Consider the following 111,508-nt stretch of genomic DNA (forward strand, 5'->3'; position numbering starts at 1 on the left):
CGTGTGAAGGGGAACCGGTGCTGCCATGACAAACCTCCGTTTGTCACAGTGATTCAGAATTCTGTCAGCTTGGGAATCCCCGAAGAGTCGGCCTTCGCTCCCGTTGGTATAACAAGCTAAAAGATGGCGACCCGGACGCGATGCAGATGCCACCGTCGACTACGCGAAGTTCCGTTTTTAGGAGATGCGACGCGTCGGCCCGAATACATCTCGAAACTGTTGGTGTGACGCTACCCTAGCCAGATCGCGGCTCACACAGTAGTCAGGATCGCGATTTCAACGACGGACCCCATCATGACAGATTACGACGTTCTCACGATCGGCAACGCGATCGTCGACATCATCGCGCGCGCCGACGACGGTTTTCTCGAACGCGAGGCGATCCAGAAGGGCGGCATGACGCTCATCGATACCGAGCGCGCCGAGCATCTCTACGGTGTCATGGGTCCCGGCATCGAAATGTCCGGCGGCAGCGCCGGCAACACCGTCGCCGGTCTCGTCAGCCTCGGCGGAACCGGTGCCTATTTCGGCAAGGTCTCCAACGACCAACTCGGCGAAATCTTCGCCCACGACATCCGCGCCCTCGGCGTCCACTACGCCACCAAGCCGCTCGACGGTCATCCGCCGACGGCCCGCTCGATGATCCTGGTCACGCCGGACGGCCAGCGCTCGATGAATACCTATCTCGGCGCCTGCGTCGAGCTCGGCCCGGAGGATATCGATCCGGCCGTCGTCGCGGCCGCGAAGGTCACCTATTTCGAGGGCTATCTATGGGATCCGCCGCGCGCCAAGCAGGCGATCGTCGAGGCGGCGCGGATCGCCCACGACAATGGCCGCGAGGTCGCGATGACGCTGTCCGACGCGTTCTGCGTCCATCGCTACCGGGACGAATTCCTCGACCTCATGCGCTCGGGCACCGTCGACATCGTCTTCGCCAATGAGAGCGAGGCGCTGTCGCTTTACGAAGTGAACGATCTCGACAGCGCGCTCGACCAGCTGGCGAAGGACACCAAACGCTTCTGCGCCGTGACCCGCAGCGAAAAGGGCTGCATCGTCGTCGAGGGCGACCAGCGCATTGCGGTGCCGGCGCTGGCGATCCCCGAAATCCTCGACACCACAGGCGCGGGCGACCTTTTCGCCAGCGGTTTCCTGCGCGGCTATACGATGGGTCTCGACCACGAGCAGAGCGCCCGGCTTGGCGTCGCCGCCGCCGGCCACATCATCGGGCAGATCGGCCCGCGTCCGCAGACGCCATTGAAGGATCTGCCGGACGTGAAGGCGGTGCTCGGCGGCTGACCACGCGGTTGCGGCCGGCCCATCGCTCAGGCGGTGCGCCGGTCACGGTCGGGAAGAGTGCTTGCGACGTCATTTCGAACGCTGTGAGGGATACGCGACATGCTCAGATGGGGAATCTTGTCGACCGCCAAGATCGCGCGGGAGCATTTGATGCCGGCGATCGGCAAGGCAACCAATGCTTCGCTGGCGGCGATCGCCAGCCGCGATCTTGAGCGCGCGCAAGAGGTCGCGGCTGCCTTCGGCATCCCGCGCGCCTATGGCAGCTATGACGAACTGCTTGCATCTCCCGATGTCGATGCGATCTATGTGCCGCTGCCGACGGCCCAGCATACGGAATGGACCCTAAAGGCGATCGCGGCGGGAAAGCATGTGCTCTGCGAGAAGCCGATGGGCATGACCGCCGCGGACATCGACCGCATCATCGCGGCGGCAAAGGACGCAAGAGTCGTCGTGTCCGAAGCCTTCATGGTCACCTATCACCCGCAATGGGCCAAGGTGCGCGAGCTCATCGCCGACGGCGCGATCGGGCGACTGATCCATGTGGAGGCGTCGTTCAGCTACCACAATGTCGACCCCGCCAACATGCGCAACCGGCCGGAACTCGGCGGCGGCGCTCTCCGCGACATCGGTGTCTATCCGCTCGTCACCGCGCGCTTCGCGACCGGCAAGGAGCCGGTGCGTGTCCGAGCCAAGGTCGTGACCGACGACGCGTTCGGCACCGACTCTTTCGTGACCGGCACGGTCGACTTCGGCGATTTCGAGATGAGCGTCTATCTCGGGACCCGCATGGCGCAGCGCCAGACCATCGTCTTTCATGGCGAGGATGGCTTTATCGAGCTTGCGGCACCGTTCAATGCCAGCCTCTACGACGGCGACAAGGTGCTGCTGCACGATCGCGACCACCGGCTGACGCAGACCTTCCGCTTTCCGGGGGCGGATCAGTACCGCCTGCAGGTCGAGGCGTTCGGCCAGGCGGTGGACGGAAACGGCAGCGTTTTCCCGCTGGAATCCAGCCGCCGCAACCAGGCCGCGATCGACGCGCTGTTTACGGCCGGGCAAACGGGCGATTGGGTAACGCTAGCCTGACCGGCGGCCATGAAATCGGCACATCCTGTCGCGAGATTGTCAGCGCTATCGTGACGCAGGACCACGTCGCGCGGATCGTGCGCGGCAAGCCTCGGGCTATCCGGCGCGCGTAGCATCGGCGACGTCATCCAGCTTGAGGGACCATCCATGCGGCCTGCTTCACCAACGCGTCGCGCGGCAGCCGGTATCGCGGCCACGCTGGCGTTTCTGACCGCGGCCGGACAGGCGTCCGCCGAGCCGAACGCGAAACAGGTCTTCAGCGCCCAGCACACGGCGGCGGCGCTTCCGGCGGAGAGCCTCGGCTTCTACACCAAGGGGTGCCTCGCGGGCGGCGCGCAGCTTGCCGCCGATGGGCCGACCTGGCAGGCGATGCGTCTGTCGCGCGACCGGCATTACGGCCTCCCGACGACGGTCGCCTTCATCGAGAACCTGTCCCGCGAAGCGGCCCGGCGCGGCATCTGGCCAGGACTTCTGGTCGGCGACATGTCGCAGCCGCGCGGCGGCCCGATGCCCTCGGGGCACAGTTCCCACCAGATCGGCCTCGATCTCGACATCTGGCTGCAGCCGATGCCGACCCCGCGCCTCACCGCCGCGGCACGGGAGGATTTCCCGTTCCGCTCGGTCCTGAAGAAAGGCACCTTCCAGGTCGATGATCGGATCTGGAATTCGCGCTACCACGATCTGATCAAGCTCGCCGCCGAAGATGCCAAGGTGCAGCGGATTTTCGTCCATCCGGGCATCAAGAAGAAGCTCTGCGAGACGGCCGGCGACGACCGCGCCTGGCTGAACAAGGTGCGGCCCTATTACGGCCATCACGAGCACTTCCACGTCCGGCTGTTCTGCCAGCCCGGATCGCCGAATTGTACCGAGCAGAAATCCACTGGTCGGGGCGATGGCTGCGGCGATCTCGACTGGTGGTTCAACACGGCCCTGCAGCCGCCACCGCCGAACGCCAAGCCGGCGAAACCCAAGCCGGAGATGACCCTGGCCGACCTACCTCGCCAGTGCCGCGCGGTGGCGAATGCGCCGGCGATGGGCTCGACGGGCAGCATGATCGCTGCGACGAGCACGAGGGCCACTGCCGCCGCTGTCGGGCTCGCCTATGCGCCCTCTGGTTCCATACCAATTCCGACGAACCGGCCGACTCGCTGACCCGGCCGCAACCAGTTTGTTTTGCGTTCGTCACGGCAGTGTCCTATGTCGATCGGCATACGAATCGATTGAAGCGGACATCCTATGGAACAACGGCGTGACGGCACGGACGCGTTGAAATTTCCGATCCTGATCGGCGATATCGGCGGCACCAATGCACGCTTCGCGCTGCTTCTCGATTCCTTCGCCGAGCCCAAGATGTTCCCAGTCATCCAGACCGCCGATTTCGAGACGGTCGACGACGCCATCCAGGCGACCGTGCTCGACAAGACATCGGTGCAGCCGAAATCGGCAGTGCTGGCCGTCGCGGGACCGATCGACGGCGACGAGATCGACCTCACCAACTCGCCCTGGGTCATTCGTCCCCAACAGATGCTGGCCGGGCTTGGCATCAAGGAAGTGATCGTCGTCAACGATTTCGAGGCGCAGGCGCTGGCGATCTCCTCGCTCGGCGAGCAATCGCGGACGCAGATCGGCGGCGGTGAGGTCCATGAAGGCGCCAGCCGGGTTGTGGTAGGCCCGGGCACCGGCCTCGGTGTCGCGGGCCTCGTGCGGGCGCGCAACATGTGGATTCCGGTCGCCGGCGAAGGCGGCCACATCGACCTTGGACCGCGCACCGAGCGGGATCTGGCGATCTGGCCGCATCTGGAGACCATCGAAGGTCGGGTGTCGGGCGAACAGGTGCTATGCGGACGCGGGCTGGTCAATCTCTACCGCGCCATCGCGGCGGCGGACGGGGCGGAGCCGGTCCACACGACACCGGCCGAGATCACCGAAGCGGCAGTCAACCAAAAAGACCCCCTTTCGATCGAGGCGGTCGATCTGTTCGCCACCTATCTCGGGCGGGTTGCCGGCGATCTGGCGCTGATCTTCATGGCGCGCGGTGGCGTCTTCATCGCCGGCGGCATCTTCCAGCGCATCATCCCGATCCTCAAGTCCGAGCAACTCCGCGCCGCCTTCGAGGATAAGGCACCGCATTCCGCGCTGATGCGCGATATCCCGCTATTCGTCGTCACCGAGCCGCTCGCCGCGCTCGCGGGACTCGCCACATACGCCCGCACGCCGCGCTTCTTCGGCCTCGAGACGACGGGGCGGCGCTGGGCCGTCTGAGCGGGTAGCCGGCAGACCCACGCTTCGGGATACGATGACAAGATGTCCGGCCATTGCCCGCCAACCTTGAGGCGCTACCTCGCAAGCGACGCAAAGCCGTTTAGAGCATCGGACCCAAAAGTGGCATCCGGTTTTTGGATCCTTCCGATGCTCAATCAAAATATTGGAGCGTCCTTTGTGCGTTCGAATGGACGCAGGACGCTCCAAAGCGAAGGACATTCCGCATGGCGCTGAAAGTCGCGGTCCAGATGGACCATGTCGCCTCGATCTCGATCAAGGGCGATTCCACCTTCGCGCTCTGTCTCGAGGCGCAGAACCGCGGCCACCAACTGTTCCACTACACGCCCGAGCAGCTCTCGATGCGTGGCGGCCAGGTCACCGCGCGGGTCGAGGCGATGGAGTTGCGCGAGGAAGAGGGCAACCATTTCTCCCTCGGGCCATCCGAGAAAGTCGATCTGGCGGCGATGGATGTCGTCCTGCTGCGCCAGGATCCGCCCTTCGACATGGCCTACATCACCTCCACCCACATCCTGGAGCGCATTCATCCGAAGACATTGGTGGTCAACAATCCGGCCTCGGTGCGCAACGCGCCGGAGAAGATCTTCGTCATGGAATTCGCCGATCTGATGCCGGAGACGCTGATCACCAAGGACCCGGAGGAGGTTGCGACCTTTCGCGCCGAGTTCGGCGAAATCGTCATGAAGCCACTCTACGGCAATGGCGGCGCCGGCGTCTTCCACTTGAGAAAGGACGACCGCAACCTGACGTCGTTCATGGAAACCTTCGGCGTGCTGTTCCGCGAGCCGTATATCGTGCAGCGCTATCTCGACGACGTGCGCAAGGGCGACAAGCGCATCATCCTCGTCGACGGGGAGTATGCCGGCGCCATCAACCGGGTTCCCGCCGAAACCGACACGCGCTCCAACATGCATGTGGGCGGCACGGCCACCGCGACCGAACTGACGGCGCGCGAGCGCGACATCTGCAAGCGGATCGGCCCGGCGCTGAAGGAGCGAGGCCTCTTGTTCGTGGGTATCGACGTCATCGGCGACTATCTGACCGAGATCAACGTCACGTCGCCGACCGGCATCCGCGAGGTAAAGCGCTTCGGTGGTGCCGACATCGCCGCGCTTCTGTGGAACGCGATCGAGGCCAAGCGCTGATGCAACGACAATCCTGAACGGCGGATAACAATCTTGTTCCGGAACCGTTTGGGTAAACCATGGCTTACTGACCGCGACACTAGATATCCATCTCAGCTTCGCGAGGTCATGCCATGAACAAGATGCTACTCGGATTGCTCGCCGTCGTCGGCGGCTTCGCCCTTCCGGCAACGGCCGACGCCGCGGCGCGGGCCATCGCCACCGCCGACGTCAATCTGCGCGCCGGCCCCTCCACCCGTTACCCGGCGGTCGACGTCGTCGGGGGCGGCGACAGGGTCCGCGTCTACGGGTGCCTGGAGAACCGCTCCTGGTGCGACGTCGGCTATGACGGCCAGCGCGGCTGGATGTCGTCGAACTATCTGGCCTATGCCGGCGGCCCCCGCCGCTACACCGGCGAACGCGCGATCCGGGCGATCGAGGCACCGGTGATCAGCTTCTCCATCGGCGGCTATTGGGACGACCACTATCGCGCCCGCCGCTTCTATCGCGAGCGCGACCGCTATGACGGCATCTACGGCCCGCGTTATCGCCGCGACCGGGACCGGATCGAGGATCGCGACCGCTTCGACGATCGGGACGATGTCCGCCGCGAACGCCGGGCGGAGCGTCGCCGCGAACTCCGTCAGGAAGAGCGTCGGGACGATCGCCGCGAGTTCCGCCAGGAGCGCCGCGACGACGTCCGGATCGAGAGGCGCGACGAGCGCCGGGAGCGCATCGAAGAGCAGCCGGAACCGATTGTTCCGCTCTATCGTGTGAACTGATCCTTCCATCCCATGACATCAACGAGGCGCGGCCACCCCCGCGCCTCGTTTCGTTTTGAACACACTACCGGCATGCGGACCGAATCCGCACCGGCGGCGCTTCACCTCTGCTCAGCCGGGCGATAAGCTACACGGATTACAGCCGCGCTATTCTCGCCGGGGGCCCGCCGCTCCGACCCGTGTGCCCGACCTGCCGCAATCCTCGAGGAGTGCCATTGCAGACCGCCGACCGCGAGGCCCCGCCCCATGCACCGTTCCTGCCGCTCGACGGAGTCGACGTCTGGCTGACCTTCCTGCCCGACGTTGCGCCGGCATTGCACGCGCCCTATCGCGCGCTTCTCGACGCGGGCGAACGCCAGCGCTATGAGCGCTACCGCGTCGATGGGGCGCGCGAAGAGTTCCTGGTCGGCAAGGCGCTCCTCCGCGCCACCTTGTCGCGCTACCGGCCCGTCCCGCCCGATGCCTGGCGCTTTACGGCGAACCGCTACGGCCGGCCGGACATTTCCGGTGGCGACGACGGACTTACCTTCAATCTTTCGCACACCCGCGGCCTCGCGGCGCTCGCCGTCGCCCGGCATTGCGATCTCGGCGTCGATGTCGAGACGGTCGGCCGCGACAGTGCCGTCCGGGATCTTGCCGGCCGCTACTTTTCGCCCGCAGAGGCGACCTACGTGCGCGCCGCCGACGGCCCGGACCTGCGCGAGCGCTTCTTCGCCTTCTGGACGCTCAAGGAAGCCTATATCAAGGCGCGCGGCATGGGGCTGGCACTGCCGCTCGACGGCTTCTCCTTCGATCTGGAAGGCGAAACGCCGACGATCGGATTCGCGCCGAGCTGCCCGGACGATCCCGCCCGCTGGACCTTTCTCAGGCGGCGGGTTTCCGCCGAGCACAGGCTGGCGCTCGCGGTCTCGCCACGGGATCGCCTGCCGCCGATCCGCTTTCTCAGAACGGTGCCGCTGACCGACCTGATCGAAGAGCTCGAACCCGTCGTTATGCCGCTGGATGCGATGGCGATGAGTAACGCGGATGCGGGCGGGCCAGCCTCGTGAAACTCTTCGCCGTTGGCGATCTGCATCTCGGCCATCCGACCAACCGCGAGGCGATCCACACGATCAAGGCACGACCGGACGACTGGTTGATTCTGGCCGGCGACGTTGGCGAGACCGAACGCCATCTGGATCTGGCGTTCGACGCCCTGCAGCCGAAATTCAAACAGCTCGTCTGGGTGCCGGGCAATCACGAACTCTGGTCGATCGCCTCGCGAGGAACCGCGCTCCGCGGCGAAGCCCGCTACCAGCGCTTCGTCGCTCTCTGCCGCGAGCGCGGTGTGCTGACGCCCGAAGACCCCTATCCGGTCGCCGAAATCGACGGCACGCTTGTACGGATCGTGCCGATGTTCCTGCTCTACGATTATTCGTTCCGGCCGGACTATGTGCCGCTGGACGCCGCCGTCGCCTGGGCGCGGGAAGCCGGTATCCGCTGCGCCGACGAGCAGCTTCTGTCGCCGGCACCCTTCGACAGCCGGAGCGCGTGGTGCGCGGCGCGCTGCGACCTCACCGAACAGCGGCTGGAAGCGCTCGACGACGGGCTGCCGACCGTGCTGATCAATCACTGGCCATTGCGCGAGGAGCTGGCCCGCCTGCCGCGCATTCCGCGCTTTTCGCTCTGGTGCGGCACGCGGCGAACCGAAAACTGGCACACACGCTTTGCCGCCCGCGCGGTGATCTCCGGCCACATCCACATCCGCTCCAGCCGGATGATCGACGGCGTCGTCTTCGAAGAGGTCTCGCTCGGCTATCCGAAGCAATGGCACGGCCGCATCGAACCGGACGAGGCGGTGCGAAGGATCAGTTTTCCAGGGCGGACTATTTAGCAGAAAGACGTTCGCCGGTTTGACCAACCGGCGCCATTCCATGCGTCGCCATACATCGTTCGGCAGACCATCTTTGAGCGCAATGATGTAAACCGGGCGAAAGAAACCCTCATGACAACCACCACCCTTTCGGAACCACTCGGCACGAGTGAACGGCGTGTAGCCGGCCCCGCCGTTTTGACCGCCTCCGGCCTCGTGCTGCTGGGGGCCCTCGTGCTCGCCTTCGGCTATGGTCCGGGCATCGCAGCCCTGTTCGTGGTCGGCGGTGCTTTCGGCCTCGTCCTCTACCATGCTGCCTTCGGCTTCACCTCGGCCTGGCGCAATCTCATTCGCGATGGCCGTGGCCGTGGCCTTCGCGCCCAGATGGTGATGCTTGCCGTTGCCGTCGCGCTGTTCTTTCCGGCCCTGGCAGCTGGCAGCCTGTTCGGTCAACCGGTCGCCGGCTTCGTGTCGCCGATCGGCGTGTCTGTGCTCGTCGGCGCTTTCATCTTCGGCATCGGCATGCAGCTGGGCGGCGGCTGCGCCTCCGGTACGCTTTACACTGCCGGCGGCGGCAATGCCCGAATGCTGATCACCCTGTTCTTTTTCATCGTCGGCTCGGTGCTGGCGACAGTCCATTTCGACTGGTGGACGGCATTGCCGGCCTTTGCACCCGTCTCGATCGTGACGGTCTTCGGCGCACCGGTCGCGATCGTCCTGTCCTTCGCCTTGTTCGCCGCGATCGCCCTCGTCACGGTTCTGGTGGAAAGGCGCCGTCACGGCACCCTGGAGCGCGCCGAACACAGTCCGCATACCGGCTTGTCGCGCTTCGCCCGTGGCCCCTGGCCCCTGATAGCCGGCGCGGTTCTGCTCGCCCTTCTCAATTTCGTCACCTTGGCGCTGGCCGGCCGGCCCTGGGGCATCACCTCGGCATTCGCCCTTTGGGGAGCGAAGGGCGCGCAGCTCTTCGGTATCGATCCGACGGCCTGGGCCTATTGGCAGCAGCCCGGCAATGCCACCGCGCTGTCTTCCAGCGTCTTCTCCGACGTCACTTCGGTGATGAATTTCGGCATCATTCTCGGCGCCCTGCTAGCCTCCGCGCTCGCCGGGCGCTTGGCGCCGAACTTCGCCATTCCGCGCCGTTCGGTCCTGGCCGCGGTGATCGGCGGGCTGCTACTGGGCTACGGCGCCCGGATCGCCTTCGGCTGCAACATCGGGGCCTATTTCGGCGGCATCGCCTCGGGCAGCCTGCACGGTTGGCTCTGGCTTGCCGCCGCCTATCTCGGGTCGATGCTCGGCGTGCGCTTGCGGCGGTTCTTCTTCGTCGACGAGCGCCCCGGCGTGGCCAAGACGGCCTGACGAATCTTAAAGCTCGCGACGACAGGTCCCACGATTGAGCCCATCCCCTCCACCGGCTTCCTGAAGCGCCACGGCATCATGCCGCGGCGTTTTCGTAGTCGGCGACAAGGAAAATAATCACGCAGACGACTCCGCTTGACTCTCCCATCACCCTCTGGAATCTATAGGAACATATCACGAACAAAACCTCTTATCCAGAGGCTAGACGGCCGCAAACCCTTGCGGCCGAAGGAGATCCTATGGCTGTCAGCGATGCTTGGCCGGCCCGGCTGGCGGACATCCCCTCGGCGCGGACGCGGTCCGCGGCGAATGACGCGACGGCGGCCGGTTCTAGGAATTCGGCCCTTGCCCGGTTACGCGAACAGATCGCCCGAATCGAGGGCCAGCCGGTCGCCCGCCTGGAGCCAGCGGACGAAACGGCGACGGCGAAGGCCACCAAGCCGGCACGCCGCAGCGCGCTCAAACTGCATTCCCTCGGCTGCGCGACGGCCGACGCGGCGCTCGGCGGCGGCTTTCCGGCCGCCGGCCTGACCGAAATCCATCTCGACGAAACCCGCGACGGCGGAACGCTGGCCGGCTTTGCGCTTGCCCTGGCCATCCGCTTCGGCGCCCGGCCGGACAAGCCGCTTTTGTGGATCGGCGACAGCCTGGCCTTTTCGGAAGCCGGCCTGCCCTATTGGCCCGGCCTTGCCGGCTTCGGCCTCGATCCGAGCGCACTTTGCATAGTGCGAACCCGCCGGCTGGAAGACGCGGCCTGGGCCGGCGAGGAGGCCGCCGCCTCGTCGGCGCTGACGATGGCAATCCTGGAAGTGCGCGGCAATCCGGCGCGGCTCGGCCTCGACGGCACGCGGCGACTGCATTTTCGCGCGCGTGAGGCCGGCCTGCCGTTCCTGCTCTTGCGCCAGAGCGCCCGCGCCGAGGCGACGGCGGCGCCGCTCAGGCTGCGCGTGCGGCCATCGCCGGCGGCTTTCGTTCCCGACCTCGCCAATCATCAAAAGCTCATCGGCCATCCGGTGTTCGCCGTCACGGTCGAAAAATCCCGCGATGGCCGGCCGCGGCATTTCAGTCTGGAGTGGAACCCCCATGAGCGACGTTTCGACCCGCTTCGCCCAGAGCGTGCAACCGCGCTTCCTCGCCCTCTCGCTGCCGCGCCTGTCGACCGACCGGATCCGGCGCGAGACGCTGGGTCGCTCGTGGCGCTCCAGCGCGCGTCGTGAGGATAGCGCGCATTTACCCTCGGTTCCGGGCAAAACCGGGATCGATCGGGGCCGGCTCGATACCGTCCTGCGGCCGCCGAACCGCGCGCGCTACGAGACACGCGGCCTCGCCGAAGTCACCTCGGAAGGGGCGGCCGGCGACACGCCGATGGCGCCGCTGGCGCTGTACGAGACGGTCGCCAACGCCAACCGGATCGCTGCTGTCTGCGAGCGGGCGGAGGCCGGCGGGGTATCCCCGGGGGTCGGACTGGCCGAAGCGCGGGCGCGGTTTCCCGGCCTAGCGATCATCCTCGCCGATCCGCCGGCCGACGCGCGGTTGCTGACAGCCCTTGCCGACTGGTGCGACCGCTACACGCCCCTCGTCGCCCTCGACCCGCCGCATGGCCTTTTCCTCGACATTTCCGGCTGCGCCCATCTGTTCGGCGGCGAAAAAGCGCTGATGGACAACCTCCTCGCCCGCCTGTTCCAGCAAGGGTTCGCGGCGTCGGCCGCGATTGCCAGCCATGCCGGCACGGCGCTTGCCCTGGTCGGCCCCGGCGCCACCAGCATTATTGCGGCGGGCGCGGAACAGGCTGCGATCGCACCGCTGCCCGTCGCCGCGCTGCGGCTCGATGCGACGCTGACCGCCATGCTGCGGCGGCTCGGTCTCAAAACGGTCGGGTCGCTGTTGTCGCTGCCGCGCGCTGGATTGGCCCGGCGCTTCGGCGAGGATCTTTTGACCCGCCTCGATGAAGCGGCTGGCCGGGTCTTTCGGCCGATCAGACCCCGCCGGCCGATCCCCGAGCTTGCCGCCGAGCGCCGGCTGTTCGAGCCGATCAGCCGGATCGAGGATGTCGAGCGCGTCCTTTTCCTCCTCGCCGAACGGTTGCGGGACGATCTGGCGCGCCGCGGCGTCGGCGCCCGGCGGCTCGAACTGTCGCTGTTTCGCGTCGACGGACAGGTCAACCGGCTCGCCGTCGGCGCCTCGCGGCCGGTACGCGAGCCGGGCCATGTGCAACGCCTGTTTCGCGAGCGCATGAAGGGCCTCGGCGAAGAGTTCGACGCCGGCTACGGCTACGATCTCGTCAAGCTGGCGGTGTTCGAAGCCGCGCCGATGCCGGACGTGCAGACGGATCTGTCCGGCGCCGACGCGGCCGTCGACGCTTTCGGCGGCCTCATCGACCGGCTCGGCGCCCGCCTGGGCGAGGCCAGCGTCCTGCGGATCGAAGCCGCCGACAGCCACTGGCCGGAGCGGGCCGAGTGCTGGCGACCGGTGGGCGCCGGCAATGTCGGCCCCCTCGCGGCCCGGCAGAGCCCTGCGCCAGCTGGCGCGCCCCGGCCGGTCCGTTTGCTCGCCCTGCCGGAGCCCATCGAGGCAAGCTTCGAGGTGCCGGACGGCGCGCCGCTGCAATTTCGCTGGCGCCGGGCGCTGCACATCGTGCGCCGGGCCGAGGGGCCGGAGCGCATCGGCGTCGAATGGTGGCGGGACGCGGGCGAGGCCGCGCGCGACTATTACCGGATCGAGGATGCCGACGGCCGCCGCTTCTGGCTGTTTCGAGCCGGCTGGGCCGACCCGGCGGTCGATCCCGAATGGCAGCGGCCGGCCCCGCGTCCGGCCTGGTATCTGCACGGAATCTTCGCATGACACCCGCGCCGGCCCCGCCCGCATTCGCCGAACTCGGCGTCGCCAGCTGCTTCTCTTTCCTGCGCGGCGCCTCGCAGCCGGAGGAACTGGTCGTCACCGCCTACCGGCTCGGCCTCAGCGGCATCGGCCTTGCCGACCGCAACACCGTCGCCGGGGTGGTGCGCGCCCATCAGGCGGCGCGAGAAGCCGGCCTTGCCTACGCACCCGGCGCCCGGCTGGTCTTTTCCGACGACACTCCCGACATTCTGGCCTATCCGCGCGATCGCGCCGGCTGGGGCCGGCTCTGCCGCTTGCTCAGCCTCGGCAACCTGCGAACCCGCAAGGGCGATTGCGTCCTGCATCTGTCCGACTTGCTCGAATGGGGTGACGGCCTCAATCTCGCTGCCCTGGCTCCGGCGGAACTCGGCCATGACGAGAAAGCCGGAGCGGACCTCGCCGAAGCCCGCCTCGCCCGCGCCCTCCAGGCGCTCGCCTCGGCCTTTCCAGGCGCCGTGCGGCTTGCCGCCGCGCTGGCCCATGACGGGCTCGACCAGCGCCGCTTCGCCCGCGCCGCCCGCCTTGCGGAGCAACGCGGCACGCCGCTGATGGCGACCAACCACGTCTTCCACCATGCGCCGGGTCGAAGGCGGCTGCAGGACGTAATGACCGCGATCCGCGAGCATGTGCCGCTGGCCGAGGCCGGGCGCCTTTTGTCGCGCAACGCCGAACGGCATTTGAAGGCCCCGGACGAGATCGCCCGGCTGTTTCGCGCCTATCCGGGAGCCGTCGAGACCGCCAATGGCTTCTTCGCCGAACTCGATTTCGACCTGAAGAGCCTTCGCTACAAATATCCGGACGAAGCCCTCAAGCTGGCCCGCACCCCGGCGGAAGAACTGCGCTTTCTCGCCCATGACGGCGCCAAATGGCGCTATCCCGAGGGCGTTCCGGCGAGCGTCACCCGGCAGATCGACTATGAGCTTCAGATCATCGGGGAGCTGAAATACGAGCCGTATTTCCTCACCGTCCACCACATCGTCGAATTCGCCCGCTCCCAAGGCATTTTGTGCCAGGGACGCGGCTCGGCGGCCAATTCGGTGGTGTGCTTCTGCATCGGCATCACCGAGGTCTCGCCAGAACGCGCCGGATTGTTGTTCGAACGGTTCATCTCGTCGGATCGGCGCGAGCCGCCCGACATCGACATCGACTTCGAGCACGAGCGCCGCGAGGAGGTGATTCAGTACATCTACGATCATTACGGCCGGGACAACGCCGCCATCGCCGCCACTGTCATCACCTATCGCGCCCGTTCGGCCGCCCGCGAGGTCGGTAAGGCCTTCGGCCTGTCGGAAGACGCGGTCTCGGCGCTGTCCGGATCGGTCTGGGGCTACCATTCCTCCGATCTCGGGGAGCGCGAAGCCGCGGCGGCCGGTTTGACGGCCGAGGATCCGACCACGACGAATGTCCTCCACTTCGCCACCGAGCTCGCCGGCTTTCCCCGGCATCTGTCCCAGCATGTCGGCGGCTTCGTCATCACCAGGGGCCGCATCGACGAAGTCGTGCCGATCCTCAACACCGGCATGGACGGGCGCACCATCGTCGAATGGGACAAGGACGATCTCGACGCACTCGGCATCCTGAAGATCGACATTCTCGCCCTCGGCATGCTGTCGTGCCTGCGCCGCGGCTTCGATCTGCTTGAAAGCCATTACGGCGTGACGCTCAGCCTCGCCGATCTGTCGTTGGCGGCGGACGACGCGCCGACCTACCGGATGGCCCAGCGGGCCGACACGCTCGGCGTCTTCCAGATCGAAAGCCGGGCGCAGATGTCGATGCTGCCGAAGCTCAGGCCCGAATGCTTCTACGATCTCGTCATCGAGGTGGCGATCGTGCGGCCCGGCCCGATCCAGGGCGACATGGTCCACCCCTATCTCAGGCGCAAGATGGGCATCGAGCCGGTCAGCTATCCGAAGGAGGAGCTGCGCGAGGTGCTCGGCCGCACCCTCGGCGTACCGCTGTTCCAGGAACAGGCGATGCGGATCGCCATCGTCGCCGCCGGCTTCACGCCGAACGAGGCGGACAAGCTGCGCCGCGCCATGGCGACGTTTCGCCGGGTTGGCACCATCCACACCTTCCAGAAGAAGCTGGTCGAGGGGATGGTCGCGCGCGGCTATGAGCGCGACTTCGCCGAACGCTGCTTCAAGCAGATCGAGGGTTTTGGCGAATACGGCTTTCCCGAAAGCCACGCCGCCTCCTTCGCGCTGCTCGTCTATGCCTCCTGCTGGCTGAAATGCCATTATCCCGACGTCTTCGCCGCCGCGCTTTTGAACGCCCAGCCGATGGGCTTCTATGCCCCGGCGCAGATCGTCCGCGACGCCAGAGAGCACGGCGTCGACATCCGGCCGGTCGACGTCAATCATTCCGCCTTCGACCAGACGCTGGAGGCGGCCCGCTTCGATCCCGGCGGCATGAAGGCCCGGCATTTGGAGATGCGGGAGGCCATCCGGACCCGTCACGCCGTCCGTCTCGGCTTTCGCCAGGTCAAGGGACTCGGCGCAGAGGAGATGGCGGTGCTGGTCGCGGCGCGCGGGCCGGGCTACGATTCGATCCGCGATCTGTGGCTGCGTTCGGGGCTGAAACGCGCGACGATCGAACGGCTGGCCGACGCCGACGCCTTCGGCTCACTGGGCCTCAGCCGCCGCGACGCGCTGTGGGCCTGCCGGGCGCTCGATCCGAACGGCGCGGCCGAGCGCCTGCCGCTGTTCGAGCGCGCTTCAGCCAAGGATCTGCAGGACGAACCCGACGCGCATCTTCCGCCGATGCCGGTCGGCGAGGAGGTGTTCAACGACTACCGCTTCCTGTCGCTCTCCCTGAAGGCGCATCCGGTCTCCTTCGTGCGCGCCGCGCTGGAACGGAGACGCGTGCTGGCCAACGAGACGCTGGCAACGCTGCGTTCGGGCAGCTGCGTCGCGGTCGCGGGGCTCGTCCTCATCCGCCAACGGCCGGGCTCGGCCAAGGGCGTGATCTTCATGACCATCGAGGACGAGACCGGCATCGCCAACATCATCGTCTGGCCGAAAATCTTCGAGCGCTTACGTCCGGTCGTCCTCGGCGCGCGCTTCGTCAAGGTGACGGGACGAATGCAGTCCGACCGGGGGGTGATCCATGTCGTCGCCGACGACATCGAAGATCTGACGCCGCTGCTGATCGCCAGCGGCGACGTCCCCGCGGTCGGCGAGGCCGAAATGGACGAAAACTCCGAGGTCGTCGCCTCGCTCGGGGCCGCGCTGGCCCGGGCCGACGAAATCCGCCGACCGGTCGACGAACAGCGCGGTCAGGCAAGACTGCTTGCCCGCCACCGCTCCATGCTCGCGACACCCGACCCGGCGCATCGTCCAGGCCTTGCCGATCGGTCCGTGCGACAGGTGCTGCCGAAGGGGCGGAATTTTCAATGAGCGAACCGCGATGCCCCTTAGGCGCGCGATCGATCGCCGGTTCACCAATCAGGCTCTGGCCGAATCCGACGACCTTGCTATCTTCGCGCTGACGCCGTCGAAATGTTCCGCGACGCCGAACGACAGGGGGACCCATGCCGGAATCGCGGCCGACCACAGGCCGACCGCAACGGATCGCAAAGCTTGCCGCCGCGAACCGCACCTTGCCGGCGCGCCGATGGGCGCGTTCGCTCGCCCCAGGGTTCATTCCGGTCCTCACCGCCGGCTGTGCCGGTCCGCAATCGACATTCGAAGCCGCCGGAACCGAAGCCGCCAACGTCGCGACCCTGTTCTGGGTCATGCTCGCCGGGGCTGTCGTCATCTGGCTGCTCGTCATCGGCCTCTCGGTCTACGCGACCAGGGTCAATCCCGCGGCTCACAGCGAAGCGACCGGAATCCGGCTGATCATCTGGGGTGGTGCCGTCGTCCCCACCATCGTCTTGGCCGCCCTCTTGAGTTGGGGCCTCACCATGATGCCGGAACTTCGGCGCGAAGCGGACGGGCCAAAGATCGCGGTCTCCGGCGAGCGCTTCTGGTGGCGTATCGCCTACGGCGTCGAAGGCGAACCGGGCGTCGCCAAGAGCCTGCCTGCCGGCGGCGTCGAGAGTGCCAACGAACTCTGGCTGCCGGTCGGCCGCCGCTCCGAAATTCTCCTCGGCAGCCCGGACGTGATCCATTCCTTCTGGGTGCCGGCCATCGCCGGCAAGACCGACGCCATTCCCGGCAGGGTCAACCGGCTGGTGCTCGAGCCGACCCGCGAGGGCGTCTACAACGGCGTCTGCGCCGAATTCTGCGGTGACGCCCACGCCCAGATGGGATTTCGCGTCGTCGTCGTCTCGGGGGCCAATTACACCCACTATGTCGAGGCCCAGAGCCAGCCGGCCGCCGTCACCGAGGGCGAGGGCGCCGAGCGGTTCGTCGAACGCGGCTGCGGCGCCTGCCATACGGTGCGCGGCACGCCGGCCGACGGCGCCGTCGGGCCGGACCTGACCCATATCGCCTCGCGGAAAACCATCGGCGCGGGTCTGCTTGAGACAACGCCGGCGAATATCGCCGCCTTCATCCGCTCCCCCGCCCATCTCAAGCCGGGAGCCGAAATGCCCGCCTTCGCCATGCTGCCCGAAGCCGAGATCACCGCCATCGCCAACTGGCTGGGGGCGCTGCGATGAGCGAGACCGCGTTCGGCAAGCCTGGCGTGACCGGCGCCACCCATCAGGACCAGGAGGACGCGGCCGTCCGCCGCGCCCAGGAGGAGCGACTGATCGAGGTCTGGAAGGCGCCGAAAGGCTGGCGCTACTGGTCGGCGGTGAACAACACCGAGGTGGGGATCTGGTACACCGCCACCGCCTTCGCCTTCTTACTGTTCGCGGGCGTTCTCGGCCTGATGATCCGCGTGCAGCTCGCCGTTCCGGACAACGACTTCCTGTCGGCCAGTTTCTACAATCAGGTCTACACGCTGCACGGCACGGTGATGATGTTCCTGTTCGCCGTGCCGATCTTCGAGGCGGTGGCGATCGTCATCCTGCCGCAGATGCTGGGCGCGCGCGACCTGCCGTTTCCGCGCCTTTCGGCCTTCGGCTATTGGTGCTTCCTCATCGGCGGAGTGTTCGTCACCGGCTCGATCTTCTTCGACGCGGCGCCCGCCAGCGGCTGGTTCATGTATCCGCCGCTGACGACGCAGGAGCGCTTCACGCCGGGATATGGTCCCGACATCTGGCTGCTCGGCCTCTCCTTCATCGAGGTCGCCTCGATCGCCGCGGCGGTGGAGCTGATCGTCGGCACGCTGAAATGCCGGCCGCCCGGCATGCGGCTCAATCTGATGCCGCTCTATGCCTGGTATGTGCTCGTCGTCGCCGGCATGATCCTGTTCGCATTCCCGCCGCTGATCGCCGGCGACATCCTGTTCGAGCTGGAGCGCCTGTTCGGCTGGCCGTTCTTCGACCCCGAGCGCGGCGGCGACCCGATGCTGTGGCAACACCTGTTCTGGATCTTCGGACACCCTGAGGTCTACATCGTCTTTCTGCCGGCGATCGCGCTTCTGGCGATGATCGTTCCGACCTTCGCGCGGCGCCCGATCCTCGGCTATTCCTGGATCGTGCTCGCCGCTGTCGGCACCGGCTTTCTGTCGTTCGGCCTGTGGGTCCACCACATGTTCACCACCGGCCTCCCCGCGATCTCGCTCGGCTTCTTCTCGGCCGCGTCCGAGGCGGTGGCGATCCCGACCGGCGTCCAGATCTTCGTGTTCCTGGCGACGCTCCTGACCGGCCGGGTGATCTATCGGGTGCCGATGCTGTTCGTCTCCGGGGCGCTGGCGATCTTCGTCCTTGGCGGCCTCACGGGCGTCATGGTCGCGCTCGCGCCCTTCGACTGGCAGGCCCACGACACCTATTTCATCGTCGGACACCTCCATTACGTCTTGATCGGCGGCATGCTGTTTCCGGTCGTTGCCGGCATCTACTATTTCTGGCCGATGCTGTCGGGACGAAAGCTGTCCGACGGCCTTGGCAAGATCGCCTTCTGGCTGATGTTCGTCGGCTTCAACGTCGCCTTCCTGCCGATGCACTGGTCGGGGCTGATGGGCATGCCCCGCCGCATCTGGACCTATCCCGTCGACCTCGGGCTCGACATTCCCAATCTGATCTCCTCGGTCGGCGCCTTCGTCTTTGCCGCCGGCTTCCTCGTCGTCGTCTTCGACGTGCTGCGGCCAAGCCGCCATCTGCCGCGTGCCGAGCGCAATGTCTGGAACGCCGGCACGCTGGAATGGCTGGCCGAGACCGAGGACAAGGGCTGGGGGGTGCGCTCGATCCCGCTCGTCACGACCCGCTATCCGCTGTGGGAGCAGCCGAACTTCATGGAAGACGTCGACATGGGACGCTTCTACATGCCGGACGCCGAGGAGATGCAGCGCGAGACGATGGTGACCGGCGTCCTCGACGCGACGCCGGAACAGTGCCTGCGGGTTCCCGGCCCGACCTTCATGACCATGTGGGCGGCGATCTTCCTCGGCGCGGTGTTCATCTTCGCGACCTTCCACTGGTGGCTGGCGACCATCGCGGCGATGGTGCTGGCGACCGCCGCGATTCTCGTCTGGCTGTGGCGCGGCACCGCCATCATCCCGGAGAAACCGGACAAGGATGTGGGCCGCGGGCTGACGCTGCCGCTTTATCTTTCCGGCCCGAAATCGGTCGGCTGGTGGGCGATGTTCATCACCATGGTCGGCGACGGCACCGCCTTCCTGTCGCTGGTGTTCGGTTATTTTTTCTTTTTTACCATCCACGAAAACTTTCCGCCGGCCGGTATCGAGGGGCCGGGGTTGGTCTGGCCGTTGATCGCGCTGGCGCTGTTTGCAGGCGGGTGGATCGCCGCCCGCCTGGCGCTCAGAATCAACCGCGCCGGTTCGGTCGGCATGGCGCGGGCGCTCATGGGCGGCGGCGCCTTGCTGGCCCTTGGCGGCGGAGCGGCTCTCGTCTGGGCACCGTACGTCACCGGTCTCGATCCGGTCACCCACGTCTATCCGGCGACGGTCTGGGTGCTGGTCATATGGACAGCGGTCCACGGCGCCGTCGGCGCACTGATGCTCGGCTATTGCCTGGCGCGATCGCTCGCCGGCCGGCTGACGCCGGTCTACGACATCGATATCGCCAATGTCGCGCTCTACTGGCACTTCATGGCGGCCACTGCGTTGATCACCGTTGCGACCATCGCGCTCTTCCCGCTGGCGGTCTGAGGAGAGGGCGATGAACACCAACCGACAGACCCGCGACAATCTCTGGACGCTGATCACCCCGCCGACGGTCTGGGCGCTGCACTTCCTCGTCTCCTACGTACTCGCGGCCTATGCATGCGCGCCGAATGTCCAGGTTTTCGAGACCATCGGCGGCGCCCGCATCGCCATCGCGATCGTGACGCTCCTTGCGCTGGTGCTGATCGGCCTCGTCTTCCGACGGGCGCTGCACGAATGGCGCACGGAAGGCGGCAGCGGTTTTCACAACGACGAGGATAGCGGGGCGGGGCGCGAGCGGTTTCTGGAGTTCTCCACCGTACTACTCGCCGCGCTGTCCTTCGTCGCGGTGCTCTTCGTTGCCCTGCCGGTGCTGATCAACGCGGACTGCCGATGAGAACCGGCGCGCCCATTCTTGCCGACTATGGTCCGGCCATGACCCCGGCGGCATCCAAGTGGCCGGGTATCACGCGGTTCTGGCCACTGGTCGCCGGCGTCCTCCTGCTGACGCTTTTGTGGTTCGGGCCGCTGCCGGAGAGCGCCCGAGGCTCCTTCGCTGCCCATATGGCGCTGCATATGGGCCTCGTCGTCCTCGCCGCGCCGCTGCTCGCGCTCGGCCTGGCGCGCGCCTTTCCCGGTTTGATCGCCGGGCTTTCTCCGGCTGTCGCCATCGCCGCCTCGCTGGTCGAGTTCGTCGCGGTCTGGGCCTGGCACGCGCCGGCGTTGCACGACGCGGCGCGCGTCGACGCATCGATCTTCGTCCTCGAACAGGCCTCGTTCCTTGCCGCCGGCATCCTTCTGTGGGCCAGCGCCATCGGGGCGGCGGGCGCCGGCCGGCCGGCCGCGCGCGCCGCCGGCGTCGTCGCCCTTCTCGTCACCTCGATGCATATGACGCTGCTCGGCGCCCTGCTCTTGCTGGCGCCGCGCCCGCTCTATGCCTGCGCCGAACTCTGTTCCCCCGCCGCCGCGCTGACGCCGCTGGGCGACCAGCAGTTCGGCGGCGTTTTGATGTTACTCGTCGGCGGCGCGGCCTATCTGACAGGCGGACTGGCGCTTCTCGCCTCGATCCTGCGCGAGCAAACGCCCAGCGGTGGGACCGGCTGATGCGGATCGATTTCATCCTCACCTGGAAGAAGCTTCTCCTCGCCGCTGTCGGCGCCGTCGCGCTGGCCTTCGCCGTCAGCCTTTCCGGCATGGTCTCCATCGCGGCGTCCACGGGACATTTCGCGCCGGTCGGCTGGTTCTTGAACTGGACCATGCGCAACACCGTCGCGCGCCAGTCATTGACCATTTCCGTTCCCGAGAACATCGACCTCGACGATCCGGCGCTCGTGCAACGCGCGGCGGGGCATTTCGCCACAGGTTGCGCCCCCTGCCATGGCGCCCCCGGCGTGCCGCAATCGCCGGTCTCCCTGTCGATGACGCCGCATCCGCCGCGGCTCGCCGAAAGGGTCGGCGACTGGAAAGACCGCGAGCTGTTCTGGATCGCCAAATACGGCATCAAATATTCGGGTATGCCCGCCTGGGTGACCCAGGAGCGGGACGACGAGGTCTGGGCGCAGGTCGCCTTCCTGCGCGCGCTTCCCGAGATGACGGCCGAGCGCTACGCCGAGCTCGCCCTCGGCGGCAAACGCGGCGATGAAAAGCTGCAAGCCGGCGGCGAGGCGACGGCCGGGCTCGACGGCATCTTCGCGAACGCACTGGCGGATTGCGCGCGGTGCCACGGGCGCGACGGCCTCGGCCAAGGCGAGAAAGACGCCGCCGGCGCCTTCCCGATCATCGCCGGTCAGCCTGAAGCCTATCTTCTGGCAACGCTCAGGGCCTATTCGGAAGGCTTCCGCCATTCCGGCCTGATGCAGCCGCCGGCCAAGCGCTATGACAAGGCGACACTGGCCGCGCTGGCCGAATGGTATGCTGGCAAGCCAGTGAAGCGCGGTTCCGATGAGCCGAGGGAGAGCCCCGCCCGGGCCGGTCAGGTCGCCGAGGCCGAAACGGAACCGGCAAGCACGCCCGCCGATGGCGTTCCGGCGCAGATATTTCCGCCCGACACGCGCAGCGGAAACGCCGTCGTCTCCACCGCGACGGCCGGAGGCCTCCCGGAAGACGCGGCGGCCATGCGCGATCTCGGACGAAAGATTGCCCTGGAGGGCCTTCCGGCCCGCAAGATTCCCTCCTGCGAGAGCTGCCACGGCGCCGAGGGACGGGCGAAGAACCCGCTTTACCCCTATCTCGGCGGCCAGCCGGAATGGTACGCGCGGACACATCTGGAACTATGGAAGGACGGCGTCCGCGGTGGTACGCAATTCTCGCACCTGATGACGCCGATCGCGGTCAACATGACCGATGAACAGATCGCTGCGGTCGCCGCGTGGTATGCCGCCCAGCCGGTCGGCCGTTGAGCGGGCGACGACGCATGAACGACAACCGAGAGAGCCTTGATGGATAGCAGCGCCGACGCACAGTCCTGGGAAACATCGATGGCGCCGGGCCTCGACGTCGTCGAGGCGATCGCGATCAAGGCCTATGCCGAACTTCCCGATGAGTTCCGGGCGCTCTCCGGCGAGATTCGTTTCTACGTCGCGGACTTTCCCGACGACGACGTGGTCCGCGAGATGGAGTTGCAAAGCCCCTTCGACATTCTCGGCCTGTTCGAGGGCCGCGGGATCGGGGATATCGACAGCCCGGTCACCGGAGAGATGCCGAACCGCATTCTTTTATATCGCCGGCCCATCCTGGATTATTGGGCCGAGCACGAGGAAACCCTGGGTACCCTTGTCTCGCATGTGCTGATCCACGAGATCGGCCACCATTTCGGCCTGTCGGACGACGACATGGAAGCGCTCGAGGCAAGCGTGACCTGAACCGCCCGTTATCGCTTCGTCTTGAACGTCGCCCGGTTTTGCCGCCACCGCAGGAGGGCCAGCACAGCCAGGCTGACGAGGACGATCGTCAGGGTGAGCGGAAAGGCCATCGCCACGACGGCAAGGACGGCGATCACGGCAAAGGCGGCAAGGCCGACAAGCGCACAGCCGATCCCGTAACCAATGGCGGATTCCAGCGATGGCCTCATGCTGCGGCGGCGCAGTCTTCGCACATGGCATAGCCGTGACGCATTGGCCTCACCGGCGCGCCTACTGTTCGCCGAGCTTCATCGCCGGGTCGTAATCCTTGCCCGCGACGGTCTTCACCACGGCCTGGCCGCAGCGCATCGTGCCCATCGCCGCGTCATAGGCGTAGGTCGGCGAGCCATGCAGCTCCCAACCCTTGGACAGCGCCAGCGACACCTTGTGGCAGAAGGCGGAATCGTCCGGCCCCGACAGGAAGCGGTAGAGCTTCATCGCGCCGCCTCCCGTTCGGCAATCGCGTCGCGCATCGCCAAGAGGATTTGCGCCTGCTTGAGATGCAGCCGCTCGACCATGCGTCCCTCGATCTGCAGCACGCCCTTGTCGGCGTTTTCCGGTGCGGCGAAGGTCTCGACGATCCGCTCAGCCCAAGTGACGGCGGCGGGATCGGGCGAGTAAGCGGTGTTGGCGGCCGCGATCTGCGAGGGATGGATCAGCGTCTTGCCGTCGAAGCCCATCCGTCGCCCCGTCGCGCATTCGGCGGCAAAGCCCGCCTCATCACGGAAATTGGCATAGGGACCATCGAGCACAGCCATCCCATAGGCTTTCGCCGCCACCATGATCTGCATGATCCAGGGCATCAGTTCGGCCCGGTCGGGGCCGGGCTGAATGCCCGTCGATAGGGCGATGTCGTAGGGGCCAACCATAAGGGCCGTCACTCGCGTGTCAGATCCCGCGGCGGCGAGATCGCCGACATCGAGGATGCCGAGCGGCGTCTCGATCATCGCCCACAGCTTCACGCTGTCCGGCACCCCAGCCTCTGTCAGCGTTTTGGCGGCCTGCCGCAGCGTCTCGACCGTCTCGACCTTGGGAAGCAGGACGGCGTCGACGCCGGCTTTCGCCGCCATCCGCAGGTCGTCGGCGCCCCATTGCGTGTCGAGCGCGTTGACCCGGATGATACGCTCACCGGCGAAACCGTCCGCGCCAAGATGGGCCGCCAGTCTGTCGCGGGCCGCCTGCTTCTCCCGCGGACCGGCGGAATCCTCCAGATCGTAGATCAGCGCGTCGGCGGCAAGGCCGCCGGATTTTTCCAGCGCGCGCGCATTCGCGGCGGGGACAAACAGAAGCGAGCGGCGGGGGCGCAATGATGTCATCATGGCGAAACTCATCGCCGATTCAGACGAAACAGGCAATCGCCGCCGCTGCAAAACGCGTCGGAGTTTGCGACCGAGCGCCGAAATGCTATTCCACCGCGCAACGATGTGCCGCCGTGACGAAGGAAGACCGTGATGCAGAAGTTCGACCAATTGACCGGGATCGCCGCCCCCTTGCCGATCGTCAATGTCGATACGGACATGATCATCCCGAAGGATTATCTGAAGACGATCCTGCGCACTGGCCTCGGCACGGGTCTGTTTGCCGAGCCGCGCTACAATGAGGATGGATCGGAAAACCCCAATTTCGTGCTCAACAAGCCCGCCTATCGCAACGCCGAGATCCTGGTGGCAGGCGACAATTTCGGCTGCGGCTCGTCGCGCGAGCACGCGCCCTGGGCGCTCTTGGACTTCGGCATCCGCTGCGTGATTTCCACGTCCTTCGCCGACATCTTCTACAACAACTGCTTCAAGAACGGCATCCTGCCGATCCGCGTCGCGCCGGAACAACTCGATCTTTTGATGGACGACGCCGAGCGCGGCGCCAATGCGCGCCTCACCATCGATCTGGAGACCCAGACGATCGCCGGGCCTGACGGCGGCGAAATCTCCTTCGAGATCGACCCGTTCCGCAAGCATTGCCTTCTCAACGGTCTCGACGATATTGGCCTGACCATGGAGAAGGCGGGTTCGATCGCCAGCTACGAGACCGCGCTGGCCGAGCGCCGCCCCTGGGCCTGAGGTGGACGGTGACCGGTTGGCTGGATTGAACCGGGCGTCTTTGTCGAAACGATCGCAAGGTCAAAACGCCATGAATGCGACGAACCGCCGCCTCATCTCCACCGGCTCTCCGTTCGAAAAGCAGGCCGGCTATTCCCGCGCCGTCGCGGTCGGCGACTGGTGCTTCGTCGCCGGCACGACCGGCTACGACTATACATCGATGGAAATGCCCGACAGCGCCGCCGAGCAGGCGGAAAACGTGCTGCGCACCATCGACGCGGCCTTGCGCGAGGCGGGTTACCTTCGCCGACATCGTGCGTATCAACTATAGCGTCACCGACGCCGCGCTGGCCTCCGAGGTCTTCGCGGTGACCGGCCGCTGGCTCGCGGACATCCGCCCTGCCGCGACGATGATCGTCGCGGGCCTGCTGCGGCCGGAGATGAAGGTCGAGATCGAGGCGACGGCCTTTCGCGGCTAGCCCGGCCCGATCCACTAGCCCTCGATCGTCATCTCCGGATGGAAGGCGTGGGCGACGAAGGCGAAGGTGATGTCGTGGACCGCCGGCTTGCCGTCCGGTCCGCTGACGCTGACGGTGCCGACCTCCCGGCCCTTGCCGATCTCGCGCGTATCCAGCGCCGAGGCCTGGCCTTCTTCCCAGCTCAGGCGATAACCGCCGCGCTCGAGGTTCTTGGCTTCGCGCAGCTTTCCCAGCGAGACGATGGAGACCGGCTGGTTGCTCCCGGCGGCGCGCACGACCACCACGCGCGCCATCGGCTCGATCCCATCCGGCATCTCGCCGCGATAGAGGAACGGCATCGCCGAGCTGTCGTAGGAAACATAGGGGTTCTGGCCATAGGGCCGGCTCATGCTCGTCGGCGGCGCCAGCACCTTGGCGTCCGGATGGCGTTTGGAAAACGCCTGCCAGGAGACGAGGCCCGAGGGGATGACGTCGAGCGTCTTGCCGGTCATGGCTCCCACAATCCCCGTGCCGGTGAATTGCTGCCACCAGCTTTCCGTCTGCCGGTCGTACATGACGAGGTCGGAATTGCGCAGCTTCCCGGTCGTGCCGAAGTCGAGAACCGTGCCACCGAGCTCGCGCTCGAAGACGATCGCCGCGTTGCAGAGCGGACAATAGGTGACGGCGACGGGAATGCCGGCGACCGTATCGTTGACGATCTCGTGGAACATCAGGATGCTCAAGGGATAGGCCCGGGTCTCGCCACCGACGGTCAGCTGTATTACCGGCTCGCGCGGCTGGAGATTATCCGCCTCTACAGCCGTCACGAAGCGCGGATCGTCGATCGCCGGGATGCCGTCCTTCGGCGGGCCGCCCGAGATGATTTCCGTCAGATCGACCGATTGCTTGGAGAAATCGGTCCGCCAGCCTTCGGCTGTCCACCGCGCGGGATTGGCGCCGGCCAACCCGGTCCAGATCAGCACAGTCAGCGCGACGACAAATGCACCCGTTGCCCACCGAAAATACATTACATCCTCCCGCTCTCGCCCACACGCGGCAATTCTTTTGCGCGATTGTGCGCGTCGGCCGGGGCCCAAGCGAGTCACGCTTTTACGATTCGGCGTGATCGCGGCGCGATTCCCGCCTACGGATCGATCGGCGCGCTCCCGCGTTCTGCGGGCGATTGACGCAGCCGGGGGAGGCGGCGGCCGGAACCAACGCAGGAGCGGACATCATGTGGAACTGGCTGTCGCAAAACACCGCTGTCCTCAGTCTCGGCGTAAGTATCGCGATGCTGATCGTGTGGGTCGTCTATCTGCAATTGCTGCTGAACGGGTATCGGCGCCAGCGCAGTTCCTCGATCCTGATCAGCCGCGGCGCCGGCCACGGCATCCGATCCCGCTGCCTCATCACCAGCATGAGCGCCGAACCGCTCTACATCACAAGCATCATCGCGACCTTGGAAACCGATGCCAAGTCCTATGAATATGCCCTCACCGACCTGCGCGATCTTCCCGAGGACCTTGGCTCAGACCCGCGCTCGTCGATGCGTCAGGGAAGCCTCTCGACGGGGGACTATCTCGATATCGGCCATTTCGACGAACTGGTGAGCCAGTTGGTCGAGACGGATCCCGAATTGTCCAACCTCAGTTCCTGGACCGACTCCGTGACTGGGCTGAATCTGATCGTGGTCGCGCTCTACGGCCCTGATCTCCTTCCGGTCGGCGCATCACGTCGCTTCTCCTTCGTCGAGAATGGCGAGAGGAACCTGCGGATACGTCCCAACAGCTTGACGACGCGGCAGCTTCGTTCCCGTCGACAGGGCAGGCGGCTGATGCGGAAACTGGCCGAGCATTTGTGAGGCGGCGCCTTGACGGTCGTTGGGGGGCAGGCCGCGCGATATGTCAGAAGGCCGCCATCTACTTTACATTCATCCATTCGCATGTATGAATTCGTCCGTCTTAAGGGAGGAAGAACGAATGATAAACAGGTTACTTACCACCGCAATTGCCGCGATTTTCTTGACCGGCGCGGCATTCGCGCAGGAAGAGGAAAGCGGTGACAAGGATTACCGCACCTTCTCCGCCGGCGGAGAGGTCGAATACGGCGCAATCGAGGATTCCTACACGGCCGATCTGGTCATGTATCTCGCCGGCAACCAATTCATGGTCATGGAAGACCTGATCAAGGACTTTCAGTCGAAGAATCCCGAAATTGCGAAAGTCTATGTCGAAACCATCCCGCCGGGGCAAATTCTCAACCAGCAAATTCTGAAGCAGGGTCAGATCCAGGGCAAGGATACGGCGCAGAATCCTGACCTTTACGCCAGCGTCAACCTCGGCCATTTGAAGAAGCTGAAGGCCGCCGATCTGATGGATGCGTATATGGTCTATACGCACAATCGGCTGTCCCTGATGGTCGCCGAGGGCAACCCAAAGGACATCAAGGGGGCGGAGGATCTGGCCCGCGACGACCTGGTGCAGTCCCATCCCAATCCGCAGACCGAGGGTATTTTTCGCTTCTACGGATCGCAGATGCTCAAGGATATGGGCATCCACGAAAAGGTCACCGGAAACGCCGACTGCAAGGGCTGCTGGGCCGTGGAGGGCAAGACCTGGTTCACCGAGCGCCACCATCGCGAGACGCCCGACCGCATCGAAGCCGGTGAGGCGGATGTCGGCATCGTCTGGGAAACCGAAGTGCGCTACGCCAAGGCGGAGGGCCGCAAGATCGACGGCGTCGAGATTCCCGCCTCGCAGAACCAGCAGGACAAGGTCGCCTATGCCATCGGCACGCTGACCAACGCCCGCAATCCCGACAACGCCGAGACGTTCCTCGATTATCTGCGCTCCGATGAGGCGCAGGCGATCTATGAGAGCTACGGCTTCGTGCGCGCCAGCAAGGACGAGTTGGCGTCGAAACCGATCCCGGCGGGCTGAGCCGCTCCGGTTCCCATACGCAGTTGTCCCGGGCTGCTTCGCCGATAGCGAAGTGGCCCGGTGCCGCCGCCCATTTGCCTGGTCCCGGCTCCTCGCCGTTCACCCCTCGCCTTCTGCAAAAGTCGGGTTTGACGCTCGGTCAAAGCGCCGCGCCGCCATCCCGGAGCTTGTCATCGTCCGCGCTTGCGACTTAACTGCGGGACAGGGCCCGACGCGCAACTATGGACGGACATCGCATGTGCCAGCTCTTCGCCGGAATCCCGACCAAGAATTATGATAGCGAGACGCGATCCGTCCGCCTTTCCGGCCATGCGACATCGATCCGGCTGGAAGCCGCCTTCTGGCATGTGCTGGAGGAACTGGCAGCGGATCAGGCGATACCGCTGTCGAAGTTTCTGACGACGCTGCACGACGAGGTGTCGGAGTTGCGCGGCGAGGCACGCAACTTCACCTCGCTCCTGCGCTGCGCCTGCCTGCTGCATCTCGAAAGCATGGCGACACGGCGGGCCGATGCCAAGACGGGCGAAATTCGGCGTCCCGCTGAGCGTCCTCAGGATTTCCGCATCGCGGTCTGACGGCCGACTTCCGCCCCGCAGGCCACGATTTTCGGTGTGCTATCATCATACTACCCGCAGCACGAAATCTGCGTCTAAGCTCGTCATGAACTGGCGGGTCGAGCCGGCTCTGGGAGGAATATCGTAGTCGCCGCGTGGCGATTGACGCGCGTTTTCACGCCCTCAGCCGACTGCATCCGCCGCATGAATTCCGACGCCGCCATCTGGCGCGTCGCAACCATGACGAGGGTGGCTTGGCCAAGACAATTCACACGATGCTGCGGGTGCTCGACGAAGCGCGCTCGGTCGCGTTCTACGACAAGGCTTTCGGCCTGAAAGTCGCCGATCGCTACGATTTCGACTCCTTCACGCTTGTCTATCTCGCCAATCAGGAGAGCGAGCACGAGGTCGAACTGACGATCAACAAGGGCGAGACGACGCCCTACGATCTCGGCAACGGCTACGGCCACGTCGCCGTCTCGGTCGGCGATCTCGGCGCCGAGCACGAGCGCATGCGCGCGGCTGGACTGGCGCCCAAGGACATCAAGGAAATTTCACACCAAGGCATGAAGCTCGGCCGCTTCTTCTTCATCGATGATCCGGACGGCTACAAGATCGAGGTACTGGAACGGGGCGGGCGCTTCCAATAGCGCCGCGCGCTCCTGGCGCGGCCCAGCGGGAGAATGGGACGAGTCGAGACAGACGAACCAAGCCATCGGGAGGAACCAAAATGGCAGAGGTAATGGGGCGCGCCGCGCCAAACCGGCGCGGCTTTCTGAAAGGCGGAGCCGGACTTCTGGCCATGACGATCATGCCATCGGGTCTGATCGTCGGGCAGGCCTGGAGTCAGATGCCGCAGGCGACGAAGCCGGAGACCTTCGCGACCCTCGTCCAGATGTCGCGGGACACCTATCCGCACGCCATGATCGAGGACAAATATTACGCGGTCGCCGTCGACATTCTCGATCAGGCGGCCCGCGCCTCGAAAGGCGATCTCGCGATGCTCGAGGACGGCGTCGCCAAGTTGAACGATGCTGCCCGAACCAAGCACGAAACGGACTACGCGGCGGTGGTGAGCGATGACGATCGTACCGCGATCCTGAAGGAGATGGAGAGCGATCCGTTTTTCCAGAAGGTGCGCTCCAACCTCGTCGTCGGGCTCTACAACCAGAAGGAGCTTTGGCCGATGTTCGGCTATGAGGGCGCCTCGGCCGACAAGGGCGGCTACATCGAGCGCGGCTTTGACGACATCGACTGGCTCTGAGAGCCGCGCCGGGAAACAGATCCAGCATTCGACAATGGGAGTTCGATGCGCCGCGAGGAGGCGATGGCATCGAGAACTCCGGGAGGAAACGCAACATGCCCGCACCTTATGATCTCAATGACGACAGCGTGGCCGTCATCGTCGGCTCGGGAGCCGGCGGCGGCACCCTCGGTACCCAGCTCGCGCTCAAGGGGATCGATACCGTCATCCTCGAAGCCGGCTCGCGCCACGAGACCGAGGACTTCATCAACGACGAGTGGGATTCCTTCGGCCAGCTCGCGTGGAAGGACAAGCGCACGACTTCCGGCGACTGGCAGGTCGCCAAGGATTTTCCGAACCTTCCGGCCTGGATCGTCAAGGCCGTCGGCGGTTCTACCACCCACTGGGCCGGAGCCTCGCTGCGCATTCAGGAGCACGAGTTCAAGACGCTGACCAATTACGGCGCGATCGAGGGCGCCAACCTTCTCGACTGGCCGATCGACCTGAAGGAGATGGAGCCCTGGTACGCCATGGCCGAGGACCGGATGGGCGTCACCCGCACCAACGGCATCCCGGGCCTGCCGGGCAACAACAACTTCAAGGTGCTGGAAGCCGGCGCCAAGAAGATCGGCTACAAGGAAGTCCACACCGGCCGCATGGCCATCAACTCCGAGCCGCGCGACGATCGTGCCTCATGCCTGCAGATCGGTTTCTGCTTCCAGGGCTGCAAATCCGGCGCCAAATGGTCGACCCTCGTTTCCGAGATACCCAAGGGCGAGGAAACCGGCCGGCTCGAAGTCCGCCCGGACAGCCAAGTCCTCAGGATCGAGCACGACGCCTCCGGCAAGGTCACCGGCGTCGTCTATGCCGACAAGGACGGCAAGGAGCACGTGCAGAAGGCCCGGATCGTCGCCGTCGCCGGCAATTCGATCGAGAGCCCGCGGCTGCTCCTCAACTCGCAATCCTCGATGTTTCCCGACGGGCTCGCCAATTCCTCAGGCCAGGTCGGACGCAACTACATGCGCCACACGACCGGGTCGGTCTACGCCACCTTCGACAAGCCGGTGCACATGTACCGGGGCACGACCATGGCCGGAATCGTCCAGGACGAGGCCAGGCACGACACCTCGCGCGGCTTTGCCGGCGGCTATGAGTTCGAGACGCTGTCGCTCGGGCTGCCCTTCATGGCGGCCTTTCTCAACCCCGGCAAATGGGGGCGCGATTTCTCCAGCGCCATGGACGAATACCGCAACATGGCGGGCCTGTGGATCGTCGGCGAGGACATGCCGCGCGAGGATAACCGGATCACCCTGTCGGACAGCGACAAGGACGCTTTCGGCATGCCGGTCGCCAACGTCAATTTCGACGATCATCCCAACGACACCGCGATGCGCAACCACGCCTACCAGCAGGGCTCGGCGATCTACGACGCGGTTGGAGCCGTGCGCACCATCCACACCCCGCCCTACCCCTCGACCCACAATCTGGGGACCAACCGGATGAGCGAGAAGCCTGAGGATGGCGTCGTCAATCGCTTCGGCCAGACCCACGACATCCCCAACCTGTTCGTATCCGACGGCTCGCAATTCACCACGGGCGCGGCCGAGAACCCGACCCTGACGATCGTCGCGCTGGCCTTGCGTCAGGCCGACCACATCGCCGGGCGGATGGCTTCCGGGGAGCTTTGAGCGGACCGGACGCGCGAGGGAGCCAACCACGGCCGGCTCTCTCGCCTCCCAACCGCGACGGTTGCGGCGAACGCGACATCCACTATCCGTCAGTCAATACCCGCGGCCCGACCATCCCCCCATAGGTGGCACCCAAGACCGCGCCATAAATGACATGCAGAATGAGCGTCATGACGGGAGCCATGATTCCGAGCTGCAGGCCGAACAGCCCCTGTCCCGCCGCGGGCATGACCAGCACCATCATGGCCAGCCAGGCGCCGATGCCGAAGACGATGCCGCGCAGCCATTGGGTGTCGCCCGGAATGGCGAGATTGATCCAGGCGATAGCGGCCGACATGCCCGTTATACCGGCGATCATCCGGATGACGTCGAGTTGCGACATCAGCCCCATCGTGCCCTTCATCACCATCAGGATCGAGAGCAGAACCGTTGCCACGAGGCCGGCCGCCATTCCCTTGCCGATACGAATCATAATGCTGTCCCGCCTGTGTTCGGTCCAAATCGCTGGGATCGAGACATGCGGGGTTGGCCGAGGATAGAACAATCAAAACATCTCAAATCGACGTGACGCCAATTCCCGGCATTTGCCCACACTCCAGGGAAGGTTCCGTCCCGGTCATCGGCCGGCTGTCCCTGGCACGACTTTCGTGTAAATCCCTCGCCGACTGTATTTATACGACGGAGGACACCGCATCATGACCACCAAGCTCCTGCTGCTTCCCGGCGACGGCATCGGCCTCGAAACGATGGCGGAAGTCGTAAAGCTCGTCGCCGTGATGAACGAAGCGACCAACGCGGGTTTCGAGACCGAAACCGCACTCGTCGGCGGCTCGGCCTATGACGATTGCGGCAAGCCGGTGTCGGATGCGACCATGGATCTGGCGATGCAAGCCGACGCGATCCTGTTCGGCGCGGTCGGCGGGTCGAAATGGGACGGCGTCGCCTACGATCTGCGGCCGGAGGCGGGGCTGTTGCGCCTGCGCAAGGACATGGAACTGTTCGCCAATCTGCGCCCGGCGATCTGCTATCCGGCGCTGGCCGGCTCCTCCTCGCTGAAGCGCGAGGTGATCGAGGGGCTCGACATTTTGATCGTGCGCGAGTTGACCGGCGGCGTCTATTTCGGCGAGCCGAAGGAAATCATCGATCTCGGCAATGGCCAGAAACGCGCCATCGACACCCAGGTTTACGAAACCTATGAAATCGAGCGCATCGCCCGCGCCGCCTTCGACCTCGCCCGGACCCGCCGCGGCAAGGTGACGTCGATGGAAAAGCGCAATGTGATGAAGTCGGGGCTCTACTGGAACGAGGTGGTCACGCGCATCCACCGGGACGAATATGCCGACCTGGAGCTGGAACACATGCTGGCCGACTCCGGCGGTATGCAGCTGGTGCGCGCGCCCAAGCAGTTCGACGTCATCGTCACCGACAATCTCTTCGGGGACATGCTGTCGGACATCGCGGCGATGCTGACCGGTTCGCTCGGCATGTTGCCCTCGGCCTCGCTCGGCGCCGTCGACGCCAAGACCGGCAAGCGGCGCGCGCTCTACGAGCCGGTCCACGGCTCGGCACCCGATATCGCCGGCCAGGGCATCGCCAACCCGCTGGCGATGATCGCCTCTCTCGCGATGTGCCTGCGCTATTCCTTCGCGATGATTGCAGAGGCCGACGCGCTGGAGGCCGCGGTTGCCGAGGTGCTCGGCAGCGGCATCCGCACCGGCGACATCATGTCCGACGGTTGCCGGAAGGTCGGCACGGCGGAAATGGGAGACGCGGTGCGCGACAGTTTCCGAAAGAAGCTCGCCGCCTGAGCCGGCCATGCAACCACTTGGCTGCATCAGTCATTGTATCCTCAATCAGTCGAAGGAGAGCACGATGATTAGAGGTATCCTGAAAGCCGTTTTTGTCGGCTGGGTCGCCAAGAAGTTCCTGGGCCGCGACAGCGAGCCCAAGCGCGATCCGCGTCGGGTCTAGCTTTCGTTCCCGTCACACGGATCGCGGGCCGTCGGCCGACTCTGCCCGGTGCGTCCCCGAAATGAATGGCCGGCCCTCCGAAAGGGGGCTGGCCTTTTTTCGTTCTGGCGGCCCGATTGACAAGCGGGGTGTCTCCGCGCATATCGCAGACCATGTTCGCGCGCTCCACGATCAAAACGTCGATTATCTGACGCCGTCTGCCCCGCTTGTCTCCCCCGGGGCGGTAGACGAGCGTGCAATGATCAGACGGGGAGAGCGAAGGATTGTATCCCATGGGTTACAAGGTTGCCATCGTCGGCGCCACCGGCAATGTCGGACGCGAAATGCTGAGCATCCTCGCCGAACGCGGTTTTCCCGCGGACGAGGTCGTGGCGCTGGCTTCGCGCCGTAGCCTCGGAACCGAGGTCTCCTTCGGCGACAAGACGCTGAAGACGAAGCCGCTCGACCAGTACGACTTTACTGGAACCGACATCTGCCTGATGTCGGCCGGCGGCAACGTGTCCAAGGAATGGTCACCGAAGATCGCGGCTAAGGGCTGCGTCGTCATCGATAATTCCTCGGCCTTCCGCTACGATCCCGACGTGCCGCTCATCGTTCCGGAAGTGAACGCCGACGCCATCACGGGTTTCACCAAGAAGAACATCATCGCCAACCCGAACTGCTCGACCGCGCAACTCGTCGTCGCGTTGAAGCCGCTGCACGACCACGCCAGGATCAAGCGTATCGTCGTGTCCACCTACCAGTCGGTATCAGGCGCCGGCAAGAACGGCATGGACGAGCTGTTCACCCAGAGCCGCGCGGTGTTCGTCGCCGACGAAATTGAGCGCAAGACGTTCACCAAGCGCATTGCCTTCAACGTCATTCCGCATATCGACGTCTTCATGGAGGACGGTTCCACCAAGGAAGAGTGGAAGGTGATGGTCGAAACCAAGAAGATGCTCGACCCGAAGATCAAGGTCACCTGCACGGCCGTGCGCGTTCCGGTCTTCATCGGCCATTCCGAGGCGGTGAACATCGAGTTCGAGAACCCGATCACCGCCGACGAGGCGCGCGCGATCCTGCGTGAGGCGCCGGGCTGTCTGGTGATCGACAAGCACGAGGACGGCGGCTACATCACGCCGTATGAATCGGCCGGCGAGGACGCCACCTACATTTCCCGCATCCGCGAGGACCAGACGCTGGAGAACGGGCTGAACATCTGGATCGTCTCCGACAACCTGCGCAAGGGCGCGGCGTTGAACACCGTTCAGATCGCCGAACTGCTGATCAATCGCGGCCTTCTGGAAAAGCAGCGGGCGGCCTGAGCCAGCCCAAATCAGAGGACGGCCGGTGTGGCTTTGCGAGGCCGGCCTTTCTTTATGGGGAATGCCACAGGGACGCGGACGCTCTGTCCGTTGCCTGTGGGTAACGCTGGAATGGAATTGCGGCGGCTATCTGATCAGCCGTATTTCAGTCACTTGTAGCAACTAACGCCGACGGCGAATGGACACGAAGCGGGCCGTGAAGGCCCCGAAGCCAACACTGGATATCGCTCATGAAAAAGCTCGCCCTCGTCCTTGCGCTGACCACCGCCGTCGCCGGTTGCACGACCGACCCGTATACGGGTGAAGCCAAGCTCTCCAACACCGTCGGCGGCGCCGGCATCGGCGCAGGTGTCGGCGCGCTCGGCGGCTATCTCGTCGGCGAGGCGACGGGCGCCGATTCGGGCCGCGCCGCGCTGATCGGCGCCGGCGTCGGCGTGCTGGCGGGCGGCGGTATCGGTGCCTACATGGATTCGCAGGAAGACAAGCTTCGCCGGCAGCTCCAGGGTACCGGCGTCTCCGTCACCCGGGCCGGCGATCGCATCATCCTCAACATGCCGTCGAACATCACCTTCCCGAGCGACCAGGCGTCGATCCTGCCGGCCTTCTATCCGACGCTCAGCTCCGTCGCGCTGGTCCTGCAAGAGTTCGACAAGTCGATCGTCGACGTCTACGGCCACACCGACAGTCAGGGCTCTGACGCCTACAATCTGCAGCTGTCGCAGCAGCGTGCCACCTCGGTCAGCCAGTTCCTGGCAAGCCAGGGTGTCAACCCGCGCCGCCTGAACACCCAGGGCTTCGGCGAAAGCCAGCCGGTCGCCACCAACGACTCCGAGCAGGGCCGAGCCAAGAACCGCCGCGTCGAGATCGCGATCTCGCCGCTGCGGGCCGGCTAATACCGCAAAAAACGGCCGATACACGCGATGAGGGCCGCGCTCCGACGGGAGCGTGGCCCTCATACTATTCTTGACCGGTCAAGCGCCGGCCGGAGGTTCGTCCAACCGCCGGCTCTGCCTCAGTGCAGATTGCGCCCGACCGCGCCGCCGGCGACGGCACCCGCGACGCCGCCTACCACGGCTCCGCCGGTTCCGGCGATCGCGTCACCCAGGACCGCCCCGCCGACACCGCCGACGACGGCGCCGCCGACCGTCTTCTGCGTCGTGGTACAGGCCGAAACACTCATGGTCGCGACGAGGAGTCCGGTTATGGTGGCAAGTCTGATGGTCATGGAAATAGTCTTTCGCTGCGCCGCCGCTCGCGGCGGAATGGATGTCCTTCCGCCGGAAAATTGGAACTCTTGCGAAGGAAGGCAAGACCCGGCTTTCGCCGCCCGCCAGACGCCACCGCGAAAGCGTCGGCGCCTGGCTTCAAGAAGGCCTCGACCGTCGCACCGAAGCCTGTCAAGCTGGGTGGGACAATGGCCTCATGCTTAAATCCCGCTTCCCGGCATCTGACCCGCTCTGCCACGAAGACCCGGCAGTGCAACGACAAGAATCGCGGAGCGGGACCGAAACAGCGCCTCCGCGGCGCATCCGAGGAAAGTGGGACTGATGAAACTCGCAACGCTCAAGGATGGCCGCCGCGACGGGCGACTCGTCGTCGTGTCCCGCGACCTGACCCAAATGACCGACGCCTCGTTCCTCGCGCCCAGCCTGCAGCGGGCGCTCGACGACTGGGCGCGCGTCGCCCCGCATCTGCAAGCGCTCGCCGACAGCCTCGAGCGCGGTTCGGTACCGGTCGAGCGGTTTCACGAGCACGACGCCATGAGCCCATTGCCCCGCGCGTTTCAGTTCGCGACCGGTTCGGCCTACGGCAGCCACCTTGAATTGATACGCAAGGCCGGCGGCGCCGAGATGGCGGAGGCCACCCGGAGCGACCCGCCGATCCAGCAAGGCGGCTCGGATGCCTTCCTCGGTCCGCGCGATCCAATCCCGCTCGCCGACGAGGCCTTTGGCCTCGACATGGGGGGTGGGATCGCGGTGATCCTCGGCGACGTGGCGATGGGCGCGAGCGTCGATGAGGCGCGCGCCGCGATCCGTCTGGTCATGCTGATCAACGACGTCTGGTTGCGCGGCATGATCCCGGCGGAAGGCGACGACGGTTTCGCCGTCTTCCAGTCGAAGCCGCCCGCAGCCTTCTCGCCGGTCGCGGTGACCCCCGACGAACTCGGCGATGCCTGGGATGGGGACAAGCTGCATCTGCCGCTTGCGGTGGACTACAATGGCAAACCGTTTGGCCGGGCCAATGCCGGTATCGACATGAGCGTCGATTTTCCGACATTGATCGCCCATGCAGCCAGGACGCGGCCACTCTCGGCTGGCACGATCATCGGCTCGGGAACCGTTTCCAACAAGCGCGGCGACGGACCCGGTAAATCGATCGCGGATGGCGGCGTCGGCTATGCGTGCCTGGCGGAAACGCGCGCCGTCGAAACGATCGCCGGCGGTGCGCCGGAAACACCGTTCCTGCACTTTGGGGACACCGTGCGCATCGAGATGCTCGACGATAAACACCGGTCGATCTTCGGCGCCATTGAGCAGCCGGTCACGCGATATGAGCAGCCTAGATCGTGAACGACATCGTCCTTTTCGACTACTGGCGATCCTCCGCGAGCTACCGGGTGCGCATCGCACTGAACCTTTTGGGACTGCCATTCCGCGCGATCCCGGTCGACCTGCCGCTGGCACAGCACCGGGAATCCGAACATTTGGCGCGCAATCCGCAAGGGTTGGTCCCCACGATCGAAATCGGTGGCGAAACGCTGACCCAATCGCTGGCGATCATCGAATATCTGCACGAGACCAACCCCGACAGCCTGTTGCTGCCAGCCGATCCGCGCGGCCGGGCGCGGGTGCGACAGCTTTCCCACATGGTCGCCATGGATATCCATCCGGTCTGCAATTCCAGCGTCGTTACACGGGTGGTAGAGCTGGCAGGCGGCAACGACGAGCGGCGGCAGGCCTGGATGCAGGAATTCATCACCAGGGGTCTCGACGCACTGGAGACGGTAGTGGGAAGCGAGGCCTCCGGGCGATGCTGCCATGGCGACGACCCGACCATGGCCGACTGTTGCCTGGTGCCGCAGCTTTATAACGCCCGCCGTTGGGGATGCGATACCGCCCGCTGGCCACGTCTCCTGGCGATCGACGCGGTCTGCGCCGAGTTGGAGGCCTTTCGAGCCGCTCATCCCGACAGGATCAGGGCTCCGTCGCAATAATCACGACGCCCAAGAGCATCAGCGTCAGTGGTCAGAGTTTTCCATGCCGCGCCGCGCCAGCAGTGCCATGCCGACCGAGGCTTCGGCTTCGGGCGCCTTCTCGACGGGACAGCCGAGGGTCCGGCGCCGGATTGCCGTCCAGGCCTCGTTTTGCGCGCCGCCGCCAGCGGTCAGGACGCGGGCCGGCGCCGGCGCCCCGAGGGCGGCAAGGGCGGCGTAGCCCTCGCCCTCGATCCGGGCGATCGCCTCCAGCATGCCTTGCAGAAATACCGCATCGTCGTCGGGACGCGGCTCAAGCCGCGGGGCGAGCGCGGGATCGTTGATCGGGAAGCGTTCTCCGGCCCTGGCGAGGGGATAATAGTCGAGCCCGGTCGGCCGATCCGGATCGATCCGCTCGGACAGCGCCGCGATCGTCTCGGCGGAAAAGTGACGCAGCAGGGCGCCGCCGCCGGTGTTCGACGCGCCGCCGGCCAGCCACCGGTCTCCGAGTCGGTGGCTGTAGATACCCCGCGCCGCGTCGTCCACCCGCACATCCGACAACAGCTTGATCGCCAGCGTTGTGCCGAGCGACGTCACCGCTTCACCGATTGCCATCGCGCCCGACGCGAGAAAGGCGGCGACGCTGTCGGTGGTGCCGGCGACAAGCCTGAGATCGCGCGCGAAGCCGAACCGATCGGCCATTGCCTCCGTGACGGTTCCGGCAATCGCGCCAACGCGCAAGACGTCCGGGAGCAGGTCCATCCGCGCGCCGCAGGCCGCGAACCAGTCCTGCCAGGATTCGCTCTCGAGGTCGTAACCCAATTTCAGAACATTGTTCTCGTCGGACAATCCGGGTCGCCCCGTTAGCCGCGCCAGGATGAAATCGGCCTGATGGCAAAGGTGGGGCGCCCGCCGATCGGGGTCATAACTCTGCAACCGCAGCATGCGGGCAAGAGCCGAGCCGCTTCCGCGCACGATCGAATCCTGCGGCGCACAGGCCGCGATACGCATCGCCTCGTCGTCGAAGCCGGACGAATCATACATCAGCGCCGGCGTCACCGGCCGGGCGTCGCCGTCGACCAGGACCATCGTGCCTGAGGTACCGTCGATCGCGGCGGCGCGGACCGACGCCATCGAACCGCCTTGGTCCGCAAGCGCCCTCGCCTGGGTATCGAGGCAGGCGGAGACCGTTTCCCACCATGTTTCGGCGGACACGTCGTCACCCTTCGACGGATGCATCGGTTCGCGAGCGATCGAGACCAGGCTTCCATCGGAATCGACGACGGCGCTGCGCACGCCCGAGGTGCCGATGTCGAGGCCCAGATAAAGCGGGGCACGACCGAGACTCGCCGACAGCGCCAAAAAATCAGGATCGTGCATCCTCGACACCCCATTGCAGTATTCGGATTGTATAATCGGGCAGCGGCGCGCCGTCCTTGCTCGCGAGCTTTTCGATTTGCGCATCCAGGTCGCCGCCGCGCTTGTCGGCAAGGGATTGCGCGTGGAGACCATCGCGGACGAAAAGCGTTCGCCAGCCGGCGGCACTGGCGCCCGCCACGTCATGTTGCAGCGAATCTCCGACCATGAGAATGCGATCTTGCTTCGGATTGCCCAATGCCTGAGCCGTCGCCTCGAAGACCCGTGCATGCGGCTTGCCGTACCAGATTACGCGCCCGCCGGCTGCCTCGTAGCGCGCCGCCAGCGCGCCCGGCGCCACCACCAGTCTGCCCCCCGGTCGTGGCGATGCACGATCGGGGTTGGCGCAAAGGACAGGCACGCGGCGGGCCAGCCCCTCGTCCACAAGCGCCTGGTAGGACGACAGCTCGGCGTCGTCCGGCAAGCCCATGATCAGGATCGCGTCCGCCGTCGCTAGTGTGTCGACGAGCGAAATCCCGTCGAGACCGTCCGCCCAGGCAATGGCATCCTCCGGGGTCGCGGCGACGGGGAACAGGTGATCGAAGCCCTTCACCACACCGTTCGCCAGATCGTGCCAAAGCGCTTCACCGGACGTCATGATGCATTCCATCGCCTCGACCGGAATGCCGAAGCCGGCAAGGCGTTCGCGGTTCGGCGCCGCCCGCTTGCCCGAATTGGACAGAAGCGCGATCGTCTTGCCGGCGTCGGTCAGCCGGGCAAGCGCCTCCAGAACGCCAGGATAAAGCGCGTCGCCGTCGTGCAGCACCCCCCATTGGTCGAGCACGACGACATCGAAATGATCTTCGATCTCCTCCAGGCCGGTGATGTGTTTACCCAACTGATCGTCTCCGTTCGATTTCGCTGCCCGCGCGTCGATACCCGACGCGGTCGCGCCGGTATCATCATGACGCAAGCCGTCTCTGCCGCGCTTTCGGCGATCGTGCAAACGGCCACACCAACGACATTCACTGAATTCAACATGTGCCCCCGCCGCCAGCCTAGAATACCGCGCTCTGGGTTGTCGATTTTTCGTTCTCCAGTCGCGGTTTGTAAGACACGCGTGCTCCCGCGTCGTGGGCACGTGCCTGACAAAGTATACATTGACACGCCACGTAGCGCGCCTGATAGTCAGCCTGGGAGACGAGATCGCATGATCGCTGCGCGGCACCGAGGCGCGGTCCCGTGGTCGAGGGTCTTCGCGTCGCGCTTTTGCGAGCAAGCCATCTGGGAGGAAACATGCGCAGACGTTCCATTATCACAATTGCCGCAGCGCTTATGGCGTCCAGCGTTCTCGGCACCGGCGTCGCTTCGGCGCAGTCGGCCTATCCCGAGCGGCCGATCCAGATGATCGTGCCTTGGGGCGCGGGCGGCGGCACCGACGCGGTCGGCCGCATCCTCGCCTCGCTGCTACAGGAAGAACTGGGCGTGCCGGTGAATGTGGTGAACCGCACCGGCGGCTCCGGCGTGGTCGGCCACAGCGCCATCGCCAATGCCGAGCCGGACGGCTACACGCTGGGCATCATGACGATCGAGATCGACATGATGCATTGGCAGGGCCTCACCGACCTTACCTACGCGGATTTCGACATCCTCGCCCTGGTCAATGCCGATCCGGGCGGCATCATGGTCTCGGCTGATTCCGAATACGAGTCGCTCGAGCAGCTCCGCGACGCCATCAAGTCGCAACCGAAAGGCACCTTCAAGGCGTCCGGCACCGGTCAGGGCGGCATCTGGCATCTCGGCCTTGCCGGCTGGCTGTTGTCGGAGGATCTGCCACCGGATCAGGTGACCTGGGTTCCGAGTCAGGGCGCGTCGCCGGGAATTACCGACATGGTGGCTGGCGGTGTCGACATCGTACCGTCGTCGCTTGCCGAGGGCCGGGCGATGATCGAGGCGGGCCGGGTGCGGCCGCTGGCATCCATGTCCGCCGAACGCCAGGCCATGTTCCCCGACGTGCCGACGCTCAAGGAAGGCGTCGATTCCGACTGGACACTGGCGGTCTGGCGCTCCGTTGCCGCGCCGAAGGGCCTGCCGGACGACGTCAAAACCAAGCTGACCGGCGCCATCGAAAAAGCCTATAACAGCGACCAATACCAGAGCTTCATGAAGGACCGCGGGTTCGGCGTGCGCTGGGCGGGGGGCGAGGAGGCGACGAAGATCGTCGCCGACGACGACGCCAGCCTCGGTGAGGTGATGAAAGAGGCCGGCTTGGCGAAGAACTGAGACAGCCAAGATGCGTCCGGCCGCGCGGCCGGCCGCTTTTCCCTGTCGCCGGCGCGCGGGACGCGATCCGCCACGCGACCATTCCCGGTCCAAAAGAGCGCGTCGATGAAGCTCAATGATCTCACCCTCGGCGTCCTGCTTCTGGCCGGCGCAATCGCTATTTTCCTCTCAGCGACGCAATTCTCGGCAATTCCCGGCCAGGCCTATGGCGCCGCGACGATGCCCAAGACGATCGCTCTTCTGACTTTCGGGCTTGGTGTATACATGACCGGGCGCAGCGTGATGGCCGGTGCGCGGCGGCCCGCCATCGTCATCGCCGACTGGGCGCGCTCGCCTGCGTCCGTCATCGGCCTCGCCGTCTCGCTCGCGCTGATCGTCATCTACATCCTCTTCTCCGACCTCATCGGCTTCGTGCCGATGGCGTTCATGATGATGGCCGCGCTGATGCTGACGCTCAGGGTCAAGCCGCTGACGGCGATCCTCGTCTCGATCGTTGCGGCCGTCATTATTCAGCAGGCATTCGGGCGGCTGTTGCTGGTGCCGCTTCCGCGCAACGCCTTTCTCGGCTTTCTCTGGTAGGGTCCATGTCCGTCGTCGCCGAGGCCTTCGCCCTCGTCTTCCAGCCCTATGTGCTTCTGGTCATCCTCGGCTCGGCCTGCTTCGGCATGTTCGTCGGGGCCATTCCGGGACTGACCGCGACGATGGCGACGGCGCTGCTCGTGCCGGTCACCTTCTTCATGGACCCGGTCCCGGCCATCGCCGCGATCGTCACCGCGACGGCGATGGCAATCTTCGCCGGCGACATACCGGGCGCGCTGTTGCGGATGCCAGGTACGCCGGCCAGCGCGGCCTATGTCGAAGACGCCTACCGGATGACCCGGCAAGGCCGGTCGGAAGAAGCCTTGGGCGCGGCGCTGGTGTTTTCGTCGATCGGCGGCATTTTCGGCACGATCGTTCTCGTCACCGCCTCGCCGGCATTGGCGGAGATCGCTCTGAAATTCTCGTCCTTCGAGTATTTCTGGCTGGTCGTGCTCGGCCTGTCCTGCGCGATCTTCGTTTCGCCGGGTTCCGTTCCGCGCGGCCTGATCTCGCTGCTGATCGGCCTGTTCGCCGCGACGGTCGGCATCGACAATCCGGCTGGCGAACCACGCTACACCTTCGGCATCGTCGATCTTCTGGCCGGGGTTCAGTTCATTCCGGCGATGATCGGCCTGTTCGCTGTGTCTGAGGTGCTGCGCTCGGTCGTCACGCGCCAGGAACGCCCGCGGATCGAACGGACTGGGCAGTCCGGCATCTTTCGCGGCCAGTGGATCAACCTTCGCCGCTATCCGGCGCAGGTCGTGCGCGGCAGCATGGTCGGCACCGCCATCGGGGCGCTTCCGGGGGCCGGCGCCGACATCGCCGCCTGGATCTCCTATGCGATCAGCAAGCGGTTTTCGAAAGATAAGGACAAGTTCGGCACCGGTCACGTGGAAGGGCTCGTCGAGGCCGGCGCCTCCAACAACGGCGCGGTCAGCGGCGCCTGGATACCGGCGCTCGTCTTCGGCATTCCCGGCGATTCGATCACCGCGATCGTCATCGGCGTCCTCTATGTGAAGGGGATCAATCCGGGACCGACGGTCTTCATCACCAACCCGCAGATGATCTATGCGGTGTTCATCGTGTTTTTCCTGGCCAACCTCATCATGCTGCCGCTCGGCTGGGTGGCGATCAAGGCGGCCGGCACGATCCTGTCGATCCCGACCCGGGTCCTGATGCCGATCATTCTGATGTTCTGCATCGTCGGCTCGTTCGCCATCAACAACTCGATTTTCGGCGTCATTCTGATGCTGATCTTCGGCGTCATCGGCTTTCTCATGGAGGAAAACGACATTCCGATCGCCCCGGCGATCCTCGGGCTGGTTCTCGGCCCAATGCTGGAGCAGAACTTCATCACCTCGATGATCAAGGCGGACGGCAGTTTCCTCGCCTTCTTCGAACGGCCGATCGCCGCCGGCCTCGGCCTCTTCACCATCGCGATCTGGTGCATTCCGCTGATCGTCTTGGCGGCGAACCGGCGGGGCGGCCAGGGGACTCCCGGCGAGAATATCGCTTCCGGTTGATCCGGCGCGCCGGGAATCACGTCAGGCGAGCGACACGTCGTATTTGGCGAAGTCGCGGTCGACCGTCAGGATCGTCAGTCTTTCGAGCCGGGCCTGAGCGATCAGCATGCGGTCGAAGGGATCGCGATGGTGGAGCGGAAGCATGGCGGCCGCGCGCGCGTGCGCCGTCTCGATCGGCAGGAATTGGTGGCCCGTTCGAGCGCACTGTTCCCAGATCTTGTCCGGCACGGGAAGCGCGCCGTTCTTCTTCTTGATCTCCACTTCCCAGACCGTCGCCGCGCTGACGAATGTCTGGGCGCTCCCGGCAAGAACCGTCCGATAGCGCTCGGGCAGCTTGGCGCTTTCGTAGAGCGCCCATAGGAGCACGTGCGAATCGAGCAGGTATGCGTCAACCGTCATTCCATGTACTGCTCGAATCCGGTCGCGATATCGTCCCAGTTATCTGGAACTTGAAACTGGCCGTCAAAAGCACCGACCCGTGGCAATGTCGGCCGTTCCGGCCGGGCAGGTCCGAGACGGACATACGGCTTGCCGTGCCGGGTCACCTGGACTTCCGCGCCGGCGGCGGCCTTGCGCAGAACGTTTGACAGGTTGGCCTTCATCTCAGCGACCGTGACGTCCATGGGAGCACCTCGTTATTATGGCTATAATTATGGCCTTAATCTCCCTGGAAACAAGTGGGCGGAAATGGCTGTTGCCGGCCGGGAGGACCCGACGCGCGCCTGGATCATGCCTCAGTCGGCCTCGTCATCCTCCAGAAGAATTCGTTCGGCGGCGCCGTCGAGATCCTCGTATTGCCCGCTCTTCAGGCTCCACAGAAACGCGGCGAGGCCGAGCATCCCGAGCCCGAGCGCGACCGGCAAGAGGTAGATCAGGACGTTCATGCCACCCCCTCCCCGACGAGCCGCGGGGGTGGAAGCCGCGGTGTGCGCGGCGCGAACGCCCCCTCGGTCCACCGCCCCATCTTGCCGCCGCGGGCCAGGCGCAGGGAGTTGGCGACGACGACGATGGAGGACGAGGACATGGCGATGGCGGCGCCCAGCGGCGTGATGTAGCCCGCGATCGCCAGCGGAACGGCAATGCAATTGTAAAGAATCGCCAGCGCGAAGTTCTGTTGTACCAACCGCCGGGCCTTGACGGCGACCCGGTGGGCGAAAGGCACCGCGAACAGGCTGTCCCGCGTGAACACGAAATCGGCGGCCAGCCGCCCGGCGTCGCAGGCGGACGCCGGCGCCATCGACACGTCGCCGGCCGCGAGGCTCGGCGCGTCGTTGAGGCCGTCGCCGACCATCAGAACCTTTGCTCCGCGTGCCTGCAAACCATGCAGACGCTCGATCTTCATGCCGGGCGTCTGGCCCGACGCCATTGCGGCGAGGCCGAGTTCGCCGGCGATCCGCGCGACGGGCTCAGCCGCGTCGCCCGACAGGACCTCGACAGCCAGGCCGTCCTGCTTCAGGTCGTTGATCGCCGCCGCGGCGTCACCGCGCAACGTCTCCGCCAGCTCGAAGCCGAACAGCCGACCGCCCTCCAGCGCAAAGCCGACGCCGCCGGCCCGCCCTCCGGACCATCCGTCGCCGGATGCGATGGCACCGACCCAATCGGCGCGCCCGAGACGGGCGCGCCGACCGTCGACTTCGCCCTCCACACCGCAGCCCGGCACCTCGTGAACCGCCGAGAGCGCTCCGGCGGATGCGGCGGGGAGAAAAGCCAGGATCGCCCTTGAGGCCGGGTGCGTCGAATGGGCGGCGAGCGCGCGCGCGGCCCCCGCATCATCGCCCTCGACATCCGAAGACGTGACGCGGGGGACACCCGTCGTCAGCGTGCCGGTCTTGTCGAAGACGACGTGGTCGGCCTCGGCAAGGCGTTCCAGTGCCGAGCCGTCCTTCATCAGGATGCCGTTCTCGAACAGCCGCGCCGCGCCGATGACGTGAACGACGGGAACCGCCAGTCCAAGCGCGCAGGGACAGGTGATGATCAGGACGGCGATGGCAGCGTAAGTGGCCGCGTACCAGTCGCCACCCGTCGCCACCAGCCAGCCGACGAAGGTGGCCGCGGCCAGGATGTGGACCGCCGGCGCATAGATCCGCGCCATGCGATCGGCGACGCGCACATAACGTCCGCGCCCCTTCTCCGCGGCTTCCATCATCCGGATGATTTCGGCGAGGAAGGAGTTTTCCGCCGTCGCCAGCGCCTCTATGTCGATCGAACCGGAGAGGTTCAGCGTCCCCGCCTCGACCCTGTCACCGCCGGACGCGGCAAACGGCGCGCTCTCGCCGGTGACGAGGGAGCGGTCGAGATCGCTCGTCCCCCACACCACCACGCCATCGACGGGAACCCGCTCGCCGGCGGCGACACGCAGGATCATGCCAGGCCGGACCTCGTCGAGCGGCACGTAGGAGAGCTCGCCGTCTTCAACCCGGCTTGCCCCCTTCACCGCCAGACGGCTGAGACCGGTGACGGCGGTTCGCGCGCGCTCGCGCATGCGCTGGTCGAGATAGCGCCCGATCAGGAGGAAGAAGAGCAGCGTCACCGCCGCGTCGAAATAGGCCGCCGCGCCGCCGGTGAGACTCTCGAAGACGCTCATGGCGAGCGCCAGCACCACGGCGAGCGAGATCGGAACGTCCATGTTGAGGCGCCCGGCCCTGAGCGCGCCGAAGGCGGACCGGAAGAAGACCTGGCCGGAATAGGCGACCGTCGGCAGGGCGATCAGCGCCGAGACCAGATGGAACAGGTCGCGCGTCGCGGCGTCGGCGCCGGACCAGACCGATACCGACAGGAGCATGATGTTGCCGGCCGCGAAGCCGGCGACGGCCAACGCCTTGAGCAGACCAGCCGATTCCCGCTGGCGGGACAAGTCGTCCAGATCGCCGATGTCGACCGGCGTCGCGCCATAGCCAAGACGCTCCAGGGCATCACTGACGACCAGTGGCGATCGATCCGCGGCATCGAGAACCACGGTCACCCGGCGCATCGTCAAATTGACGCGCGCCGAGACGACGCCGTCGAGCGGCGTCAGCGCCGTTTCGATCGTGGTCATGCAGCGGCCGCACGAGATATCCGGAACCGAGAAGACGTATTGGACCGTGCCGTCTTCGTTGACGCGTCCCGACCGCATCAGTTCCTCGGCCCGCAGCGCGCTCGCCGGATCAACGGTTTCGAGCGCGAAGCTCGTGGCCAGCGCCCCACCACAACAGCTCATGACCGTCTCACTCCACCACGAAGCGCACCGCTTTTTCCCAAGGCTGCTCGTCCGTCCCCGTGACGACGATGGCGGCCTCCCAAAGCCCCGTGCCGAGCTCGGTTGGAGCGGTGTAGGTTCCGCCCGGATCAGCCTGCAGCAGGATGGTGCGATCCTCCCGCTCGGAAGCCGGATGCCCGATCGTCGCCTCCACCGAAGCGTCGCGGATGGCGCGCTCCGTTCCGTCGATGAGACTGACCGTGAAGACCCCGTCCTGGTAAGACGTGCGCACGGTCCAGCCAAGCGCCGCCTGGCGACGCTTCGCCGCGGTCTCGGTGTCGAAACGCTGGCTCTCCACGTAGGAGTTCTGGACGACAAGCCCACTCCAGCTGGAATTGGCGAAATAGGCAAGCACGAGGTTTACCGAAATAATCGTCCCGAAGAACAGGACCATCACCGCCCACATATGCCAGCCGGTGAATTCGCGCGGTCGAAACAAGCGAGCCAGCATGGTCATTCCTCCAGAACTTCGAAGATTGCCTTGTAGGCGCTCGTCGCTTCCGACGCCTGATCCTTGACGACAAAACGGAAGTTGGTCGCGCCCGGCGCGATGGTCTCGGGCGGCTGCGCAACGAAGACGCGCAATGTGCGCAGTTTATCAGGTTCCACCGGCACCGCGAAGTGGGTGCCGGCCGGTTGCGCGATCTCGTTGATTTCCATCGTCGCACCGGGCAGGCCCTCGATACCGAGGGTGATCACGCGGGGCTCCGGGATCATGTTGAGCAGCTTGACGGTATAGCCGTTGCGAATCGAGCCGTCGCTGAGCGTCACGGCCACCGGGTTGCGGTCGTGCTGGACGTTGATCTCGAGCCTGTCGCGCGCCATCAGCGCGATGACCAAGGCGGCCCCGATCGCCGCCCATATAGCGGTGTAGATCAGCGTCCGCAGCCGGAAGATGATCCGCCAGTCGAAGTGGCGAAGATTGTCGCGAAAACGGCCGTTCTCGTCCCGTACTCGGGATGGGTCGATCGCTCCGCTCGCCGGATCGGTGGCGATCGCGAGATTGGCGTCGTAGTCGCGCAGCGTCGCGTAGGAAATCAGCCCGCGCTCCCGGCCGAGCCGGTCCATCACGGTATCGCATGCGTCGATGCAGAGCGCGCAGGTGATGCAGCCCAGTTGTTGCCCGTCGCGAATGTCGATGCCGGTGGGGCAAACCGCGACGCAGGCATTGCAGTCGACGCAGTCCCCAGCCGCAAGGCCGGCCGCCGCCGCCTTCTTGGCACCGTGCGTGCGCGGCTCGCCGCGCCAGTCATTGTAGGTGACGGTCAGCGAATCCTCGTCCAGCATCGCGGCCTGGATGCGCGGCCAGGGGCACATATAAATGCAGACCTGTTCGCGCATGAAACCGCCGAAGATATAAGTGGTGGCGGTCAGAATGCCGACGGTGGCGTAGGCGACGAAGGGCGCTTCACCGAGGATGAAGCTGGTGAGCAGTGTCGGCGCGTCGGCGAAATAGAAGATCCAGGCGCCGCCGGTCGCCGCCGCGATCACGAGCCAGGTCGTGTGCTTGAAGACGCGCTTGCGGATCTTGTCCGCGCTCCACCGCGCCTTGTCCAGACGGATGCGGGCGTTGCGGTCGCCCTCGAAGAAACGCTCGACGACGAGAAACAGGTCGGTCCAGACCGTCTGCGGACAGGCATAGCCGCACCAGGCCCGTCCAACGACGGATGTGATCAGAAAAAGGCCGACGCCAGCCATGACCAGCAATCCGGCGACGAAGAAGAATTCCTGTGGCCAGATCTCGATGAAGAAGAAATAGAAGCGGCGATTGGCCAGATCGATCAGGACCGCCTGGTCGGGCGCGTAAGGCCCGCGGTCCCACCGCAGCCATGGCGTGACGTAGTAGATGCCGAGTGTGATCGCCATGACGATCCATTTCAAGCGGCGGAAATTGCCCTCGGCACGCTTGGGAAATATCTTCTGGCGCGGCGCATAGAGCGGCTGGCTCTGCTGGCGTCCCCCGGCATTGACGGCCTCGACGTCGATCTGCGTTATTTCGGCGGGTTGGTCCAATTGCGACTCCTGCATTGCCGGAGGGCTGTCCGGCATGATCGCAAGTCTTTTCACCGTAATGGCGCCGTCGATCCTTGACCCAGATCAACCAGCCGCTTTGACCCCCGCTCCGCCCCGTGAGACACTTTAGGCGTGCGGCGAGGCAGGGAGGAAGCAATGGATTCCGTCCGGGAACCCGCGGCCGCACGCGATTTCAGCAATTCCGAGATGGGCGCGCTCGCCCATCTTTATCGCGGCGAGATCTATCGCTCGACGATTTGGCGGACCCGGCTCGACACCACGACGAACTGGGCTGTCGTCACGCTCGGCATCGCTCTGTCGATCGCGTTTTCATCGCCCAACGCCTCACCGCTGCCACTGGTCCTGGTCGGCATCCTGATTCTGTTTTTTCTGCTGCTCGAGGCGCGGCGATATCGCTATTTCAATGTCTGGCGGGCACGGGCGCGCTGGATGGAAAACAATTTCTACGCGCCGATGCTGCAGGACGGCGATCTGCACACCGAGAACGGCTGGACGCAAGTCCTCGCCGACAACTATCTCCGGCCGGTTTATCATATCAGTCAGGCGACAGCGATCGGCCGGCGGATTCGCAGAAACTACCTCTGGATCCTGTTGATCCAGACGGCCGCCTATATCGGCAAGCTGCTGGTGCATCCCACCGGCGTCGGCTCCCTGACCGAGTTCGTCGAACGCGCCGACATCGGCCCCTTCCCGGGAGAAGCGGTTCTGGCCATCGGCGTTTTCTACGTCGCAAGCTGGATGACGATCGCGATCTGGATCGCCCGCAGCGACGCGGCGAAATTCAAATCACGCGGATCGTCATCCAGTTCGATGGGCTGAGTTCAACTCCCTATTCACCGCCACCAAGGCTGTGGACGTAGACGGCGAGCTGCTTGGCTGTCACCTCACCCAGACGTCCGCCCCAGCCCGGCATGACACCGTGCTGCGGTGTGCCTACCTGTGCCATGATCTCGCTCTGGCTGCCGCCATAGAGCCAGAGCGCGTCGGCGAGGCGTGGCGCCCCAAGCTCGCGGACACCCTCGCCCGCCTCGCCATGGCAGGCGGCGCAGTTGTCGGCATAGACGGTCGCGCCGCTCGCGGCGGCCGCAGCGTCCGCCTCCTGGCCGGAGAGCTTGCGCACATAGGCTGCGACCGCCGCGATCTGCTCGCGGTCGAGGATTTCGTCGCGGCCGAACGCAGGCATCTCGGATATCCGGGTCTCGTCATCGTCGCCGTAGCGCACGCCGTGAAGGATGGTCGTGTAGATATCCTCCACGCCGCCACCCCAGATCCAGGCGTCGTCGTTGAGGTTGGGATAGCCGGCGCTGCCGGCCGCGCCGGAGCCGTGACACTGGACGCAATTGACCTTGAAGGCCGCGTTGCCCGCGGAGATCGCGAACTGGCGCAGATTTTCGTCGGCGGCGATGTCCGTCACGGACGATGCCTTGATCGCCTCGATGCGATCGACATTGCGCGCTTGCGCGCTTGCGATGTCGGCGCGCAGATCGGCGCGACTCGACCATCCCAGCACACCCTTCGTCGCCGAATTGATCAGCGGCAAAGCCGGATAGAGCACAACGTAAACCAGCGAAAACGCGATCGTCGCGTAGAACGTCCACAGCCACCATCGCGGCATCGGATTGTTCAGTTCCTTGATACCGTCCCAGGAATGGCCCGTCGTTTCGACACCGGTGACCGGGTCGATCTCTCTTTCGTCCGCCATCGATCAGTCCTCCTTGAACGGGATGCGTGCGGCCTCGTCGGCCGCTTTGCGTGCGCCGGGTCGCAGGACCCAGGCGAGGACGGCGACGAAAATCAGTACGAGGTACAAAAGACCCCAGCTGTCGGCGAAGGTGCGCATGCTCTGGTATTCGAAATCCATCTTTCGGCCCTTACCGGTCGTTGAGTTCAGGCTCGTAGGCCGAAAAGTCGACCAGCGTTCCGAGCATTTGCAGGTAGGCGACGAGCGCATCCATTTCGGTGAGCTTTTGCCGATCGCCGTCGAAATCGCTGACGACGGCCTTGGGGTAGCGATCGAGAAGCGCCGACGTGTCGGCCTCCGGGTCCGCCTGGGCGCGCAGGTCGGTCGCGGCGTTCTCGATCATCGCATCGGTGTAGGGCACTCCGACGCGGCGGTTGGCAACGAGATGCCCGGCCGGATCCTCCACGACCAGCTCCTTCCGCAGGAAGGCATAGGTCGGCATGACCGATTCCGGCACGACCGAACGCGGATCGGTCAGGTGCTGGACCTGCCATTCGTCCGAATAGCGGCCGCCGACGCGGGCCAGATCCGGTCCCGTACGTTTCGAGCCCCACTGGAATGGATGATCGTACACCGACTCCGCCGCCAGACTGTAAGGGCCATAGCGTTCCACCTCGTCGCGGAATGGCCGGATCATCTGGCTGTGGCAGGTGTAGCAGCCCTCGCGGATGTAGATGTTGCGGCCAGCCAGTTCGAGCGGGGAGTAGGGCCGCACGCCCTCCACCTTCTCGATCGTGTTCTCGAGATAGAACAGCGGCGCTATCTCGACGATCCCGCCGACGCTGACCACCAGCAGCGACAGGACGAGCAGAAGCGTGGCGTTGCGCTCGATCACGCCGTGCCGGGACAAGAGGCCGCGGGCTATGGGATCGGCCTTGACCTCCGGGAGAGCACCCTTCAGCGCGGAGTCGTCGTCTTTCTTGCTCATACTCATCCCCTTTAGCTGGCCGGCTGCGCGGCGGCTGTCGCGCGGCCCATCGGGGCCTCAACTCGCACGTCGCCGCGGATCGTCTTGTAGATGTTGAAGGCCATGACCAGCGCGCCGCTGAGGTAGAGCAGCCCGCCCAGCATGCGCAGCACGTAGTAGGGATACATGGCCGCGATGACTTCGGCGAAGGAGTAGACGAGGTAGCCGTCCGCCCCGTATTCGCGCCACATCAGCCCCTGCATGATGCCGGCAACCCACATGACCGCCGCGTAGATCACGATGCCCAGCGTGGCCAGCCAGAAGTGCCAGTTGACGAGACGCAGGCTGTAAAGCCGTTCGCGTCCCCATAGCTTCGGCACCAGGAAGTAGATCGCGCCGAAACTGATCAGGCCGTTCCAGCCAAGCGCGCCGGAATGCACATGCCCGATGGTCCAATCGGTGTAATGGCTGAGCGAATTGACCGCCTTGATCGACATCATCGGGCCTTCGAAGGTCGACATGCCGTAGAAGGCGACCGAGATCACCAGCATCCGCAGGATCGGATCGGTGCGCAGTTTGTCCCAGGCGCCCTGAAGCGTCATCAGACCGTTGATCATGCCGCCCCAGGACGGCATCCACAGCATCACCGAGAACACCATGCCCAGCGTCTGCGCCCAGTCGGGCAACGCCGTGTAATGGAGATGATGCGGCCCCGCCCAGATGTAGAGGAAAATCAGCGACCAGAAGTGGATGATCGACAGCCGGTAGGAATAGACCGGACGGTTCGCCTGCTTCGGGATGAAATAGTACATCATCCCCAGGAAGCCGGCGGTGAGGAAGAAACCGACGGCGTTGTGCCCGTACCACCACTGGGTCAGCGCATCCTGCACGCCCGAGAAGGCCGAATAACTCTTGGCACCCAGCAGCGAGACCGGCATCGACAGCCCGTTGACCACGTGCAGCATGGCGACGGTCACGATGAAGGACAAATAGAACCAGTTGGCGACGTAGATATGCGGTTCCTTACGCTTGATCAGCGTGCCGAGGAACACCGCGAGATAGGCCAGCCAGACGACCGTCAGCCAGAGATCCACATACCATTCCGGCTCGGCGTATTCCTTGCTCTGGGTGATGCCGAGCAAGTACCCGGTCGCGGCCAGCACGATGAACAGCTGATAGCCCCAGAAGACGAACCAGGCGAGATCGCCGCCCCACAAACGCGCGCGTGTGGTGCGTTGGACAACATAGAACGATGTCGCGATCAGCGCGTTGCCACCAAAGGCGAAGACCACCGCCGAGGTATGGAGCGGGCGAAGCCGACCGAAATTCAGCCACGGCTCGAAATTGAGTTCCGGCCAGGCGAGCTGGGACGCCACGATCACGCCGACGAGAAAGCCGGCGATCCCCCAGAACAGCGTGGCGATGACGCCGTAGCGCACGACGTCGTCGGCATAGCCCGCCTCGCTGGCCTGCGATGGGTCCCGCTTTCCCACGCCGGAGATTGGCAGCGCCGAAAATTCGATCCGCCGCAGCAAGATGATGGTGGCGACGGCCAAAACGAAAAACAGCACCCAGGCGTGAGCCTCGAACAGCGCATCCCTGGCGAAGGCTGCGCCGAGCAACGCCAGCAGCGCTCCCAGGCCGACCAGAATCGCCTCAACCTGATTCTTCATGATCAATGTTCTCCAAAATCCCTCGCGGCGCGACGTGCCAGCCTTGATGACGCCGCGACGTCCGCTTGCTCTTTGCCAGCGTCCAAAAACCTTTGCTTTGACTTGGATCAAGGAGGTTAGTGCCTGCCGACGTCTATGAATGGTCCAGCCGATGACCGCCGCCGGAGTCTAGAAATGCGATCCAGGGCACAACGAAGACGCGCGATAGGGCGTGGAGCCGCCCCCTTGCGGTCGATCGGTGCCGGCGTTTTTTCGCAGGGCGGCGAGAGCCTCGTCAGCCGGCTCAACGGTCATTTCCGAGTATTGTCGGACCTGTGCCACCGCTTGGAAGACATCGCCGACCATCTGCCCGACCATGTCGATCGCCAGGATGCGCTGCATGTCGCGCGCAGCCTTTGCGCGACCGTCATGAGTGCTCACGATTTCGAGGAATCCGTACTGTTTCCGCTCCTGAAATCACGCTTCGCCCGGGACGCGGACATCAAGGAAGCGCTGGAGAGCCTCCATTTCGAGCACTGGGAGGACGACATGTTCGCCGAAGAGCTGGCGGAAGCGCTCATCGGCTTCGTCAGCGGTCTCGAACCGCGCAATCCCGAGGCCCTCGGCTACATGCTGCGCGGCTTCTTCGGCGGCATGAGACGCCATATCGCTTTCGAGAAGGCCCAAATCGTCCCGCTGCTGAAACAGATCGAGGTGAGTCGTGGTGCGTGATCCAGCATTGATCCTGGCCCGCTACAGCGAGCCGGTTCCCCGCTATACGAGCTATCCGACGGCGCCGCATTTCGAGGCCGATCTCGGCCCGACGCTGCTGCCCGAGATGCTGGGCGCGATCGGCCAAAGCGAGCGCGTCTCACTGTATATCCACGTTCCCTATTGCGACCGGCTGTGCTGGTTCTGCGGCTGCCACACCAAACATACCAGGCAGTATGGCCCGGTCGCGGACTACGTCGCCTCCTTGTTGCGCGAGATCGCGCTGGTCTCGCGGGCGATCGGTTTTCCGGCACCGGTGGCGCAACTCCACTTCGGCGGCGGCTCCCCTAGCCTGATGCGCTCCGGCGACTTTCAACGCCTGTCCGACGCTCTTCGTGAGGCCTTCACGATCGACGCGGCGACCGAAATCAGTGTCGAGATCGACCCGTCCGACGTCACCGACGACACGCTCGACGGCCTCACGGCGCTGGGCATGACGCGGGCGAGCATCGGCGTTCAGGATTTCGATCCCGCCGTGCAGGCCGCCATCAATCGGCCCCAGAGCTTCGAATTGACCCGGGAGGTCATCGCAAGCCTGCGCGCGATCGGCATCGGCTCCCTGAATATCGACGCCCTTTACGGCCTGCCGTTGCAGACGGAAAGGCGGCTTGCCGCAACGCTGGAGAAGGTCGTCGATCTCGCGCCGGACCGCATCGCGCTGTTCGGTTATGCCCACATGCCGTGGCTGAAGAAGCATCAGACGATGATCCGGGACGAGGATTTGCCGGATCAGACGGAGCGCTTCCGACAGGCGCGCCTCGCCGAGGCGGCGCTGGTCGCGGCCGGTTACGCGGCGATCGGCATCGATCACTTCGCGCTGCCGCACGACACGCTCGCCGAAGCGGCGCGCACAGGCACGCTGCACCGCAATTTTCAGGGCTATACGACGGACGCCTGCGCAACGATGATCGGGCTCGGCGCCTCTTCGATCGGACGGCTTCGCGACGGCTACGTACAGAACATCGTTCCGACCGCATCCTATCGCGCTGCCGTCGACGCCGACCGTCTCCCCGTCGGGCGCGGCTACCGGCTGAGCGATGACGACCGCGTTCGCGCCTATTGGATCGAACGGCTGATGTGCGACTTCGCCGTCTGCTTTGCCGACCTGGAAGCCCGATTCGGCGCGGCCGCCGCGCCCTATATCGCGGAAGCCCGCATGATCGCCACAAGCGACACCGACGGGCTTTGCCGCGTCGAGGCCGACCGCTTCGTGATCCCGGACGACGCCCGGCCGTTCACGCGCATCGTCGCGGCCCGGTTCGACGCGCATCTGAAGACGTCGGCATTCCGGTATTCCAAGGCGGTGTGAAGCGGGCGACCACGCCGGCCGAGACGCCCAGTCTCAGCGGTCGACTTCGCAGCACTCCTGCAGCAGGCGCAGGTTGGGCACGGTGACGGTTCGGTTGTGCTCGACGACGATCGTGCCGGTCCTTCGCAGTTTGGTGATCTGGCGGCTGACGGTCTCGATGGTGAGACCGAGAAAATCGGCGATGTCGGCACGCTTGAGCGGCAATTCGAAGCAGATGGGACCGTCAGCCCCCAACTGCTCGGGATCGATATGGGAGGCGATCAGGAACAGAAAACTCGCCACCTTCTCCGCCGCCGATTTGCGGCCGAGCGTGAGAATCCACTCGCGCGCCTCGTCGAGTTCCTTCAAGGACTGCTCGTGCAGCTTATGCTGGAGCTCCGGCGTCGTGGCGACCATTTCTTCGATGATACTCTTGGGAAAGGAGCAGACGGTGACTCCTGTCGCCGCTTCGGCCGAGGCCACCGTCTGGCTCTTGAAGGGGCGGCCGAGAAAGTCCGGCGCGAATTGCAGGCCGACGATCTGCTGGCGCCCGTCGGCCATCAACCGCGTCAGCTTCACCACGCCGCTCAGAATGTTGGAATAGCGGCGCGCGCCTTCGCCGGCAGGCACCAGTTCTTCATCGCTGCCATAGGCATGCCGGGACGTGTGCTTGCTGAGCGTGATCAACTGATCCGGTGACAGCGCGCCGCAGACGCCCCGATGCCGTGCTTCGCAGGCGCGGCATAGGACTGGGAGTTCCGAGTTGTGAATATCCAGCCGCTCGACCGGGGAAGTTTGGGCCATCATTTGATCATCCACGCCATTCCTCCCAGCGGCAGTGTTAAAGAAGATAGGCTTGCGGTTCAAACCCTGTTTGCTATCGAACGGACGGGCGAGCCGGCTGACACCTGATTCCAACGGCCAACAGGGGGACATATGCAGGAGACGTGGCGCTGGTTCGGTCCGGCCGACAAGATCGCTCTGGCCGAAATCCGCCAGACCGGGGCCCGCGGCATCGTCAATGCCCTGCACGAGATCCCCTATGGCGAGGTCTGGCCCATCGAGGCGATTGCGGCCCGCCAGGCGCTGATCGAAGCGGACCCGTCGCTGGGTCTCACTTGGCGCGTCGTCGAAAGCCTGCCGGTGCACGAGCGAATCAAGCTCGGCGACAGCGATCTGGAGCCGCTGTTCGAGACCTACCGGCAGTCGCTGCGCAATCTCGCCGCCCGCGGCATCGACACGGTCTGCTACAATTTCATGCCGCTGCTCGACTGGACGCGGACCGAACTGGCCGCGCCACTGGCCGGTGGCGGTACGAGCCTGCGCTTCAACCTGCACGAATACGCCGCCTTCGACGTCTTCATGCTGGAGCGGCCGGGGGCGGCGGAGGACGTCTCACCCGAGGTTCTCGATCGCGCCAAGGCGTGGTTCGATGCCTCGGATGCCGCCGATCGCGAGCGGCTTCTCGCGGCGATCATGGCCGGCCTGCCCGGCGCCTATGCGCGCTACGATGTGCCCGGCCTCCGCGACATCCTGAAGCGCTACGACGGCGTCACCCGCGACGACGTCCGCGCCAATTTCAAACGCTTCCTCGAAGCGATCATTCCCACAGCAGAGGCGGCCGGCATGCGCCTTTGCGTCCATCCCGACGATCCGCCGCGACCGCTCTTCGGGCTGCCGCGCATCGTCTCCAATGCCGAGGACATCGCCTTCGTGCTCGATGCCGTTCCTTCCCCTTCCAACGGCCTGACGCTCTGCTCGGGCTCGCTGGGCGCCAATCCCTTGAACGACGTGCCGGGTATCGCCCAGCAATTCGCCGACAAAATCCATTTCGCGCATCTGCGCAACGTCGCCAAGGATGCCGACGGCTCCTTCGAGGAGGCCGATCATCTCGCCGGCGACATCGACATGGTGGCGCTGGTGCGCGTGCTGATGGCCGAGGAGCGCCGCCGCCGGGCCGAGGGCCGCGCCGACTGGCAGATCCCGATGCGGCCCGATCACGGCCACGAGCTTCTGTCGGATATCGGCCGGGGCACGCATCCCGGCTATCCGGTGATCGGGCGGATGCGCGGCCTTGCGGAACTGCGCGGCGTCATGGCCGCCATCGAAGCCTTGGAAGGAAGCGCGTCGTGACCCCCGCTTCGACCCGCCGCATCGTTGCGATCGGCGAATGCATGATCGAGCTCGCCTCGGCCGGAGAGGGTCTCTACCGCAAGGGCTTTGCCGGCGACACCTTCAACACCGCCTGGTACCTGCGCCGCGAGCTCGACGCGGATTGGCGGGTCGCCTATCTGACCGCACTCGGCACCGACCCCACCTCCAACGAGATGCTCGCCTTCTTCGCCGAGGCCGGTATCGAGACGACCCCGGTGCGGCGCATCGATGGGGCCATGCCGGGGCTCTACATGATCCATCTCGACGGCGCCGAGCGCAGCTTCTCCTATTGGCGTGACACCAGCGCGGCGAAGCAACTCGCCGCCGATCCCGGCCACCTCGAAGCGGCATTCGCGGGCGGCGACGCCTTCTATTTTTCCGGCATCACCCTGGCGATCCTGCCGGCCACGGATCGAAACGCGCTGCTCGAAAAGCTCGGCGCGGCGAAGGCCGCCGGGAAAGCCGTCGCCTTCGACCCCAATATCCGCCCACGCCTCTGGCCCGATCCCGCCGAAATGCGCCGTTCGATCAAAGCCGCCGCTGGCGTCTCGACGATTTGCCTGCCGAGCTTTCCCGACGAGAAAGCCGCGTTTGGCGATGCCTCTCTGGCTGAAACCGCCGACCGCTATCTCGGCCTCGGTGCGGACGAGGTGGTGGTCAAGGATGGCCCCGATCCGGCACTCGTCGCTTATGCCAATACGCGTGAACAGGTCGCAGCTGAGGCCGTCGCGCAAGCGCTCGACACAACGGGTGCCGGCGACAGTTTCAGCGCGGCCTATTTCGCCGCGCGCCTCGACGGCCTGCCGCCGATCGACGCCGCCCGCAAAGGCCACGCGCTGGCCGCGCAGGTCGTCCAGCACTACGGCGCGTTGATGCGATAGAGCGGCGGCGATGCGCAGCGACGAAGATTGACTTGCTGACACCCCTTTCGCTACAGACCGGACGACAGTCACGGCCTGAGCGGAAAGACAGTCTTGTTCGACAACCAAAGTCACGCGGACGCAAAGGTATCGTCGGAACGGAGCTTCGCGCTCACCTTCGGCGCCGTCCTATTGCTCGTCAGTTTTTGGCCGCTCGTGTCCGGCGGCTCCGTTCGCTTGTGGGCAGCGTTCCTGTCAGCCGGTTTTTTCGTCCTGGCCTTCGCCCGGCCGGCCATCTTCGCGCTGCCCAACCGGTATTGGTCGCGCCTCGGCGTACTTCTCGGCCATATCGTGTCACCGGTCGTGATGACGCTGCTCTATGGAGTGGTGGTACTACCCAGCGGACTCTTCTTGCGCGTGATTGGCGTCGATACGATGAACCGGCGCATCGACAGGTCGGCAACGAGCTACTGGATCGAACGCGACGAACAACCAGGCGCCATGGATCGCCAGTTCTGAGGAAAAGCCATGTCGTTCATCGCCGAATTTTTTCATTTCATGGGAAGGCGCAAGAAATACTGGCTCTTCCCGGCTTTCATAACGCTCTTCCTGTTTGGTGGCTTGCTGGTCATCACGCAAGGCTCGGCCGTCGCACCCTTCATCTACACGCTGTTCTAAGATGACGGTCATCGTAGGGCTGTCGGCCTATTTCCACGACAGCGCCGCGGCGATTGTCGTGGACGGACGGCTCGTTGCCGCGGCCCAGGAAGAGCGCTTCTCCCGCAAGAAGCACGATTCGCGCTTTCCGCGGCAGGCCCTGGACTACGTCCTCGAAGAGGCCGGGGTATCGATCGACGACGTCGACCATTTCGCGTTTCACGACAAGCCGTTCCTCAAATTCGAACGGTTGATCGAAACCTACCTGACCTATGCGCCGAAAGGATTTGGGTCGTTTCGACGGGCGATACCGATCTGGCTTCGCGAGAAGCTGTTCATGAAATCGATGATCGGCGATGAGCTGCAGGACGCCGGCGCCGACAAAGCATGCCGCAAGAAGATTCTGTTCGCGGAACATCATCAGGGCCATGCGGCGAGCGCCTTCTTCCCCTCACCATTCGACGAGGCGCTGGTGCTGACCATGGATGGCGTCGGCGAATGGGCGACAACCAGCGTCTCGATCGGCCGCGGCAACAAGCTGGAAATGGTCCGCGAACTACACTTTCCCCATTCGCTCGGCCTGCTCTACTCCGCCTTCACCTATTATCTCGGCTTCAAGGTCAACAGCGGCGAATACAAGGTCATGGGCCTGGCACCCTATGGCGAACCGCGTTTCGCCGACCTCATCCTCGAAAAGCTGGTCGATGTGAAGCCGGACGGCTCGTTTCGTCTCGACCAGAGCTATTTCACCTACGCGACCGGCCTGACAATGACCGGCCCGGCCTTCGCGGCATTGTTCGGCCAACCGACGCGCAATCCCGAGACCGATCGTCTCACCCAGTTCCACATGGACGTTGCGGCATCCCTCCAGGCGGTGACCGAAGAGATCATCCTGCGCATGACCCGCTCCCTGGCGGAGGAATTCAACATCCGCAATCTCTGTCTGGCCGGCGGGGTCGCGTTGAATTGCGTCGCGAATGGCAAGATCCTGCGCGACGGCCGGTTCGACGACATCTGGATTCAGCCGGCGGCCGGCGACGCCGGCGGCTCGGTCGGGGCCGCTATGGCCGCCTGGCACTGCGAATTGGGCCATCCGCGCCAGCCGGAAACGCCGGACGCCATGCGCGGCGCCTATGTCGGCCCGGAATTTTCGCAAGAAGCGATCGAAGCTGCTCTCGACGCATGCGGCGCCGTGTATTCGGTCACGGATTCGGATGCCTTGGTCGTCTCCGTGGCAACGGAACTCGCTAGCGGCAAGGCCGTCGGCTGGTTCCAGGGACGGATGGAATTCGGCCCGCGGGCGCTTGGCGGACGCTCCATCCTGGCCGACCCCCGCTCCGGGCAGATGCAGAAGACGCTCAACCTGAAGGTCAAGTTTCGCGAGAGCTTCCGGCCGTTCGCGCCGGCTGTCCTGCGCGAACATGTCGGCGAATGGTTCGAGATCGAGGGCGACAGCCCTTACATGCTGATGGTGGCCGATGTCCGCAAATCGCGGCGCCGGGCGATGTCGGAAAGCGAAAACAGCCTCTTCGGAATCGACAAGCTGAATGTCGCCCGCTCGGAGATTCCGGCCGTCACCCATGTCGACTATTCGGCCCGTATCCAGACCGTCAGCGCCGACACCAATCCGCGCTTTCACGCCTTGCTGAGCGCGTTCAATGCACAGACCGGCTGCCCGGTCCTGGTCAACACCTCGTTCAACGTCCGCGGCGAGCCGATCGTCAACACGCCGCAGGATGCCTTCCGGTGTTTCATGGGGACGGGGCTGGATGTCCTGGCGATCGGCAATTGCCTGTTGTTCAAGGAAGAGCAGACCGCCGCCGAGAACGCCTCCTACCGGGATGCCTATGAGCTCGATTAAGCGCTGGGCTGCCATCCTGTTCGTCAATATCGCGCTGCTCGCCGGCAGCATTTTTCTCGCCAATCTCTATCTCGACTTCGACAATTTCCGCCGAACCCAACCGGAACAGGAACGCCAGCGCCTGGAAGCGGAGGCGCGCGACATCGACGCCGCCTATTTCCGCCAGTGCCTGTCGCAGGATCATGTGCAGATCTTTTATCCCGACCTTTTGCGTCAGGAGAGGTACCGGTCGATCTCGGAGAGCACCGGCTTTTTGCCGCCCGGCCCGATTCCGCACACGGCCACCGCCTATTGCAACGAAGGCAATGGCTTCGTCCGCTATACCAGCGATCGCTTCGGCTTTCGCAACGACGATGCAAACTGGGACCGGCCGGTCGACGTCCTTTTCGTCGGCGATTCCTTCGTCCAAGGGGCCTGTGTGGACGAGCCCTATGTCTTGTCGAACCGGGTAGCCGAGCGAACCGGCAAGAATGTCGTCAATATCGGCACCGGGAGCAACGGCCCCAATCACTACCGCGCGCTGCTCGACACCTTCGTCCCGATAGTCGAACCGGCTTACGTCGTGCTCGTGTTCTTTCCCAACGACAACGTCCAGATCGACGCTGACGACGCCTATAGCACCCGCCAGCATGGAACGCCGGCGGCCCATTACAGCCGCTCTGGCATCGACCAGCAGGGGCGCGACTTCTATCGCGCGGTCCGACCGTTGATGGAGCCGACATCCGGCCTGACACCGAAGATCGACTGCGACCGCGTCGACCTGACCTTTCCGGACATCCAGAAACAGGTGAAGGCCGATTTTTCCGCCCAAGCGAGCGCGAACTTCGGGAATGCTTTCGTCCAATATCTCCAGCAGATCGACAGCCGAGAAAAAGTCGCCGGCCTGGTCAAGCTGAGGGCGCTCCGCGGCATGCTTGCGACAATCGGGCAATCGGAGACCGAAGACCCGCTCACCACGCCCGACGCCACCCGCGCGGCCATCGACGCCCTGTTCGAGCAATGCGACGGCACCTGCGTCCCGGTGATCGCGCTGCTGCCGGGTTCGGAATACTGGCGGTCGGACTGGCGAACGGACACCTATCTCGACTTCGTGACCGCCTACGCGAAAGAGCGGGCCGGAAACCGCGATTACAAGCTGCTCGACGCACGCCCGCTGATCGACAGAAATGGCCTGGCTGATTTCCCGCCGGTCGGCGCCCATTACAGCGAAGAGCCATATGGCAGGGTCGGCGACGCGATCGCCGAAACCATTGGCGTAGAATGATCGCCAAGCCGCGGTGATCAGGCGCCTTTGAGCGGGACGATCCTGCTCGCCGAGCCCCGGCCGGCCGTGGAGCCCTCATTCTCTCTCGCGGGCAATTTTGCGGCGCGGAAGAAATTCGGCCGTTGCGGTTCATGTTGCGGGCCGCTGCCTATATGGTCTCGGATCAGAAGTACCGCGAAAGGTCGTTTTCTGGACCGCGGTGCAGGGCGTGATGGTTCGGAGGCAAAATGTGCGGCATATGCGGTGAAATCCGGTTCGACGGGCAAAAGGCCTCGGCCGGGCGGCTTCAGCGCATGGGCGACTGCCTGGCTCCGCGTGGTCCGGACGGCTCCGGCCAGGTGATGCGCGGCCGGGTCGGCCTCGGCCACCGGCGGCTGAAGATCATCGACCTCTCCGACAAGGCCGAGCAGCCGATGGTCGACCCCGAACTCGGGCTCACCATCGCCTTCAACGGCTGCATCTATAACTATCCGGAGCTGCGCAAGGAGCTTGAAGGCAAGGGCTATCGCTTCTTCTCGCATGGCGACACGGAGGTCATCCTCAAGGCCTATCACGCCTGGGGACGCGATTGCGTCAAGCGCTTCCACGGCATGTTCGCCTTCGCCATCCACGAGCGCGACTCTGGCCGGGTGCTGCTTGCTCGCGACCGCTTCGGCATCAAGCCGCTCTACCTGTCGCAGAACGCCGGGCGCCTCTATTTCGCCTCCTCGTTGCCGGCGATTCTCAGGACCGGCGACGTCGATACCGCGATCGACCGCGAGGCGCTGCACCACTACATGACGTTCCACGCCGTGGTGCCGCCGCCGCTGACTATTCTCAAGGGCGTTCGCAAGCTCGCCCCCGCGACGACGCGGCTGATCGAGGCGGACGGCAGCTTCGACGACGACATGTTCTGGGTGCCCGAATTCGGACCACGCCCAGGCGACGACAAGCTGTCGTCGAACGATTGGCGTGACATGGTGCTGGAATCGCTCAAGACCGCGGTCGCTCGCCGCATGGTCGCCGACGTTCCGGTCGGGGTGCTTTTATCGGGCGGCGTCGATTCCTCGCTGATCGTCGGGCTTCTGGCAGAGGCCGGGCAGAAGGACCTCAACACCTTCTCGATCGGTTTCGAGGATGCCAATGGCGAGGTCGGCAACGAATTCGAGTTCTCCGACCTGATCGCCAATCACTACGGCACCGAGCACCACAAGATCTTCGTGCCCGGCTCGGAACTGATGGAGCATCTGCCCGGCACCATCGCGGCGATGTCGGAGCCGATGGTCTCTTACGACAATGTCGGCTTCTACCTCTTGTCGCGCGAGGTTTCCAAGCACATCAAGGTGGTCCAGTCCGGCCAGGGCGCCGACGAAATCTTCGGCGGCTATCACTGGTATCCGCCGATGGTCGGCGCCAATGATTCGCTGGCCGCCTACAGCCATGCGTTCTTCGACCGCTCGCATGAGCGGCTGCAGAGCCACATTTCGCCGGAATGGCACACGGAGACCGACGTCAGCCGCGAATTCGTCGAGCGGCATTTCGCCATGCCGGGCGCGGAAAACCCCGTCGACAAGGCGCTGAGGATCGACGCCCACGTCATGCTGGTCGACGATCCGGTCAAGCGGGTCGACAACATGACCATGGCCTGGGGACTGGAAGCGCGGGTGCCCTTCCTCGACCACGAGCTGGTGGAACTGGCCGCGCGCGTGCCGGCGGCCGAAAAGCTGAAGCAGGACGGCAAGGGTGTCCTCAAGGAAGTCGCGCGTCAGATCGTCCCGTCGGCGGTGATCGACCGCAAGAAGGGATATTTCCCGGTTCCGCAGCTCAAATACATCTCCGGCCCCTATCTCGACATGGTGCGTGATACGCTGACCTCCGAAAGCGCCAAATCGCGCGGCTTGTTCCGCGGCGACTATCTCGAGACGCTGTTCGCCGATCCGGCCGCCCACATCACGCCGCTGCGCGGCTCGGAACTCTGGCAGGTCGCGCTTCTCGAACTTTGGCTCCAGCAGCAAGGGATCTAGCGCCGCTATGGCAGATCACCGGCCCAGGACCCAGCCCAATATCGACCACCGGCTGAAGCGGATGCGCACCGACGGCATCAAGGCGCCGATCGGCCGGCACGATCCGAATGTGCCGGCGGCCGAGAAAAACGCCTATCTCGATTGCGGTTGGGGGCGGCTGGTCTTCGCCCAGACCTTCGAGGACCCGACGGAGCTCGTGCGCAGCCTGCGCGAGGAAGGCCCCGATCGCCGCGATATCGCGTTCTACGCACGCGACCCGCATGTGCTTTTGAGCCACGCGCCGCAGGAGCTGTTCCTCGATCCCTCGCACACCTACCGTCTCGATCTTTCGACCTATCGCAGCGATCCGCGCCGGCCGCGCGGCTATTTCATCCGGCGCCTGTCCTCCGAGCAGGACGCGACCGAGGTCAACCGCATCTACCAGAGCCGCGCCATGGTGCAGGTGCATCCATCCTTCTTCTGGTCGAATCGAGATAACCGGGCGCTGACCTACTTTGTGGCCGAGGACGAAACCACCGGCGCAATTCTTGGCACGGTCACCGGCGTCCACAATCGGCGCGCCTTTAACGACCCGGAGAATGGTTCCTCGCTCTGGTGCCTTGCGGTCGACCCCCAGGCCACGCATCCCGGCATCGGCGAGGCGCTAGTGCGCCGGCTGGCCGAGCATTTCCAGGCGCGCGGCTGTGCGTTCATGGATCTGTCGGTCATGCACGACAACGAGTTGGCGATCGGGCTCTATGACAAGCTGGGCTTCTACCGGGTTCCGTATTTCGCCGTGAAGCGCAAGAACGAGATCAACGAGAAGCTGTTCACCGGTTCCGGCGCCGATTACGACAGCCTCAACCCCTATGCCCGGATCATCGTCGACGCGGCGCGGCGGCGGGGCATCCATACCGAAGTGACCGACGCGGCCGGAGGCTTCTTCCGCCTGACCCAGGGCGGTCGCACGATCCATTGCCGCGAAAGCCTGTCGGAGCTGACCTCGGCCATCGCGATGTCGATCTGCGACGACAAATCGGTAACCCGCCGCATGGTCGAGGCCGCCGGCGTCGCGGTCCCCGAGCAGATCGAGGCGGACGGCGGCGACGAGGCGCTTGCCGCCTTCATCGCCCGGCATGGCCAGATCGTCGTCAAGCCGGCGCGAGGCGAACAGGGCCGCGGCATTGCCGTCGGCATCGAAACCGTCGAGGACGCGAAAGCCGCGATCACCGCGGCGCGCGAGCAATCGGACCGGGTGCTGCTGGAATCCTGCTTCGAGGGCCAGGATCTCCGGCTGATCGTCATCGACTATCGCCTGGTCGCCGCCGCCCTGCGCAAGCCGCCCCAGATCACCGGCGACGGCAGATCCAGCGTGCGCGAACTGATCGAACATCTGTCCCGGCGCCGGGCGGCGGCTACCGCCGGCGAAAGCCGGGTGCCGCTCGACGCGGAGACCGAGCGCTGCGTCAGGAATGCCGGTCACGCCCTGGACGACATTCCGGCGAAGGGCGAGCGGATCACCGTTCGCAAGACCGCAAATCTTCACACCGGCGGCACCATTCACGACGTGACCGGCGAGGTGCATCCGGTTCTCGTCGATGCGGCTGTCGCCGCTGCCCGGGCGATCGAAATCCCGGTGACGGGGATCGACCTGATGGTCAAGGCGCCGCACTTGCCGGACTACGTCTTCATCGAGGCGAACGAACGGCCGGGGCTTGCCAATCACGAGCCGCAACCGACGGCGGAGCGGTTCATCGACCTCTTGTTTCCCCTGTCGATCCCGTTTTCAGTGCGCGCCGCCAGGTCTCACAAACGTAAATCCAGGAAGGACGACTAGGTGCCAAGGCTTGCCATCGATGCGCAGTATCTGACGGACCAGCTGAAGGCGCTTCTCGATATCCCCAGCCCCACCGGCTACACGGACACCGTCGTTCGCCATGTCGCCAAGGAACTGGAGCGACTCGGGCTGACCGTCGAACTGACCCGGCGCGGCGCGATATCGGCGCTCCGGCAAGGCTCGCGCCGGGCCTCGGCGCGGGCGATCGTCAGCCATCTCGATACGCTGGGTGCCCAGGTCAAACGCCTGAAGGAGAACGGCCGCCTCGAACTCGTGCCGATCGGCCACTGGTCGGCGCGCTTTGCGGAGGGCGCGCGCGCGACGCTGTTCACCGAATCCGGCACCTATCGCGGCACGATCCTGCCGCTGAAAGCCTCCGGCCATACCTATAACGACGAGATCGACACCATGCCGGTCGGTTGGGATTTCGTGGAGTTGCGGGTCGACGCACTCGGCCGCGACGTGCGCGAGCTGCAGGCCCTCGGCATCGAGATCGGCGATACCGTTGCGATCGACCCGCAGCCGGAGTTTCTCGACAACGGCTTCATCGTCTCGCGTCACCTCGACAACAAGGCCGGCGTCGCGGTCATGCTCGCCGCGATCGAGGCGATGGAGCGCGCCGAGGCATCGACGCCCGTCGACATGCACTGGCTGTTCACCATCGCCGAGGAGGTTGGCGTCGGCGCCGCCTCTATCCTGACGCCCGACGTCGCCTCGATGATCGCGGTCGACAACGGCACGTCGGCGCCAGGCCAGAATTCCTCCGAATTCGGCGTCACCATTGCCATGGCCGACCAGACCGGCCCGTTCGACTATCACCTGACCAAGAAACTCGTCCGGCTCTGCCAGGAAGAGGATATCCGCTACCAGAAGGATATCTTCCGCTTCTATCGTTCCGATTCCGCCTCCGCGATCGAGGCAGGGCACGACGTGCGCACGGCGCTGATCACCTTTGGCGTCGACGCCTCGCATGGCTATGAACGCATCCACATGCATGCGCTGCGCTCGCTCGCCGAACTCGTCACCGCCTACGCCACCTCGCCGGTCGAGATCGAGCGGGATCGCAACCAGCATGCAGGTATCCAGGGATTCACCCGGCAGCCGGCGGTCGAGGCGGAGCAGGCGCTCGCCGAGGATTCCCACCTCGCCGAGTAACGCGCTGCCGTCCCGCCGGATCCAATGGGCGTCGAACCTCTCGCTGTTCATAAGATCGCGCGACCGCGATAATATCGAATACCGGGGTCCGGTGTGGCACCGCGTCGCCGACAACAGGGGATGATAGGCATGACGTCCGAAAAAATCCTGACGCTGGCCGAGGCGTGGTGGCGCGATATCGAGGCGACCGCCGCGGCCCATCCCTCCATCGCGATCATGGGTCTGATTCTCGCCCTCCTGTCGCTGCTCCTGTCGCGAAGCCTGCTTGTCTTCCTCACCGCGGCGTTTCTCGCCGTCGCCGCCATCGTTGTCACGGAGCCGGTTGCCGATCCGCTCAAACGCGAAGCCCTCATCGGCGGGTTCTTCCTGGCGATCGTCCTCGTCTCCCTCGTGGTGATGATGCTGCGGCTGCGCCTGCGTCAGGCACGCATCGATCTGCGCCGCACGGCAGCGGAAGCGAGCGAATGGCAAGCCCTCTATCAGGATGAGGTGCGCTGGCGGAAGGCCGGCGGCGATGTACGGGACCGGCTGCCGCCGGGCGGCTGAGGTCAACCGAGGCGCCGAGACCCGCTGCCGTCGTCAGAGCCCATTTTTGACAAAGGCCTCGGCGCGATCGATCGGATCCGCTGCATCGCGCGTCGCCGCGTCGGATTCCACCAGGGTCGTCGCCACCTTCGAGGACGCCTTGAGCGTGCGGTGAACCGGGCATTTGTCGGCGATTTCCAGGATCTTGGCTTCAAGCCCATCAGGCACACTGCCCTCGATGTGGATGCGGCGGGTGAACTGATCAATCTTGCCGTCGCGCGCCCGCTCGTCCTCGGCGCAGGACTCACAGTCCTTGAAGTGCACCTTTCGATGCGCGACATCGACCGTGATCCGGCCGAGATCGAGCTTCTTGCGATCGGCGTACATGCGCAGCGTCATCGAGGTGCAGCTGGCCAGCGCCGCCGACAGGAAGTCGTAGGGCGATGGTCCGCTGTCGAGGCCGCCGACGCTTTCCGGCTCGTCGGCCATCAGCCGGTGACGCCCCGCATGGACCGCGTTCTGGAACGTGCCGCCGAGGGTCTCGCGCACGCCGACATGCTCGATCTCGGTCTCGCCCTGGGGCTTTTCCGGCCCGATGTAACGGGTTGCCCAGCCGGCGACGACCTCGGCCGCGAACTCGGCGTCGGCGCGCTTGGTCAACAGGTGATCGGCGCCGTCTAGCGACACGAAGCTCTTGGGGTGGCGCGCCGCGGTGAAAATCGCGCTGGCATTGTCGATGCCGACGAACTCGTCGACCGGCGAATGCATCACCATCAGCGCCTTGCGCATCGTCGCGATGCGATCCGTCAGGCGAGTGCCGCGAATGTCTTCCAGGAACTGCCGGCGGATGGTGAAGGGGCGGCCGGCCAGTTTCACGGCAACCGCCCCCTCGGCCTGGATGGCGTCGACATGGGCCGCGAACTGTTTTTCGACGTGGCTGGCTTCGGCGGGCGCCGCGATGGTGACCACCGCCCTGACCTCGGGAATGTCGCCGGCAACGGCAAGAACGGCCGCGCCTCCCAGCGAATGGCCGATCACGATTTTCGGCGCCGCGAAATTGGCCCGAAGATAGTCGGCGGCGCTTTTCAGATCGGCGACGTTGGAGGAAAAGTTCGTCGAGGCGAATTCGCCCTCGCTGGAGCCGAGGCCGGTGAAATCGAAGCGCAACACGGCGATGCCCTGCCCGGCGAGGCAATTGGCGATGGTCCGCGCCGCCTGAAGGTCCTTGGAACAGGTGAAGCAGTGGGCAAAGAGCGCATAAGCCCGCACCGGGCCCAGCGGCATGTCGAGCCGAGCCGATAGGGCGTCGCCGGAATGGCCTTGGAAGTCGACGCGCAGGATCGAATCGCTCATGCCGCTGAGACTCCGATGTTTGTTACGATGGGCTGGACGATAGCCACTTTCGGCGCGCGCCGGCAGGTCCCGACGGTCACATGATCCGGAGGCAGAATTTTCTTTTGCCGATCGCGCGCGGCGAACACGATCAGATACGCGGGTTCGCCGATCCCCGCCTCCTCTATCAACCGCTGGCCGATCCACCTACATGGCTCCGATCCGCACAAATATCTCCGATTGGAAGCCACAATGGTCCAGCCTGACGATCTCTCCCAGCTCGGCCGCGACGCCCGCCCGGCGGCATCGCCCGACGAAGCGGTTCTCGAAACCGTGCCCTATCGGCGCGGCGAGGGCGCACCGGCCATCGTCCGCTTCACCTGCCCGGAATTCACCTCGCTCTGTCCAGTGACCGGACAACCGGACTTCGCCCATCTGGTGATCGACTACGCGCCGGACGAACGGCTGGTGGAATCGAAATCGCTGAAGCTGTTCCTCACCAGCTTCCGCAACCACGGCGCCTTTCACGAAGACTGCACCGTCGCCGTCGGTCGGCGCATCGTCGAAGCGACGAAGCCGCTCTGGCTCAGGATCGGCGGCTACTGGTATCCGCGTGGCGGCATCCCGATCGATGTCTTCTGGCAGACCGGCCCAGCCCCGGAAGGCGTCTACCTGCCGGATCAGGGCGTCCCGCCCTATCGCGGCCGCGGCTGACGGCGGATGCTTTGCCATTGAACTGATCATAGGTGCCTTTCGGGACAGGGCGTATCATGCTGCGATACTAATGATTGACCTCTCCGCGCATTCGTGTCATGTTGAGACACGTTCGGAGCGGCCATGATCCTTTCATTTAAGGGCAAGCACGCCAAAGCGATAGGCGATGGGAAGGTCGCCAAAGGGTTCCCGCCGACTTGGTGCCAGCAACCGAACGCAAGCTACAAATGATCGAGGACGCTGCGGTTCTGGACGATCTTCGCTCCCCGCCGGGAAACCGGCTGGAGACGCTCAAGGGAAACCGCAAAGGCCAACACTCGGTTCGTATCAACAATCAGTGGCGAATCTGTTTTCGCTGGACTGCGGCTGGTTCAGAGGATGTCGAAATCACCGATTACCATGTTTAACGATCGAGCTTATCCGATCGCCGCCATGCCAAGGAGGGCAAGATGGCACTCAATCTGTCCCGTCCGATCCATCCCGGCGAAATCCTTCGCGAGGAATATCTCCTGCCGCTGGGGCTGACTCCCTACGCGTTGGCGAAAGCGATCAACCTTTCCCGTCCACGGATCGAACGCCTGTCCCGCGAAACCACGCCGGTCACACCCGATACCGCCTTGCGCCTTGGTCGCTATTTCGGAACCACTCCGGACTTCTGGCTGAATCTCCAGAAGTCCTATGATCTGAAAATTGCATCAGAAGCGAAAAAGGCTGAGATCGCGGCGATCGTTCCCCGCGCGATAAAAGCAGCGTAACCCTACTGCTTCAGGTTCGTCGGCCGCCTCCACTTCGACCACCACAGGTCGGGCGGGATGCCCCCGCCCGACGGCGTCTTTTTGCCCGATCAGGGTGTCCCGCCCTATCGCGGCCGCGGCTGACGCTGCGTCCGTCGCCATTGAACGGCGCGCCGCTTCGGCTTAGGACGCTGTAGGGATTTAGCGGGGACAAGCATGGAACTCGACAGCATCGAAGACGCGATCGCAGCGATCGCGGCGGGGGAACCGGTGGTCGTCGTCGACGACACCGACCGGGAGAACGAAGGCGATTTGATCATGGCGGCGTCGAAGGCGACGCCCGAGCGGATGGCCTTCATGATCCGCCACACCAGCGGAATCATCTGCGTGCCGATGACCGCGGAACGGGCCGACAAGCTGAATCTGCCGCCGATGGTCGCCAACAATCTCGATCCGATGCGTACCGCCTTCACCGTTTCGGTCGACTACAAGGTCGGCATGACGACGGGCATTTCGGCCGAGGAGCGGACCAACACCGTCCGGGCGCTGGCCAACGACAATTGCGCTGGAACCGACTTTCTGAGGCCCGGCCACATCTTCCCGCTGATCGCGCGGGACGGCGGCGTCTTGACCCGCTCCGGCCATACCGAAGCCGGCACCGATCTCGCCAAGCTCGCCGGGCTGGAGCCGGCTGGCGTGCTTGCCGAGGTCGTCAATGACGACGGCACGGTCAAGCGCCTGACCGAACTCATCCCCTTCGCGCGCGAACACGGGTTGAAGATCATCTCGATCGAGGACCTCATCTCCTATCGCATCCGCCGGGAGTCCTTCGTCACCTGCGTCAAGGAGGAGGCGATGACCGTCGGCGGCATGGCCGCCCAGGTGCGTATCTATGAAACCCCGTTCGACCAGATGCAGCATGTCGTCGCCGTCTTCGGCGACGTGCGCGACGGCGAAAAGGTGCCGACCCGCATCCATCGCGAACAGCCGGTGCTCGACCTGTTCGGCCGCACCCGCGAGGCGAAGACCTGGGTGGAGGTCGCCGTCGACCAGCTGAAAAGCCACGGGCGCGGGGTTCTGATGCTCCTGCGAACCCCGAATGTCGACGATTTCGAAGCCGGCGACGCCGTCGCGGATCACGCCGACGGCGAACGCCACGGCAGCGCGTTGAAACGCCAGCAGCGCTGGCGCGAGATCGGCGTCGGCGCCCAGATCCTGCGCGACCTCCACATCCGGTCGATTTCGGTTCTGGCGACGCACGAGCGGGCCTATGTCGGGCTCACCGGCTTTGGCATCGAGGTCGCCGGCACCATACTGGTCGAGGACTGACCGGCCCTGCCGAGGGGCGGCGAGCCGCGCCCGCGTAGGATAGCGCCGGGCGGCCCGTCGCGTTCGGCAAAGGTCTCGGAGACCGCGGGTTGCGAGACATGCGACACCAGTGTCACATAGTCGTTCCAGGTTTGATGAGGGCGGCATGGGCGGGCAGCGGGACGATGGCAAAGGCGGGACCGATCGCGAAGACTCCGACCTGACCACCCAGGGCCCAACGCTGCTGGTCACCGACGCGGCGGCCTGGCGCCCCCATCCCGGCGCGACGCGCGTGGCGATCGCCGCCAGCTGCGGCTGGAGCGTGCGCTACGCTGATGATTGCAGCGAGACGCCACCGCCGACGCCGGCCGAGTTGGCAACCCTTCGAGACATCCGGCGGCGGACCGCCGACGCCCCCCGGCGGAGTGCCGCGTGAGACGGATGGAGCGCACCCGCGTCGCCATTATTGGCGGCGGACCGGCCGGGCTTCTGCTGGCGCTCATCCTTCACCGCGCCGGGATCGACAGCGTCGTCATCGAGCGCAGAAGCCGCGATTACGTCTTGTCGCGCATCCGCGCGGGCGTTCTGGAAAAGGGCACGACGGATATTCTGAGGACCGCCGGCGTCGGCGCGCGCCTTGACCGGGAGGGGCTCGTGCATGACGGGCTCGACATCGCCTGGCGCGGCGAAGTCCTGCATATCGGCCTGCGCGAGCTGACCGGCAAAACCGTCACCGTCTACGGCCAGACCGAGGTTACCCACGATCTTTACGACGCGCTCGACGAAGCCGGCGTACCGGTTATCCACGAGGCCGAGGACATCCATCTGTGGGACATCACGACCGACACGCCGTTCGTGACCTTCCATACGCAGGACGGCGAGCACAGCCTCGAATGCGATTACGTCGCCGGTTGCGACGGCTTCCACGGCGTCTGCCGCCAGACCATTCCGGCCGATCTGCTGCGGACCTTCGAACGGGTCTATCCGTTCGGCTGGCTCGGTATCCTCACCCGGACGCCGCCAATCCAGGACGAGCTGATCTACGCCCATCACGCGCGCGGCTTTGCGCTCTGCTCGCTCAGAAGTCCGCAATTGTCGCGCTACTACCTCCAGTGCGACGCCGCCGACGACGTCGCCAACTGGCCGGACGAGCGCTTCTTCGACGAGCTCGAGGCGCGACTGCCGCCTCGGGTCGCCGCCCATCTCAAGCGCGGTCCCTCGATCGAGAAATCGATCGCGCCGCTCAGATCCTTCGTCGCCGAGCCGATGTGCCACGGCCGGCTGTTCCTGGCCGGGGACGCGGCGCATATCGTGCCGCCGACCGGGGCCAAGGGGCTGAACCTCGCCGTCTCCGACGTCCATTACCTGTCGCGGGCGCTGATCGCCCATTACCGCGACAAGGACGACCACCTACTGGAAACCTATTCCGAGACGGCGCTCGCCCGGGTCTGGAAGGCCGAACGCTTTTCCTGGTGGTTCACCTCGATGATCCACATGTTCGAGGCGGATGGCGCCTTCTCCCAGCGCATCCAGGAAGCCGAATTCGACTATCTCGCCTCCTCGCAAGCGGCCCAGACGGCACTGGCGGAGAACTATGTCGGATTGGCGTATTGAGGGCCGCGACTCTTCAGGCCTCCCAATCTTCCAGTTGGAGGCCCTCGACTCGTTCGAACTCGCGCCGGTTGTGCGTGATGAGCGTCAATGAGCGCGCCATCGCCTGCCCCGCGATGAGGACGTCATAGGGGCCGATCGGCAATCCCACTCCTGCGAGCTTCGCCCGAATCTTCGCGGCCTGCCACGCGTCCTCCCGATCGAGTTCAAGGATCTGGAACCGCAATTCATCCAGCCGCGCCAGATTTTCGGCAACCCGAACGCTCTTGTAGGCACCGTAATAGAGTTCGTGCGCGACGACGACGGAGATGGCGTAGTGCTCGGGCGAATGCTGCTTGAGGCGTCCATGAACCTCGACGTTCCCCTTCAGCACGGCGATGACGGCATTCGTATCGAGCAGAAATGTCATTCGAAGACGCTGAAATCGCGGTCTTGTTCCCCTGTCGGGCGCTCCGTCGCCGCGCTCTCGAAATCACTGTCCACGGGGCCGATCAGATCGTCGAGCCACTTCCAGTCCTGTTCCACAGGCTCCAGAATGACGGCGCTGCCGTGCCGCCGGATACGCACGGTCTCGCCGGCGAATCGAAACTCCTTGGGAAGCCGGACAGCCTGCGAACGGCCCGACCAGAAGACTTTCGCCGTGCTCATTCCAAACCTCCTAATGGTATATGGCAAAAAGATATATCGACTGAGCGGTGGCGACAAGCGCAAAGACGTCATGGCGGGGGATCTTGGGCCGACCGTCTCGATAAGAGAGGAGGCGCCCTCTGAGAGCATCCCATCTTGTCGCGCGGGACCCCACATGACGAAAGACAGCCTCTTTTTACGCGAGAATGCGCAAAATTTCGCCTCGCCTTGTCGCGGGTTCAAGGCTTATGCAGTGTGACTGCAAGCTTGACCTCAACGAGGACGACGACATGGCCGAGCGCCCGTTCATCCGCGACAACGACCGATCCGACGACGGGATCGGCGAGCGTGAGCCTTTGCGCCCGGCGCGCATGGGCGAGCTCGCGACCCTGCCGGTGTTCTTCGACCTCGGAGCCAAGCGTGTCGTCATGGCCGGCGGCTCCGCCGGCGCGGCCTGGAAGGCGGAACTGCTGGCCTCGGCCGGGGCGCATGTCGACTTCTATGCGCCGTCCGACGACCTCGACGCGGAGATGGCCGAGCTTCTGGCCGCTCCGCCGGTTGTGGGCCGCATCCATCATCACGACCAGCCATGGTCGGCCGACATCTTCGCCGGTGCGGCGATCGCCGTCGGCGATGTGGAGAGCGAAGCCGAGGCACAGACCTTCTATTGCGCGGCCAAGGCTGCGGGCGTTCCGGTCAATGTCGTCGACAAACCGGCCTTCTGCGATTTCCGCTTCGGCTCGATCGTCAACCGTTCGCCGGTCGTCATCGGCATTGCCACCGACGGCGCCGCGCCGATTCTCGGTCAGGCGATCCGCCGGCGCATCGAGACGCTGCTGCCACCGGCACTCGCGGGCTGGGCGGCGCTCGCCTCGAAAATCCGCGCGGACGTGATGGACCGGCTGGCGCCGGGGCCGCTGCGCCGCGCCTTCTGGGAGCGCTTCTCCGACCGCGCCTTTACGACTCGCACGCCGGACGCGAACGCGGAGAGCGACGCCCAGGACTTCGTCGCCGAGCTTGCCCGCTCTCCGCAAGCCGGCGGTCGCGTGACGCTGGTCGGCGCCGGGCCTGGCGAAGCCGAGTTGTTGACGCTGAAGGCCGTGCGCGCCCTGCAGGCGGCCGACGTCATCCTGTTCGACGACCTCGTGTCCGACGAGATTCTGGAACTCGCCCGCCGCGAGGCCAAGCGGATGCTGGTCGGCAAGCGCGCCACCCGCGAAAGCTGCCGCCAGGAAGACATCAACCGGATGATGGTGCAGTTCGCCAAGGCGGGCAAGCATGTCGTGCGGCTGAAATCTGGCGACGTCTCGGTGTTCGGCCGGGCCGGCGAGGAACTCGACGAGTTGCATCGCGAGAACATCCCGGTCGCGATCGTGCCGGGCATCACTGCCGCCTCGGCGCTGGCCGCCACCTTCGGCGTTTCGCTGACCCACCGCGACCGCGCTCAACAGGTGCGGTTCGTTACCGGCCATTCCAAGCAGGGCGGTCTGCCGGAGGACCTCGACTGGCGGGCGTTGGCCGACGATCACGCAACGACGATCTTCTACATGGGTGGCCGGATGGCGCCGAAGATCGCCGCGCGGCTGATCGCCAACGGTCTGCCGGAGACGACGCCGGTGGCGGTCGCCGCCAATCTCAGCCGCGACGACGAAACCAAGGCCGCCGGCACGCTCGCCGATCTCGGCGCGATCGTCGCTCAGATCGGCGTCGACCGGCCGATCCTCATCGGCGTCGGCCGGGTGTTCGCCGATCATGCGCGCGCCGCCGCGACAGACCAGGACGAGGACACGGCCGAAGCAGTTACCGGCTGACCTGTCTCGTCATTCCCGGCTCACACCCCCGGATCGATCTGCACCGTCGAGCGATCGAGGACTTCGCGCAACGCGAAGGACGAGTTGATCCGCACGACATGCGGAAACGCCGACAGATGGGTCTTGTGGATGCGCTCGTAGTCCTCCAGATCGCGGGCCGCGATCCGCAGGAGATAGTCGTATTCGCCCGACATCAGGAAGCAGACGATCACGTTCGGACAGCGCTTCGCCGCCGCCTCGAACTCCGCCAATTGGCGTTCGCTCTGGCCGGACAGCCCGATATGCACGAGGACGGTGATCGGATGGCCGAGCGCGCGATTGGACAGCCGGGCATGATAGCTAAGAATCGCGCCGGTCGCCTCCAGCCGGTCGAGCCGGCGGGAACAGGCCGAGGGCGACAGGCCGACCCGTTCGGCAAGAGTGTTGTTGGCCAGTCGCCCTTCGCGCTCCAAAGCGCGCATAATGGCAAGGTCGAATCGGTCCAAGGCGTCCATGCACCGGATTTTTGCGCCTAACACCAATGTGACGCAAGTTCGTTGTGCAACCTCCCGTCAAACGCCTCAATTTCGAAAGGACATTGCGACCGCTTCCCGGCGAAATCTGCGAGATCGCCCAGAGGAGGACCATCATGCGCGTCGGCTGCCCGAAAGAGATCAAGAACCACGAATACCGAGTCGGCCTGACGCCGTCGGCGGCCCGCGAATATGTCGCCCAGGGCCATGAGGTGCTCATCGAGACCGGCGCCGGAGCGGGCATCGACGCCAGCGATGCCGATTACCAGGCTGCGGGCGCGACGATCGCCGCCGATGCCGCCGAAGTCTTCAAGGCCGCCGACATGGTGGTGAAGGTCAAGGAGCCACAGCCGAACGAGTGGGCGCAGCTGCGCGAGGGCCAGATCCTCTACACCTATCTCCACCTCGCGCCGGACCCGAAGCAGACCGAGGGATTGCTCGCTTCGGGCGTGACCGCGATCGCCTACGAGACCGTCACCGACGGGCGCGGCGGCTTGCCGCTGCTGGCGCCGATGTCGGAGGTCGCGGGCCGACTGTCGATCCAGGCCGCGGCCCGGGCTCTCGAAAAGGCCCATGGCGGGCGCGGCGTGTTGCTCGGCGGCGTTCCCGGCGTCGCCCCCGGCAAGATCGTCATCATCGGCGGCGGCGTCGTTGGCAAGGAAGCGGCCAAGATGGCGATCGGCCTCGGCGCCGACGTCACCATCCTCGACCGTTCGATCCAGCGTCTGCGCGACCTCGACGACCTCTTCGCCGGCCGCGTTCATACGCGCTATTCGACCAAGACGGCGATCGAGGAAGAAGTGTTCGCCGCCGACGCCGTGATCGGCGCGGTGCTCATCCCCGGAGCCTCGGCGCCAAAGCTCGTCACCCGCGAGATGCTCTCCGGTATGAAAAAGGGCGCGGTGCTGGTCGATGTCGCCATCGACCAGGGCGGCTGCTTCGAGACCTCGCATGCGACGACTCACGCCGAACCGACTTTCGAGATCGACGGCGTCGTGCATTACTGCGTCGCCAACATGCCGGGCGCCGTGCCGATCACCTCGGCGCACGCGCTCAACAACGCGACGCTACCCTTCGGCCTGGCGCTGGCCAACCGCAGGCTCGAGGCGTTGTCGGCCGACCCGCACCTGATGCACGGGCTCAACGTTCATCGTGGTCAGATCACCAACCGGGCCGTCGCCGAATCGCTCGGCCGGGCGATGATCGACGCCAACCAGGCGCTGGCCGCCTGAGGCAGCGCTGAGCGGTCAGTCGGCGGTTTCGCTCGTCGTCATCTGCCGCTGGCGCTCGCGTAGCGCCGCGGCTTTCTCCTCGGTGAGCCGGTCGATGCAATGCGGGCAGGAGACGCCGTCCTCGTAGGCCGACGATGCCTGATCATCGGGCGAGAGCGGCGCCCCGCAGCCGAAACACGCGGCCCAGTCGGTCGCCTCCAGCCCGTGGCCGACGGCGACCCGCCCGTCGAAGACGTAGCAGTCGCCCCGCCAGCGGCTGTCGTCTTCCGGCACCTCCTCGAGATATTTCAGGATGCCGCCCCTGAGGTGGAAAACGCTCTCGAACCCCTTCGACAGCATGTAGGCCGAGGCCTTTTCGCAGCGGATGCCGCCCGTGCAGAACATCGCAACCTTTCGATGGGCCTTCGGGTCGAGGCTGGCCGCGACGAAATCCTTGAATTCGGTGAAATTGTCGATGCCGGGGTCGATCGCCCCCTCGAAGCCGCCGACCTTGGTCTCGTAACGGTTGCGGGTGTCGACGACGACCACCTCCGGATCGGCAATCAGCGCGTTCCAGTCCTGCGCTTCGACATAGGTGCCGACTTGCATCGACGGATTGGCCTCGGGCGCGCGCATGGTGATGATCTCGGGCCGGATGCGGATCTTCAGCCGCGCGAAGGGCCAGGCATCGGCTTCGGAGAATTTGACCTCGCCGCGCCGGATGCCGCAGCGGCGGTCGAGTTCGTCGATGATCGCGGCGATCGCCGGCTTCGTTCCGGCGATGGTGCCGTTGACACCCTCGGGCGCGATCAGGATCGTACCGCGTGCCTCGCGCTCGGCGCAGAAGGCGGCGAGCGCCGCCTTGAACGACGGCAGATCATCGAGCGGGACGAACCGGTAGAAGGCAGCGACGGTGAACGGCATGCCGCCTCATAGCGCCACGAGTCGCGCCTGACAAATGCGCGGGCGCGCCAGCGTTCCTCCAGCGGTGTCGGCCTGTGTCCGGGCGATCGGCGAATTTTCTCCCGCGTTGCGGTGACGGCCGACCGGAAGATGATAAGAGAGGGAAACGAATCCCGCCACCTGCTCGCAACCCTTCGGAGTTCCATCGCCCGTGCTCGACCGTGTCATCGGCGTCGTGCTGATCGTCACCGCCTTTGCCGTCCTCCTGCGCGAATGGACCGGCGACGCGACGGCGTCGATGGTCGGCTCGGCAGGGATCGTGGCATTTCTCGCGCTTGCCGCGCCCCGCGCGCGTCCGTCGCGGCAGGCTTTCGTCGCGGCCGGCCTCGGCCTTGTCGCGGCCGCCGTCATTTTCCGGCCCGACTGGCAAGACATCGCGCTTCGCGGACTCGCCCAGGGATCGTTCATCGCGGCATTCTTCATCGCCCTCGCCTCGCTGCGCAATCCTGCCTCGACCTCGCCGGCGATCGCGCGCTGCGGGCAGTATCTGGCGACGCAGCCGCCGGGCAAGCGCTATCTGGCCCTGACGATCGGCGGCCACCTGTTCGCGCTCATCCTCAATTACGGCGCGATCTCGCTGCTCGGCGGCCTGACGGAAAGCATCGCGAATCGGGAGACCAACGCGCAGATTCGCGAGATCCGCAACCGACGCATGCTTTTGGCCATCCAGCGCGGCTTCGTCGCCACCCTGGCGTGGTCGCCGCTCGCCTTTGCCATGGCGATCACCACCTCGATCATCCCGGGCTCCTCTTGGAGCGGCGCGGCGGGCTTCGCCATTCTCAACGCCGTCCTGGTGACCTTCGTCGGCTGGGCGCTGGATTCGCTCTACAAGCCAAAGCTCTCGCAGCCGCGCCCGGCACGCGCGAAGCCGATCGGCAGCTGGCGCGACCTGAAGCCGCTGCTGGCGCTGTTGCTGCTGCTGTTTTCGGGCGTCGCGGCGCTCGAGCTTTTGACCGGCCTGCGGATGATCGCGGTAGTCATGCTGCTGGTCCCGACGCTGGCCGTCGGCTGGCTGTTCGTCCAGACGCGTGGGCCGGAGGGCACCGCGTGGCGCTGGCTCACCCATCTGCGGACCTTTACGATCGCTGAGGTGCCATCCTACCAGTCGGAGCTCGTCCTCCTGGTCATGGCCGGGTTCATCGGCACGGTCGGCAGCGCGCTGCTGCAGCCATTGATGGAAAGCCAACCGGCCGGTCTTGCCGCGCTTCCCGGCCCGCTCGTCCTGGTCGCATTGGTCTGGATCATCCCGCTGCTCGGCCAGATCGGCATGAACCCTCTGCTGTCGGTTTCGCTGCTCGCCCCGTTGCTTCCGTCCGCCGAAACCCTGGGAGTCTCGCCGAACGCCATCATCGTTGCGCTGACCGCCGGCTGGGCGTTGACCGGCGCGTCGTCGCCCTTCACGGCGACGACCATGCTGGTCGGCCGACTTGGCCATACCAGTGCGCTCCAAGTCGGCCTGGTCTGGAACCGCGGCTTCAATCTCGTCGCCGGACTGGCGTTGTCGCTGTCGGTGTTGGTTGCCGCGCTGCTGTGACTGTTCCATTTTGGCCCGGATAGACGGCAAGCGCTTTCCCGCACGCGGCGATTGCACTACTTCAAGCGGCGTCCTGCACGCCGACGCCCAAACCCTCCGGTCGAGACGAACGGCTCCATATTTTCCCGAAAGCTTTCTTGGCGATGGAATTTCTGACGGCAGAATCCCTGACGGCGCTGGCGCAGGTCATCATGATCGATCTGGTGCTCGCCGGCGACAATGCCGTGGTGATCGGTCTCGCCGCGGCCGGCCTGCCGGCCGCGCAACGCGGCAAGGCGATCCTCGTCGGCATCATCGCCGCCACGGTGCTGCGCATCGGCTTCGCCACGGTCACGACGCAGCTGCTCGAGATCGTCGGCCTGCTTTTGGCTGGCGGGCTGCTGCTGCTCTGGGTGAGTTGGAAGATGTGGCAGGAGCTGCGGGTGCCGGACCTCGCCGCCGAAGCCGCGCTCTATGGCGACAGCGCAAGCCTGGCACCGCGCAAGTCGCTCAGCCAAGCGATCTGGCAGATCGTTCTCGCCGATGTCTCGATGTCGCTCGACAACGTGCTCGCCATCGCCGGCGCGGCCCGCGAGCACCTCTGGGTGCTGGTGCTCGGCCTGATCCTGTCGATCGCGCTGATGGGCCTCGCCGCGACGCTGATCGCGCGGCTGCTCGGCCGCTATCGCTGGATAGGCTATATCGGCCTGGTGATCATCCTCTATGTCGCGCTGAAGATGATCTACGAAGGCTGGCAGGAGACCGCGCCGTACCTGCTGGGCTGAAGCCGGCGACAGGCAAAAGCGAGGCGATGGTCGGTCGCCCGTGGTGTCGTCAGCGGGCCCTGCGAGGTGAGCCGCCGAGGCCGGAAAACATGGCTAATCCTGAATTTATTTGCCTTTAAGGAATCATCCGCTTGAACGGCGCGACTCGATTCGGCGCGGCTTTGTTCGAATGATGTTCTTGTTTCATTCCCAAAATCATGCTTACCTTGAGGCATTCTTGGTCAAGGCGGCCGCACTCCCCGTGGCGGGGAACAGGCCGCCGGTTCGAGGGGGTGACGCCATGGTGTCGCGCGTCAAGACCGTCGCGTTTCAGGGAATCGAGGCCGTCCCGGTCGACGTCCAGGTCATGGTCGCCCCCGGCAAGGTCGGCATCCAGATCGTCGGCCTGCCCGACAAGGCGGTCGCCGAAAGCCGGGAACGCGTCCAGGCGGCGCTGCACGCCTCGGGCCTGTCGATGCCGCCCAAAAAGGTCACCGTCAACCTCGCCCCGGCCGACCTGCCCAAGGAGGGCAGCCACTACGACCTGCCGATCGCGCTCGGACTGATGGCGGCGCTCGGCGCGATCCCCTCCGACATGCTCGCGGGCTACGTTGTCCTGGGAGAACTCTCGCTCGATGGCATGCTGACTGCGGTGGCCGGGACGCTCCCCGCCGCGATCGGCGCCAACGCCATCGGTCTCGGGCTGATCTGCCCGGCCGATTGTGGCGCGGAAGCGGCCTGGGCAAGCGGCGACATGGACATCATTGCCGCCCGCAGCCTGATCCAGATCGCCAATCATTTTCGCGGCACCCAGATCGTCGCGCGGCCGGAACCGGCGGTCAGGGCCGCGCCCGCCAACCTGCCGGACCTCTCCGAGATCAAGGGGCAGACGGTCGCCAAGCGGGCGCTCGAAATCGCCGCCGCGGGCGGCCACAATCTCCTGATGGTCGGACCGCCCGGCTCCGGCAAGTCGATGCTCGCCCAGCGGCTGCCCTCGATCCTGCCGGCGCTGACCCCCAAGGAACTCCTCGAAGTCTCGATGATCGCCTCGATCGCCGGAGAACTCTCCGGGGGAAAGCTCTCCGACCGGCGCCCGTTCCGCGCGCCGCATCATTCCGCCTCCATGGCGGCGATGGTCGGCGGCGGCTTGCGCGCCCGGCCCGGCGAGGTGTCGCTCGCCCATCGCGGCGTCCTCTTCCTCGACGAGTTTCCCGAATTCTCGCCGGTGGTGCTCGACTCGCTGCGGCAGCCGCTCGAGGCGGGCGAGAGCGTCATCGCGCGGGCCAATCACCGCGTCACCTATCCAGCCAAGATGCAGCTGGTCGCGGCGATGAATCCCTGTCGCTGCGGCATGGCCGGCGAGCCCGGCCGCTCCTGCGCGCGCGGGGCCCGCTGCGCGGCCGATTATCAGGCGCGGATCTCGGGCCCACTGATGGACCGGATCGATCTGCGCGTCGACGTGCCGGCGGTCACCGCCGCCGACATGATCCGGCCGCAGCCGTCCGAGACGTCACTGGCGGTCAAGGCACGGGTGGCGGCGGCCCGCGCGCTCCAGATCGAGCGTTACGAGGCCGAAGGCCTGTCCGGGGCGACGGTCAACGCCCATTGCTCGGCCGCCCTCATCGAGACGATCGCCGCGCCCGACGCCGAGGGCCTGAAGCTCCTACGGGATGCCGCCGAGCAGATGAGGTTCTCGGCCCGCGCCTATCACCGCATCCTGAAGGTCGCGCGCACCCTGGCCGATCTCGACCAGGACGAAACCGTCAGGCGTATTCATCTCGCCGAGGCGATCTCCTACCGCGTCGCCGGCGAGCGGCTGGCGGCCGCGGCGTGAGCGCGCAGCGCGATCGCCGGCAGCCGCCGAGGCCGTTGCCCCATTCGCAGTGGAGCGTCAGCCGCGCAGCGTGCCGCCAGTGGCCTTTTCGACCTGGGCGACGATCTTGGCCGAAACCGCTTCCAAATCTTCGTCGGTCAGCGTCCGGTCGGCCGGATTGAGGGTCACCTCGATGGCGACGGACTTCTTGCCTTCGCCGAGCGCTGCGCCGGAAAAGACGTCGAAGACGCGTACCTCGCCGACCAGCTTCCTGTCCGCACCCTCGGCGGCGCGCACGAGCTTCAGCGCCTCCACGCCGGCATCGACGACGAAGGCGAAGTCGCGGCGCACCGGCTGGAACGGCGACAGGGTCAGCACCGGCTTGGTGCGGGTGGCCTTGCGCTTGGGCTCGGGGATCGCGTCGAGGAACACCTCGAAGCCGCAGAACGCGCCGGCAGCGTCGATCTGCTTCAAGGTTTTGGGATGAAACTCGCCGAACTCGGCGAGGATCACCTTCGGGCCGAGCTTGATACGGCCGGAGCGGCCGGGATGATACCAATCGCTCGCAGGTGCTTCGATCATCAGCCGGTCGACGGGCGCACCGGCCGCTTCCAGCGCGGCGATGGCGTCGGCCTTGGCCTCAAAGACGGAGACGGCGGGGGCGTTGCCGTCCCAGGACCGGCCCGCGCCGCTATGCACGGCCGTCCCGCGCCGCACGCCGCCGGCGACGCGCATCTGGCCGTCCGGCTCGTCGGAGGCGTAGACCGCCGCCACCTCGAACAGGGCGGTGTCGCCATAGCCCCGGGCAGCGTTGCGGCTTGCGGCCGCGATCAGGCCCGGCAGCAGCGAAGGCCGCATGTCGGACATGTCCGCCGAGATCGGATTTTCCAGCTTCAGCGCCTCAGTGCCGCCGCCGAAAGCCATGGCGTGGTTCTCGGGAATGAAGCTGTAGTTCACGGTCTCGACCATGCCGCGCGCGGCCAGCGCCCGGCGGGCGGCACGGTCGCGGATCTGCGGAACGGTGAGGATGCGGGTGTTGACGGAAGCCGCGGCCGCCAGCGGCTGGGGTTCGATCGTCTCGACGCCGGTGAGGCGCATGATCTCCTCGACGAGATCGGCCTTGCCGTCCACGTCGGGGCGCCAGCTCGGAACCGTCACGCTTGCCGCCGCGCCGTCGCTCGACACACCGAAGCCGAGCCGCTTCAAGATGGCCACCTGCTCGTCCGGCGTGACGGTCAGCCCGGTCAACCGCTCGACTTCGCCGAAGGGCAACGGGATCGACCGCGTCTCACGCGTCGCTTCCGCGACGACGGTGCGCCGCGACGGCGTGCCGCCGCAAATATCGAGGACCAGACGCGTCGCGAGGTCCAGCCCCGGCTCCATGAAGGCCGGGTCGACGCCGCGCTCGAAGCGGTAGCGGGCGTCGGTAATGATGCCGAGCGTCCGGCCGGTGCGGGCGATGTCGACCGGCTCCCAAAGCGCCGACTCGATGAGGACGTCGGTGGTCGCCGCGTCGCAGCCGGACTGTTCGCCGCCCATGATCCCGGCGATCGATTCCACTCCTTTGTCGTCGGCGATGACGCACATGCCGTCGGCGAGCGTGTAGGTGCGGCCATCGAGCGCCAGCACCGCCTCGCCGGCCTTGGCGTCGCGCACGACGAGATCGCCCGCCACCTTGGCGGCGTCGAAGACGTGCAGGGGCCGGCCGCGGTCGAAGGTGACGTAGTTGGTGATGTCGACGAGGGCGTTGATCGGGCGAAGTCCGATCGCCCGCAGACGCTTCTGCATCCACTGCGGCGAGGCGCCGTTGGCGACTCCCGCCACCTGGCGGAGCGCGAAGCCGGTGCAGGTGGCGCTCTCGACACGAACGGCGACCGGGCAGTCGCCTTCCCCTTCGATCCGCTCCGACGCCTTCGTCTTCAACGTTCCGAGGCCGGAGGCGGCGAGATCGCGCGCGATGCCGGCAACGCCGGTCGCGTCGGGGCGGTTCGGCGTCAAATTGATCTCGATGACCGGGTCGGCGAGATCGGCATAGTCGGCGAATTTGGCGCCGACCGGTGCGTCTTCCGCCAGATCGATGATCCCGTCATGGCTGTCGGAGAGTTCCAGTTCGCGCTCGGAACACATCATGCCGTGGGATTCGACGCCGCGAATCCGCCCGATCGACAGGGTCGTGTCGATGCCTGGCACATAGGTGCCGGGGATCGCGAGGACGCCGACCAGCCCGGCGCGGGCGTTCGGCGCGCCGCAGACGATCCGCAGCGGCTTGCCGTCGTTAATCTCCGGCCCGGCCTCGACGGTCAACACCTTCAGCTTGTCGGCGTCAGGGTGCTTTTCGGCGGAGAGCACCCGCGCGATCCGGAACGGCGCGAACACGGCGCGGTCGTCGACGGCTTCGACCTCCAACCCGATCATCGTCAGGCGTTCGCAGATAGCGGCAAGGGATGCGTCGGTGTCGAGATGATCCTTGAGCCAGGAGAGGGTGAATTTCATGGGAAGCGATCGTCGGTTGGGTTGCGAGCGGGCCTTGCGGCGCGAAGGATGGATGTCTCGAAGAACGGAGCCGGCGCTCGGCGCAAGACACGCGCCGGGCGCGGCCCTGCTGCGTAGGACGCGAAGGTTGTCCGCGTCAACGGAAAGGTCGCCGGCGGAAGACTACCGGAAATGCCCGCTCTACGGATTCGGGCCGTCGGAGGAGGTGATTTCGCCGGCCACGCGACGGACGGCCGCGTTGGCATGGACGAAGCGATAGGTGAACAGCGCGACGACGGCGAAAATCGCATACAGGAACAACAGCGTTCCCCAACTGAGCGGGGAATCGAAGCCGAATTTGTCGAGGATTGCCGGCAGGCCGACGCCGGTGAAGAACGAAGCGAGCGCGGCCGGCGTCGGCGGCATCGAGCGATAGTAGAAGGCGAACAGGCCGACGGTCACCAGCGCCACCACGATGCGGCCGAGCGACGACAGCAGCGCGAAGAAGGCACCATCGGCGAACAGCCAGTGGAAAAAATCGACGACAAGCAAGCCGATGATCGCGCCGGCGACGACGGCGATCACTTCGAGGACGATCATGCGCGGGGACATGGCGGGGTTCCGTTGTTGCCTTGAAGGATGTCCATCTGCGGCATTGCGTCAGAAATCAAGGCCGCTCTACGCTGAACCGCCGATATCGCGGCAGGCCATCCTCGATCGCCGGAAAATCCAGCGCCTCGCACAGAAAGGCGTGATGGGTCGGCGGGTAGCATTGCGGCGCGTCCATCGCTCCGAGAACGAAGTAAATGCGATCAGCCAGCCGATCGTCGCGATAGGCGATCGGCGTCCCGCATTCGGGACAGAACGAGCGCCTGGCCGGGCCATCGCCATAGTCCTTCTCGCCTGCCGCCTCGAAGGTGACGTCATCGCGGTAGAAGCCGACGAAAGCCAGAACCGGCGCACCGGACGCCTTGCGGCAGTCACGGCAGTGGCAATAGCTGGTGAAAATTGGGTCGGCCGAGGCACGAAAGCGGACGCGTCCGCAACGGCAGCCGCCAGCGTGGCGGACATCAGGGGGCGCTCTTTCGCTCACCTTCCGGCGGCCTTCACATGTTCGGCCAGAACCGCGTTGATCCGCGACTGCCAGCCCGGACCGCCAGCGCGAAAATGATCGATCACCGAGCGGTCGAGCCTCAGGCCGACGCGCTCCTTGGTCGGCGCTTTCTGGGAGCCGCGTTGAGCCCGAAGCCTGGCGAAGGCATCCACGAGCTCGGGATGGACTTCGCGTGCCCGTTTAAAGTGGCGAAAATCCTCCGCCGTCAGTTCGCGGACCTCGCCGTCCTCGTCGGTCAGCGGCGGCCTATCGTCCGGCAGTCTGCTCATAGTCCTCGATCTCCCGGCTATTGGCCTTTCGGAACGAAATGATCCGGACGCAGTCCCAACGGTACGTATAACAGACGACGCATACGCGACCGCGGAAATAACCGGTGGAGATCATCCGTGCCTCGCCATAGGGACGCCGATTGTCCTCAACGGTCGTTGCCGTTTCGAACTCGAACTCCACGACATCCGCAAAGTCGAGGCCGCGTTCCAAAAGCGTGCGCCGCCGTTTTTCTTCGTCCCATTCAAGCTCCAATGGCGGCGCCCGTCAATCAAATCGTGGCCACAATCCGATCCGTCAAGAGCTCAAGCCTCCGAACAGGGTTGGCATGTCGAGCGGCCGGAAGCCGTAATGCTCGAGCCAGCGGATGTCGGCGTCGAAGAAGGCGCGCAGATCCGGCATGCCGTATTTCAGCATGGCGAGACGATCGATGCCCATGCCCCAGGCAAAGCCCTGATATTCGTCCGGATCGAGGCCGCCGGAGCGCAAGACGTTCGGATGCACCATGCCGCAGCCCAGGATCTCCATCCAGTCCGAGCCTTCGCCGAACCGCACCTCGCCGGGCTTGGACCGGTCGCACTGGATGTCGACTTCCAGCGAAGGCTCGGTGAACGGGAAGAAGGAGGGGCGGAAGCGCATGTTCAGCGACGGCACCTCGAAGAACGTCTTGCAGAACTCTTCCAGCACCCACTTCATATTGGCGACATTGGCTGTCTTGTCGACGACCAACCCCTCGACCTGATGGAACATCGGCGAATGGGTCGCATCGGAATCCTGCCGATAGGTCTTGCCCGGAATGACGATGCGGATCGGCGGCTTCTGGCTCTCCATGGTGCGGATCTGCACGGGCGAAGTGTGGGTGCGCAGCACCTTGCGTTCGCCCGCCGCGTTCGCCTTCAGGAAGAAGGTGTCGTGCATTTCGCGGGCCGGGTGGCCTTCGGGAAAATTCAGCGCGGTGAAATTGTAGTAGTCGGTCTCGATGTCCGGACCTTCGGCGATGGCAAAGCCCATGTCGGCGAAGATCGCGGTGATCTCGTCGACGACCTGGCTGATCGGATGGATGCGCCCGCGCGCCGCCGGGCTCGGACGCACCGGCAAGGTGACGTCGACCCGCTCGGCGGCGAGCCGCGCCGCGATCGCCACGTCAGCCAATTGCTCGCGGCGTGTCGCGATCGCCGCCTGGACCCTATCGCGCAGCCCATTGAGCCTGGGACCCGCCTCGCGGCGCTCCTCCGGGCTCATCTTGCCGAGGCCTTTCAGCATCTCGGAAATGCGGCCCTTCTTGCCGAGCTCGGCAAGCCGGATCGCCTCCAGCGCGGCCTCGTCGCCGGCCGCTGCGATATCGGCCTCGAGCCGTGCTTCGAACGCTTCGGTGTCGCTCACCTGTCACTCCATGCTTTGCCGCGCCGGCGGCCTGGCGGCCTGATTAGCGCTTGCGGCGCGCCGAGGGAAGTCGCCAGCGCCCTCCCGAAACGCGGAAGGCCCGCGCAGCGGTGCGGCGCGGGCCTTCCTGGCGTCATATGCGGCGTGGCTTCAGGCCGCGCGCTTCTCGCCGACGGCGCGCTCGTAGGCGCCTTCGAACTTGCTGTCCTTGAGATAGGCCAGTGCCGACTTCGCCTGCTCGCAGAGAACCGCGAAGGCCTCCGGCTCGTGGATCGCGATGTCGGACAGAACCTTGCGGTCGACCTCGATCCCGGCCTTGCCCAGACCGTCGATGAAGCGGCCATAGGTCAGGCCATGCTCACGGACGGCCGCGTTGATGCGCTGAATCCACAAAGCGCGGAAATTGCGCTTCTTTACGCGGCGATCGCGCGTGGCGTACTGCTTCGACCGGTCGACGGCGGCCTTGGCGGCGCGGATGGTGTTCTTGCGGCGGCCGTAGAAACCCTTGGCCTGCTTGAGAACCTTCTTGTGCTTGGCATGGGACGTGACGCCCCGTTTCACTCTCGCCATGATCTTGCTCCTGGAATTCTAGAAATGCGCGACGCCGCTCAGCGGTCGTAGGGCATGTAGGTCTTGACGATCCGCTCGTCTGGCTTCGACAAAATCATCGTGCCACGCGAGTCGCGAAGGAAGTCGTTGGAGCGTTTGATCATGCCATGGCGCTTGCCGGCGGCACCCGCCTTCACGCGGCCGGAGGCCGTCATTCTAAAGCGCTTCTTGGCGCTCGCCTTGGTCTTCATCTTGGGCATTTTGCTCTCCTAACGTGAGGATCGCGACTAGACGGGCCACCGTTTCCGGCTTGCTCCGCTCCGGTCTCATTCGGAATTGTCGCGACAGCATTGAGAACCGCCACGGCATGCCCTGCCGGTCGGTTCGCTTGGACGACGGGCTTATAAGGCGCCTCGCAAGCGGACGCAAGAGCCCTCGCGCGCGGGCCACGGCGGCGGGACGAAAATCCGCGGCCCTCGCTGGCTCCGATCGCTCCCCCGCTTCCTCGCTTTCCGGCGACTTCCACAACGCGGAATTGGTCCCTTGCCATCCAACACACTCGATGAAAAGATGCTGGTGGGGCAAGGGATGGAGAGCAATGACGCTCATTCAATTTCCGGGGCGACTCGGCGATGTCCGGGAAAAAACGGCCCTTGCTTCGATTTGCCCCTGTCACTGGGCGGCGGTTCTAACTTCGCTGGAGCGACTTTTTCCCAGTGCCTCGGCTGTGCTGGAGCGCGTTGGCGCCGGCGCGGTCGATAGCGGGCGATTATTCGCCGCCGGCAATCCAACGTTGCGCCGGATTGTCGGCGCACGATGGGATGCCCAGGGCCTCGATTACCTTTCCGTCGGCACGATCTTTCGGATGAGCGAATTGCCGGAGACCGGCCTGCCCTCGTCCCGGCGGCGCGACGACGGCATCGCCCATGGCGGGGCGGGGATCGTCCTTCATCGGCGGGCCTCCCGTCTCTGGGTTCTGTCGGTTCAGGTTCCGCTCCCGCTCGGCGATCGATACGACGCGGCCATCGCGACGCTTCTGCGCCGGCTGGCGCCGGATCTGCGACGGTCGTTTCTGATCTCGTACGGCCTTGGCACGACCGAGCAGCCCGACCGGGCGACGATCGAGTCGATCTGGGACGAACTGTCCGTCGGGGTCGTCTTATTGTCGGCAGGCCTGAGGCCCTTGGCCGTGAACACGGCCGCCGAGGAGATCGTCACCACCCGCCGGTTCTTTGCTCCGCTGGGGTGCCGCGGCTCGTTGCGTGCGGCCGTCAACAACGACAATGACCGCCTGCGTCTGGCAGCCAGCCGTATCGTATACGGGGAAAGCGACGTGGAGACCGTCGACCTCAAAGGGGTCCGATGCACGGCTCCGCTGCCTGTCACGCTTCGCGCCGTGGGGCGCGGGACTGGAAGCAGACGGTTCAACGCGTTGGCCAAGGGCGTCGAGGAAACCCTCGTGGCGATCATCGGGGATTGCGAACCATCATACGGCAACACGAATGCGCTGCGCGCCTCGGCGGCAAATCGATAGGCCCACCTAAGCGAAAGGCCGCCAGCGTTCGGCGCCACAGGATCAGGCCGGGATTTCGCCCGGGCGGTCAGGCGAGCGGCGGCAAGGTTTTACATTCCCCGCGCCGCAAGGTGTGTACCGCGGACCCGGATGAGCCGTTCAGCCTCGCGGTGCCAAGACCATCATCATCTGGCGGCCTTCAAGCTTCGGCTCGGCCTCGACCTTCGAGATTTCAGCCGTTTCCTCGCGAACGCGGTTCAGAAGCCGCATGCCGAGTTCCTGATGGGCCATTTCACGCCCACGGAACCGCAACGTGACCTTGACCTTGTCGCCCTCGTCGAAGAAGCGACGGACCGACTTCATCTTGGTCTCGTAGTCGTGTTCATCGATGTTCGGCCGCATCTTGATCTCTTTGACCTCGATGGTCTTCTGGCGCCGTCGCGTCTCAGCGGCCTTCTTCTGGCTCTCGTATTTCAGCTTGCCCAGGTCGAGAATCTTGCAGACCGGCGGATTGGCGGTCGGCACGATCTCGACGAGATCCAACCCCGCGTCCTCGGCCATCGTCAAAGCGTCCTGCGTCGCCACAGGCCCGAGGTTCGTCCCCTCGGTATCGATCAACTGAACCTGCGGAACGCGAATCTCCTTGTTGGAGCGCGGCCCCTCTTTCTGGGTCGGCGGTGCACGAAATGGTCTGCGAATGGTCGTTCTCTCCTGTTATTGACGATCCCGGGTGGGCCATGAAAACGCCAACGGCTGCCGGATTCCCCTGCCTTATGGGAAAACCGAACGTCAAAGTTTCATCACGCGCCCAATCAGCGGCGTCCTCTATAGCATCGACATCGGCGAATGGCACGCCCACCGCGATAAAAAGCTGCCATGACGGTCATGGCGACCCTTTCGCCAGCTCGTTCTTCGCGTCATTAGCGCACGGACGGTCACTGCCCGACACCATCGAACATGGAACCTGCCAACCGGTTTCGCCAGTACCGCCCATCAATCCGGCAACGAAAGGACCGCGACGATCATGCAGTCAGAGACCAAGGCGGAACAGCCGCGCACCATCACCGTCGGCTCCGGGTCGAGCGCCCGCACGATCGCCTTTCGCACCCAGGCGGGTGACGCGCCGGCGCTCGTCTGGCTCGGTGGCTACCGGTCCGACATGCACGGAACCAAGGCCGAGCACCTGGCGCAACTGGCCGAAAAACAGGCGCTCGCCTTTTGCCGGCTGGATTATTCCGGCCATGGCGAGTCCGGCGGGCGGTTCGAGGACGGCACGATCGGCCGCTGGACCGAGGAGGCCGCCGCGGTCATCGACGCCGCGGTCGACGGTCCGGCGATCCTCATCGGCTCATCGATGGGGGCCTGGATCGCGCTGCGTCTCGTCCAGATGGCGCTGGCGGCCGGAAAGCCAGCCAAGGTCGCCGGGCTTTTGCTGCTGGCGCCGGCACCGGACTTCACCCATCGGCTGATGGAACCGAAGTTGCGCGACGACCAACGCGCGGCCCTTGAGCGCGACGGCTTCATCGCCGAACCCTCCGACTACTCGCCGGAGCCGAACATCTATACCCGGAAGCTGTTCGAGGACGGCGCCGCGAATTTGGTCATGGAGGGTCTGATCGAGACCCGATGTCCGGTGACGATCATCCAGGGCATGGCGGATCAGGACGTGCCGTTCGCGCACGCGCTCGAACTGGTGACGCATCTGCCGTCGGAGGGCGTCATCGTGACCCTGATCCGTGACGGCGACCATCGTCTGTCGCGGCCGCAGGATCTCGAACTCATCGAGCGCGCCGCCCTCGATCTGGTAACCGCGGCGCGCGACGGCAGCTGACCAAAGGTTCCGCTCCAATCCTCCGCGACGACTGATGGGGGGTCGATGTCATATTTTTGTCACTTACGCCGCGGCCCGCCGCGATAATTCCCTTTCATTCCCTCGACTTAGTTGGCTGCACTGGCGCGCGATTCCGGCCGTTGGCCGCGGGTAAACTCTCGCTATCGACGATGAGCCTTGAGTGGGGCTGGTCATTGAAGCTTCTGCAACCCTCTGAATGTGTTGACAGTTTTCACGATTGCTTCAACCATGAGCCATCTACGCATTTTTCGTACAAAGGGGAGTACGAAATGGGGGCCTTTCGCGCATTTGGCGCCACGGTACTGCTTTGTCTGTCGGTCACTGCCACTTCGGCGCGCTCGGAGCCGCGTGGCGCCTTCATGGGCCTCGGCAATCCCACCACACAACCGATCGGCCATCTGCTCTTCTGTCAGGAATATTCGCGCGAGTGCGAGCCGCCCGCCGCAGGGATCACCGCAGCTCCACTGAAGCTGAGCCGTCCCCTCATCCTGTCGGTGGCTGCCGTGAACACGACCATCAACGCCCGCATCAAAGCCCGTTCCGACTTGGATATCTACGGTGTCGAGGAGCGCTGGGCCTATCCGGCCGTCGAGGGCGACTGCGAGGATTTCGTCCTCTTAAAACGCCGTGTGCTCTCACAGAAAGGCATCGATCTCGCCAACCTGTTGATCACGGTCGTCCTCAGGCCGGACGGCGAAGGCCACGCGGTGCTGACGTTGCGAACGACGCAGGGCGACTTCATCCTCGACAATCTCGAATGGCGTATCCTGGCCTGGGCGGACACGCCCTACAAATATCTCAAACGACAAAGCAGCGCCGATCCCGGCCGCTGGATCGACATTGGGCACGGCGGGGACGTAATCGTCAGCGCCGTCGAGAAATGACCCCGAGGGCGTCAGGCATTGCCAATGAGAACGCCGGCCGCGAAGACCAGCGCTCCGCCCAGGACCACCTGTAGCGCCGCCCGCAGAAAGGGCGTGTCCATATAGCGGTTCTGAATGAAGGCAATTGCCCACAGTTCGAAGAAGACGACGACGAAGGCGATCGCCGTCGCGGTCCAAAAGTCCGAAATCAGATAAGGCAAGGCATGGCCGAGACCGCCCAGCGCGGTCATCACGCCGGAAGCGATGCCGCGGCGCATGGGAGAGCCGCGTCCCGACAGCACGCCATCGTCGCTGGCCGCCTCGGTAAAGCCCATGGAGATGCCGGCACCGATTGATGCGGCAAGCCCGATCAGCAGCGTCTGGTGGCTGTCGTGGGTGGCGAAGGCGGCGGCGAAGATCGGTGCGAGCGTCGAGACGGACCCGTCCATCAACCCGGCAAGACCCGGCTGGACATAGGTGAGAATGAACGCCCGCCGCTCGGTCTCGGCCTCCTCCGACCGAACGCCTTCGGTGATCGTCTCATCGACAAGCGTCTGGGCGGTTCGCTCATGCTGTGCTTCGGCGGCGGCGAGATCGCCGAGCAATTGCCGAACGCCCGCGTCCTGACTGCGCTTTGCCGCCTCCCGATAGAAGGTCGCCGCCTGCCGTTCCATGTCAGCGGCCGCCTGACGCGCCCGCTCGATCCCGAGCGGGCGAACCAGCCAATCGGGCTTGCGTTGATAGAAGCCGCGAATATCGGAGCGGCGCACCAGCGGGATTCGTTCGCCGAATTTCTCGCGGAACAACTCGATCAAACGCCGGCGATGGCCATCCTCCTCCTCCGCCATCGCCTCGAAAATCTTGGCCGACGCCGGATAGTTCTCGCGCAAGCCGTCGGCGAAGGCACCATAGATCCGGCCATCCTCCTCTTCCGCTCCGATGGCGAGTGCAAGAATCTCGGCTTCCGACAGGTCGTCGATCGTTCGGCGGGTGAACGCGGTCATACGGCTCAACATCGGCAATTCTTTCTTTAGAATGATTCCAATCTATTGATTGGTTCTCTCGTTCGCAAGCCGCGCGAGACCGGTGTCAGGCATCCCGATCCGCCTTGGCGCCGCACCCGCGGCGAGGCCGCCAGGTAGTGTTCAGCCGACATTCATCATGATTACGAAAATATAAACACTTGAAAGACACGCCCGATTCATCGGCAGGCCCGATACATCGATCGGCCGTGTCGGTAGAAGGATGACCCATGCCTATCGACGACGACCGGCAGCTCGCCGAAGAGGTAGAAGCCGCACTCAAGGCGCTCGGGATCGCCCGTCTGCGTTCGCGCTCGACAGGCCCGGTACAGCGCTATGTCATGGAATTGAGTGGGACAAAGCTGACCGAGACGCCGTCGCCGGACGCGCAAACACCCCGATCCAAAACGGATTCATCGATGCCCGTCGCGCAAGACCAGGTCGGCTCTAGTCGGCGTCTCCTGCCTGCGGATCCGAGGGCTCTTCCTCCGTCGCCGGAATGACGTAGCTTCCGCTCAGCCAACGATGCAGGTCGACGGTTTTGCAGCGCGCCGAACAGAACGGGTAGTTTTCGCGCCCCGCGGCACGGCCGCATTCTGGACAACGCCGCTTGGGCCGGAGCGGCGTGACCGTGGCCGGACCGGGGCTCATGCGTCCTCCGTCGCGACCGTGGCGGCCTTCCACCGTGCATGGATGTCGTAACCCTCACCCGCCAGCAATGCCAGCGTTTCATAGAGCGGCAGGCCGACGACGTTGGTATAGGAGCCGACAAGCCGGACAACAAAGCTGCCGGCAAGCCCCTGGATGGCATAGCTGCCGGCCTTGCCTCGCCACTCGCCGGACGCGATGTAACTGTCGATGTCCTGGCGCGACAGCCGCTTGAAGCGGACCCGGGTCTCGATCAGGCGCTGGCGCAGCGCTCCCCGCGGGCCGATCAGGCAGACGCCGGTATAGACGCGATGGGTTCGCCCGGAGAGCGTCCGCAGATTAGCGACGGCGTCATCGACGAGTTCGCCCTTCGGCATGATCTGACGCCCCACGGAGACCACCGTGTCCGCAGCGACGATGTAGGATGGGCCGTCGATGTCGAGCTCGCGCAGCGCCTTGGCTGCGACTTCGGCCTTCGCCTTCGACAAGCGCTTGGCCAGCGAGCGGGGATGCTCGTTGCGCTGAGGGGTCTCGTCCAGATCGGCCGGCAGCAGGCGATCCGGCTCGATCCCGGCCTGATTGAGAAGTTCGAGCCGCCGGGGCGAACCCGAGGCGAGCACCAGGAGGGGGCGCGCTGACATCAAGTCGTCCGCTCGTCAGGCTATTTGAAACGATAGGTGATGCGACCCTTGGTCAGGTCGTAAGGCGTCATCTCGACGAGCACCTTATCGCCGGTCAGGACGCGAATGCGGTTCTTGCGCATCCGACCCGCCGTGTGGGCGATGATCTCATGCTCGTTTTCCAGCTTGATACGGAAGGTGGCGTTGGGCAGCAACTCGGTGACCGTACCGGGAAATTCGAGAACTTCTTCTTTTGCCATATGGTGTAGAGCCTTGAGCGATGTCGGAGCGGGAAGCGGAAGCTTCGCGGCGAAGGAAAGCCGCCCCGATCGGGCGGCGACGAATTGGAAATTCGCGCCATAAATCGGGGCAAACCGCCGAAAAAGCAATATGCCGCCACGATTTGGCGGCGCCGGTACCGTTCCGTCGGTGGGCGGCGATCCGGATGACGGTCGCGCGGCTCTTCTCCTACGCCGTTTTGGCGGCCGGATCGAGTCCCCGCCGCAGCGTCAGCCGGAAATGCGCTCGATGTCGGCACCGCAAGCGCCGAGCTTTTCCTCAAGCCGCTCGAAACCGCGATCGAGATGATAGACGCGATTGACCGTCGTCTCGCCCTCGGCGACAAGGCCGGCGATGACCAGCGAGACCGATGCCCGCAGATCCGTCGCCATCACCGGCGCCCCGGCCAGACGCGGCACACCCTCGATCGTCGCTACCTGACCGGACAGGGAAATCTTCGCGCCGAGCCGGGCGAGTTCCTGAACGTGCATGAAGCGGTTCTCGAAGATCGTTTCGGTGATATGCGAGGTGCCTTCGGCACGCGTCACCAACGCCATCAGCTGCGCTTGCAGATCGGTCGGAAAACCCGGATAGGGGTCGGTCACGACATCGACGGGCGCAATCCCGCCGCCATTGCGATAAACACGGATGCCGTCCTCGACCGCATCGATCGTGACGCCGGCGCCACGCAGGGTCCCCAGCGCCGTCTGCAGCAATTCCACATTGGTCCCGGTCAAGGTCACGTCGCCGCCGGTCATCGCCACGGCCATGGCGAAGGTGCCGGTCTCGATGCGGTCGGGCAGCACCCGGTGGCGGGCGCCGGACAGGATCGGCACGCCCTGGATGGTGATCGTCGACGTTCCGGCGCCCTCGATCTTGGCGCCCATGGCGTTGAGACAACGGGCGAGATCGGCGATTTCGGGCTCACGCGCGGCGTTTTCCAGAACCGTCTCGCCCTTGGCGAGACTGGCCGCCATCAGCATGACATGAGTGGCGCCGACCGAGACCTTGGGAAACACGAAGCGATTGCCGACAAGGCCGCCCTTGGCCTCGGCGATGGCATAGCCGGCCTCGATGTCGATGGTCGCGCCGAGCGCGCGCAAGCCGTCGATGAACAAATCGACCGGCCGCGTGCCGATGGCGCAGCCGCCCGGCAGCGACACCTTGGCCTTGTGCATGCGGGCGAGCAGCGGCCCGATCACCCAGAAGCTGGCGCGCATCTTCGACACCAGCTCGTAGGGCGCCGTGGTATCGACGATGTTGCGGGCGGTGAAGTGGATCGTACGACCAAGGCTGGCGTCCTGCCGCAGGCGCTTGCCGGTCACCGAATAATCGACACCGTGATTGCCGAGAATGCGGATCAGCTGCTCGACATCGGCCAGATGCGGGACGTTTTCGAGCGTCAGCGTGTCGTCGGTCAGAAGCGAGGCGATCATCAGCGGCAGCGCGGCGTTTTTCGCGCCGGAAATCGGTATTGTGCCGCTGAGCTCGTTGCCGCCGCGAATGCGAATGCGATCCATAAAGTCTTTGTCCAGCCTGTGTGCGTCCCCCGCAGGGCGCGTCTGTACACGAGAGGGACCGCCGATTCAAATGACCCTGCCGGGCCTGTTAGGACATTGTTAAGATTTGTGGCGGCACTTTCAGGTCCAACAGTAGTTTTTCGATAATCTCATCGGGGAGGAGTTTTTCGTGAGCGCCAAACGCGTCAATCCGATGCTTTTCATGCTTTCATGCCTGCTGGCCGGAAGCGCATTCATTCTCCCGGCGCTCACACCGCAACCCGCATGGAGCGAAGAGGGAGGCGACGGCGGCGACTCTGGCGGCTCCGATAGCGACTCCGGCGATTCGGGAAGCGACAGCGATTCGGGCGATTCCGATAGCGACTCTGGCAATGATTCCGACAGCGACTCCAATGACGACTCGGACGATAATTCCGCCTCCCACTCAGATGCCAGCGACGATGACGATGACGATGATCACGCGGGGAAGGTCGCGACCGAACGAGCGGCCTTTCTGAGTGCAAGTCCCGGTCAGACCCAGGCCTCCCGAATCGCCGCCGCGCGGTCAGCGTTGCGGTCCTTGGAGACGGCAGTAAAATCCGAAGGGATGACGAGCGTCTCGGCCTCGGAAGAACGGCAGGGGCTGAAGTCTGGATGGCAGTGACAATTCGCGCGTCAAAGGCAGCAATCAGCCTGGCGACAGCGCTGTTGATTGCCGGCTGCACGACGGCAGGCGCAAATCGCTCAGCCGTCATGGCGCTGACAGCGGCGGACCAATCCATCGCCGGGCAAGCGCGGCAGCAACTTTTAGAACGGCAACCCTCCGGTACAAGCCGAAGCTGGAAATCGCGTAGCGGGGCCCAAGGAACGATTACGGTCGTGCGGACCTACCGCGCGCAGGATCGCCGGTGGTGTCGCGAAACTCTGGAAACCGTTGCTCGCGGCAACCGGAAGGATGACTTGTCAGCGATCCTTTGCCGCAATTCCTCCGGTGTGTGGATCCCTTTAGCAACACAGGGGTGACCGCCTGATTGCAAGGGGCGCCAGTCTCGCACCTCCTTTCATGCGTTCGACTTCCGAAATGCCGCAAGCGGGTGTCGGTCACGCCGCCTCAGATATGAATCGCGTGACCGAGCGCCTTGAAGGCGGCCTCCTGGAACCCTTCCCCTTGCGTCGGATGGGCGTGGATGGTGCCGGCGACATCCTCCAGGCAGGCCCCCATTTCCAGCGCCAGCGAAAATGCCGCCGATAGCTCGGAAATGCCGACCCCCACCGCCTGGATGCCAAGCACGAGATGATTGTCGGCGCGCGCGACGATCCGCACGAAGCCGTCGTCGCGGTCGAGCGTCATCGCCCGGCCGTTCGCCTGGAAGGGGAAGCTGCCGATCTTGATCTCAGTGCCCAACGCCTTCGCCTGTTCGGGCGACAGGCCGACGGTGACGATTTCGGGATCGGTGAAGCAGATCGCCGGAATGGCGTGCTTGTCCCAGCGGCGCCGTTCGCCGGCGACGATCTCGGCCACCATCTCGCCCTCGGCCATCGCCTTGTGAGCGAGCATCGGCTCGCCGGCGACGTCGCCGATCGCGTAGACGCCGCGCATCGCCGTGCGGCAGGTCTCGTCGATCTTGAGGAATGGCCCGTCCATTTCCAGAACCAGTTCCTCGCGGCCCCAGCCCTCGGTCAGCGGCTTGCGGCCGACGGTGACGAGGACGCTGTCGGCGCCGATCCGGCGCTCCGAGCCGTCGGCCAGTTCGACCAGAAGGTCGCCATCCTCGCCGGCAAGCCCCTTCGCCTTGGCGCCGGTCAGGATGTCGACGCCGAGAGCGTCGAGCCGCGCCCGAACCGGCCGCACCAGATCGGCGTCGTAGGTCGGCAGGATGCGGTCCGTCGCCTCGACGATCGTCACCGTCGATCCGGCCTTGGCGAAGGCGGTGCCGAGTTCGAGGCCGATATAACCGCCGCCGACGACGGCGAGTCGTTTGGGTGGCGCGGCAAGACTCAGCGCTTCTTCCGAGGACATCACCTTGCCGCCGAAGGGCAGCATCGGCAGTTCGACGGGAACCGATCCGGTGGCGATGATGATGTTGTCGGCGGCGATGCGCTGAACACTGGTCTCGCTGGTCACCTCGACCGTCTTGCCGTCGAGAAAGCGGGCGCGGCCTGGAACGAGCTTGACCCGCGCCTTCTTGAGGAGGCCGGTGACGCCATTGGTCAATCGGTTGACGATGCCGTCCTTCCAGCCGACCACCTCCGCCCAGTCGAGGTCCGGCTCGGACGCCGAAATGCCGGGAATGCCGCGCTTCGCGGCGGCCTCGCGCATCGCGAAAAATTCGTCCGCCGCGTGGATCAGCGCCTTCGACGGGATGCAGCCGATGTTGAGGCAGGTGCCGCCCGGCTTGCGGTCATCGACGATGACGGTGTCGAGGCCGAGCTGTCCGGCGCGGATCGCGGCGACATAGCCGCCCGGACCGGCTCCGATGACAAGGAGTTGGCAGGAGATGTCGGCCATGGTCAGCGCCCCTCCTCGACGAAGATCATCGCCGGGTTCTCCAACAGCGCCTTGACGCGCTGGATGAAGCGGGCGGCGTCCCAGCCGTCGATCACCCGGTGGTCGAAACTCGACGACAGGTTCATCCGTTTGCGGGGAATAAACCGGCTACCGTCCCAGACCGGGCGTATTTCCATCTTGTTGACCCCGACGATGGCGACCTCCGGATGATTGATCACCGGCGTCGTCGCGATGCCGCCGAGCGCGCCGAGCGAGGTGATGGTGATGGTCGAGCCGGACAGTTCCTCGCGCTTGGCCGTGCCGGCCTTCGCCGCCTCGCCAAGCCGCACCACTTCCGCGGCGCAGCCCCAGATGTCACGGGCCTCGGCATGGCGCACGACTGGCACGACGAGGCCGGAATCGGTCTGCGCGGCAATGCCGATATGCACGCCGCCATGCTGGTGGAGAATGCCCGCCTCGTCGTCATAGAGCGCGTTCAGCGCCGGCTGGTCCCGGATGGCGATCACCATGGCCCGCATCAGGAAGGGCAAAAGCGTCAGTTTCGGGCGCTCCTCCGCTTGACCCTCATGACGGTCGCGGTTGAGGGCGGCGCGCAACTCCTCCAGCGCCTCGACGTCGATCTCCTCAACATAGGTGATATGGGCGATGCGGCTTTTCGCCAGCGCCATCTTCTCGGCGATCTTGCGCCGCAGCCCGACGATCCTGACGTCGGTGACCGCGGTGTCGGCGACCAGCCCGCGCCCCGCCGATGGCGCAGCACCGCCTTCGAGATAGCCGTCGAGATCGGTCTGCGAGATGCGCCCGGCGGGGCCCGAACCGGCAACGCGGCGCAGATCGACGCCCGCCTCCATGGCGCGGCGCCGCACTGCGGGCGAGGCCAGCGGCTTCTCGCCGGGCTTGCGGACTGGGCCGCCTGCGTCCCCCGCTCCAGGACTTTTCGTTGGGCGCGCAGCCGCCTTTTCAGCGGGTCGGCCATCGTTTTGTTTTGCCGCCTTGCCGTCGTCCGCGTCCGACGCACCGGTCTTTGGCGGCGCTTGCGGCTCGTCGCCGGTCTTCTCAGCGATATCGTCCGGGTTCTTGTCAGGTTCGTTGGTCCCGCCCTCGCCCGCGACCTCCAGCTTGACCAGCGCCGAGCCGACGGCGAGCGTATCGCCGACCTCGCCGCCGAGCCATTTGACCGTGCCTTCCACCGGCGAGGGCACATCGACCGTCGCCTTGTCGGTCATCACCGCGGCGAGGATCATGTCCTCCTGGACCGGGTCGCCGATTTTGACATGCCATTCGACCAGTTCGGCCTCGGCGACGCCCTCGCCGACATCCGGCAGCTTGATCGTGTAGGTGCCCACCGTCAGCCCTCCATCACCAGTTTGAGGGCACCGCCGACCCGGGCCGGACCGGGGAAATAGTCCCATTCCTGGGCGTGCGGATAAGGCGTATCCCACCCAGCGACGCGCAGGATCGGGGCTTCGAGGTGATAAAAGCAGGCCTCCTCGACCAGCGCGCAAAGCTCGGCGCCGAAGCCCGAGGTCATGGTCGCCTCGTGGACGACGACGCAACGGCCGGTCTTCTTCACCGAGGCCTCGATCAGTTCCAGATCGAGCGGCACGAGAGTTCGAAGATCGATGATCTCGGCGTCCACTTTGGTCATCCGCGCTGCCTCTTCGGCGACATGCACCATGGTGCCGTAGGCGAGAACCGTGACGGCGGCGCCCTCACGACGGACGACACCCTGGCCGAGCGGCACGATGTAGCGGCCCTCCGGAACCTCGCCCAGCGGGTGCTTCGACCAGGGCGTGATCGGCCTGTCGTGATGGCCGTCGAAGGGACCGTTGTAGAGCCGCTTCGGCTCCAGGAAGATCACCGGATCGTTGTCCTCGATCGCTGCGATCAACAAACCCTTGGCGTCATAGGGGTTGGAAGGAACGACGGTCTTCAGGCCGGAGACGTGGGTGAACAGGGCTTCCGGCGACTGCGAATGGGTCTGGCCGCCGAAGATGCCGCCGCCGGTCGGCATTCTGACGACGAGCGGAGCGGTGAAGTCGTTGGCCGAGCGATAGCGCAGCCGCGCCGCCTCCGAAACGATCTGGTCGTAGGCGGGATAGACGTAATCGGCGAACTGCATCTCGACGACCGGACGAAGCCCGTAGGCGGCCATGCCGATGGCGGTGCCGACGATGCCGCTTTCGTTGATCGGGGCGTCGAAGCAGCGGTTCTTGCCGAAACGCTCCTGCAACCCCGCCGTACAGCGAAACACGCCACCGAAATAGCCGACATCCTCGCCATAGACGACGACGCTGGGGTCTTCTTCCATCTTCACCGCGTGAGCGTCGCGGATCGCCTCGATCATGGTCATGCGCGGCATCAGGCGAGACTCCGCGTTGTGCGATGCGAGGCGCCATCCATATCGGCTTCGTCATCCCGGCCCCCGAGCCGGGATCCATGCCAAGCCACGGCAGCCGCCGGGACGGTGGAGGAAAAACAATCTCCGATCCAACGATTTTGCCGCGTTGGACGACTTGGAGTGGATCCCGGCTCAAGGCCGGGATGACGAGGTTGGAAGTGCGGCGTCCAATTCTGCAAGGTTTCCATCCTCAATACCCCGCCTGCTGGCGCTGGCGCCGAAGATGTGGCGGCATCGTCTCGTAGACGTCCTCGAACATGTCGCGGACCGACGGCTTCGGGCCGGTATGCAGCGTACCGTGGGTCTCGGCTTCCTTCTGGGCGGCGAGGATTTCCGCGTCGATCTCGGCCTCGGCCTGGACGTGCCGCTCTTCGCTCCAGGCCTCGCGGGCAATCAGATGGTTCTTCAGCCGCTTGACCGGATCGCCGAGCGGCCAGGCGTCGGTTTCTTCCTTCGGGCGGTATGCCGAGGGATCGTCGGATGTCGAATGGGCGGCGGCGCGATAGGTCACCCATTCGATCAACGTCGGCCCGAGATTTCTTCGCGCGCGCTCCACCGCCCATTTCGAGGCCGCGTGGACGGCGAGATAGTCATTGCCGTCGACCCGAAGTGAGGGAATGCCGAAGCCGAGGCCACGGGCTGCGAAGGTGCCGGAGCCGCCCCGCGCGATGCCCTGATAGGTCGAGATCGCCCACTGATTGTTGACGATATTGAGAACGACGGGGGCCTTGTAGGTCGACGCGAAAACCAGCGCCGAATGAAAGTCGCTCTCGGCGGTCGAGCCGTCGCCGATCCAGGCGGCGGCGATCTTGGTGTCGCCCTTGATCGCCGAGGCCATCGCCCAGCCGACGGCCTGCACGAACTGCGTCGCCAGATTGCCCGAGATGGAGAAGAAGCCGTGCTGCTTCGACGAATACATGATCGGCAATTGCCGGCCCTTCAGCGGGTCGCGGCGGTTGGAATAGATCTGGCACATCATGTCGACGAGCGGATAATCGTCGGCGATCAACAGCCCCTGCTGGCGGTAGGTGGGGAAGTTCATGTCGCCGGGGCCGAGCGCCTCGCGAAAGGCGCAGGCGATCGCCTCCTCGCCAAGGCACTGCATGTAGAACGAGGTCTTGCCCTGACGCTGGGCCATCAACATGCGGCGGTCGAAGGCGCGTACCCGCATCATCGTCTTGAGGCCGGAGAGAACCGCTTCATCATCGAGGGTGCCGGCCCATTCGCCGATGGCTTCGCCGTCGCGGTTGAGCACACGGATGATCGAATAGGCGAGGTCGCGGATTTCGGCCGGGTCGACATCGACCGGCGGACGCCGAACCGCGCCGGCCTTGGCGATCTTGACGCCGGAAAAGTCCGGCGTTCCACCCGGCCGAACCTCCGGTTCCGGCACATGCAGACTGAGCGGTCGGTCGTCGGCCATGAGCGCATCTCCCGTCGCGGCCGAAGAATCAAAGGCCGCGCCCCACGATACAATCTAACGGGATTGGATCGGGAGGAAAGCCATGCAGGCCGCCGTCGCGGTTATTCAGGCCGGATCAGCACCGCGAGGCTGAACAGCACCAGTGCGACGGCCGCGATTTTCCAGAAGTCGCCACGCTTTTTCAGCCCCGGCAGGCCGAAGGGCTTGATCAGGTGGGCCCCCATCAGAATCACGAACAGGAGAGAAAACAGCTTGCTCATCGCCAGAGCCAGTAGTGCATCCGGCACGCTGGCGCTACCGGACGCGGATGGTCAGATCGAATGCAACGCGCCCGACGCGACGACCGGCCCGGTCGGAAGGCCGGTTGGCGAGCCGCCTTCCGGCTCCATCGAGACCGCCAGCGCGGTCTCCGGAGCGTCGAGTTCGCCGCCCTTGAGCACCACCCGCAGCGGCCGTTCCATGGTGATCAGCCCGAGCGATTGTGGTGCCCCACCGCCGGCCGGCAGCAGCCACAATTCCGGCACGCGGCCGGGTTCGGTGGCACCGGCGACCGGAATCAACGTCGCCGTCGCGGTGTTCATGTCGATCACCACCGTGACCAGCGGCGTGCCGGTATCGGAGGCGAGCGTCGCCGTCAGGGTTCCGTCCGTAGCGACTGGCGCGCCGAGGTCTTGCCCCGCGACAAAGATCAAAGCGGCGAGGCTCGCCGCCGCGAGCCCCATCGCGCCGATGCCGAGCCATTGCCAGATCGCGGAAACCCGGCGGCCCTTTGGCCCGGAACGCTCCGCCGGCCGGCGGGTGATGCGGTCGAGATCGGCGGCGATTCGCGGCCAAACTCCAACCAGCGGCTCCACGGGCGGAACGGCAGCGGCCAACGGCCCGAGGCGCTCGGCCCAGGCGTCGATCTCGGCGGCGAAGGCCGGATCTTTCGCGGCGCGGCGCTCGACCGACCGGCGCGTCGAACCGTCCAGCACGCCGAGCACATACTCGGCGGCCAGATCCGCGTCGTCCTGTTCCTGATCGCGCGGCGCGCTCATTGCGACAGGCATCCTTTCAATTTCAGCAGGCCGCGCCGGATCACGCTTTTCATCGTTCCGAGCGGCACCTCGGCCCGCCGGGCGAGTTCGTCATAGGTCAAGCCACCGAAAAACGCCGCGGCGACCGCGTCCCGCGTCCGCTCGTCGAGTTCGCCGAGACAGGCGGCGAGTTGGCGGCCTTCGTCGGCGCGATGCAGCAATTCCAGCGCATCCGGATTTTTGTCCGCGACGTCCACCGCCTCGTCGACCGATTTGTCATAGGCGCGCGGGCCGATCTGGCGCAGCCGGTCGATGGACCGGTTGCGGGCAATCGTCGCCATCCAGGTGATCGGGCTCGCCCGACCTAGGTCGAAGCTGTCCGCCCGATTCCATACGGTCAGATAAACGTCCTGCAACACATCCTCGGCCTCTTCGCGATTGCCCAAGATACGCAAGCATATACCGAAAAGCTTCGCCGAGGTGCGATCGTAGACCTCGCGCAAGGCCGCCTTGTCGCCATCGGCGACGGCGCGCAGCCTGTCCACGAGAAAGGCCCGGCCCTCGTCCGCGCTCACCGTGGTCATCTCGCCCGACTATCCGTTCGCTCGCCGATCATGCGACACAGCGGAACAACGTCGCCGCCGCATTGTCAACGCGCCGCGGGTGCGACATTCCGGCAGACGGGTCGCCCGTCAGTACGGCGACTCGGTGACGCCCATTTCGACATATACCGACTTCACCTGGCTGTAATGCTCCAGTGCCGCCCGCCCATTCTCGCGGCCAAGGCCGGAGCGTTTGACGCCGCCGAAGGGCATTTCCACCGGCGTCAGATTGTAGGCGTTGATCCAGCAGGTGCCGGCCTGGAGCTTCGCCACCACCCGATGTCCGCGCTGGATGTCCTTGGTGTAGACGCCGGCAGCCAGGCCAAATTCCGTGGCGTTGGCGCGCCGGATCGCCTCGGCCTCGTCGTCGAAGTCGAGAACGCACATCACCGGCCCGAAGATCTCCTCGCCGGCGATGCGCATGGCGTCGGCAACATCGGTGAAGACAGTCGGCTCGACGAAGCTGCCGTCGGCAAAGCCCTCGACCGTGGCCGCGTGACCGCCGCAGGCAAGCGTCGCGCCCTCTTGCCGACCGATCTCCAGATAGGAGAGTACCTTGTCGAACTGGGCCCTGGAGACCAGCGGTCCGAGATCGGTATCCTCCTTCATCGGATCGCCGAGCTTGATCGCCTTCACGCGCTCGACCAGCTTTTCGACAAAGGCCGGCCGCACGGAGCGCTCGACGAAGACCCGGGTACCGTTGGAGCAGATCTGACCGGTCGAATAGAAATTGCCGAGGATCGCGCCGGACACCGCAGCGTTGAGATCGGCGTCGGCGAAGACCAGGATCGGCGATTTGCCGCCGAGTTCGAGCGTCACATGCTTGGTCGTCGCGGAGGCGGCTTCCATCACCCGAGCGCCGGTCGGCACCGAGCCGGTGACCGAGACCTTGGCGATTTTCTTGTGGCTTGCGAGCGCCGCGCCGACGTCGCCCAACCCTTGCACGACGTTGAAGACGCCGGCCGGCACGCCCGCCGCGGTCAGGATCTCGGCGAGCTTCAGGGCCGAGAGTGGCGTTACCTCCGACGGCTTGAAGATCATCGCGTTGCCGCAGGCAAGCGCCGGGGCGGCCTTCCAGGAGGCGATCTGGATCGGGTAGTTCCAGGCGCCGATGCCGGCGCAGATGCCCAGCGGTTCGCGCCGCGTATAGGCGAAGGAGCCGCCGAGATCGATGTATTCGCCGTTGATGTCGGCGGCGAGCGCGCCGAAATATTCGAGGCTGTCGGCGCCGGAGGCGGCGTCCGCCACCAGGGTCTCGGAGAGCGCCTTGCCGGTGTCGAGGGTCTCCAGTTCGGAAAGCTCGCGGTTGCGCTCGCGCATGATGCCGGCCGCCCGACGCAGGATGCGGCCGCGCTCGGCGCCGGTCATCGCCGCCCAAACCGCCTGCCCCCGCTCGGCGGCCTCCACCGCCCGCTCGATCAGCGCAGGCGTTGCGGCATGAAGCCGGGCGATGGTCTCGCCGGTGGCGGAATAGGTGCTGTCGAAGACCGCGCCGGCCTCGTCCTCGGCATAGCCGCCGTCGATATAGTGGGAAGCGGTTGGCTGGGCGCGCATGGGCTGTGTCCTCTTCGTTCGTTGAACGGGTTCTAGCGGGGCGGACCCGGTTCGGCCACCGGAACAAGCCGATATTGAAGGCGCTGGCCGGCCCGCTTATTTGAGGCTCCGGGCCGAGGGAGCCCGCCGCTCGCGGGCGAAAGCCTTTGGTGAATTCCCTTATCGATCATCCGTGACGCCATCAGCGATGACATGCGGCCGGACGGCAATCGCGAGCACCGAACCTTCGACGCCGCATGCGAAACCGCGAAAGGTACGCAGATGACCGGCATGACCACATCCGTCAACGACTTCAAGGCCCAGGCCAAGCGCCTGAGGGCCGGCCTCGAGCAGGACGGCCATAGCCTCACCCACAGCGCCACGCTGGAACTCGTCGCCCGCCAGCACGGGTTTCGCGACTGGAACACGCTGCACGCCTCGGCCGAGCGCAGCCGGACTGTTGCCGATCTCCTCATCGGAGCGCCGGTGGAGGGACGTTATCTCGGCAGGAGCTTCACCGGCGAGTTGATCGCCTTGCAGCGGCTCTCGAAGAGCGGCCGTTTTCGGGCGACTATCCAGTTCGACGCGCCCGTCGATGTCGTCGCCTTCGAGAGTTTCTCGTCGTTCCGGCGACGGGTGACCGTCACGATCGACGCCAAGGGCGCGACCGTGGAGAAAACCTCCGACGGACGGCCGCATCTCGAACTGGCGCTCTGAGCGCATCTCAAGCCATACGCCGGGCGGCCTTTCCGCCCGGCGTCGCCGCCTTACAACGGACCGTTCGCCGCAGCGGCGGAACCGGGGATCGCCATCCGGCTTCCTTTATGGATCGATCTTTCGCGAAGGGACATGACCATGACCGCCGACCTCGCCGAACGAACCAGAGAGCGCATCAGCATCGAGCCGGCCACGGGGCCGGTGACCGTCACCTTCCACGGCGCTGTCATCGCCTCGGCCGACAACGCATTGGTGTTGAACGAATCCGGCTACGACCCCGTCCACTATATTCCGTGGGACCGGGTGGAGATGGCGTTCCTGCATCCGACCGACCGCAGTACGACTTGTCCGTTCAAGGGCGAGGCGCGCTACTGGTCGATCTCGGCCGAGGGCACGGCCGCCGAGAACGCAGTCTGGGCCTACGACAATCCGCATGATGGCGTCAGAGAGATCGCCGGCCATCTGGCGTTCGACAAGCGCTTCGTGACCATCGACGCCGCGTGATCAGCGATCGTTGTGGCCGAGGTCGCGCGCCGGGTCGAGCCGGTCTCGCACGCGCTGCTTGAGGATTTTCGCCTCGGGAAACCCGCCGTCGGCCTTGCGCTCCCAGATCGTCGCGCCGTCGTAGCGGATTTCGAAGACGCCGCCCGTGCCCGGAACCAAGGCCACCTCACCAAGGTCTGACCCGAAGGTCGACAGAAGCTCCTGCGCCATCCAGGCGGCGCGGAGCAGCCATTGGCATTGCGTGCAATAGGTGATGGTTATTCGCGGGGCGGTGTTCTTCTCGCTCATCGCTTCCTGGATTCCCTCACGCCCGGCAATGGACCACCGCATGTTAACGCCCCTTTGGTACCGACCGGTCCACACTTTAGCTTCCCGAGTCTGAACCGACGGCCCTGATGCTTCGAACGCTCCTTCCAGCCACCGACACGCATGGGCGAAGCCTCCAGACTCGTGTCACCCGCGCGCGGGTGAGGCTACGCCGGCTTTATCACGGCCATACCCGCAAAGCGCTGCGGTTCCAGATGGCCGTGTTGGTCGTCGATCTGGCCATCATCGCCCTGTTCATCGCCAGTCCGGTGCTGCGCGAGACGGAAGCGTTTCTCATTGTCGATTTTACCGTGGCTGCGATCCTGGCGCTCGATATCGCCGGCCGCGGTTTTGCCGCGCGCGAGCCATTGCGGTGGCTGCGCCAGCCCTTCGTGCTGCTGGACCTGGTCATCCTGGCGACGCTGCTGATGCCGTTCTGGCTGATCAATTTCGGCTTCCTGCGCATCATCCGCCTGTGGTCGATCTCGCAGAGCGGCGTTCTGTGGCGGCCGCTGCGGCGGCACGGCTACCAGGAATGGGAGATCCCGGCCCGCGCCGTCGTCAATCTCATCACCTTCCTGTTTCTGGCGACCGGCTTCGTCTACACGACCTTCTTCCGCAAGGGCTCGGGCATCGAGGGCTATCTCGACGCCCTCTACTTCACTGTCGCGTCGGTGACGACGACCGGCTATGGCGACATTACCCTTGCCGGATCGTGGGGCAAGCTCACCTCGATCGTCATCATGATCATCGGCATCTCGCTGTTCGTGCGGCTCGCGCAGGCGGTGTTCCGGCCGAACAAGGTGCATTTCCCCTGCCCGCAATGCGGCTTGCAGCGCCACGAGCCAGACGCCGTCCACTGCAAGGCCTGCGGTTACGCTCTGAAGATCCCCGACCACGAGCGGTAGGCGGCTGCTTCGAACGCATCGCCGATCCTCTCGGTACTGTGTCGCGGGTTTGCGCCGTCATTGTGATGTTACAAATATCGTTGTATTATTGCAGAATGGATGATGACAACGCTGTCGCGGCGCTCGCGGCGCTCGCTCATATCGATCGCCTTTCGGCCTTCCGGCTGCTGGTTAAGACGGGTTCGAATGGCCTAGCCTCCGGCGAGATTGCCGATCGACTGGCGATTCCGGCGACCCGCATGAGCTTTCATTTGACGGCGCTGGAGCGCTCCGGCCTTGTCCGCTCCCGGCGGGCCGGCCGACACATCTTTTATGCCGCGAACTACGGCGCCATGCGCGAGCTGCTGGCATTTCTGACGGAGGACTGCTGCGGCGGCCGTCCGGAAATCTGCGGCGACCTCAGCGCGCTTCTGGGCGCATGTTCGAAGGAGGTCTGCCAATGACGCCCGACGCGCCGTTTAACGTTCTGTTCCTATGTACCGGGAACTCGGCCCGATCGGTTCTGGCCGAGAGCATCATGAACTGCACTCATGGCGATCACTTTCTGGCCTATTCCGCCGGCAGCGATCCACGCGGCGAAGTGCATCCAAAAACAATTGAACTGCTCCGCCGGTTGAATTTTCCAACCGAAGGCCTGCGATCGAAATCCTGGGACGAATTTGCCACGGGCGGGAAAACCGCCGTGCCGCTCGACTTCATCATCACCGTCTGCGACGACGCGGCCGGCGAGACCTGTCCGGTTTGGCCGGGGCATCCGATCACCGCGCATTGGGGCATCGAGAACCCGGCGGCGGAGAAACGCGGCGAAATGTGGGAGCGCGCCGCCTTTCTGCGAGCGTTCCATCATCTGCGCAATCGCATCTCCGTCTTCGCGGCGTTGCCGGTCGATAAGCTCGAGCGAACCAGCCTGACCGCCGAAATCCGCGCCATTGGCCGCCTGGACGATACGACCGCGTCCGCTCCCAAGCCAGCAGGGACCTCATGACTGTCACGATCTACCACAATCCCGACTGCGGTACCTCGCGCAACACCCTCGCCATGATCCGGCAGTCCGGCGAGGAACCCCGGATCATCGAATATCTGAAGGCCCCGCCCAGCCGCGAGACGCTGATCGCGCTTCTCGACCGGATGAAGATGACGCCGCGCGAGCTCCTGCGCGAGAAGGGGGCCCCCTATGCCGAACTCGGGCTCGACGACCCGAAACTGCCGGACGAGGAAATCCTGGCGGCGATGATGGCGCATCCGATCCTGATCAACCGGCCGATCGTCGTTACGGACAAGGGCGCGCGGCTGTGCCGGCCGTCCGAGGCGGTGTTGGAGGTCCTGCCGGCCCCGGAGATCGGACCGTTCACCAAGGAGGACGGCGAAGTGGTCACCGCGGGCGGTGGCCGGTTCGACGACGGATGAGAAGACAGCGGCATTCGATCTGATCTTCTCTCCTCGTCCGGATAACGCCCGTGCTCGCCTTCGCGATCTTCCTCGCCACCCTCGTCCTCGTCATCTGGCAGCCGAAGGGTCTCGGCATCGGCTGGAGCGCGCTCGGCGGCGCGGCCGTGGCGCTCGCCGCAGGCGTCGTCGACCTCACCGACCTCGGCGTGGTCTGGGGCATCGTCTGGGACGCGACCTTCACCTTCGTCGGGCTGATTGTCATCTCGCTGGTCCTCGACGAGGCGGGCTTCTTTCACTGGGCGGCGCTGCATGTCGCGCGATGGGGCGGTGGCAACGGCCGGCGGCTGTTCCCGCTCGTCGTCCTGCTCGGCGCGGTCATCGCGGCCTTCTTCGCCAATGACGGCGCGGCGCTGCTCCTCACCCCGATCGTTCTCGCGATCCTGCTGCGACTGGACTTTCGACCCGAGGCGGCGCTCGCCTTCATCGTGGCGACGGGGTTCGTGGCGGACACGACCAGCCTGCCGCTGATTATCTCCAATCTCGTGAACATCGTCTCGGCAAACTATTTCGACATCAGCTTCAACCGCTACGCGGCGGTGATGGTGCCGGTGGACCTCGTCGCCCTGGGCGCGACACTCGCAGTCCTCTGGACCTATTACGGCCGATCGGTCCCCGCATCCTACCCGGCGGAGGAACTGGAGGAGCCGCGTTCGGCAATTCGTGATCCGCTGGTCTTCAGGGCGGCATTTCCGCTGCTGGGGGTGCTTCTCGTCGCCTATTTCGCCACCGGCCCCTTCGACGTGCCGATCGCCTTCGTCACCGGCGCGGCGGCGTCCCTGCTCCTGGCCATCGCCGGCCGCTGGATCGGCAGGGGCGAGGCCGTGGTTCCGATCGGCCGGGTCCTCCGCAACGCGCCCTGGCAGATCGTCCTGTTCTCGGTCGGCATGTATCTCGTGGTCTACGGCCTCGGCAATGCGGGCCTGACCGAGCTGGCAGCCGATGTCCTCGTCTGGCTGAGCCGGCAGGGGATCGTCATCGCCACCGTGGGAACCGGCTTCGCCGCCGCGATCCTGGCCTCGATCATGAACAATATGCCGGCGACGCTGGTGGGCGCCCTGGCGATCGACCAGGCGAACGTTTCGCCGCTGACGCAGGAGCTGATGGTCTATGCCAACGTCATCGGCAACGATCTAGGGCCGAAATTCACCCCGATCGGCAGCCTCGCCACGCTGCTCTGGCTGCATGTCCTGGCTGCCAAGGGACATCGCATCACCTGGGGCCAGTACATGAAGGTCGGACTGGTGATCACGCCGCCGGTCCTGCTGGCGACGCTGCTTGCGCTGGTCGTCTGGCTGCCGCTTCTCGGCAGCAGCCAGACGGGATCAGACAGCGGGCCAGAGGTGGTGGAAGACGCCCTCCTTATCGAGCCGGCGGAAAGTGTG

The 111,508-nt window shown here is 65.3% G+C and carries 116 protein-coding genes and 2 pseudogenes (1 of these 118 cut by a window edge); 70 read left to right on the forward strand and 48 right to left on the reverse strand.

The features are described 5' to 3' along the window. Positions 1-294: 294 nt before the first annotated feature. The 18 genes from VQ045_RS02145 (at position 295) to VQ045_RS02230 (ending at position 22,672) form a co-directional block, all read left to right on the forward strand. Entirely contained in the window at positions 295-1,296 is a 1,002-nt protein-coding gene (locus tag VQ045_RS02145; RefSeq protein ID WP_331829003.1) for an adenosine kinase, read from the forward strand. A 99-nt stretch (positions 1,297-1,395) separates the two neighbouring features. After that, positions 1,396-2,382, forward strand: a complete 987-nt coding sequence (locus VQ045_RS02150; RefSeq protein ID WP_331829004.1) for a Gfo/Idh/MocA family protein — start codon at positions 1,396-1,398, stop codon at positions 2,380-2,382. Positions 2,383-2,529: 147 nt separating this feature from the next. After that, the gene (gene mepA, locus VQ045_RS02155; protein ID WP_331829005.1) at positions 2,530-3,534 is read left to right on the forward strand and encodes a penicillin-insensitive murein endopeptidase; all 1,005 of its coding nucleotides are present in this window, start codon (positions 2,530-2,532) and stop codon (positions 3,532-3,534) included. A gap of 84 nt (positions 3,535-3,618) precedes the next feature. Further along, positions 3,619-4,644, forward strand: a complete 1,026-nt coding sequence (locus tag VQ045_RS02160) for a glucokinase (protein WP_331829006.1) — start codon at positions 3,619-3,621, stop codon at positions 4,642-4,644. A 224-nt stretch (positions 4,645-4,868) separates the two neighbouring features. After that, complete coding sequence (gene gshB, locus VQ045_RS02165) at positions 4,869-5,807, forward strand: glutathione synthase (RefSeq protein WP_331829007.1); 939 nt, start codon at positions 4,869-4,871, stop codon at positions 5,805-5,807. Positions 5,808-5,920: 113 nt separating this feature from the next. Next, a complete protein-coding gene (locus tag VQ045_RS02170) occupies positions 5,921-6,568 on the forward strand; it encodes an SH3 domain-containing protein (protein WP_331829008.1) in 648 nt (215 codons plus the stop codon). A 215-nt stretch (positions 6,569-6,783) separates the two neighbouring features. After that, positions 6,784-7,617, forward strand: coding sequence for a 4'-phosphopantetheinyl transferase family protein (locus VQ045_RS02175; protein ID WP_331829009.1), 834 nt, complete (start codon positions 6,784-6,786; stop codon positions 7,615-7,617). After that, entirely contained in the window at positions 7,614-8,441 is an 828-nt protein-coding gene (locus VQ045_RS02180; protein WP_331829010.1) for a metallophosphoesterase family protein, read from the forward strand. The genes VQ045_RS02175 and VQ045_RS02180 overlap by 4 nt, the downstream gene beginning before the upstream one ends. Before the next feature lie 111 nt (positions 8,442-8,552). Then, entirely contained in the window at positions 8,553-9,779 is a 1,227-nt protein-coding gene (locus VQ045_RS02185; protein WP_331829011.1) for a YeeE/YedE family protein, read from the forward strand. A gap of 239 nt (positions 9,780-10,018) precedes the next feature. Next, positions 10,019-10,996 (forward strand): ImuA family protein, encoded by a 978-nt coding sequence (locus VQ045_RS02190; RefSeq protein ID WP_327624268.1) that lies wholly within the window; start codon positions 10,019-10,021, stop codon positions 10,994-10,996. Between the two features lie 148 nt (positions 10,997-11,144). After that, positions 11,145-12,620: a DNA polymerase Y family protein gene (locus VQ045_RS02195; RefSeq protein ID WP_331829095.1), complete on the forward strand. Its 1,476-nt coding sequence runs from the start codon at positions 11,145-11,147 to the stop codon at positions 12,618-12,620. Then, the gene (locus VQ045_RS02200) at positions 12,617-16,051 is read left to right on the forward strand and encodes an error-prone DNA polymerase (protein WP_331829012.1); all 3,435 of its coding nucleotides are present in this window, start codon (positions 12,617-12,619) and stop codon (positions 16,049-16,051) included. The genes VQ045_RS02195 and VQ045_RS02200 overlap by 4 nt, the downstream gene beginning before the upstream one ends. Before the next feature lie 134 nt (positions 16,052-16,185). Beyond that, positions 16,186-17,259, forward strand: a complete 1,074-nt coding sequence (gene coxB / locus VQ045_RS02205; protein WP_331829013.1) for a cytochrome c oxidase subunit II — start codon at positions 16,186-16,188, stop codon at positions 17,257-17,259. After that, positions 17,256-19,817, forward strand: a complete 2,562-nt coding sequence (gene ctaD, locus VQ045_RS02210) for a cytochrome c oxidase subunit I (protein ID WP_327650947.1) — start codon at positions 17,256-17,258, stop codon at positions 19,815-19,817. Before coxB ends, ctaD begins: the two co-directional genes overlap by 4 nt. A 10-nt stretch (positions 19,818-19,827) precedes the next feature. Then, the gene (locus tag VQ045_RS02215) at positions 19,828-20,208 is read left to right on the forward strand and encodes a hypothetical protein (RefSeq protein WP_327624264.1); all 381 of its coding nucleotides are present in this window, start codon (positions 19,828-19,830) and stop codon (positions 20,206-20,208) included. Continuing rightward, positions 20,205-20,915 (forward strand): cytochrome c oxidase assembly protein, encoded by a 711-nt coding sequence (locus tag VQ045_RS02220; RefSeq protein ID WP_327646908.1) that lies wholly within the window; start codon positions 20,205-20,207, stop codon positions 20,913-20,915. Before VQ045_RS02215 ends, VQ045_RS02220 begins: the two co-directional genes overlap by 4 nt. After that, a complete protein-coding gene (locus VQ045_RS02225) occupies positions 20,915-22,210 on the forward strand; it encodes a c-type cytochrome (RefSeq protein WP_327646909.1) in 1,296 nt (431 codons plus the stop codon). The genes VQ045_RS02220 and VQ045_RS02225 overlap by 1 nt, the downstream gene beginning before the upstream one ends. A 39-nt stretch (positions 22,211-22,249) precedes the next feature. Then, positions 22,250-22,672, forward strand: a complete 423-nt coding sequence (locus VQ045_RS02230) for a metallopeptidase family protein (protein ID WP_327624261.1) — start codon at positions 22,250-22,252, stop codon at positions 22,670-22,672. A gap of 8 nt (positions 22,673-22,680) precedes the next feature. Here the strand turns inward: VQ045_RS02230 and VQ045_RS02235 are convergent, their stop codons facing one another. The 3 genes from VQ045_RS02235 to VQ045_RS02245 form a co-directional block, all read right to left on the reverse strand. Further along, complete coding sequence (locus tag VQ045_RS02235; RefSeq protein ID WP_327646910.1) at positions 22,681-22,881, reverse strand: hypothetical protein; 201 nt, start codon at positions 22,879-22,881, stop codon at positions 22,681-22,683. A 61-nt stretch (positions 22,882-22,942) separates the two neighbouring features. After that, the gene (locus tag VQ045_RS02240) at positions 22,943-23,149 is read right to left on the reverse strand and encodes a DUF1737 domain-containing protein (RefSeq protein ID WP_327646911.1); all 207 of its coding nucleotides are present in this window, start codon (positions 23,147-23,149) and stop codon (positions 22,943-22,945) included. Further along, positions 23,146-24,030, reverse strand: coding sequence for an HpcH/HpaI aldolase/citrate lyase family protein (locus VQ045_RS02245; RefSeq protein WP_331829014.1), 885 nt, complete (start codon positions 24,028-24,030; stop codon positions 23,146-23,148). Before VQ045_RS02245 ends, VQ045_RS02240 begins: the two co-directional genes overlap by 4 nt. A gap of 132 nt (positions 24,031-24,162) precedes the next feature. Between VQ045_RS02245 and leuD the strand changes: the two genes are divergently transcribed. Together leuD and VQ045_RS02255 are read left to right on the forward strand one after the other, a co-directional pair. Next, a complete protein-coding gene (gene leuD, locus VQ045_RS02250; RefSeq protein WP_331829015.1) occupies positions 24,163-24,768 on the forward strand; it encodes a 3-isopropylmalate dehydratase small subunit in 606 nt (201 codons plus the stop codon). 70 nt (positions 24,769-24,838) lie between these two features. After that, positions 24,839-25,226, forward strand: a pseudogene (locus VQ045_RS02255) (RidA family protein). A gap of 14 nt (positions 25,227-25,240) precedes the next feature. On the opposite strand, the gene VQ045_RS02260 reads toward VQ045_RS02255, so the two are convergent. Further along, positions 25,241-26,233 (reverse strand): DUF3179 domain-containing protein, encoded by a 993-nt coding sequence (locus VQ045_RS02260; RefSeq protein WP_331829016.1) that lies wholly within the window; start codon positions 26,231-26,233, stop codon positions 25,241-25,243. A gap of 206 nt (positions 26,234-26,439) precedes the next feature. On the opposite strand from VQ045_RS02260, the gene VQ045_RS02265 reads away from it, so the two are divergent. From VQ045_RS02265 to VQ045_RS02290, 6 genes are all read left to right on the forward strand, one after another. Beyond that, positions 26,440-27,066, forward strand: a complete 627-nt coding sequence (locus VQ045_RS02265; RefSeq protein WP_331829017.1) for a hypothetical protein — start codon at positions 26,440-26,442, stop codon at positions 27,064-27,066. Positions 27,067-27,184: 118 nt separating this feature from the next. Next, a complete protein-coding gene (locus VQ045_RS02270) occupies positions 27,185-28,144 on the forward strand; it encodes a molybdate ABC transporter substrate-binding protein (RefSeq protein ID WP_331829018.1) in 960 nt (319 codons plus the stop codon). Between the two features lie 236 nt (positions 28,145-28,380). Then, a complete protein-coding gene (locus VQ045_RS02275; RefSeq protein ID WP_331829019.1) occupies positions 28,381-28,719 on the forward strand; it encodes a ribbon-helix-helix domain-containing protein in 339 nt (112 codons plus the stop codon). 233 nt (positions 28,720-28,952) lie between these two features. Continuing rightward, positions 28,953-29,348 carry a VOC family protein gene (locus tag VQ045_RS02280; protein ID WP_331829020.1) on the forward strand — a complete coding sequence of 132 codons (396 nt, stop codon included), beginning with the start codon at positions 28,953-28,955 and terminating at the stop codon, positions 29,346-29,348. 80 nt (positions 29,349-29,428) lie between these two features. Then, positions 29,429-29,962, forward strand: coding sequence for a gluconate 2-dehydrogenase subunit 3 family protein (locus VQ045_RS02285; RefSeq protein ID WP_331829021.1), 534 nt, complete (start codon positions 29,429-29,431; stop codon positions 29,960-29,962). A gap of 95 nt (positions 29,963-30,057) precedes the next feature. Next, a complete protein-coding gene (locus VQ045_RS02290) occupies positions 30,058-31,629 on the forward strand; it encodes a GMC family oxidoreductase (RefSeq protein WP_331829022.1) in 1,572 nt (523 codons plus the stop codon). A gap of 82 nt (positions 31,630-31,711) precedes the next feature. Here the strand turns inward: VQ045_RS02290 and VQ045_RS02295 are convergent, their stop codons facing one another. After that, on the reverse strand, positions 31,712-32,101 hold the full coding sequence (locus VQ045_RS02295; RefSeq protein WP_331829023.1) for a DUF6789 family protein: 390 nt from the start codon (positions 32,099-32,101) through the stop codon (positions 31,712-31,714). A gap of 223 nt (positions 32,102-32,324) precedes the next feature. On the opposite strand from VQ045_RS02295, the gene leuB reads away from it, so the two are divergent. The 3 genes from leuB to VQ045_RS02310 all read left to right on the forward strand — a co-directional run bounded on the left by leuB (position 32,325) and on the right by VQ045_RS02310 (position 35,797). Further along, complete coding sequence (gene leuB, locus VQ045_RS02300; protein WP_327646919.1) at positions 32,325-33,437, forward strand: 3-isopropylmalate dehydrogenase; 1,113 nt, start codon at positions 32,325-32,327, stop codon at positions 33,435-33,437. A gap of 435 nt (positions 33,438-33,872) precedes the next feature. After that, entirely contained in the window at positions 33,873-34,904 is a 1,032-nt protein-coding gene (locus VQ045_RS02305) for an aspartate-semialdehyde dehydrogenase (protein ID WP_331829024.1), read from the forward strand. Positions 34,905-35,134: 230 nt separating this feature from the next. Next, on the forward strand, positions 35,135-35,797 hold the full coding sequence (locus tag VQ045_RS02310) for an OmpA family protein (protein WP_327624246.1): 663 nt from the start codon (positions 35,135-35,137) through the stop codon (positions 35,795-35,797). A 119-nt stretch (positions 35,798-35,916) separates the two neighbouring features. Here the strand turns inward: VQ045_RS02310 and VQ045_RS02315 are convergent, their stop codons facing one another. Next, entirely contained in the window at positions 35,917-36,129 is a 213-nt protein-coding gene (locus VQ045_RS02315; RefSeq protein WP_331829025.1) for a hypothetical protein, read from the reverse strand. Between the two features lie 322 nt (positions 36,130-36,451). Here VQ045_RS02315 and VQ045_RS02320 point away from each other — a divergent pair, with 322 nt between their 5' ends. Together VQ045_RS02320 and maiA are read left to right on the forward strand one after the other, a co-directional pair. After that, positions 36,452-37,474, forward strand: a complete 1,023-nt coding sequence (locus tag VQ045_RS02320; protein ID WP_331829026.1) for a fumarylacetoacetate hydrolase family protein — start codon at positions 36,452-36,454, stop codon at positions 37,472-37,474. Then, positions 37,468-38,118 carry a maleylacetoacetate isomerase gene (gene maiA / locus VQ045_RS02325; protein WP_331829096.1) on the forward strand — a complete coding sequence of 217 codons (651 nt, stop codon included), beginning with the start codon at positions 37,468-37,470 and terminating at the stop codon, positions 38,116-38,118. The genes VQ045_RS02320 and maiA overlap by 7 nt, the downstream gene beginning before the upstream one ends. Positions 38,119-38,142: 24 nt before the next feature. Here maiA and VQ045_RS02330 read toward each other — a convergent pair whose 3' ends face one another. Both VQ045_RS02330 and VQ045_RS02335 read right to left on the reverse strand, forming a co-directional pair. Continuing rightward, the gene (locus VQ045_RS02330) at positions 38,143-39,477 is read right to left on the reverse strand and encodes an FGGY-family carbohydrate kinase (protein WP_331829027.1); all 1,335 of its coding nucleotides are present in this window, start codon (positions 39,475-39,477) and stop codon (positions 38,143-38,145) included. Then, on the reverse strand, positions 39,464-40,351 hold the full coding sequence (locus tag VQ045_RS02335; protein ID WP_331829028.1) for a TIGR01459 family HAD-type hydrolase: 888 nt from the start codon (positions 40,349-40,351) through the stop codon (positions 39,464-39,466). Before VQ045_RS02335 ends, VQ045_RS02330 begins: the two co-directional genes overlap by 14 nt. A gap of 398 nt (positions 40,352-40,749) precedes the next feature. Here VQ045_RS02335 and VQ045_RS02340 point away from each other — a divergent pair, with 398 nt between their 5' ends. The 3 genes from VQ045_RS02340 (at position 40,750) to VQ045_RS02350 (ending at position 43,838) form a co-directional block, all read left to right on the forward strand. Then, positions 40,750-41,736 (forward strand): Bug family tripartite tricarboxylate transporter substrate binding protein, encoded by a 987-nt coding sequence (locus VQ045_RS02340; protein WP_327646925.1) that lies wholly within the window; start codon positions 40,750-40,752, stop codon positions 41,734-41,736. 105 nt (positions 41,737-41,841) lie between these two features. Continuing rightward, a complete protein-coding gene (locus tag VQ045_RS02345) occupies positions 41,842-42,315 on the forward strand; it encodes a tripartite tricarboxylate transporter TctB family protein (RefSeq protein WP_327650944.1) in 474 nt (157 codons plus the stop codon). Between the two features lie 5 nt (positions 42,316-42,320). Further along, a complete protein-coding gene (locus VQ045_RS02350; RefSeq protein WP_331829029.1) occupies positions 42,321-43,838 on the forward strand; it encodes a tripartite tricarboxylate transporter permease in 1,518 nt (505 codons plus the stop codon). 21 nt (positions 43,839-43,859) lie between these two features. Here the strand turns inward: VQ045_RS02350 and VQ045_RS02355 are convergent, their stop codons facing one another. From VQ045_RS02355 to ccoG, 6 genes are all read right to left on the reverse strand, one after another. Beyond that, positions 43,860-44,237 (reverse strand): type II toxin-antitoxin system VapC family toxin, encoded by a 378-nt coding sequence (locus VQ045_RS02355; RefSeq protein WP_331829030.1) that lies wholly within the window; start codon positions 44,235-44,237, stop codon positions 43,860-43,862. After that, a complete protein-coding gene (locus VQ045_RS02360; protein ID WP_206453637.1) occupies positions 44,234-44,461 on the reverse strand; it encodes a type II toxin-antitoxin system Phd/YefM family antitoxin in 228 nt (75 codons plus the stop codon). Before VQ045_RS02360 ends, VQ045_RS02355 begins: the two co-directional genes overlap by 4 nt. 111 nt (positions 44,462-44,572) lie before the next feature. After that, positions 44,573-44,722 (reverse strand): cbb3-type cytochrome oxidase assembly protein CcoS, encoded by a 150-nt coding sequence (gene ccoS / locus VQ045_RS02365; protein WP_327624236.1) that lies wholly within the window; start codon positions 44,720-44,722, stop codon positions 44,573-44,575. Beyond that, the gene (locus tag VQ045_RS02370; protein ID WP_327624235.1) at positions 44,719-47,037 is read right to left on the reverse strand and encodes a heavy metal translocating P-type ATPase; all 2,319 of its coding nucleotides are present in this window, start codon (positions 47,035-47,037) and stop codon (positions 44,719-44,721) included. Before VQ045_RS02370 ends, ccoS begins: the two co-directional genes overlap by 4 nt. 7 nt (positions 47,038-47,044) lie before the next feature. Next, positions 47,045-47,527, reverse strand: a complete 483-nt coding sequence (locus tag VQ045_RS02375) for a FixH family protein (protein WP_327624234.1) — start codon at positions 47,525-47,527, stop codon at positions 47,045-47,047. A 2-nt stretch (positions 47,528-47,529) separates the two neighbouring features. After that, positions 47,530-49,104, reverse strand: coding sequence for a cytochrome c oxidase accessory protein CcoG (ccoG, locus tag VQ045_RS02380; RefSeq protein ID WP_331829097.1), 1,575 nt, complete (start codon positions 49,102-49,104; stop codon positions 47,530-47,532). Between the two features lie 141 nt (positions 49,105-49,245). On the opposite strand from ccoG, the gene VQ045_RS02385 reads away from it, so the two are divergent. Next, a complete protein-coding gene (locus tag VQ045_RS02385; protein ID WP_331829031.1) occupies positions 49,246-49,929 on the forward strand; it encodes a DUF2270 domain-containing protein in 684 nt (227 codons plus the stop codon). A 10-nt stretch (positions 49,930-49,939) separates the two neighbouring features. On the opposite strand, the gene ccoP is transcribed toward VQ045_RS02385, so the two are convergent. Genes ccoP through ccoN form a run of 4 tightly spaced genes read right to left on the reverse strand, consistent with a single transcriptional unit; the run spans position 49,940 to position 53,431 of the window. Then, positions 49,940-50,812 (reverse strand): cytochrome-c oxidase, cbb3-type subunit III, encoded by an 873-nt coding sequence (ccoP, locus tag VQ045_RS02390; protein WP_331829032.1) that lies wholly within the window; start codon positions 50,810-50,812, stop codon positions 49,940-49,942. A gap of 3 nt (positions 50,813-50,815) precedes the next feature. After that, the gene (locus VQ045_RS02395) at positions 50,816-50,971 is read right to left on the reverse strand and encodes a cbb3-type cytochrome c oxidase subunit 3 (RefSeq protein WP_327624231.1); all 156 of its coding nucleotides are present in this window, start codon (positions 50,969-50,971) and stop codon (positions 50,816-50,818) included. 10 nt (positions 50,972-50,981) lie between these two features. Continuing rightward, on the reverse strand, positions 50,982-51,779 hold the full coding sequence (gene ccoO, locus VQ045_RS02400) for a cytochrome-c oxidase, cbb3-type subunit II (protein WP_331829033.1): 798 nt from the start codon (positions 51,777-51,779) through the stop codon (positions 50,982-50,984). 11 nt (positions 51,780-51,790) lie between these two features. Next, on the reverse strand, positions 51,791-53,431 hold the full coding sequence (ccoN, locus tag VQ045_RS02405) for a cytochrome-c oxidase, cbb3-type subunit I (protein ID WP_331829034.1): 1,641 nt from the start codon (positions 53,429-53,431) through the stop codon (positions 51,791-51,793). Between the two features lie 225 nt (positions 53,432-53,656). Between ccoN and VQ045_RS02410 the strand changes: the two genes are divergently transcribed. Together VQ045_RS02410 and hemN are read left to right on the forward strand one after the other, a co-directional pair. Beyond that, the gene (locus VQ045_RS02410; protein WP_331829035.1) at positions 53,657-54,142 is read left to right on the forward strand and encodes a hemerythrin domain-containing protein; all 486 of its coding nucleotides are present in this window, start codon (positions 53,657-53,659) and stop codon (positions 54,140-54,142) included. After that, on the forward strand, positions 54,135-55,490 hold the full coding sequence (hemN, locus tag VQ045_RS02415) for an oxygen-independent coproporphyrinogen III oxidase (RefSeq protein ID WP_327624227.1): 1,356 nt from the start codon (positions 54,135-54,137) through the stop codon (positions 55,488-55,490). The genes VQ045_RS02410 and hemN overlap by 8 nt, the downstream gene beginning before the upstream one ends. Before the next feature lie 33 nt (positions 55,491-55,523). Here hemN and VQ045_RS02420 read toward each other — a convergent pair whose 3' ends face one another. After that, on the reverse strand, positions 55,524-56,273 hold the full coding sequence (locus VQ045_RS02420; protein WP_327624310.1) for a Crp/Fnr family transcriptional regulator: 750 nt from the start codon (positions 56,271-56,273) through the stop codon (positions 55,524-55,526). 132 nt (positions 56,274-56,405) lie between these two features. Here VQ045_RS02420 and uxuA point away from each other — a divergent pair, with 132 nt between their 5' ends. The 10 genes from uxuA (at position 56,406) to VQ045_RS02470 (ending at position 67,785) form a co-directional block, all read left to right on the forward strand. Then, a complete protein-coding gene (uxuA, locus tag VQ045_RS02425) occupies positions 56,406-57,602 on the forward strand; it encodes a mannonate dehydratase (RefSeq protein ID WP_327624226.1) in 1,197 nt (398 codons plus the stop codon). Beyond that, on the forward strand, positions 57,599-58,504 hold the full coding sequence (locus VQ045_RS02430; RefSeq protein WP_331829036.1) for a sugar kinase: 906 nt from the start codon (positions 57,599-57,601) through the stop codon (positions 58,502-58,504). Before uxuA ends, VQ045_RS02430 begins: the two co-directional genes overlap by 4 nt. 93 nt (positions 58,505-58,597) lie before the next feature. Then, on the forward strand, positions 58,598-59,002 hold the full coding sequence (locus tag VQ045_RS02435) for an SxtJ family membrane protein (RefSeq protein WP_331829037.1): 405 nt from the start codon (positions 58,598-58,600) through the stop codon (positions 59,000-59,002). A gap of 9 nt (positions 59,003-59,011) precedes the next feature. After that, complete coding sequence (locus tag VQ045_RS02440) at positions 59,012-59,161, forward strand: DUF5989 family protein (protein ID WP_331829038.1); 150 nt, start codon at positions 59,012-59,014, stop codon at positions 59,159-59,161. Position 59,162: 1 nt separating this feature from the next. Then, positions 59,163-61,001 carry a carbamoyltransferase family protein gene (locus VQ045_RS02445; RefSeq protein ID WP_331829039.1) on the forward strand — a complete coding sequence of 613 codons (1,839 nt, stop codon included), beginning with the start codon at positions 59,163-59,165 and terminating at the stop codon, positions 60,999-61,001. After that, positions 60,988-62,265 carry a hypothetical protein gene (locus VQ045_RS02450; RefSeq protein ID WP_331829040.1) on the forward strand — a complete coding sequence of 426 codons (1,278 nt, stop codon included), beginning with the start codon at positions 60,988-60,990 and terminating at the stop codon, positions 62,263-62,265. The genes VQ045_RS02445 and VQ045_RS02450 overlap by 14 nt, the downstream gene beginning before the upstream one ends. Before the next feature lie 227 nt (positions 62,266-62,492). Beyond that, positions 62,493-64,268 carry an N-acetylglutaminylglutamine amidotransferase gene (locus VQ045_RS02455; protein WP_331829041.1) on the forward strand — a complete coding sequence of 592 codons (1,776 nt, stop codon included), beginning with the start codon at positions 62,493-62,495 and terminating at the stop codon, positions 64,266-64,268. A gap of 7 nt (positions 64,269-64,275) precedes the next feature. Then, entirely contained in the window at positions 64,276-66,084 is a 1,809-nt protein-coding gene (gene ngg / locus VQ045_RS02460; RefSeq protein WP_331829042.1) for an N-acetylglutaminylglutamine synthetase, read from the forward strand. Next, the gene (locus VQ045_RS02465) at positions 66,085-67,239 is read left to right on the forward strand and encodes an osmoprotectant NAGGN system M42 family peptidase (protein WP_331829043.1); all 1,155 of its coding nucleotides are present in this window, start codon (positions 66,085-66,087) and stop codon (positions 67,237-67,239) included. Between the two features lie 129 nt (positions 67,240-67,368). Next, positions 67,369-67,785: a hypothetical protein gene (locus VQ045_RS02470; RefSeq protein WP_331829044.1), complete on the forward strand. Its 417-nt coding sequence runs from the start codon at positions 67,369-67,371 to the stop codon at positions 67,783-67,785. A 33-nt stretch (positions 67,786-67,818) separates the two neighbouring features. On the opposite strand, the gene VQ045_RS02475 is transcribed toward VQ045_RS02470, so the two are convergent. Further along, positions 67,819-69,117 (reverse strand): bifunctional alpha/beta hydrolase/OsmC family protein, encoded by a 1,299-nt coding sequence (locus tag VQ045_RS02475; protein WP_331829045.1) that lies wholly within the window; start codon positions 69,115-69,117, stop codon positions 67,819-67,821. 231 nt (positions 69,118-69,348) lie between these two features. Between VQ045_RS02475 and queF the strand changes: the two genes are divergently transcribed. The 6 genes from queF (at position 69,349) to pobA (ending at position 73,466) form a co-directional block, all read left to right on the forward strand. Next, positions 69,349-69,810 (forward strand): preQ(1) synthase, encoded by a 462-nt coding sequence (gene queF, locus VQ045_RS02480; RefSeq protein ID WP_331829046.1) that lies wholly within the window; start codon positions 69,349-69,351, stop codon positions 69,808-69,810. Between the two features lie 227 nt (positions 69,811-70,037). After that, the gene (locus VQ045_RS02485; protein ID WP_331829047.1) at positions 70,038-70,217 is read left to right on the forward strand and encodes a type II toxin-antitoxin system RelE/ParE family toxin; all 180 of its coding nucleotides are present in this window, start codon (positions 70,038-70,040) and stop codon (positions 70,215-70,217) included. A gap of 42 nt (positions 70,218-70,259) precedes the next feature. Then, positions 70,260-70,565, forward strand: a complete 306-nt coding sequence (locus VQ045_RS02490) for a HigA family addiction module antitoxin (RefSeq protein ID WP_331829048.1) — start codon at positions 70,260-70,262, stop codon at positions 70,563-70,565. Between the two features lie 195 nt (positions 70,566-70,760). Next, a complete protein-coding gene (gene ribB, locus VQ045_RS02495; protein WP_331829049.1) occupies positions 70,761-71,873 on the forward strand; it encodes a 3,4-dihydroxy-2-butanone-4-phosphate synthase in 1,113 nt (370 codons plus the stop codon). Between the two features lie 145 nt (positions 71,874-72,018). Continuing rightward, positions 72,019-72,288 (forward strand): hypothetical protein, encoded by a 270-nt coding sequence (locus VQ045_RS02500; RefSeq protein WP_331829050.1) that lies wholly within the window; start codon positions 72,019-72,021, stop codon positions 72,286-72,288. A gap of 5 nt (positions 72,289-72,293) precedes the next feature. Further along, complete coding sequence (gene pobA, locus VQ045_RS02505) at positions 72,294-73,466, forward strand: 4-hydroxybenzoate 3-monooxygenase (protein ID WP_327624401.1); 1,173 nt, start codon at positions 72,294-72,296, stop codon at positions 73,464-73,466. Between the two features lie 13 nt (positions 73,467-73,479). Here the strand turns inward: pobA and VQ045_RS02510 are convergent, their stop codons facing one another. Both VQ045_RS02510 and VQ045_RS02515 read right to left on the reverse strand, forming a co-directional pair. Further along, positions 73,480-73,872, reverse strand: a complete 393-nt coding sequence (locus tag VQ045_RS02510; RefSeq protein ID WP_327645258.1) for a type II toxin-antitoxin system VapC family toxin — start codon at positions 73,870-73,872, stop codon at positions 73,480-73,482. Beyond that, entirely contained in the window at positions 73,869-74,111 is a 243-nt protein-coding gene (locus tag VQ045_RS02515) for an antitoxin (protein WP_327645256.1), read from the reverse strand. The genes VQ045_RS02510 and VQ045_RS02515 overlap by 4 nt, the downstream gene beginning before the upstream one ends. Before the next feature lie 350 nt (positions 74,112-74,461). On the opposite strand from VQ045_RS02515, the gene cysG reads away from it, so the two are divergent. Further along, positions 74,462-75,901 (forward strand): siroheme synthase CysG, encoded by a 1,440-nt coding sequence (gene cysG, locus VQ045_RS02520; protein ID WP_331829098.1) that lies wholly within the window; start codon positions 74,462-74,464, stop codon positions 75,899-75,901. Positions 75,902-75,921: 20 nt separating this feature from the next. Here cysG and VQ045_RS02525 read toward each other — a convergent pair whose 3' ends face one another. Then, a complete protein-coding gene (locus VQ045_RS02525; protein ID WP_331829051.1) occupies positions 75,922-76,395 on the reverse strand; it encodes an Lrp/AsnC family transcriptional regulator in 474 nt (157 codons plus the stop codon). A gap of 134 nt (positions 76,396-76,529) precedes the next feature. On the opposite strand from VQ045_RS02525, the gene ald reads away from it, so the two are divergent. Next, the gene (gene ald, locus VQ045_RS02530; protein WP_331829052.1) at positions 76,530-77,645 is read left to right on the forward strand and encodes an alanine dehydrogenase; all 1,116 of its coding nucleotides are present in this window, start codon (positions 76,530-76,532) and stop codon (positions 77,643-77,645) included. 15 nt (positions 77,646-77,660) lie between these two features. On the opposite strand, the gene trhO is transcribed toward ald, so the two are convergent. Further along, complete coding sequence (trhO, locus tag VQ045_RS02535) at positions 77,661-78,548, reverse strand: oxygen-dependent tRNA uridine(34) hydroxylase TrhO (RefSeq protein ID WP_331829053.1); 888 nt, start codon at positions 78,546-78,548, stop codon at positions 77,661-77,663. 190 nt (positions 78,549-78,738) lie between these two features. On the opposite strand from trhO, the gene VQ045_RS02540 reads away from it, so the two are divergent. The 3 genes from VQ045_RS02540 to VQ045_RS02550 all read left to right on the forward strand — a co-directional run bounded on the left by VQ045_RS02540 (position 78,739) and on the right by VQ045_RS02550 (position 82,698). Then, the gene (locus VQ045_RS02540) at positions 78,739-80,121 is read left to right on the forward strand and encodes a hypothetical protein (RefSeq protein WP_331829054.1); all 1,383 of its coding nucleotides are present in this window, start codon (positions 78,739-78,741) and stop codon (positions 80,119-80,121) included. Positions 80,122-80,264: 143 nt separating this feature from the next. Beyond that, entirely contained in the window at positions 80,265-80,885 is a 621-nt protein-coding gene (locus VQ045_RS02545) for a YjbE family putative metal transport protein (protein WP_331829055.1), read from the forward strand. Positions 80,886-81,165: 280 nt separating this feature from the next. Then, positions 81,166-82,698, forward strand: a complete 1,533-nt coding sequence (locus VQ045_RS02550) for a YifB family Mg chelatase-like AAA ATPase (RefSeq protein WP_327645249.1) — start codon at positions 81,166-81,168, stop codon at positions 82,696-82,698. Between the two features lie 57 nt (positions 82,699-82,755). Here the strand turns inward: VQ045_RS02550 and pheT are convergent, their stop codons facing one another. From pheT to rpmI, 8 genes are all read right to left on the reverse strand, one after another. Then, positions 82,756-85,170, reverse strand: coding sequence for a phenylalanine--tRNA ligase subunit beta (pheT, locus tag VQ045_RS02555; RefSeq protein WP_331829056.1), 2,415 nt, complete (start codon positions 85,168-85,170; stop codon positions 82,756-82,758). Between the two features lie 180 nt (positions 85,171-85,350). After that, positions 85,351-85,761: a hypothetical protein gene (locus VQ045_RS02560; protein WP_327645246.1), complete on the reverse strand. Its 411-nt coding sequence runs from the start codon at positions 85,759-85,761 to the stop codon at positions 85,351-85,353. Between the two features lie 55 nt (positions 85,762-85,816). After that, the gene (locus VQ045_RS02565; protein WP_331829057.1) at positions 85,817-86,242 is read right to left on the reverse strand and encodes a GFA family protein; all 426 of its coding nucleotides are present in this window, start codon (positions 86,240-86,242) and stop codon (positions 85,817-85,819) included. Continuing rightward, a complete protein-coding gene (locus VQ045_RS02570; protein WP_327624337.1) occupies positions 86,239-86,532 on the reverse strand; it encodes a BrnA antitoxin family protein in 294 nt (97 codons plus the stop codon). Before VQ045_RS02570 ends, VQ045_RS02565 begins: the two co-directional genes overlap by 4 nt. After that, positions 86,510-86,785: a BrnT family toxin gene (locus tag VQ045_RS21940; RefSeq protein ID WP_327645244.1), complete on the reverse strand. Its 276-nt coding sequence runs from the start codon at positions 86,783-86,785 to the stop codon at positions 86,510-86,512. The genes VQ045_RS02570 and VQ045_RS21940 overlap by 23 nt, the downstream gene beginning before the upstream one ends. A gap of 42 nt (positions 86,786-86,827) precedes the next feature. Continuing rightward, complete coding sequence (pheS, locus tag VQ045_RS02575) at positions 86,828-87,913, reverse strand: phenylalanine--tRNA ligase subunit alpha (RefSeq protein WP_327624338.1); 1,086 nt, start codon at positions 87,911-87,913, stop codon at positions 86,828-86,830. Positions 87,914-88,063: 150 nt separating this feature from the next. Continuing rightward, positions 88,064-88,483, reverse strand: coding sequence for a 50S ribosomal protein L20 (gene rplT / locus VQ045_RS02580; RefSeq protein ID WP_327624340.1), 420 nt, complete (start codon positions 88,481-88,483; stop codon positions 88,064-88,066). 38 nt (positions 88,484-88,521) lie between these two features. Then, positions 88,522-88,722 carry a 50S ribosomal protein L35 gene (gene rpmI / locus VQ045_RS02585; protein WP_327624341.1) on the reverse strand — a complete coding sequence of 67 codons (201 nt, stop codon included), beginning with the start codon at positions 88,720-88,722 and terminating at the stop codon, positions 88,522-88,524. Positions 88,723-89,060: 338 nt separating this feature from the next. Here rpmI and VQ045_RS02590 point away from each other — a divergent pair, with 338 nt between their 5' ends. Further along, entirely contained in the window at positions 89,061-89,996 is a 936-nt protein-coding gene (locus VQ045_RS02590) for a hypothetical protein (RefSeq protein WP_331829058.1), read from the forward strand. A 138-nt stretch (positions 89,997-90,134) separates the two neighbouring features. Here the strand turns inward: VQ045_RS02590 and infC are convergent, their stop codons facing one another. Continuing rightward, positions 90,135-90,674, reverse strand: coding sequence for a translation initiation factor IF-3 (gene infC, locus VQ045_RS02595; protein WP_327624404.1), 540 nt, complete (start codon positions 90,672-90,674; stop codon positions 90,135-90,137). 325 nt (positions 90,675-90,999) lie between these two features. Between infC and VQ045_RS02600 the strand changes: the two genes are divergently transcribed. Next, positions 91,000-91,806, forward strand: a complete 807-nt coding sequence (locus VQ045_RS02600; protein ID WP_331829059.1) for an alpha/beta hydrolase — start codon at positions 91,000-91,002, stop codon at positions 91,804-91,806. 140 nt (positions 91,807-91,946) lie between these two features. Beyond that, positions 91,947-92,711: a transglutaminase-like cysteine peptidase gene (locus VQ045_RS02605; RefSeq protein WP_331829060.1), complete on the forward strand. Its 765-nt coding sequence runs from the start codon at positions 91,947-91,949 to the stop codon at positions 92,709-92,711. A gap of 11 nt (positions 92,712-92,722) precedes the next feature. Here VQ045_RS02605 and mbfA read toward each other — a convergent pair whose 3' ends face one another. Beyond that, positions 92,723-93,706: an iron exporter MbfA gene (gene mbfA / locus VQ045_RS02610; RefSeq protein WP_331829061.1), complete on the reverse strand. Its 984-nt coding sequence runs from the start codon at positions 93,704-93,706 to the stop codon at positions 92,723-92,725. Between the two features lie 236 nt (positions 93,707-93,942). On the opposite strand from mbfA, the gene VQ045_RS02615 reads away from it, so the two are divergent. Continuing rightward, on the forward strand, positions 93,943-94,215 hold the full coding sequence (locus VQ045_RS02615; protein WP_331829100.1) for a hypothetical protein: 273 nt from the start codon (positions 93,943-93,945) through the stop codon (positions 94,213-94,215). Here VQ045_RS02615 and yacG read toward each other — a convergent pair. The 4 genes from yacG to murA form a co-directional block, all read right to left on the reverse strand. Continuing rightward, the gene (gene yacG / locus VQ045_RS02620) at positions 94,160-94,363 is read right to left on the reverse strand and encodes a DNA gyrase inhibitor YacG (protein ID WP_327645235.1); all 204 of its coding nucleotides are present in this window, start codon (positions 94,361-94,363) and stop codon (positions 94,160-94,162) included. The two genes, VQ045_RS02615 and yacG, sit on opposite strands and share 56 nt — an antisense overlap. Continuing rightward, positions 94,360-95,001: a Maf-like protein gene (locus VQ045_RS02625; RefSeq protein WP_327624347.1), complete on the reverse strand. Its 642-nt coding sequence runs from the start codon at positions 94,999-95,001 to the stop codon at positions 94,360-94,362. Before VQ045_RS02625 ends, yacG begins: the two co-directional genes overlap by 4 nt. Positions 95,002-95,021: 20 nt before the next feature. Continuing rightward, on the reverse strand, positions 95,022-95,240 hold the full coding sequence (infA, locus tag VQ045_RS02630) for a translation initiation factor IF-1 (RefSeq protein WP_024349579.1): 219 nt from the start codon (positions 95,238-95,240) through the stop codon (positions 95,022-95,024). Between the two features lie 249 nt (positions 95,241-95,489). Further along, positions 95,490-96,779, reverse strand: coding sequence for a UDP-N-acetylglucosamine 1-carboxyvinyltransferase (murA, locus tag VQ045_RS02635; RefSeq protein WP_331829062.1), 1,290 nt, complete (start codon positions 96,777-96,779; stop codon positions 95,490-95,492). Positions 96,780-96,948: 169 nt separating this feature from the next. Between murA and VQ045_RS02640 the strand changes: the two genes are divergently transcribed. Next, a complete protein-coding gene (locus VQ045_RS02640) occupies positions 96,949-97,422 on the forward strand; it encodes a hypothetical protein (protein WP_327624349.1) in 474 nt (157 codons plus the stop codon). 447 nt (positions 97,423-97,869) lie between these two features. Here VQ045_RS02640 and lpdA read toward each other — a convergent pair whose 3' ends face one another. The 8 genes from lpdA to betB all read right to left on the reverse strand — a co-directional run bounded on the left by lpdA (position 97,870) and on the right by betB (position 106,263). Continuing rightward, positions 97,870-99,267, reverse strand: coding sequence for a dihydrolipoyl dehydrogenase (gene lpdA / locus VQ045_RS02645; RefSeq protein ID WP_331829063.1), 1,398 nt, complete (start codon positions 99,265-99,267; stop codon positions 97,870-97,872). Positions 99,268-99,269: 2 nt separating this feature from the next. Next, the gene (locus tag VQ045_RS02650) at positions 99,270-100,613 is read right to left on the reverse strand and encodes a dihydrolipoamide acetyltransferase family protein (protein ID WP_331829064.1); all 1,344 of its coding nucleotides are present in this window, start codon (positions 100,611-100,613) and stop codon (positions 99,270-99,272) included. A 2-nt stretch (positions 100,614-100,615) separates the two neighbouring features. Then, the gene (locus tag VQ045_RS02655) at positions 100,616-101,629 is read right to left on the reverse strand and encodes an alpha-ketoacid dehydrogenase subunit beta (protein WP_331829065.1); all 1,014 of its coding nucleotides are present in this window, start codon (positions 101,627-101,629) and stop codon (positions 100,616-100,618) included. 229 nt (positions 101,630-101,858) lie between these two features. Continuing rightward, the gene (locus tag VQ045_RS02660; protein WP_331829066.1) at positions 101,859-103,091 is read right to left on the reverse strand and encodes a 3-methyl-2-oxobutanoate dehydrogenase (2-methylpropanoyl-transferring) subunit alpha; all 1,233 of its coding nucleotides are present in this window, start codon (positions 103,089-103,091) and stop codon (positions 101,859-101,861) included. Between the two features lie 101 nt (positions 103,092-103,192). After that, positions 103,193-103,351 (reverse strand): hypothetical protein, encoded by a 159-nt coding sequence (locus tag VQ045_RS02665; RefSeq protein ID WP_327645224.1) that lies wholly within the window; start codon positions 103,349-103,351, stop codon positions 103,193-103,195. 51 nt (positions 103,352-103,402) lie between these two features. Beyond that, positions 103,403-104,128, reverse strand: coding sequence for an anti-sigma factor (locus VQ045_RS02670; RefSeq protein ID WP_331829067.1), 726 nt, complete (start codon positions 104,126-104,128; stop codon positions 103,403-103,405). Beyond that, positions 104,125-104,691, reverse strand: coding sequence for a sigma-70 family RNA polymerase sigma factor (locus tag VQ045_RS02675; protein WP_331829068.1), 567 nt, complete (start codon positions 104,689-104,691; stop codon positions 104,125-104,127). The genes VQ045_RS02670 and VQ045_RS02675 overlap by 4 nt, the downstream gene beginning before the upstream one ends. A 108-nt stretch (positions 104,692-104,799) precedes the next feature. Continuing rightward, on the reverse strand, positions 104,800-106,263 hold the full coding sequence (gene betB / locus VQ045_RS02680) for a betaine-aldehyde dehydrogenase (protein ID WP_331829069.1): 1,464 nt from the start codon (positions 106,261-106,263) through the stop codon (positions 104,800-104,802). Positions 106,264-106,524: 261 nt separating this feature from the next. Between betB and VQ045_RS02685 the strand changes: the two genes are divergently transcribed. Further along, entirely contained in the window at positions 106,525-106,959 is a 435-nt protein-coding gene (locus tag VQ045_RS02685) for a glyoxalase superfamily protein (RefSeq protein WP_327645220.1), read from the forward strand. 138 nt (positions 106,960-107,097) lie between these two features. Continuing rightward, positions 107,098-107,463 carry a DUF427 domain-containing protein gene (locus tag VQ045_RS02690; protein ID WP_331829070.1) on the forward strand — a complete coding sequence of 122 codons (366 nt, stop codon included), beginning with the start codon at positions 107,098-107,100 and terminating at the stop codon, positions 107,461-107,463. On the opposite strand, the gene VQ045_RS02695 is transcribed toward VQ045_RS02690, so the two are convergent. Further along, positions 107,464-107,751, reverse strand: coding sequence for a SelT/SelW/SelH family protein (locus tag VQ045_RS02695; RefSeq protein ID WP_331829099.1), 288 nt, complete (start codon positions 107,749-107,751; stop codon positions 107,464-107,466). A gap of 107 nt (positions 107,752-107,858) precedes the next feature. Between VQ045_RS02695 and VQ045_RS02700 the strand changes: the two genes are divergently transcribed. The 5 genes and pseudogenes from VQ045_RS02700 to VQ045_RS02720 all read left to right on the forward strand — a co-directional run. Then, a complete protein-coding gene (locus VQ045_RS02700) occupies positions 107,859-108,677 on the forward strand; it encodes a potassium channel family protein (RefSeq protein WP_331829071.1) in 819 nt (272 codons plus the stop codon). 95 nt (positions 108,678-108,772) lie between these two features. Next, positions 108,773-109,120: an ArsR/SmtB family transcription factor gene (locus VQ045_RS02705; RefSeq protein ID WP_331829072.1), complete on the forward strand. Its 348-nt coding sequence runs from the start codon at positions 108,773-108,775 to the stop codon at positions 109,118-109,120. Next, positions 109,117-109,662, forward strand: coding sequence for an arsenate reductase ArsC (locus tag VQ045_RS02710; protein WP_331829073.1), 546 nt, complete (start codon positions 109,117-109,119; stop codon positions 109,660-109,662). Before VQ045_RS02705 ends, VQ045_RS02710 begins: the two co-directional genes overlap by 4 nt. Further along, entirely contained in the window at positions 109,659-110,084 is a 426-nt protein-coding gene (gene arsC / locus VQ045_RS02715) for an arsenate reductase (glutaredoxin) (protein WP_331829074.1), read from the forward strand. Before VQ045_RS02710 ends, arsC begins: the two co-directional genes overlap by 4 nt. A gap of 50 nt (positions 110,085-110,134) precedes the next feature. Next, positions 110,135-111,436, forward strand: a pseudogene (locus VQ045_RS02720) (arsenic transporter); the annotation flags it as partial. A gap of 12 nt (positions 111,437-111,448) precedes the next feature. Here the strand turns inward: VQ045_RS02720 and gndA are convergent. Further along, positions 111,449-111,508: the 3' end of an NADP-dependent phosphogluconate dehydrogenase gene (gene gndA, locus VQ045_RS02725; protein ID WP_331829075.1), read on the reverse strand. The gene runs 1,365 nt beyond the window's last position; the window shows 60 of its 1,425 coding nt (coding positions 1,366-1,425); the start codon falls outside the window, past its right edge; its stop codon occupies positions 111,449-111,451.

Origin of the sequence: Aurantimonas sp. E1-2-R+4 (genome assembly GCF_036549515.1) — a bacterium.
In the GTDB taxonomy this organism is placed as follows: Bacteria; Pseudomonadota; Alphaproteobacteria; order Rhizobiales; family Rhizobiaceae; genus Aurantimonas; species Aurantimonas coralicida_A.

Excerpts from the sequence above, each read along its gene's own strand:
- VQ045_RS02145 (WP_331829003.1), top strand. The coding sequence starts at position 295 with ATGACAGATTACGACGTTCTCACGATCGGCAACGCGATCGTCGACATC.
- VQ045_RS02150 (WP_331829004.1), top strand. The coding sequence starts at position 1,396 with ATGCTCAGATGGGGAATCTTGTCGACCGCCAAGATCGCGCGGGAGCAT.
- mepA (WP_331829005.1), top strand. The coding sequence starts at position 2,530 with ATGCGGCCTGCTTCACCAACGCGTCGCGCGGCAGCCGGTATCGCGGCC.
- VQ045_RS02160 (WP_331829006.1), top strand. The coding sequence starts at position 3,619 with ATGGAACAACGGCGTGACGGCACGGACGCGTTGAAATTTCCGATCCTG.
- gshB (WP_331829007.1), top strand. The coding sequence starts at position 4,869 with ATGGCGCTGAAAGTCGCGGTCCAGATGGACCATGTCGCCTCGATCTCG.
- VQ045_RS02170 (WP_331829008.1), top strand. The coding sequence starts at position 5,921 with ATGAACAAGATGCTACTCGGATTGCTCGCCGTCGTCGGCGGCTTCGCC.
- VQ045_RS02185 (WP_331829011.1), top strand. The coding sequence starts at position 8,553 with ATGACAACCACCACCCTTTCGGAACCACTCGGCACGAGTGAACGGCGT.
- VQ045_RS02190 (WP_327624268.1), top strand. The coding sequence starts at position 10,019 with ATGGCTGTCAGCGATGCTTGGCCGGCCCGGCTGGCGGACATCCCCTCG.
- VQ045_RS02195 (WP_331829095.1), top strand. The coding sequence starts at position 11,145 with ATGGCGCCGCTGGCGCTGTACGAGACGGTCGCCAACGCCAACCGGATC.
- VQ045_RS02200 (WP_331829012.1), top strand. The coding sequence starts at position 12,617 with ATGACACCCGCGCCGGCCCCGCCCGCATTCGCCGAACTCGGCGTCGCC.
- coxB (WP_331829013.1), top strand. The coding sequence starts at position 16,186 with ATGCCGGAATCGCGGCCGACCACAGGCCGACCGCAACGGATCGCAAAG.
- ctaD (WP_327650947.1), top strand. The coding sequence starts at position 17,256 with ATGAGCGAGACCGCGTTCGGCAAGCCTGGCGTGACCGGCGCCACCCAT.
- VQ045_RS02215 (WP_327624264.1), top strand. The coding sequence starts at position 19,828 with ATGAACACCAACCGACAGACCCGCGACAATCTCTGGACGCTGATCACC.
- VQ045_RS02220 (WP_327646908.1), top strand. The coding sequence starts at position 20,205 with ATGAGAACCGGCGCGCCCATTCTTGCCGACTATGGTCCGGCCATGACC.
- VQ045_RS02225 (WP_327646909.1), top strand. The coding sequence starts at position 20,915 with ATGCGGATCGATTTCATCCTCACCTGGAAGAAGCTTCTCCTCGCCGCT.
- VQ045_RS02230 (WP_327624261.1), top strand. The coding sequence starts at position 22,250 with ATGGATAGCAGCGCCGACGCACAGTCCTGGGAAACATCGATGGCGCCG.
- VQ045_RS02235 (WP_327646910.1), bottom strand. The coding sequence starts at position 22,881 with ATGAGGCCATCGCTGGAATCCGCCATTGGTTACGGGATCGGCTGTGCG.
- VQ045_RS02240 (WP_327646911.1), bottom strand. The coding sequence starts at position 23,149 with ATGAAGCTCTACCGCTTCCTGTCGGGGCCGGACGATTCCGCCTTCTGC.
- VQ045_RS02245 (WP_331829014.1), bottom strand. The coding sequence starts at position 24,030 with ATGATGACATCATTGCGCCCCCGCCGCTCGCTTCTGTTTGTCCCCGCC.
- leuD (WP_331829015.1), top strand. The coding sequence starts at position 24,163 with ATGCAGAAGTTCGACCAATTGACCGGGATCGCCGCCCCCTTGCCGATC.
- VQ045_RS02260 (WP_331829016.1), bottom strand. The coding sequence starts at position 26,233 with ATGTATTTTCGGTGGGCAACGGGTGCATTTGTCGTCGCGCTGACTGTG.
- VQ045_RS02265 (WP_331829017.1), top strand. The coding sequence starts at position 26,440 with ATGTGGAACTGGCTGTCGCAAAACACCGCTGTCCTCAGTCTCGGCGTA.
- VQ045_RS02270 (WP_331829018.1), top strand. The coding sequence starts at position 27,185 with ATGATAAACAGGTTACTTACCACCGCAATTGCCGCGATTTTCTTGACC.
- VQ045_RS02275 (WP_331829019.1), top strand. The coding sequence starts at position 28,381 with ATGTGCCAGCTCTTCGCCGGAATCCCGACCAAGAATTATGATAGCGAG.
- VQ045_RS02285 (WP_331829021.1), top strand. The coding sequence starts at position 29,429 with ATGGCAGAGGTAATGGGGCGCGCCGCGCCAAACCGGCGCGGCTTTCTG.
- VQ045_RS02290 (WP_331829022.1), top strand. The coding sequence starts at position 30,058 with ATGCCCGCACCTTATGATCTCAATGACGACAGCGTGGCCGTCATCGTC.
- VQ045_RS02295 (WP_331829023.1), bottom strand. The coding sequence starts at position 32,101 with ATGATTCGTATCGGCAAGGGAATGGCGGCCGGCCTCGTGGCAACGGTT.
- leuB (WP_327646919.1), top strand. The coding sequence starts at position 32,325 with ATGACCACCAAGCTCCTGCTGCTTCCCGGCGACGGCATCGGCCTCGAA.
- VQ045_RS02305 (WP_331829024.1), top strand. The coding sequence starts at position 33,873 with ATGGGTTACAAGGTTGCCATCGTCGGCGCCACCGGCAATGTCGGACGC.
- VQ045_RS02310 (WP_327624246.1), top strand. The coding sequence starts at position 35,135 with ATGAAAAAGCTCGCCCTCGTCCTTGCGCTGACCACCGCCGTCGCCGGT.
- VQ045_RS02315 (WP_331829025.1), bottom strand. The coding sequence starts at position 36,129 with ATGACCATCAGACTTGCCACCATAACCGGACTCCTCGTCGCGACCATG.
- VQ045_RS02320 (WP_331829026.1), top strand. The coding sequence starts at position 36,452 with ATGAAACTCGCAACGCTCAAGGATGGCCGCCGCGACGGGCGACTCGTC.
- VQ045_RS02330 (WP_331829027.1), bottom strand. The coding sequence starts at position 39,477 with ATGCACGATCCTGATTTTTTGGCGCTGTCGGCGAGTCTCGGTCGTGCC.
- VQ045_RS02340 (WP_327646925.1), top strand. The coding sequence starts at position 40,750 with ATGCGCAGACGTTCCATTATCACAATTGCCGCAGCGCTTATGGCGTCC.
- VQ045_RS02345 (WP_327650944.1), top strand. The coding sequence starts at position 41,842 with ATGAAGCTCAATGATCTCACCCTCGGCGTCCTGCTTCTGGCCGGCGCA.
- VQ045_RS02350 (WP_331829029.1), top strand. The coding sequence starts at position 42,321 with ATGTCCGTCGTCGCCGAGGCCTTCGCCCTCGTCTTCCAGCCCTATGTG.
- VQ045_RS02355 (WP_331829030.1), bottom strand. The coding sequence starts at position 44,237 with ATGACGGTTGACGCATACCTGCTCGATTCGCACGTGCTCCTATGGGCG.
- VQ045_RS02360 (WP_206453637.1), bottom strand. The coding sequence starts at position 44,461 with ATGGACGTCACGGTCGCTGAGATGAAGGCCAACCTGTCAAACGTTCTG.
- ccoS (WP_327624236.1), bottom strand. The coding sequence starts at position 44,722 with ATGAACGTCCTGATCTACCTCTTGCCGGTCGCGCTCGGGCTCGGGATG.
- VQ045_RS02370 (WP_327624235.1), bottom strand. The coding sequence starts at position 47,037 with ATGAGCTGTTGTGGTGGGGCGCTGGCCACGAGCTTCGCGCTCGAAACC.
- VQ045_RS02375 (WP_327624234.1), bottom strand. The coding sequence starts at position 47,527 with ATGCTGGCTCGCTTGTTTCGACCGCGCGAATTCACCGGCTGGCATATG.
- ccoG (WP_331829097.1), bottom strand. The coding sequence starts at position 49,104 with ATGCAGGAGTCGCAATTGGACCAACCCGCCGAAATAACGCAGATCGAC.
- VQ045_RS02385 (WP_331829031.1), top strand. The coding sequence starts at position 49,246 with ATGGATTCCGTCCGGGAACCCGCGGCCGCACGCGATTTCAGCAATTCC.
- ccoP (WP_331829032.1), bottom strand. The coding sequence starts at position 50,812 with ATGGCGGACGAAAGAGAGATCGACCCGGTCACCGGTGTCGAAACGACG.
- VQ045_RS02395 (WP_327624231.1), bottom strand. The coding sequence starts at position 50,971 with ATGGATTTCGAATACCAGAGCATGCGCACCTTCGCCGACAGCTGGGGT.
- ccoO (WP_331829033.1), bottom strand. The coding sequence starts at position 51,779 with ATGAGCAAGAAAGACGACGACTCCGCGCTGAAGGGTGCTCTCCCGGAG.
- ccoN (WP_331829034.1), bottom strand. The coding sequence starts at position 53,431 with ATGAAGAATCAGGTTGAGGCGATTCTGGTCGGCCTGGGAGCGCTGCTG.
- VQ045_RS02420 (WP_327624310.1), bottom strand. The coding sequence starts at position 56,273 with ATGGCCCAAACTTCCCCGGTCGAGCGGCTGGATATTCACAACTCGGAA.
- uxuA (WP_327624226.1), top strand. The coding sequence starts at position 56,406 with ATGCAGGAGACGTGGCGCTGGTTCGGTCCGGCCGACAAGATCGCTCTG.
- VQ045_RS02440 (WP_331829038.1), top strand. The coding sequence starts at position 59,012 with ATGTCGTTCATCGCCGAATTTTTTCATTTCATGGGAAGGCGCAAGAAA.
- VQ045_RS02445 (WP_331829039.1), top strand. The coding sequence starts at position 59,163 with ATGACGGTCATCGTAGGGCTGTCGGCCTATTTCCACGACAGCGCCGCG.
- VQ045_RS02450 (WP_331829040.1), top strand. The coding sequence starts at position 60,988 with ATGAGCTCGATTAAGCGCTGGGCTGCCATCCTGTTCGTCAATATCGCG.
- VQ045_RS02455 (WP_331829041.1), top strand. The coding sequence starts at position 62,493 with ATGTGCGGCATATGCGGTGAAATCCGGTTCGACGGGCAAAAGGCCTCG.
- ngg (WP_331829042.1), top strand. The coding sequence starts at position 64,276 with ATGGCAGATCACCGGCCCAGGACCCAGCCCAATATCGACCACCGGCTG.
- VQ045_RS02470 (WP_331829044.1), top strand. The coding sequence starts at position 67,369 with ATGACGTCCGAAAAAATCCTGACGCTGGCCGAGGCGTGGTGGCGCGAT.
- VQ045_RS02475 (WP_331829045.1), bottom strand. The coding sequence starts at position 69,117 with ATGAGCGATTCGATCCTGCGCGTCGACTTCCAAGGCCATTCCGGCGAC.
- queF (WP_331829046.1), top strand. The coding sequence starts at position 69,349 with ATGGTCCAGCCTGACGATCTCTCCCAGCTCGGCCGCGACGCCCGCCCG.
- VQ045_RS02485 (WP_331829047.1), top strand. The coding sequence starts at position 70,038 with ATGATCGAGGACGCTGCGGTTCTGGACGATCTTCGCTCCCCGCCGGGA.
- VQ045_RS02490 (WP_331829048.1), top strand. The coding sequence starts at position 70,260 with ATGGCACTCAATCTGTCCCGTCCGATCCATCCCGGCGAAATCCTTCGC.
- ribB (WP_331829049.1), top strand. The coding sequence starts at position 70,761 with ATGGAACTCGACAGCATCGAAGACGCGATCGCAGCGATCGCGGCGGGG.
- VQ045_RS02500 (WP_331829050.1), top strand. The coding sequence starts at position 72,019 with ATGGGCGGGCAGCGGGACGATGGCAAAGGCGGGACCGATCGCGAAGAC.
- pobA (WP_327624401.1), top strand. The coding sequence starts at position 72,294 with ATGGAGCGCACCCGCGTCGCCATTATTGGCGGCGGACCGGCCGGGCTT.
- VQ045_RS02510 (WP_327645258.1), bottom strand. The coding sequence starts at position 73,872 with ATGACATTTCTGCTCGATACGAATGCCGTCATCGCCGTGCTGAAGGGG.
- VQ045_RS02515 (WP_327645256.1), bottom strand. The coding sequence starts at position 74,111 with ATGAGCACGGCGAAAGTCTTCTGGTCGGGCCGTTCGCAGGCTGTCCGG.
- cysG (WP_331829098.1), top strand. The coding sequence starts at position 74,462 with ATGGGCGAGCTCGCGACCCTGCCGGTGTTCTTCGACCTCGGAGCCAAG.
- VQ045_RS02525 (WP_331829051.1), bottom strand. The coding sequence starts at position 76,395 with ATGGACGCCTTGGACCGATTCGACCTTGCCATTATGCGCGCTTTGGAG.
- ald (WP_331829052.1), top strand. The coding sequence starts at position 76,530 with ATGCGCGTCGGCTGCCCGAAAGAGATCAAGAACCACGAATACCGAGTC.
- trhO (WP_331829053.1), bottom strand. The coding sequence starts at position 78,548 with ATGCCGTTCACCGTCGCTGCCTTCTACCGGTTCGTCCCGCTCGATGAT.
- VQ045_RS02545 (WP_331829055.1), top strand. The coding sequence starts at position 80,265 with ATGGAATTTCTGACGGCAGAATCCCTGACGGCGCTGGCGCAGGTCATC.
- VQ045_RS02550 (WP_327645249.1), top strand. The coding sequence starts at position 81,166 with ATGGTGTCGCGCGTCAAGACCGTCGCGTTTCAGGGAATCGAGGCCGTC.
- pheT (WP_331829056.1), bottom strand. The coding sequence starts at position 85,170 with ATGAAATTCACCCTCTCCTGGCTCAAGGATCATCTCGACACCGACGCA.
- VQ045_RS02560 (WP_327645246.1), bottom strand. The coding sequence starts at position 85,761 with ATGTCCCCGCGCATGATCGTCCTCGAAGTGATCGCCGTCGTCGCCGGC.
- VQ045_RS02570 (WP_327624337.1), bottom strand. The coding sequence starts at position 86,532 with ATGAGCAGACTGCCGGACGATAGGCCGCCGCTGACCGACGAGGACGGC.
- rplT (WP_327624340.1), bottom strand. The coding sequence starts at position 88,483 with ATGGCGAGAGTGAAACGGGGCGTCACGTCCCATGCCAAGCACAAGAAG.
- rpmI (WP_327624341.1), bottom strand. The coding sequence starts at position 88,722 with ATGCCCAAGATGAAGACCAAGGCGAGCGCCAAGAAGCGCTTTAGAATG.
- VQ045_RS02590 (WP_331829058.1), top strand. The coding sequence starts at position 89,061 with ATGACGCTCATTCAATTTCCGGGGCGACTCGGCGATGTCCGGGAAAAA.
- VQ045_RS02600 (WP_331829059.1), top strand. The coding sequence starts at position 91,000 with ATGCAGTCAGAGACCAAGGCGGAACAGCCGCGCACCATCACCGTCGGC.
- mbfA (WP_331829061.1), bottom strand. The coding sequence starts at position 93,706 with ATGTTGAGCCGTATGACCGCGTTCACCCGCCGAACGATCGACGACCTG.
- VQ045_RS02615 (WP_331829100.1), top strand. The coding sequence starts at position 93,943 with ATGCCTATCGACGACGACCGGCAGCTCGCCGAAGAGGTAGAAGCCGCA.
- yacG (WP_327645235.1), bottom strand. The coding sequence starts at position 94,363 with ATGAGCCCCGGTCCGGCCACGGTCACGCCGCTCCGGCCCAAGCGGCGT.
- VQ045_RS02625 (WP_327624347.1), bottom strand. The coding sequence starts at position 95,001 with ATGTCAGCGCGCCCCCTCCTGGTGCTCGCCTCGGGTTCGCCCCGGCGG.
- infA (WP_024349579.1), bottom strand. The coding sequence starts at position 95,240 with ATGGCAAAAGAAGAAGTTCTCGAATTTCCCGGTACGGTCACCGAGTTG.
- murA (WP_331829062.1), bottom strand. The coding sequence starts at position 96,779 with ATGGATCGCATTCGCATTCGCGGCGGCAACGAGCTCAGCGGCACAATA.
- lpdA (WP_331829063.1), bottom strand. The coding sequence starts at position 99,267 with ATGGCCGACATCTCCTGCCAACTCCTTGTCATCGGAGCCGGTCCGGGC.
- VQ045_RS02655 (WP_331829065.1), bottom strand. The coding sequence starts at position 101,629 with ATGCCGCGCATGACCATGATCGAGGCGATCCGCGACGCTCACGCGGTG.
- VQ045_RS02660 (WP_331829066.1), bottom strand. The coding sequence starts at position 103,091 with ATGGCCGACGACCGACCGCTCAGTCTGCATGTGCCGGAACCGGAGGTT.
- VQ045_RS02665 (WP_327645224.1), bottom strand. The coding sequence starts at position 103,351 with ATGAGCAAGCTGTTTTCTCTCCTGTTCGTGATTCTGATGGGGGCCCAC.
- VQ045_RS02670 (WP_331829067.1), bottom strand. The coding sequence starts at position 104,128 with ATGAGCGCGCCGCGCGATCAGGAACAGGACGACGCGGATCTGGCCGCC.
- VQ045_RS02675 (WP_331829068.1), bottom strand. The coding sequence starts at position 104,691 with ATGACCACGGTGAGCGCGGACGAGGGCCGGGCCTTTCTCGTGGACAGG.
- betB (WP_331829069.1), bottom strand. The coding sequence starts at position 106,263 with ATGCGCGCCCAGCCAACCGCTTCCCACTATATCGACGGCGGCTATGCC.
- VQ045_RS02685 (WP_327645220.1), top strand. The coding sequence starts at position 106,525 with ATGACCGGCATGACCACATCCGTCAACGACTTCAAGGCCCAGGCCAAG.
- VQ045_RS02690 (WP_331829070.1), top strand. The coding sequence starts at position 107,098 with ATGACCGCCGACCTCGCCGAACGAACCAGAGAGCGCATCAGCATCGAG.
- VQ045_RS02695 (WP_331829099.1), bottom strand. The coding sequence starts at position 107,751 with ATGAGCGAGAAGAACACCGCCCCGCGAATAACCATCACCTATTGCACG.
- VQ045_RS02700 (WP_331829071.1), top strand. The coding sequence starts at position 107,859 with ATGCTTCGAACGCTCCTTCCAGCCACCGACACGCATGGGCGAAGCCTC.
- VQ045_RS02705 (WP_331829072.1), top strand. The coding sequence starts at position 108,773 with ATGGATGATGACAACGCTGTCGCGGCGCTCGCGGCGCTCGCTCATATC.
- VQ045_RS02710 (WP_331829073.1), top strand. The coding sequence starts at position 109,117 with ATGACGCCCGACGCGCCGTTTAACGTTCTGTTCCTATGTACCGGGAAC.
- arsC (WP_331829074.1), top strand. The coding sequence starts at position 109,659 with ATGACTGTCACGATCTACCACAATCCCGACTGCGGTACCTCGCGCAAC.